This is a genomic window from Pseudonocardia sp. N23 (assembly GCF_002583555.1).
Classification (GTDB): domain Bacteria; phylum Actinomycetota; class Actinomycetes; order Mycobacteriales; family Pseudonocardiaceae; genus Pseudonocardia.
The window spans coordinates 1-115343 of sequence record NZ_BEGX01000069.1 but is presented as its reverse complement, the minus strand read 5'-3'; the positions used below and the strand labels follow the sequence as shown (position 1 = coordinate 115343).

At 72.7% G+C, this 115343-nt stretch carries 100 protein-coding genes, 1 tRNA gene and 1 pseudogene (1 of these 102 running past the window's edge); 70 read left to right on the top strand and 32 right to left on the bottom strand.

The annotated features are described in order from the left end of the window. Together TOK_RS20385 and paaI are read left to right on the top strand one after the other, a co-directional pair. On the top strand, nucleotides 1-15 hold the end of the coding sequence (locus tag TOK_RS20385) for an OsmC family protein (protein ID WP_098959593.1). Its footprint begins 534 nt before the window's first position; 15 of the gene's 549 nt are visible here — the last part of the coding sequence; its start codon lies off the left edge, out of view; it ends in the stop codon at nucleotides 13-15. 28 nt (nucleotides 16-43) lie between these two features. After that, entirely contained in the window at nucleotides 44-616 is a 573-nt protein-coding gene (gene paaI, locus TOK_RS35090; protein ID WP_306305156.1) for a hydroxyphenylacetyl-CoA thioesterase PaaI, read from the top strand. Here paaI and TOK_RS20375 read toward each other — a convergent pair. Together TOK_RS20375 and trmB are read right to left on the bottom strand one after the other, a co-directional pair. Beyond that, a complete protein-coding gene (locus TOK_RS20375) occupies nucleotides 499-1656 on the bottom strand; it encodes a nitric oxide synthase oxygenase (RefSeq protein ID WP_141566466.1) in 1158 nt (385 codons plus the stop codon). The two genes, paaI and TOK_RS20375, sit on opposite strands and share 118 nt — an antisense overlap. Nucleotides 1657-1853: 197 nt before the next feature. Further along, entirely contained in the window at nucleotides 1854-2606 is a 753-nt protein-coding gene (gene trmB / locus TOK_RS20370; RefSeq protein ID WP_098959592.1) for a tRNA (guanosine(46)-N7)-methyltransferase TrmB, read from the bottom strand. A 183-nt stretch (nucleotides 2607-2789) separates the two neighbouring features. Here trmB and TOK_RS20365 point away from each other — a divergent pair, with 183 nt between their 5' ends. The 6 genes from TOK_RS20365 to TOK_RS20340 all read left to right on the top strand — a co-directional run bounded on the left by TOK_RS20365 (nucleotide 2790) and on the right by TOK_RS20340 (nucleotide 10404). Then, nucleotides 2790-5123 (top strand): DUF2339 domain-containing protein, encoded by a 2334-nt coding sequence (locus TOK_RS20365; protein ID WP_141566465.1) that lies wholly within the window; start codon nucleotides 2790-2792, stop codon nucleotides 5121-5123. Nucleotides 5124-5710: 587 nt separating this feature from the next. Beyond that, nucleotides 5711-6475 carry a hypothetical protein gene (locus TOK_RS20360; protein ID WP_141566464.1) on the top strand — a complete coding sequence of 255 codons (765 nt, stop codon included), beginning with the start codon at nucleotides 5711-5713 and terminating at the stop codon, nucleotides 6473-6475. Then, nucleotides 6462-6716 (top strand): hypothetical protein, encoded by a 255-nt coding sequence (locus tag TOK_RS20355; RefSeq protein ID WP_141566463.1) that lies wholly within the window; start codon nucleotides 6462-6464, stop codon nucleotides 6714-6716. Before TOK_RS20360 ends, TOK_RS20355 begins: the two co-directional genes overlap by 14 nt. Nucleotides 6717-6763: 47 nt before the next feature. Next, the gene (locus tag TOK_RS20350) at nucleotides 6764-8275 is read left to right on the top strand and encodes a TldD/PmbA family protein (RefSeq protein WP_098959588.1); all 1512 of its coding nucleotides are present in this window, start codon (nucleotides 6764-6766) and stop codon (nucleotides 8273-8275) included. Continuing rightward, entirely contained in the window at nucleotides 8272-9675 is a 1404-nt protein-coding gene (locus TOK_RS20345; protein WP_098959587.1) for a metallopeptidase TldD-related protein, read from the top strand. Before TOK_RS20350 ends, TOK_RS20345 begins: the two co-directional genes overlap by 4 nt. Nucleotides 9676-10095: 420 nt before the next feature. Then, nucleotides 10096-10404, top strand: coding sequence for a hypothetical protein (locus TOK_RS20340; protein ID WP_253258516.1), 309 nt, complete (start codon nucleotides 10096-10098; stop codon nucleotides 10402-10404). 7 nt (nucleotides 10405-10411) lie between these two features. Here the strand turns inward: TOK_RS20340 and TOK_RS20335 are convergent, their stop codons facing one another. Both TOK_RS20335 and TOK_RS20330 read right to left on the bottom strand, forming a co-directional pair. Next, nucleotides 10412-10825 (bottom strand): hypothetical protein, encoded by a 414-nt coding sequence (locus TOK_RS20335; RefSeq protein WP_098959621.1) that lies wholly within the window; start codon nucleotides 10823-10825, stop codon nucleotides 10412-10414. A 300-nt stretch (nucleotides 10826-11125) separates the two neighbouring features. Beyond that, nucleotides 11126-11680 (bottom strand): TetR family transcriptional regulator, encoded by a 555-nt coding sequence (locus TOK_RS20330; RefSeq protein WP_098959585.1) that lies wholly within the window; start codon nucleotides 11678-11680, stop codon nucleotides 11126-11128. A gap of 131 nt (nucleotides 11681-11811) precedes the next feature. Here TOK_RS20330 and TOK_RS20325 point away from each other — a divergent pair, with 131 nt between their 5' ends. Continuing rightward, nucleotides 11812-13332: an MFS transporter gene (locus TOK_RS20325; RefSeq protein ID WP_098959584.1), complete on the top strand. Its 1521-nt coding sequence runs from the start codon at nucleotides 11812-11814 to the stop codon at nucleotides 13330-13332. 303 nt (nucleotides 13333-13635) lie between these two features. Here the strand turns inward: TOK_RS20325 and TOK_RS20320 are convergent, their stop codons facing one another. Then, nucleotides 13636-14592, bottom strand: coding sequence for a YafY family protein (locus TOK_RS20320; protein WP_098959583.1), 957 nt, complete (start codon nucleotides 14590-14592; stop codon nucleotides 13636-13638). Nucleotides 14593-14652: 60 nt separating this feature from the next. Between TOK_RS20320 and TOK_RS20315 the strand changes: the two genes are divergently transcribed. From TOK_RS20315 to TOK_RS20290, 6 genes are all read left to right on the top strand, one after another. Further along, on the top strand, nucleotides 14653-15396 hold the full coding sequence (locus TOK_RS20315; RefSeq protein ID WP_098959582.1) for an alpha/beta fold hydrolase: 744 nt from the start codon (nucleotides 14653-14655) through the stop codon (nucleotides 15394-15396). A 249-nt stretch (nucleotides 15397-15645) separates the two neighbouring features. Next, nucleotides 15646-17469 carry a phosphoenolpyruvate carboxykinase (GTP) gene (locus tag TOK_RS20310; protein WP_098959581.1) on the top strand — a complete coding sequence of 608 codons (1824 nt, stop codon included), beginning with the start codon at nucleotides 15646-15648 and terminating at the stop codon, nucleotides 17467-17469. Nucleotides 17470-17636: 167 nt separating this feature from the next. After that, a complete protein-coding gene (locus tag TOK_RS20305; RefSeq protein ID WP_098959580.1) occupies nucleotides 17637-17930 on the top strand; it encodes a DUF3311 domain-containing protein in 294 nt (97 codons plus the stop codon). Then, the gene (gene mctP / locus TOK_RS20300; RefSeq protein WP_098959579.1) at nucleotides 17927-19618 is read left to right on the top strand and encodes a monocarboxylate uptake permease MctP; all 1692 of its coding nucleotides are present in this window, start codon (nucleotides 17927-17929) and stop codon (nucleotides 19616-19618) included. Before TOK_RS20305 ends, mctP begins: the two co-directional genes overlap by 4 nt. Before the next feature lie 315 nt (nucleotides 19619-19933). Further along, on the top strand, nucleotides 19934-21832 hold the full coding sequence (locus TOK_RS20295; protein ID WP_098959578.1) for a hypothetical protein: 1899 nt from the start codon (nucleotides 19934-19936) through the stop codon (nucleotides 21830-21832). Nucleotides 21833-21882: 50 nt separating this feature from the next. Further along, on the top strand, nucleotides 21883-22467 hold the full coding sequence (locus TOK_RS20290; protein ID WP_098959577.1) for a peroxidase-related enzyme: 585 nt from the start codon (nucleotides 21883-21885) through the stop codon (nucleotides 22465-22467). Here the strand turns inward: TOK_RS20290 and TOK_RS20285 are convergent. Further along, nucleotides 22464-22790: pseudogene (locus TOK_RS20285) on the bottom strand (amino acid ABC transporter ATP-binding protein); the annotation flags it as partial. The gene TOK_RS20290 and the pseudogene TOK_RS20285 overlap by 4 nt on opposite strands. A gap of 129 nt (nucleotides 22791-22919) precedes the next feature. On the opposite strand from TOK_RS20285, the gene TOK_RS20280 reads away from it, so the two are divergent. The 5 genes from TOK_RS20280 (at nucleotide 22920) to TOK_RS20260 (ending at nucleotide 27680) form a co-directional block, all read left to right on the top strand. After that, entirely contained in the window at nucleotides 22920-23135 is a 216-nt protein-coding gene (locus TOK_RS20280; protein WP_098959576.1) for an antitoxin, read from the top strand. 247 nt (nucleotides 23136-23382) lie between these two features. Further along, on the top strand, nucleotides 23383-24603 hold the full coding sequence (locus TOK_RS20275) for a thiamine pyrophosphate-dependent dehydrogenase E1 component subunit alpha (protein ID WP_098959575.1): 1221 nt from the start codon (nucleotides 23383-23385) through the stop codon (nucleotides 24601-24603). A gap of 1 nt (nucleotide 24604) precedes the next feature. Further along, nucleotides 24605-25579 (top strand): alpha-ketoacid dehydrogenase subunit beta, encoded by a 975-nt coding sequence (locus TOK_RS20270; RefSeq protein ID WP_098959574.1) that lies wholly within the window; start codon nucleotides 24605-24607, stop codon nucleotides 25577-25579. A gap of 23 nt (nucleotides 25580-25602) precedes the next feature. Then, nucleotides 25603-26994, top strand: a complete 1392-nt coding sequence (locus TOK_RS20265) for a dihydrolipoamide acetyltransferase family protein (RefSeq protein WP_098959620.1) — start codon at nucleotides 25603-25605, stop codon at nucleotides 26992-26994. 80 nt (nucleotides 26995-27074) lie between these two features. Then, nucleotides 27075-27680 (top strand): FxsA family protein, encoded by a 606-nt coding sequence (locus TOK_RS20260; RefSeq protein ID WP_098959573.1) that lies wholly within the window; start codon nucleotides 27075-27077, stop codon nucleotides 27678-27680. Between the two features lie 420 nt (nucleotides 27681-28100). Here the strand turns inward: TOK_RS20260 and TOK_RS20255 are convergent, their stop codons facing one another. Together TOK_RS20255 and TOK_RS20250 are read right to left on the bottom strand one after the other, a co-directional pair. Continuing rightward, nucleotides 28101-28643: a hypothetical protein gene (locus TOK_RS20255; protein WP_098959572.1), complete on the bottom strand. Its 543-nt coding sequence runs from the start codon at nucleotides 28641-28643 to the stop codon at nucleotides 28101-28103. Between the two features lie 11 nt (nucleotides 28644-28654). Further along, complete coding sequence (locus TOK_RS20250) at nucleotides 28655-29260, bottom strand: SIMPL domain-containing protein (RefSeq protein WP_172457672.1); 606 nt, start codon at nucleotides 29258-29260, stop codon at nucleotides 28655-28657. A 229-nt stretch (nucleotides 29261-29489) separates the two neighbouring features. Between TOK_RS20250 and TOK_RS20245 the strand changes: the two genes are divergently transcribed. The 4 genes from TOK_RS20245 to TOK_RS20230 all read left to right on the top strand — a co-directional run bounded on the left by TOK_RS20245 (nucleotide 29490) and on the right by TOK_RS20230 (nucleotide 35194). Then, the gene (locus tag TOK_RS20245) at nucleotides 29490-30680 is read left to right on the top strand and encodes an ATP-binding protein (RefSeq protein WP_098959570.1); all 1191 of its coding nucleotides are present in this window, start codon (nucleotides 29490-29492) and stop codon (nucleotides 30678-30680) included. A gap of 223 nt (nucleotides 30681-30903) precedes the next feature. Then, a complete protein-coding gene (locus tag TOK_RS20240) occupies nucleotides 30904-31224 on the top strand; it encodes a co-chaperone GroES (protein WP_098959569.1) in 321 nt (106 codons plus the stop codon). A 113-nt stretch (nucleotides 31225-31337) separates the two neighbouring features. Next, a complete protein-coding gene (locus TOK_RS33450) occupies nucleotides 31338-34673 on the top strand; it encodes a VanW family protein (RefSeq protein ID WP_216362032.1) in 3336 nt (1111 codons plus the stop codon). 95 nt (nucleotides 34674-34768) lie between these two features. Further along, on the top strand, nucleotides 34769-35194 hold the full coding sequence (locus TOK_RS20230; protein ID WP_098959568.1) for a CBS domain-containing protein: 426 nt from the start codon (nucleotides 34769-34771) through the stop codon (nucleotides 35192-35194). A 53-nt stretch (nucleotides 35195-35247) separates the two neighbouring features. Here TOK_RS20230 and TOK_RS20225 read toward each other — a convergent pair whose 3' ends face one another. Beyond that, nucleotides 35248-37062, bottom strand: a complete 1815-nt coding sequence (locus tag TOK_RS20225) for an acyl-CoA dehydrogenase (protein ID WP_098959567.1) — start codon at nucleotides 37060-37062, stop codon at nucleotides 35248-35250. Nucleotides 37063-37291: 229 nt separating this feature from the next. On the opposite strand from TOK_RS20225, the gene TOK_RS34935 reads away from it, so the two are divergent. The 4 genes from TOK_RS34935 to TOK_RS20205 all read left to right on the top strand — a co-directional run bounded on the left by TOK_RS34935 (nucleotide 37292) and on the right by TOK_RS20205 (nucleotide 42901). Further along, nucleotides 37292-38356 (top strand): peptidoglycan recognition family protein, encoded by a 1065-nt coding sequence (locus tag TOK_RS34935; protein ID WP_172457671.1) that lies wholly within the window; start codon nucleotides 37292-37294, stop codon nucleotides 38354-38356. 336 nt (nucleotides 38357-38692) lie between these two features. Beyond that, entirely contained in the window at nucleotides 38693-41404 is a 2712-nt protein-coding gene (locus TOK_RS20215) for a helix-turn-helix transcriptional regulator (protein WP_253258515.1), read from the top strand. 619 nt (nucleotides 41405-42023) lie between these two features. Continuing rightward, a complete protein-coding gene (locus TOK_RS20210) occupies nucleotides 42024-42362 on the top strand; it encodes a PE domain-containing protein (RefSeq protein ID WP_141566460.1) in 339 nt (112 codons plus the stop codon). Beyond that, nucleotides 42359-42901 carry a DUF3558 family protein gene (locus TOK_RS20205; protein ID WP_098959564.1) on the top strand — a complete coding sequence of 181 codons (543 nt, stop codon included), beginning with the start codon at nucleotides 42359-42361 and terminating at the stop codon, nucleotides 42899-42901. The genes TOK_RS20210 and TOK_RS20205 overlap by 4 nt, the downstream gene beginning before the upstream one ends. Nucleotides 42902-43286: 385 nt before the next feature. On the opposite strand, the gene TOK_RS20200 is transcribed toward TOK_RS20205, so the two are convergent. The 4 genes from TOK_RS20200 to TOK_RS20185 form a co-directional block, all read right to left on the bottom strand. After that, nucleotides 43287-44786 carry a dynamin family protein gene (locus tag TOK_RS20200; RefSeq protein WP_098959563.1) on the bottom strand — a complete coding sequence of 500 codons (1500 nt, stop codon included), beginning with the start codon at nucleotides 44784-44786 and terminating at the stop codon, nucleotides 43287-43289. After that, a complete protein-coding gene (locus tag TOK_RS20195; protein WP_098959562.1) occupies nucleotides 44783-46621 on the bottom strand; it encodes a dynamin family protein in 1839 nt (612 codons plus the stop codon). Before TOK_RS20195 ends, TOK_RS20200 begins: the two co-directional genes overlap by 4 nt. 133 nt (nucleotides 46622-46754) lie before the next feature. Continuing rightward, nucleotides 46755-47657, bottom strand: a complete 903-nt coding sequence (locus TOK_RS20190) for an IniB N-terminal domain-containing protein (RefSeq protein WP_098959561.1) — start codon at nucleotides 47655-47657, stop codon at nucleotides 46755-46757. Between the two features lie 45 nt (nucleotides 47658-47702). Next, a complete protein-coding gene (locus TOK_RS20185) occupies nucleotides 47703-48617 on the bottom strand; it encodes an IniB N-terminal domain-containing protein (protein ID WP_216362031.1) in 915 nt (304 codons plus the stop codon). A 372-nt stretch (nucleotides 48618-48989) separates the two neighbouring features. Between TOK_RS20185 and TOK_RS20180 the strand changes: the two genes are divergently transcribed. The 7 genes from TOK_RS20180 (at nucleotide 48990) to TOK_RS20150 (ending at nucleotide 58196) form a co-directional block, all read left to right on the top strand. Beyond that, nucleotides 48990-50846 (top strand): Hsp70 family protein, encoded by a 1857-nt coding sequence (locus tag TOK_RS20180; protein WP_098959560.1) that lies wholly within the window; start codon nucleotides 48990-48992, stop codon nucleotides 50844-50846. Between the two features lie 391 nt (nucleotides 50847-51237). Further along, nucleotides 51238-51513 (top strand): hypothetical protein, encoded by a 276-nt coding sequence (locus TOK_RS20175; protein WP_141566459.1) that lies wholly within the window; start codon nucleotides 51238-51240, stop codon nucleotides 51511-51513. 65 nt (nucleotides 51514-51578) lie between these two features. Then, nucleotides 51579-52802, top strand: coding sequence for an MFS transporter (locus TOK_RS20170; protein WP_216362030.1), 1224 nt, complete (start codon nucleotides 51579-51581; stop codon nucleotides 52800-52802). Between the two features lie 39 nt (nucleotides 52803-52841). Further along, entirely contained in the window at nucleotides 52842-53660 is an 819-nt protein-coding gene (locus TOK_RS20165; protein ID WP_098959558.1) for a hypothetical protein, read from the top strand. A 52-nt stretch (nucleotides 53661-53712) separates the two neighbouring features. After that, on the top strand, nucleotides 53713-54981 hold the full coding sequence (locus TOK_RS35085) for an MmcQ/YjbR family DNA-binding protein (RefSeq protein WP_306305155.1): 1269 nt from the start codon (nucleotides 53713-53715) through the stop codon (nucleotides 54979-54981). 30 nt (nucleotides 54982-55011) lie between these two features. After that, a complete protein-coding gene (locus tag TOK_RS20155; protein ID WP_098959557.1) occupies nucleotides 55012-55794 on the top strand; it encodes a hypothetical protein in 783 nt (260 codons plus the stop codon). 158 nt (nucleotides 55795-55952) lie between these two features. Then, a complete protein-coding gene (locus TOK_RS20150) occupies nucleotides 55953-58196 on the top strand; it encodes a UvrD-helicase domain-containing protein (RefSeq protein WP_253258514.1) in 2244 nt (747 codons plus the stop codon). Nucleotides 58197-58303: 107 nt separating this feature from the next. Here the strand turns inward: TOK_RS20150 and TOK_RS20145 are convergent, their stop codons facing one another. Together TOK_RS20145 and TOK_RS20140 are read right to left on the bottom strand one after the other, a co-directional pair. Beyond that, entirely contained in the window at nucleotides 58304-58726 is a 423-nt protein-coding gene (locus TOK_RS20145) for a VOC family protein (RefSeq protein ID WP_098959555.1), read from the bottom strand. A gap of 4 nt (nucleotides 58727-58730) precedes the next feature. Continuing rightward, a complete protein-coding gene (locus TOK_RS20140; protein WP_098959554.1) occupies nucleotides 58731-59417 on the bottom strand; it encodes a TetR/AcrR family transcriptional regulator C-terminal domain-containing protein in 687 nt (228 codons plus the stop codon). Between the two features lie 48 nt (nucleotides 59418-59465). Here TOK_RS20140 and TOK_RS20135 point away from each other — a divergent pair, with 48 nt between their 5' ends. Beyond that, a complete protein-coding gene (locus TOK_RS20135; RefSeq protein ID WP_098959553.1) occupies nucleotides 59466-60560 on the top strand; it encodes an NAD(P)/FAD-dependent oxidoreductase in 1095 nt (364 codons plus the stop codon). A gap of 215 nt (nucleotides 60561-60775) precedes the next feature. On the opposite strand, the gene TOK_RS20125 is transcribed toward TOK_RS20135, so the two are convergent. After that, nucleotides 60776-60849: transfer RNA gene (locus TOK_RS20125), tRNA-Gly, on the bottom strand. 203 nt (nucleotides 60850-61052) lie between these two features. Here TOK_RS20125 and TOK_RS20120 point away from each other — a divergent pair. Further along, nucleotides 61053-62171 (top strand): UDP-N-acetylglucosamine 2-epimerase, encoded by a 1119-nt coding sequence (locus tag TOK_RS20120; RefSeq protein WP_098959552.1) that lies wholly within the window; start codon nucleotides 61053-61055, stop codon nucleotides 62169-62171. Between the two features lie 28 nt (nucleotides 62172-62199). After that, entirely contained in the window at nucleotides 62200-62781 is a 582-nt protein-coding gene (gene dcd / locus TOK_RS20115) for a dCTP deaminase (protein WP_098959551.1), read from the top strand. A gap of 57 nt (nucleotides 62782-62838) precedes the next feature. Here dcd and TOK_RS20110 read toward each other — a convergent pair whose 3' ends face one another. Next, nucleotides 62839-63609: an ABC transporter permease gene (locus tag TOK_RS20110; RefSeq protein ID WP_098959550.1), complete on the bottom strand. Its 771-nt coding sequence runs from the start codon at nucleotides 63607-63609 to the stop codon at nucleotides 62839-62841. Continuing rightward, nucleotides 63606-64613 carry an ABC transporter ATP-binding protein gene (locus TOK_RS20105; protein ID WP_172457670.1) on the bottom strand — a complete coding sequence of 336 codons (1008 nt, stop codon included), beginning with the start codon at nucleotides 64611-64613 and terminating at the stop codon, nucleotides 63606-63608. The genes TOK_RS20110 and TOK_RS20105 overlap by 4 nt, the downstream gene beginning before the upstream one ends. A 121-nt stretch (nucleotides 64614-64734) precedes the next feature. Here TOK_RS20105 and TOK_RS20100 point away from each other — a divergent pair, with 121 nt between their 5' ends. The 10 genes from TOK_RS20100 (at nucleotide 64735) to TOK_RS20055 (ending at nucleotide 78160) form a co-directional block, all read left to right on the top strand. Continuing rightward, nucleotides 64735-65922 (top strand): sensor histidine kinase, encoded by a 1188-nt coding sequence (locus TOK_RS20100; protein WP_098959548.1) that lies wholly within the window; start codon nucleotides 64735-64737, stop codon nucleotides 65920-65922. Beyond that, complete coding sequence (locus TOK_RS20095; RefSeq protein WP_098959547.1) at nucleotides 65919-66524, top strand: DNA-binding response regulator; 606 nt, start codon at nucleotides 65919-65921, stop codon at nucleotides 66522-66524. The genes TOK_RS20100 and TOK_RS20095 overlap by 4 nt, the downstream gene beginning before the upstream one ends. Nucleotides 66525-66706: 182 nt before the next feature. Beyond that, on the top strand, nucleotides 66707-67861 hold the full coding sequence (locus tag TOK_RS20090; protein WP_098959546.1) for a hypothetical protein: 1155 nt from the start codon (nucleotides 66707-66709) through the stop codon (nucleotides 67859-67861). Nucleotides 67862-68040: 179 nt separating this feature from the next. Next, nucleotides 68041-70344 carry a (Fe-S)-binding protein gene (locus tag TOK_RS20085; RefSeq protein ID WP_253258513.1) on the top strand — a complete coding sequence of 768 codons (2304 nt, stop codon included), beginning with the start codon at nucleotides 68041-68043 and terminating at the stop codon, nucleotides 70342-70344. A 333-nt stretch (nucleotides 70345-70677) separates the two neighbouring features. Further along, nucleotides 70678-70947 carry a hypothetical protein gene (locus tag TOK_RS20080; protein WP_098959545.1) on the top strand — a complete coding sequence of 90 codons (270 nt, stop codon included), beginning with the start codon at nucleotides 70678-70680 and terminating at the stop codon, nucleotides 70945-70947. 4 nt (nucleotides 70948-70951) lie between these two features. Beyond that, on the top strand, nucleotides 70952-71503 hold the full coding sequence (locus tag TOK_RS20075; RefSeq protein ID WP_216362029.1) for a hypothetical protein: 552 nt from the start codon (nucleotides 70952-70954) through the stop codon (nucleotides 71501-71503). Between the two features lie 160 nt (nucleotides 71504-71663). Further along, nucleotides 71664-74570, top strand: coding sequence for an ATP-binding protein (locus tag TOK_RS20070; protein ID WP_374754914.1), 2907 nt, complete (start codon nucleotides 71664-71666; stop codon nucleotides 74568-74570). Then, entirely contained in the window at nucleotides 74567-76543 is a 1977-nt protein-coding gene (locus TOK_RS20065) for a hypothetical protein (RefSeq protein WP_098959544.1), read from the top strand. Before TOK_RS20070 ends, TOK_RS20065 begins: the two co-directional genes overlap by 4 nt. A 3-nt stretch (nucleotides 76544-76546) precedes the next feature. Then, on the top strand, nucleotides 76547-77134 hold the full coding sequence (locus TOK_RS20060) for a hypothetical protein (protein WP_098959543.1): 588 nt from the start codon (nucleotides 76547-76549) through the stop codon (nucleotides 77132-77134). 6 nt (nucleotides 77135-77140) lie between these two features. Continuing rightward, the gene (locus TOK_RS20055) at nucleotides 77141-78160 is read left to right on the top strand and encodes a C40 family peptidase (RefSeq protein WP_098959542.1); all 1020 of its coding nucleotides are present in this window, start codon (nucleotides 77141-77143) and stop codon (nucleotides 78158-78160) included. 16 nt (nucleotides 78161-78176) lie between these two features. On the opposite strand, the gene TOK_RS20050 is transcribed toward TOK_RS20055, so the two are convergent. The 4 genes from TOK_RS20050 to TOK_RS20035 all read right to left on the bottom strand — a co-directional run bounded on the left by TOK_RS20050 (nucleotide 78177) and on the right by TOK_RS20035 (nucleotide 82045). Continuing rightward, nucleotides 78177-78983 (bottom strand): FAD synthetase family protein, encoded by an 807-nt coding sequence (locus TOK_RS20050; RefSeq protein ID WP_172457669.1) that lies wholly within the window; start codon nucleotides 78981-78983, stop codon nucleotides 78177-78179. Between the two features lie 5 nt (nucleotides 78984-78988). Continuing rightward, nucleotides 78989-79852, bottom strand: coding sequence for a dioxygenase (locus TOK_RS20045; protein WP_098959540.1), 864 nt, complete (start codon nucleotides 79850-79852; stop codon nucleotides 78989-78991). 61 nt (nucleotides 79853-79913) lie between these two features. Then, entirely contained in the window at nucleotides 79914-81503 is a 1590-nt protein-coding gene (locus TOK_RS20040) for a 4-hydroxyphenylacetate 3-hydroxylase family protein (RefSeq protein WP_098959539.1), read from the bottom strand. A 35-nt stretch (nucleotides 81504-81538) separates the two neighbouring features. Next, nucleotides 81539-82045 (bottom strand): flavin reductase family protein, encoded by a 507-nt coding sequence (locus TOK_RS20035; RefSeq protein ID WP_098959538.1) that lies wholly within the window; start codon nucleotides 82043-82045, stop codon nucleotides 81539-81541. A gap of 122 nt (nucleotides 82046-82167) precedes the next feature. Here TOK_RS20035 and TOK_RS20030 point away from each other — a divergent pair, with 122 nt between their 5' ends. Next, on the top strand, nucleotides 82168-83091 hold the full coding sequence (locus tag TOK_RS20030; protein WP_216362028.1) for a LysR family transcriptional regulator: 924 nt from the start codon (nucleotides 82168-82170) through the stop codon (nucleotides 83089-83091). A 222-nt stretch (nucleotides 83092-83313) separates the two neighbouring features. Beyond that, the gene (locus TOK_RS20025; protein ID WP_098959536.1) at nucleotides 83314-83745 is read left to right on the top strand and encodes a hypothetical protein; all 432 of its coding nucleotides are present in this window, start codon (nucleotides 83314-83316) and stop codon (nucleotides 83743-83745) included. 25 nt (nucleotides 83746-83770) lie between these two features. Here the strand turns inward: TOK_RS20025 and TOK_RS20020 are convergent, their stop codons facing one another. The 3 genes from TOK_RS20020 to TOK_RS20010 all read right to left on the bottom strand — a co-directional run bounded on the left by TOK_RS20020 (nucleotide 83771) and on the right by TOK_RS20010 (nucleotide 86575). Then, on the bottom strand, nucleotides 83771-84532 hold the full coding sequence (locus TOK_RS20020) for an ESX secretion-associated protein EspG (RefSeq protein ID WP_098959535.1): 762 nt from the start codon (nucleotides 84530-84532) through the stop codon (nucleotides 83771-83773). Next, on the bottom strand, nucleotides 84529-85764 hold the full coding sequence (locus tag TOK_RS20015) for a hypothetical protein (protein WP_098959534.1): 1236 nt from the start codon (nucleotides 85762-85764) through the stop codon (nucleotides 84529-84531). The genes TOK_RS20020 and TOK_RS20015 overlap by 4 nt, the downstream gene beginning before the upstream one ends. A gap of 229 nt (nucleotides 85765-85993) precedes the next feature. After that, nucleotides 85994-86575 carry a DUF3558 family protein gene (locus tag TOK_RS20010; protein ID WP_098959533.1) on the bottom strand — a complete coding sequence of 194 codons (582 nt, stop codon included), beginning with the start codon at nucleotides 86573-86575 and terminating at the stop codon, nucleotides 85994-85996. Nucleotides 86576-86840: 265 nt separating this feature from the next. Here TOK_RS20010 and dnaK point away from each other — a divergent pair, with 265 nt between their 5' ends. From dnaK to TOK_RS19990, 4 genes are read left to right on the top strand one after another with little or no spacing between them, the layout of a single operon-like run. Then, nucleotides 86841-88688, top strand: coding sequence for a molecular chaperone DnaK (gene dnaK / locus TOK_RS20005; RefSeq protein WP_098959532.1), 1848 nt, complete (start codon nucleotides 86841-86843; stop codon nucleotides 88686-88688). After that, nucleotides 88685-89368: a nucleotide exchange factor GrpE gene (gene grpE, locus TOK_RS20000; protein WP_098959531.1), complete on the top strand. Its 684-nt coding sequence runs from the start codon at nucleotides 88685-88687 to the stop codon at nucleotides 89366-89368. Before dnaK ends, grpE begins: the two co-directional genes overlap by 4 nt. Nucleotides 89369-89387: 19 nt before the next feature. Continuing rightward, nucleotides 89388-90581 carry a molecular chaperone DnaJ gene (gene dnaJ / locus TOK_RS19995; RefSeq protein WP_098959530.1) on the top strand — a complete coding sequence of 398 codons (1194 nt, stop codon included), beginning with the start codon at nucleotides 89388-89390 and terminating at the stop codon, nucleotides 90579-90581. A gap of 5 nt (nucleotides 90582-90586) precedes the next feature. Further along, entirely contained in the window at nucleotides 90587-91051 is a 465-nt protein-coding gene (locus TOK_RS19990) for a heat shock protein transcriptional repressor HspR (protein ID WP_098959616.1), read from the top strand. An 85-nt stretch (nucleotides 91052-91136) separates the two neighbouring features. Here the strand turns inward: TOK_RS19990 and TOK_RS19985 are convergent, their stop codons facing one another. Then, entirely contained in the window at nucleotides 91137-92318 is a 1182-nt protein-coding gene (locus TOK_RS19985; protein WP_098959529.1) for a globin domain-containing protein, read from the bottom strand. Between the two features lie 477 nt (nucleotides 92319-92795). On the opposite strand from TOK_RS19985, the gene TOK_RS19980 reads away from it, so the two are divergent. Beyond that, nucleotides 92796-93383: a pyridoxamine 5'-phosphate oxidase family protein gene (locus TOK_RS19980; RefSeq protein ID WP_306305154.1), complete on the top strand. Its 588-nt coding sequence runs from the start codon at nucleotides 92796-92798 to the stop codon at nucleotides 93381-93383. An 8-nt stretch (nucleotides 93384-93391) separates the two neighbouring features. On the opposite strand, the gene TOK_RS19975 is transcribed toward TOK_RS19980, so the two are convergent. Together TOK_RS19975 and TOK_RS19970 are read right to left on the bottom strand one after the other, a co-directional pair. After that, on the bottom strand, nucleotides 93392-94435 hold the full coding sequence (locus tag TOK_RS19975) for a tetratricopeptide repeat protein (RefSeq protein WP_098959527.1): 1044 nt from the start codon (nucleotides 94433-94435) through the stop codon (nucleotides 93392-93394). A 38-nt stretch (nucleotides 94436-94473) separates the two neighbouring features. Further along, a complete protein-coding gene (locus TOK_RS19970; RefSeq protein WP_098959526.1) occupies nucleotides 94474-95715 on the bottom strand; it encodes a 26S protease regulatory subunit in 1242 nt (413 codons plus the stop codon). Between the two features lie 142 nt (nucleotides 95716-95857). Here TOK_RS19970 and clpB point away from each other — a divergent pair, with 142 nt between their 5' ends. From clpB to TOK_RS19895, 15 genes are all read left to right on the top strand, one after another. Next, nucleotides 95858-98473, top strand: coding sequence for an ATP-dependent chaperone ClpB (gene clpB, locus TOK_RS19965; protein ID WP_098959525.1), 2616 nt, complete (start codon nucleotides 95858-95860; stop codon nucleotides 98471-98473). A gap of 126 nt (nucleotides 98474-98599) precedes the next feature. Then, nucleotides 98600-98965 carry a YbaB/EbfC family nucleoid-associated protein gene (locus TOK_RS19960; RefSeq protein WP_098959524.1) on the top strand — a complete coding sequence of 122 codons (366 nt, stop codon included), beginning with the start codon at nucleotides 98600-98602 and terminating at the stop codon, nucleotides 98963-98965. After that, a complete protein-coding gene (locus TOK_RS19955; RefSeq protein WP_098959523.1) occupies nucleotides 98962-99276 on the top strand; it encodes a hypothetical protein in 315 nt (104 codons plus the stop codon). Before TOK_RS19960 ends, TOK_RS19955 begins: the two co-directional genes overlap by 4 nt. Then, nucleotides 99273-100241 carry a hypothetical protein gene (locus TOK_RS19950; protein WP_098959522.1) on the top strand — a complete coding sequence of 323 codons (969 nt, stop codon included), beginning with the start codon at nucleotides 99273-99275 and terminating at the stop codon, nucleotides 100239-100241. Before TOK_RS19955 ends, TOK_RS19950 begins: the two co-directional genes overlap by 4 nt. A gap of 82 nt (nucleotides 100242-100323) precedes the next feature. Then, nucleotides 100324-101001 carry a hypothetical protein gene (locus TOK_RS19945; RefSeq protein ID WP_098959521.1) on the top strand — a complete coding sequence of 226 codons (678 nt, stop codon included), beginning with the start codon at nucleotides 100324-100326 and terminating at the stop codon, nucleotides 100999-101001. Nucleotides 101002-101045: 44 nt separating this feature from the next. Next, complete coding sequence (locus TOK_RS19940; RefSeq protein WP_098959520.1) at nucleotides 101046-101816, top strand: SDR family oxidoreductase; 771 nt, start codon at nucleotides 101046-101048, stop codon at nucleotides 101814-101816. Nucleotides 101817-101840: 24 nt separating this feature from the next. Next, entirely contained in the window at nucleotides 101841-102392 is a 552-nt protein-coding gene (gene pyrE / locus TOK_RS19935) for an orotate phosphoribosyltransferase (RefSeq protein WP_098959519.1), read from the top strand. Between the two features lie 270 nt (nucleotides 102393-102662). Next, nucleotides 102663-103286, top strand: coding sequence for a hypothetical protein (locus TOK_RS19930; RefSeq protein WP_098959518.1), 624 nt, complete (start codon nucleotides 102663-102665; stop codon nucleotides 103284-103286). Next, nucleotides 103283-105691, top strand: coding sequence for an AAA family ATPase (locus tag TOK_RS19925; RefSeq protein ID WP_098959517.1), 2409 nt, complete (start codon nucleotides 103283-103285; stop codon nucleotides 105689-105691). The genes TOK_RS19930 and TOK_RS19925 overlap by 4 nt, the downstream gene beginning before the upstream one ends. Nucleotides 105692-105779: 88 nt before the next feature. Then, nucleotides 105780-106436 (top strand): RNA methyltransferase, encoded by a 657-nt coding sequence (locus tag TOK_RS19920; protein ID WP_253258511.1) that lies wholly within the window; start codon nucleotides 105780-105782, stop codon nucleotides 106434-106436. A 39-nt stretch (nucleotides 106437-106475) separates the two neighbouring features. After that, nucleotides 106476-108155, top strand: a complete 1680-nt coding sequence (locus tag TOK_RS19915; protein WP_216362033.1) for an ABC transporter ATP-binding protein — start codon at nucleotides 106476-106478, stop codon at nucleotides 108153-108155. After that, nucleotides 108152-109912 (top strand): ABC transporter ATP-binding protein, encoded by a 1761-nt coding sequence (locus TOK_RS19910; protein WP_098959515.1) that lies wholly within the window; start codon nucleotides 108152-108154, stop codon nucleotides 109910-109912. The genes TOK_RS19915 and TOK_RS19910 overlap by 4 nt, the downstream gene beginning before the upstream one ends. 90 nt (nucleotides 109913-110002) lie before the next feature. Beyond that, a complete protein-coding gene (locus tag TOK_RS19905) occupies nucleotides 110003-110926 on the top strand; it encodes a pyridoxamine 5'-phosphate oxidase family protein (RefSeq protein ID WP_098959614.1) in 924 nt (307 codons plus the stop codon). 59 nt (nucleotides 110927-110985) lie between these two features. Then, on the top strand, nucleotides 110986-111432 hold the full coding sequence (locus TOK_RS19900; RefSeq protein WP_098959514.1) for a hypothetical protein: 447 nt from the start codon (nucleotides 110986-110988) through the stop codon (nucleotides 111430-111432). After that, the gene (locus tag TOK_RS19895) at nucleotides 111429-112484 is read left to right on the top strand and encodes a glycoside hydrolase family 76 protein (protein ID WP_098959513.1); all 1056 of its coding nucleotides are present in this window, start codon (nucleotides 111429-111431) and stop codon (nucleotides 112482-112484) included. Before TOK_RS19900 ends, TOK_RS19895 begins: the two co-directional genes overlap by 4 nt. A gap of 9 nt (nucleotides 112485-112493) precedes the next feature. Here the strand turns inward: TOK_RS19895 and TOK_RS19890 are convergent, their stop codons facing one another. Genes TOK_RS19890 through TOK_RS19875 form a run of 4 tightly spaced genes read right to left on the bottom strand, consistent with a single transcriptional unit; the run spans nucleotide 112494 to nucleotide 115033 of the window. Next, nucleotides 112494-113210, bottom strand: coding sequence for a DedA family protein (locus tag TOK_RS19890; RefSeq protein ID WP_098959512.1), 717 nt, complete (start codon nucleotides 113208-113210; stop codon nucleotides 112494-112496). 60 nt (nucleotides 113211-113270) lie between these two features. Then, on the bottom strand, nucleotides 113271-113957 hold the full coding sequence (locus tag TOK_RS19885) for a DedA family protein (protein WP_098959511.1): 687 nt from the start codon (nucleotides 113955-113957) through the stop codon (nucleotides 113271-113273). Between the two features lie 28 nt (nucleotides 113958-113985). Further along, complete coding sequence (locus tag TOK_RS19880) at nucleotides 113986-114423, bottom strand: hypothetical protein (protein ID WP_098959510.1); 438 nt, start codon at nucleotides 114421-114423, stop codon at nucleotides 113986-113988. 43 nt (nucleotides 114424-114466) lie between these two features. Then, nucleotides 114467-115033 (bottom strand): SigE family RNA polymerase sigma factor, encoded by a 567-nt coding sequence (locus tag TOK_RS19875; protein WP_253258520.1) that lies wholly within the window; start codon nucleotides 115031-115033, stop codon nucleotides 114467-114469. Between the last annotated feature and the right edge of the window lie 310 nt (nucleotides 115034-115343).

Sequence of the window (115343 nt, the reverse complement as noted above, 5' to 3'; positions counted from 1 at the left end):
CCGCTCGACACCTGACCGCCCGGCGCGGGGCACACTGTCGTCCGTGCCCCCCGCCGAGAACCCCGACGCCCTCAGTGTCGCCCGGGACGCCGCGGCCGCGATGGAGTACGCCGACGTCGCCGCCCGGGAGGCCGGGGTCCGGCTCGTCGACGTCGGGCCCGGCCACGCCACCACGGCGCTGACCGTGACCGACAAGCACCTCAACGGCCACGGCATCTGCCACGGCGGCTACGTGTTCCTCCTCGCCGACGCCGCGTTCGCCTACGCATGCAACAGCTTCGGGGTGTCGACGGTCGCCGCGGGCGCCGACGTCACCTTCCTCCGCCCGGGCGCTGCCGGGGAGGAGCTCGTCGCCGAGGCGCGCCTGCTGGGCGGAGCAGGCCGGTCCGGGCTCTACGACGTCACCGTCCGTGCGGGCGACGCCGTCGTCGCCGAGTTCCGCGGACGCAGCCGCACCGTGCCGGGCCTGGCGGCGCCGCCCCCACCACCGGCCCGACCTCAGCCCGGGTCGGCCATCGGCTCGCCGAAGTCGGCGTCGTCGAGCGCGGCCTTGTCGAGGACGTCCTCGGCCGGCGGCAGGAACGCGGGCCGCTCGTCGGGCCGCGGATCGTCGTAGTACCGGTGGAACACGCTGGTCAGGCCGCCCGACAGCGGCGGCACGATCCACGTCCAGTCGGCCGGGCACGACCGGCCCGCCTTCTCCTCCTTGGCCAGGTGCGCGAGGAAACGGTCGGACTCCGTGTGGTGGTCGGCCATCGTCACGCCCGCCTCGTCGAACGAGTGCTGCACGGCCAGGGTGAGCTCGACGAGTGCACGGTCGCGCCACATCGTCCGCACCGAGCTGGTGTCCAGGCCCAGCCGCGCCGCGACCGCGGGCAGCAGGTCGTAGCGGTCCGCGTCGGCCAGGTTGCGCGCACCGATCTCGGTGTTGAGGTACCAGCCGTTGAACGGCGCCGCCGGGTACCGGACCCCGCCGACGACCAACGGCATGTTGCTGATCGCCGGCACCGCGTGCCAACGCAGCCGCATCTCGGCGAACCACGGGTGGTCGGGATGGGTCAGCGGCACCTCGAGCACCGCGTCGTCGGGCAGCTCGTGCAGCGACGGGCGACCGTCGGGACCCGAGACCAGCAGCGGCAGGACGTCGAACCGGCCACGCTGCTCCGGCCGCTTCCAGCCCAGCCGTCCGACGAGATCGGTGAAGTCGGCGGTCCTCGGGTCGCCGCGGACCGAGCCGTCGGGGAGCCGGTGCCCGGCGTAGCGGATGAGCTGCTCGTTGTGGATGCGCGGCCCCGGCCGTTCCGGCACGTCCGGGGCGAACACGGTGATCGACGAACGGATCCGCCCACCACGGGTCGCGTCGCGCAGGTGCTCGACGCACTCGGCCGCGACGTCGCCCGGCGCGGTCAGGTGCCTGCGGTCGCGGACCTGCAGCGTGCGCCAGTACAGCCGGCCGATGCAGCGGGCGGAGTTGCGCCATGCCGCCCGCGCCCCGAACGCGAGCTCCTCCCCGGTGTGCCGGTAGGTGCCCGTCGCGGCGATCTCGTCGAGCACCACGGACATGCGCTGAGCGAGCGGCTCGGCGTCCGGCCCCGCCGCGTCCTCGGCGTAGGTCAGCTCGAGGAACTCGGCGGCCTCGTCCGGGTCGACCGGCATCGGCCCCGGGTCCGGCGTCCCCGCGTCGGGCCGACCCCGGCCGGTGACCGGGCAACCGCGACCGGGGAAATCCGACTGCAACGATCCGTGACCATTGACCACCGCGGTCACAGAAAGCCTCCAGAAGATCACTCGTCGGATACAAGGAGCGTGCCCGAGCATTTGTACCTGGTGACTCTCAGTGTGTCACTGTGCCCCTAACGTGACGTGCGTTCGTACAGCAGATCGGACACGGCCCTCTCCTCCACGACCGCCCTGCTCTCGAACTTCGACACCGGCCGCCATTCGGGCCGCGGCAGGAAGCCGTCCGGCCCGACGCCCGGTGCGCGCCGCAGGAGCTGTTCGGCGTCCGCCACATCGCGCATCTGGACGGCGTAGTCAGCCCAGTCGGTCGCCATGTGCAACGTCGCCCCAGGTCGCAGCCGTGACGCCGCCAACCTCACGAAGTCCGGCTGAACCAGCCGGCGCTTGCGGTGCCGCCGCTTCTGCCACGGGTCGGGGAAGAAGATCCGGATACCGTCGAGCGAATCCACCGGGATGCACGAGTCCAGCAGGGCCACGGCGTCACCCCGCAGGAGCAGGAGGTTCCGCAGCCCGGCGTCCTCGATCCGCAGCAGCAGCTGCGCCAGCCCCGGCTCGAAGACCTCCACGGCGAGGTGGTCGACGTCCGGCGCCGCCTCCGCGAGCGCCGCCGTCGTCTCCCCCATGCCTGATCCGATCTCCAGCACCAGCGGCGCCTCGCGGCCGAACCACGCCGACGGCGCGAACGGCTCGCCACCGGCGACGAGATCCTCGACATCCCGGCCGACGCCACCCCACAGCCGGTCCCACGCCGACTGCTGGCCTTCGGTCAGCCGGTTGCGCTGATGGACGAAACTCGGGATCCGGTCCGTCCGCCGCGCGCCCTCGTCGGCCGTCGCGTCGGTCACGGTCTCGGGGCCCACTGTCATCGTCTCCGGGTGTGCGGCTGGGGGTCTGCGGCTGGCGTGCGGCGTTGATTCTCCCCGACGGTCAGACGCGTCCGTCGGGGCCCGGTCCGCACGTTGTGACCGATCCGTTACCTCCGCAGGGTGCAACTACGCATCCGCGACGCGCAGGAGGTCGTCATCCTCTGCGGTGTGTCCGATTCACAGGTGACAGACGACAGGCTCGCCGCCGTCGCCGCCGAGCTCGGCCGGCTGGGACGGCGCCTCGACGACCTCGGCGGTGAACTGCTGTCCCTGCGGGGGACTCAGCCGGGTCCGGCACCGGACGGGGGGTACGGAGCCGGACCCGGTCAGGCCTCTCGTCCTGACGCGCCGCCCGCCGTTGCTCCAGCGCAGCCTCCCGCACAGCCCTCCGCGCCGGCGCAGGCTCCACAGCAGGTCCAGGCTCTGCAGCAGGGCCAGGCGGCGGGGGTCCGGCCACCGGCGCCCGGTGTACCCGGCCCCGCGCAGTGGCCGGGCACCCGGCCCGGTACCGCCCCCTCCTTCGGAGGGCAGCAGTACCCGCCGCCCGCGGGCCTCGGCGCGCCCGCCTGGAACCGGCCCGCCCCCGGTGCCCACCCCGCGCCCTACGCCCCGCGCCCGCAGGCCGCGCCGAAGGCCTCCTGGACGGCGTCGCTGTCCGGCGCCCGGCTGCTAGCCTGGACCGGTGGCGCCGTGACGCTGCTCGGCGTCGTCATGCTGCTCGTCCTCGCCGCCTCCCGCGGCTGGTTCTCCCCCGGTGCCCGGCTGATCGCCGGTGCCGCGCTCGGCGTCGTCCTCGTCGGCATCGCCGCCTGGCTGCACCGCAAGGAGACCGCCCGCGCAGGCGCCGCCGCCGTCGCCGGGACGGGCGTCGCCGCCCTCTACCTCGTCGTCGGGTCCGCCACCGCCCAGTACGGGTTCCTGCCCCCCGTTGTCGGGCTCGCCCTGGCCGTCCTCGTCGCCGCGGGCGGCCTCGGCCTCGCCGACGTCTGGCGCCTGCAGGCCCTCGCCATCGGCGCCGTCGTCGGAGCAGCGATCCTCGCGCCGTTCGTCACCCAGGGCTGGGTGCCGCTGCTCGGTGGCCTCGTCGTCGTCCTCGAGATCGCCGCAGGTGTCGTCGCGCTGCGCCGCGGCTGGCCGTGGCTGCTCGTCGTCGCCGCGGCCTGGGCCGTCCTCTACACCGCGCTCGCCGCCGGCATCGCCCGCTCCTCCGCGCTCTGGGGAGCCGGCGCGGCCGCCATCGCGACGCTCGTCGTCGGCGTCGCCTTCGCCCTCTACGCGCTGGTCAAGCGGGAGATGACGCCCGCACACGGCGTCCTCGCCTCCGCCGCCCTGCCCACCCTGGTCCTCGCGGGCCGCCTCGGCGGCTGGGGCGGTGCGGCCGTCGCCGCCGGTGCTGCGATCGTGATGCTCGGCGTCGCCCTCGTCCCGTCGTTCACCCGGCCCATCCGCGTCGTCTCGCTCGCCGCCGGTGCCATCGCCCTCCTGGTCGCGACGTCACTGCCCTTCTCCGGCGAGGTCGCCGTCGCCGTCATCGTCGGCGAGGCCATCGGGTTCGCCGTCGCCGCAGGCATGCTGCGCAGCCGGATCACCCTGCTGTTCGCCGCCGGCTTCGCGGTCCTCGGCGTCCTCGGCGCCGTCGCCCGGCCCCTGCCGCCGACCGTCCTCGCCCTCTTCCCCATGCCCCCCTTCGTCCGCGGCGGGCTCCCACAGCAGGGCGCGCTCGTCACCGGCCTGCTGGTCGCGGTGCTGCTCGTCGGCCTCGCCGTCGCGATGCTCGTCGCCTTCGAGCGCACCGGGCTGCTCGGCTCCCGCGACGGCCGCACCGCGCTCTGGGTCGTCGCCGGGCTCGTCGGGCTCTACGGGCTCACCGGCGTCGCCGTCGCCGTCGCGGTGCTGATCTCGCCCGACCGCGGCGGGTTCGTCGCCGGCCACGCCGTGGTCACGGTGTCGTGGACGGTCCTGGCCCTCGTCCTGCTCGCCCGCGGCATCCGCAACACGCCGCTGCGCATCGCCGGGCTGGTGCTCGTCGCCGCGGCCGTCGCCAAGCTGATCCTGTTCGACCTCGTCTCCCTCGACGGGCTCGCCCGTGTCGGTGCCTTCCTCGGGGCCGGTCTGGTGCTGCTGGCCGCGGGTGTCCGCTACGCGAAGCTCGTCGCCGAGGCGGAACAGGCCGACCGCCGGGCCCTGCCCGCGCCCGGGAAGCCGGACCTCGCCGGCGGGGTCACGCAGAGCCAGGCGGGCGCCGCAGCATCGAGCCCCGGCCCCGGCCCCGGCCCGCACGGACAGCCGCAGGGCCAGCCGACGCAGGGCCAGCCGACGCAGGGCCGGCCGACGCAGGGCCAGGGAGCGCAGGGCCAGGGAGCGCAGGGCCAGGGAGCGCAGGGTCACGGGATGCCCGGTCGCGCGACGCAGGACCGGCCCGCGCAGGGTCTGCCGTCGCAGGGTCGGCCGGAGCCCGAGGGTCAGGGCGATCGCGACACCTCGGGTCCGCCCCCAGAATCCGGCGACCGCACCTGATCACCTCGCTCGCGATGACGCACCCGGTCCACGGGGTGCGTCATCGTGCGAGCGCGAGCGGGTCGGCCTCACCGCCGCGTCGGTGCCGCGGCGGACCGTCGTCACGCGGTCTTTGCGGACGGGGCGCAGGTCGTGCGAGCAGGGACTGACCTTCGGGCCTACCGAGGACCCGACAACCTGCGCTACGACGGCCTTCCGTGGGCCACGGGCTCCGTGTCCGTGACCCGTGCACCCCTGGTGGGCATGGCACACCCCGTGCACAGGGTGCGTCGCCGGTGGGGGTGCAGCCGGGCGTTGTCGGGGTGCGGGGCGGGAGCGGCCGTTCGGTGACCTGCCGGCTGTCCGACAACCGCCGGTCCGGCACGACCCCGTGCGTGGCGACGCTGCCGCACCCCCTCGAACGTATGGCGCATCCCTTCGTGGGGGTGCGCCCGCCGGTGCAGGAGGTGCTGCGTCGGGAGCGGTGTGTCCCGTGTCGTGCAGGGTGGGGCCGCTGCGCCCGTTCGGCCTTCTCGGGTGCGTTCGCGGGCGTGAACATCGGCCGAAACCGCCCACGTCGGACCGAGGCGGCGTGCGAACGTGCGGCCATGATCGATCGGTACGCCGAGGCCGAGCGCATGCGCCGCGTCGAGCTGACCGCGCAGCGGGCCGGGCTGACGGGGTACCGGACCGAGGTGCGGACGGTGTGCGCGCTGGCCCGGGTGTCGGCACAGTCGCAGGTCACGACGGTCGCCACCGCCCTCGCCGCCGAGCTGGTGCAGTACGCCGATCGTGCCTGCCGCACCGACCGGGCACGCCTCCCCGGATACGCCGCCGTTGCCGCGGACCGGGCCGTCGGCAGCGTCGTCGAGCGGGTCGGGCGTGAGCTGCTGCCCGAGCTGCGCCGGGTCGCGACGGTCCGCGGGCTGCCGGTCGCCGTCGTCGACTCCGCGGTGGGCCGGGCAGACGTTCCGCGGGTCGTGCTGCCCGCTGCGCCGCCGCCGGCCCGTCCGTGGCAGGCCGCGTCCGGGGCCGGTGGGACGTGGCGGACGGTGCTCCCGTGGCTGGGCCTGCCGGTCGTCGGCGCGCCGGCGGTGACCGGGACTGTGGGGCCGGCGGTCGGGTGCGGGGTGGCGCTGCTGGTCGTGTCGGCGGGCGCGCGCTGGACCGCGGCCGACCGGGCCCGGCTTCGCCGGTGGGCACCCGGGGTGGCGACGGCGGTCCGGGTGGCCGCGTCGTCGGCGGTGGTGGCGTTGCTGGTGCAGGCCGAGCAGCGGGTGTGCGCGGCGCTGGACGTCGCCACGGCGGCGCGGCTGACGGCGATCGACGAGGAGCTCGCGGCTCCCGGGAGGAGCTCCTGTGTCAGAACGTGATCCGTCGGTGGTCGACGATCTCGGCACCCCTGACCGGCCGGGTCTGCCGTTGGAGGTCGGTGCCGACACCGACGAGGACGGCGTCGCCGACACCCTGGCGTTGCTCGACGGGCCGGACCTGTTGTTGCACATGGACGTCGATGGCGACGGCCTGTCCGACGACGTGCTGGCCCTCGGCGTCGACGACCTCCCCGGGATCGAGCCGCGCGGTCGGTGGTGGTCGTGGCTGTGGCCCTGGTGAACGCCCGGCTGTCGATCTTTGTCGGTGGGGCTCGGTAGGTTGCAGGCGTGGCTCCTGATCCGAGGATCGACCCGGCGTTCCGGGACCTGCCGCTCGACACGCTGGCCGATGCGGCGCTGTCGCGTGCCCGTGAGCTCGGCGCGCAACACGCCGATGTGCGGGTCGAGCGGATCGTCTCCCAGTCCATCTCGCTGCGCGACGGGTCGGTCACCGGGGTGTCGGACTCGACGTCGGTGGGCCTCGCGGTGCGTGTCGTGGTCGACGGGGTGTGGGGTTTCGCCTCGCACGTCGAGCTGACGCCGCTGCGCGCGGCGGAGACGGCGGCGCAGGCCGTGGCGGTGGCGCGCACACTGGCGCCGGTGGCGCGGGAGCGGGTCGAGCGCGCCGACGAGCCCGTGCATGTCGGGGAATGGGTGTCGGCCTACGAGGTCGACCCGTTCTCGGTACCGACGCGGGAGAAGGTGGAGCTGCTCACCGAGTGGTCACGGCGGCTCCTGGCGGCGGACGGGGTCGACCACGTGCAGGCCTCGGTCTCGCAGGTGCGGGAGAACAAGTTCTACGCCGACCTGGCCGGCACGCGTACGGTCCAGCAGCGGGTCCGGATCGAGCCGGGGTTCACGGCCACGGCGGTCGACCGTGCGGCGGGCGGCTTCGAGACGATGAGCACCCTCGCCCCGCCCGCGGGCCGCGGCTGGGAGTACGCCACGGGCACGGGGTGGGACTGGGCCGGCGAGCTCGCCACGATCCCGGAGCTGCTCGCGGAGAAGACGAAGGCGCCGTCGGTGCAGGCCGGCCCGACCGACCTGGTGATCGACCCGACCAACCTGTGGCTCACGATCCACGAGTCCATCGGCCACGCCACGGAGTACGACAGGGCGATCGGCTACGAGGCCGCCTACGCGGGCACGAGCTTCGCCACGCCCGACAAGCTGGGCACCCTGCGCTACGGGTCGCCGATCATGCACGTCACGGGTGACCGCACGGTGGAGCACGGGCTGGCAACGGTCGCGTTCGACGACGACGGCGTGGCCACCACGGAGTGGGACCTGGTGCGCGACGGGGTGCTCGTCGGCTACCAGCTCGACCGGACGTTCGCCCCGCGGCTGGGGCTGGAGCGGTCCAATGGTTGCGCCTTCGCCGACTCGCCGCACCATGTCCCGATCCAGCGGATGGCCAACGTGTCGCTGCGGCCCGACCCGGAGCGCGACACGACCACCGACGAGCTGATCTCCCGTGTCGAGCGCGGCATCTACGTCGTGGGCGACAAGTCGTGGTCGATCGACATGCAGCGCTACAACTTCCAGTTCACCGGGCAGCGGTTCTACCGGATCGAGGACGGCCGGCTGGCCGGCCAGCTGCGCGATGTCGCCTACCAGGCCACGACGACCGACTTCTGGGGCTCGATGGAGGCCGTGGGTGGCCCGTCGAGCTGGCGGCTCGGAGGCGCGATGAACTGCGGGAAGGCCCAGCCCGGGCAGATCGCCCCGGTCAGCCACGGGTGTCCCCCGGCCCTGTTCCGCGGGGTCAACGTCCTCAACACGCAGGAGGAGGCGTCATGACGGTCCTGCCGCCGCAACAGATCGTCGAGCGGGTCCTCGGGGGCGTGAACGCCGGGTCCGACGTCGCCGGCCGGGTCGTGCTCGTGTCCGAGACGAGCGAGGCGGTCCTGCGCTGGGCCAACTCGACGATGACCACGAACGGCCTCGGCACCTCGCGGCGCACAACGGTGATCTCGCTGGTCAGGGTCGAAGGTGGGACGGCGGCGGGGGTCGTGAGCTCCAGTGCCGCGGTCACCGACCCGTTGCAGCTCGACGAGCTGGTCGCTGCCAGTGAGAAGGTCGCGCGCGATGCCGGGCCGTCGCGCGATGCGGCCGAGCTGCCCACCGACGTCGTCGACGACAAGGCGTGGACGGAGCCGGCGGCGGGGACGTCGATCGAGGTGTTCGGCGACCTGGCCACGGGCCTGTCGGACGTGCTGGCGGGCGACCTGCGGCACTACGGCTTCGCCAGCCACTCGCTGACGACGATGTGGCTCGGCACGTCGACGGGGGTGCGCCGGCGTTGGGTGCAGCCCACCGGCTCGGTGGAGCTCAACGTGAAGACGCCCGACCTCGAGGGCTCGGCCTGGACGGCGGTGGGTACGGCCGACTTCACCGACGTCGACGTGGTGGCCCTCGCCGCCGATGCGTCGCGGCGGCTCGAGTGGGGTGCACGGCGCACGGCGCTGCCGGCGGGCCGCTACGAGACGTTGCTGCCGCCGTCGGCGGTGGCCGACCTGATGGTCTACCTGGTGTGGTCGATGGAGGGCCGGGCCGCGCAGGAGGGTCACAGCGCGCTCTCGGGCCCCGATGGTCCGCGCGTCGGTGAGCGCCTCACCGACCTGCCGCTGACGTTGACAAGCGACCCGACGGTCCCCGGCCTGGAGTACGAGCCGTTCCTGATGACGTCGAGCTCCGGTGGCGGGACGAGCGTCTTCGACAACGGCGCCCCGACACGGCGGGTCGACTGGGTGCGCGAGGGTGTCGTCAACGAGCTGGTCTACTCCCGCGCCGAGGCCGCCGAGTTCGGCACGACGTTCACCCCGGCCGGCGACAACCTGTTGCTGCGGGGTGGTCCGTCCGGGTCGGCGTCGTCGATCGACGAGATGGTCGCGGGCACCGAGCGCGGCCTGCTGCTGACGTGTCTCTGGTACATCCGGGAGGTCGACCCGACCAGCCTGTTGCTCACCGGGCTGACCCGCGACGGGGTGTACCTGGTGGAGAACGGGGAGGTCGTCGCGGAGGTGGAGCACAACTTCCGGTTCAACTACTCCCCGCTCGACGTGCTGCGCCGTGCCACGGAGGTCGGGGCGACGGTGCCGACGGTCCCGCGCGAGTGGAAGGACTGGTTCACCCGGGCGGCGATGCCGCCGCTGCGGGTGCCGGACTTCAACATGTCGTCGGTGTCGCTGGGCCGCTGACACGTCCGCCACTGCACGCGGAGAAGCGGGGCACCTTTCCCTGAGTTCGAGGGTGGCTGGTCGGGGCCGCGTCAGGAGCAGGTCCGGCGCCGAACTCGGTTGGGGTGCACAGGCTCGTCGTGGGCGGCGGGTAGGACGGTTCTCCCAGGTCGCGGGCCTGCGGATCGACGCTCGCGAACGGATGGGGCAGGTGGGGCGCCGGGGCCGGGGTTCCGGGCGCCGAGCGGTTCGGCCCTCGCGCCCGGTGTCCGGACCGTGACGGATCGGCGCAGCCTCGTGCCGACTCGGCGGCAGCCCGGCGCGCCGAGGCCGCGTGGGCGCATCGATGCCTCAGTCTGGACCCGAACACCACGCACCCTGAGCAAGCCGTCCTGGTACCCGCCGATGCCGTCGAGGTCCGCTAGTCGAGGGAGTCCGTCCGTGTCGTCGTACGACGTGGTCAGTGCCTACACCCTGGTGATCGGCGACGACACCGGCGAGCCGACGGTGAGCGTGCACGGCAGCGCAGGCGCGGCCTGGCGGGAGCTCGACCGGGAGGTCCGCAAGCGATCACGGATGCGTCCGCGGCCGCGCCGGGTGATCGACGAGGAGTCGGCGTCGCGACTGGCGACGGCGTGGCGGGCGGCCGACCCGGAGTCGCGGTTCTGGAACGTGACGGCGCACCGGCTGCCGATCCTGCTGCCGGTGATCGCGCGGAGCTCGGGCGCGGTGGCGGCCCGGGCGGGTTGAAGAGGGCTCAGTTGGGCGGCGGAACGGGCTCGGCGCCCCCGGGCCGGCTCTTCTGCTCGGCGATCCGGAGCTGGACGTTCTCCGCGGTGACGGAGGCGCGGCGGCGTTCCCGGACGCGGAAGAGCACGAGCATCGACACTCCGTAGGCGATGCCGACGATGACGAGTACGACGCCGAGCTTGGTCACCATGGTCTGCACGACGCCGTCGACCGGGACGTCGGCAGTGGAGATGATCGCGAGCACGCCGAGCGTGAGCAGGTGGAACAGCACGGTGAGCAGGAGGTTCAGCGAGCGGGCGGTCTCCTTGCTCTGGAAGACCTCCTCGAGGAACGGTTCGCCGGACAGGAAGAGCACGCGGCCGACGGCCACGGTCAGGGCCAGTGCGACGACGAGGAAAACCAGATACTCACCGGTGGTCACGTGGGGCCTCCTGCGATCGGTGCCGTAGGACGGCACGGTCAGAACCGCGTACCCGGTGGGCCCGTCCATCATGCAGGGCTGCTGCTGGATTCCGATCCTCCTCGTCACCTCAGTAGGCGTCGGCGATCCGGTCGGCGACGGCGGCGACGGTGAGGCCGCTGCGTTCGCGGGCGGCGGCCTGCAGTTCGGGGGCGCTGCGGACGAGCGCCATGCGCACCTCCTCGACCTCGCGTCTCTCCGGTGGGAGCCGTCGGATCGCGGTGCGTGCCTACCTGGCCGGTGTCCTCCCGGCGGAGCGCGTCAGCGTGTGAGCAGCCCGCGCAGGACGCCGACGAGGTCCTCGACGTCGCCGACGCCCGTGATGGGTGCGCCGGTGAGGGTGCGCAGGTAGAGGCCGTCGCCGACGAGCTGGACGAGCCAGGCGAGCAGGGGGTCGGGGACCTCGGCGCGCAGGGCTGCGAGGCCGTCGGCGTCGACGGCGGCGATCGCCTCGCGGGCGGTGAGGCCGATGGGGCCGGCGTCGGCGATGCGGAGCGCGGCGAGGTAGGTGCGGGTGAGCCCGGTGGCCGAGGCGCGGCCTGGGACCGACGTCCGCAGGTAGTAGGCGACGGCCCCGTCGGGGTCGGCGTGCATGGCGTCGGCGTCGGCGGCGCTGCGTTCGCGGAGCCGGTCGAGCAGTCCGGTGGCGAGGGCGTCCTTCGACGCGAAGTGGTACAGCAGCCCGCCCTTGGAGACGTCGGCGGCCGCCGCGACGGCGTCGAGCGTGGTGGCGCCGGGGCCGGCCTCGATCAGCAGGGTCTCGTACGCGTCGAGGACACGGTCGCGGGCGCTCGGCGCCGGGTTGGTCTTCGGCACGGCGTGAGTCTAGGGGCGCGCTCGGGTGGCACGTCGCACGTCCGGCCGATGGCGGGAACAGCCTGCGGGACTGTACCGTCTGGACGGTATAGAACTCCCTGCTCGTCATCACGCCCCGAGGACTCCTTGCCATGACCGTCGCGATCCCGCGCGTCCCCACGCGCCCGACCACGGCCCTCCGCGCCGGCCGCCGCCAGTGGCTCGCGCTCGCCGTCCTGTTCCTGCCGACGCTGCTCGTCGCCGTCGACAACACGGTGCTGAGCTTCGCGCTGCCCGCCATCACCACCGCGCTGTCGCCCGGCGCGACGACGCTGCTCTGGATGGTCGACGCCTACCCGCTCGTCCTCGCCGGGCTGCTCGTCACGATGGGCTCGATCGGCGACCGCGTCGGATCACGACGCCTGCTCGTGGTCGGCGTGACCGGGTTCGGGCTGGTGTCGCTGCTCGCGACCTTCGCCACAGACGCGGTGCACCTCGTCGCCGCACGCGCCCTGCTCGGGTTCTTCGGCGCGATGCTGATGCCCAGTGCGCTCGCGCTCGTCCGCACCCTGTTCGTCGACCGCGACCAGCGCCGGCTGGCCCTCGCGATCTGGGCGACGGGATTCGCCGCGGGCGCCGCACTCGGCCCGCTGGTCGGCGGCGCGCTGCTCGCGCACTTCTGGTGGGGCTCGGTCTTCCTGGTCAACGTGCCCGTCACGGCCCTGGTCGTGGTGCTGGCGCTGTTCCTGCTGCCCGAGTCGGTGCGGGTGCGGCGGGGCCGGCTCGACCTGGGTGGCGTCGTGCTGTCGATGGCCGCCGTCGTGCCGATCGTCCTGGCGGTGAAGCTCGTCGCGTCCGGTGGGGCGGCCGCGGCGATCGCGGCGGCGCTCGTCGTCGGCGTGCTCGCAGGGGTCGCGTTCGTCCGGCGCGCCCGCAGGCTCACCTCGGCGGGCCGCGAACCGGTCCTCGACCTGGCACTGCTCGCGTCACCGGTCCTGCGCATCGCGATGCTCGCCAACCTGACGACGATGCTCGCGCTCACCGGACTGCTCTTCTTCGCCGCGCAGTACCTGCAGCTGGTCCTGGGGCTCGGCCCGATGCGCTCCGGTGTGCTGCTGCTCCCCGGGTTCGCGGCGACGGTCGTCGCCGGGCTGGTCGCGGCCTGGCTCGCGCGTCGCGTCCCCATCCGGGTGCTCGTCCCCACCGGCCTCGCGACGGCGGCCGTCGGCTACGCACTGTGCGTGCTGCTCGGTGCGTCGTCGGGCGGGACGTTGTTGCTGGTGGCGGGCGTGCTCGTCGGTGCCGGGATCGGGCTGACCGAGACGCTGACCAACGACGTCGTCCTCACCGCCGCGCCCGTCGACCGTGCCGGATCGGCCTCGGCGATGTCGGAGACCGCCTACGAGCTCGGCGCTGTCCTCGGCACCGCCCTGCTGGGCGGCGTGCTCACGGCCGTCTACCGCGGTGCCGTCGACGCGCCCGTGGGCCCGGCGCGGGAGACCCTCGGCGGGGCGGTCGACACGGCCGACCCCGCGGTGATCGAGTCGGCGCGCGCGGCCTTCGCCCTGGGTGTCGACGTCACCGCCGGCCTCGGCGCGGCCCTGCTCACGGCCGTCGCGCTGGCGGCGTGGATCGTGCTGCGCCGCCACACCCGCCCGGCCCGCCCCTCCTGATCCGAACGAACGGCACAGTCGCGCAACCGAGTTGCAGCAGTGTCGGGTCGTTCGCACGGGCGCGGACGCTCCCATGGTTCGTCAAGGTGTGGCGAGCGGCCGCTGATCAGGACGGCATCGCTTGCCATGCAGGTCACCGCGACAGCGGCGCCGGGCGTCGACGCGAACAACGGGACGTCAAACGTGTCACGAGAGCGTAGGAAGGACGCTGACGACACGTTCGCGCTCCACCCGGCACCGGAGCAGTCCTGGCGCGCTGGTGGACACGTTCGGTGTGGGGCCTCGGCTCGACGCCGGCTCGGGTCAGGGTCGGTCCCCCGTGCGCAGCAGCCGTTCTGCCAGCAGGCGGACCTCGTCGCGCAGCGCGGCGGGTGTCACGACGGTGAAGTCCACCCCGAGCCCGGCGAGCATGCGGGCGGCGCCGTCGAGGTGCTCGGCGCGGCCGCGGAACACCGCCCCGGACGGGTGTGGCGCCACCGTTCCGGTGCTGCGCGGGAGCAACCGCCGGGCCTCGTCGACGGGTACGTGCAGCACCACCTCGAGAGCGTGTGCCCAGCTCACGGCCGCGATGCCGGCGACGACCTGCTCGGCGGCGTCGAACCCCGGCGGCGGCGCCGACCCCGGCCCGAGGACGTCGACACCGGAGATCCGGTCGACGCGAAAGTTGCGGACGTCGTCGCGGCCGTGGTCGTGCCCGCTGACGTACCAGCGGCCGGCGTGGAAGGTGATGCCCCAAGGGTCGAGCTCGCGTCGCGACGACGACCCGCTCCACGACCGGTACGCCAACCGGACGCGGGTGCCGTCGCGCGCGGCGGCACCGAGCGCGAGGAGGACGTCGGCGTCGGGCGGGGTGGCGGTGCGTGCGGGGGCGGTGAAGCCGAGGACGTCGGAGACGGCGCCGACGCGGTCGCGGACGGCGTCGGGCAGGACGCGTTCGAGTTTGGCGCGGGCGCTCGCGACGGCGGGTGCGGCGGCGTGGAGGCCGGTGCGCTCGGCGGCGAGGAGCCCGAGGACGACGGCGACGGCCTCGTCGCCGGAGAGCATGAGCGGGGGCAGCCGGTAGCCGGGGAGGAGCCGGTAGCCGCCGTGCCGCCCGCGGCGGGCGACGACGGGGACGCCGAGCTCGTCGAGGGTGCGCAGGTGCCGGCGGACGGTGCGCTCGTCGACGTCGAGGCGTTGCGCGAGTTCGGGACCGGTGAGTCCGGGTCGTGCCTGGAGGAGCTCGAGGAGGGCCAGTACGCGGCTCGCGGAAGTGGCCATGCCGAGATTCTGCAGCAATCAGGACCGGATCGGCCCTGATTCGGTTCTACCGTTCCGGGCATGACGACGTACGTGCTGGTCCCCGGGTTCTGGTTGGGTGCGTGGGTGTGGGACGGCGTGGCCGACAGGCTGCGCGCCGAGGGCCACGAGGTACGCGCGGTGACGCCGCTGGGCGTCGCGGAGCGGGCGTCGACGGCGGCGGTGAGTGCCGACGACCAGGTCGCCGACATCGTCGCCACGATGAGCGAGGAGAGGCGACCGGTGGTCCTCGTCGGGCACAGCGGTGCGGGCCCGATGGTGGTCGCGGCGGCGGAGCAGGCGCGCGGGAACGTCCGGCACCTGGTGCTCGTCGACACCGGCCCGATGCCGGACGGCATGGCGCACATCGACTTCCACGAGCCGCCGACGCAGGAGTGGATCCGGGACCGGATCGCCGCGCACGACGGCTGGTATCCCATCCCGGACGCGGCGTGGTTGCGTGGGTCGGGCGCGAGCCTCGACGGGCTCGACGACGACACGTTGGAGACCATGTGGGACCGCGCGGCCCCGGAGCCCGGAGGGGTCGTGACGGGTGCGGCGACGCGGGGGGTCAACGATCCGACGTTGCCGAAGACGCTCGTCGCGAGCAGTCTCCCGGGCGAGCAGGTGCGGGCGCTGGCCGCGGCGGGGGTTCCGGCGTTCGCCGAGCTGACGGGCACCGAGTGGACGATCCGGGACCTCCCGACGGGTCATTGGCCGATGCTGTCCGAGCCCGCGGCGCTGGCTGCCGCCCTTCGCGAGGTGGGCGCCGTCACGTCGGTGTGAGCCTCGTGCAACGGGCACGTAAATCGATCTTCGAATTGGCAGGAATTCCCTGTGCGCTTGGTCTCTGAATCGATTACCTGATCGGTCTTGTGAGCCGGTCGACAGGTCACTCGTAGGAGTGGAACAGGTTTTTCCGGGTAACCTCCATTGTCATCTTCCTTCGCCACACCCGCCCTTCACAGGCAGGGTGGGCGTCGGCATTCCCAGGGTCGGGTGGTTGGCCTGACCAGGCAGGAGAGCTCACACCAGATGACCACTGCAGACGTTCGAGGTATCGACGCAGCGCCGACGACGAACGCCCAGCTGATCGACTGGGTCCGGGAGATCGCCGATCTGACGGGCCCGGACGAGGTCGTCTGGTGCGATGGTTCCGACGGCGAGTGGGACCGCATGACGAGCCGCCTGGTGCAGGCCGGGTCGCTCGTGAAGCTGAACGAGAAGAAGAAACCGAACTCGTTCCTCGCCGTGTCCGATCCTGATGATGTCGCCCGCGTCGAGGAGCGCACCTTCATCTGCACCGTCGACGAGTCCGGTGCCGGCCCGACCAACAACTGGGTCGCGCCCGCCGAGATGAAGTCGACGATGTCGGACCTGTACCGCGGTTGCATGCGGGGCCGCACGATGTACGTCATCCCGTTCTGCATGGGCCCGCTCGACGCCGACCCGCCGATGCTCGGGGTGGAGATCACCGACTCCGAGTACGTCGTCGCGTCGATGAAGATCATGACCCGCATGGGTGCCGACGTCGTGAAGCTCCTCGACGGCCGCGGCGACGAGTACGTGAAGTGCCTGCACTCCGTCGGCGCGCCGCTGGCGGAGGGGCAGGCCGACGTCGCGTGGCCCTGCAGCGACACCAAGTACATCAGCCACTTCCCCGAGACCCGCGAGATCTGGAGCTACGGCTCCGGCTACGGCGGCAACGCCCTGCTGGGCAAGAAGTGCTACGCGCTGCGGATCGCGTCGGTCATCGCGCACGACGAGGGCTGGCTCGCCGAGCACATGCTGATCCTCAAGCTGATCAGCCCCGAGGACACGGTGCACTACGTCGCGGCGGCGTTCCCGTCGGCCTGCGGCAAGACCAACCTCGCGATGCTGCAGCCCACCATCCCGGGCTGGCGTGCCGAGACCGTCGGCGACGACATCGCCTGGATGCGCTTCGGTGAGGACGGCCGGCTCTACGCGGTCAACCCGGAGTTCGGCTTCTTCGGCGTCGCGCCGGGCACCAACTGGAAGACCAACCCGAACGCGATGCGCACCATCGAGCAGGGCAACTCCCTGTTCACGAACGTCGCGCTGACCGACGACGGCGACGTCTGGTGGGAGGGCCTCGAGGGCGATCCCCAGCACCTCACGAGCTGGACCGGTGAGAGCTGGACCCCGGAGTCGACGAAGCCGGCGGCGCACCCGAACTCCCGCTACACGACGCCGATCAGCCAGTGCCCGGTCGTCGCGCCGGAGTGGGAGGACCCGAACGGCGTCCCGATCTCGGCGATCCTGTTCGGCGGCCGCCGCAAGACGACAGTCCCGCTGGTCAGCGAGTCGCGCGACTGGCAGCACGGCACGTTCATGGGCGCCACCATGTCCAGTGAGATGACGGCCGCCGCGAAGGGCGGGCACGGCCAGGTCCGTCGCGACCCGATGGCGATGCTGCCGTTCCTCGGCTACAACGTCGGCGACTACTTCCAGCACTGGATCGACGTCGGCAAGGGCGCGGACGCCGACAAGCTGCCGAAGATCTTCTACGTGAACTGGTTCCGCCGTGGCGACGACGGCCGCTTCCTGTGGCCCGGTTTCGGCGAGAACAGCCGCGTCCTCAAGTGGGTCATCGACCGCATCGAGGGCAAGGCCGCCGCCGAGGAGACCGCGATCGGGTACGTCCCGACGCCGGAGGCGCTGGATCTCGACGGCCTCGACACGCCGCTCGCCGACGTCCAGGCGGCCCTCGGGGTCGACGCGGAGGAGTGGAAGGCCGAGCTCCCACTGATCGAGGAGTGGTTCGAGAAGGTCGGCGACACGCTGCCGACGTCGATGCGTGACGAGCTGGAGGCCCTGCGCCTGCGCCTCGGCGCCTGACCACAGGGCGGTACGCCCCGATACGACGCCTCGCCACGACGGCCCGCTGCACCCTCCCGGTGCGCGGGCCGTCGTCGTGTCCGACATGTGACCGTCACGCCCTGCGCGCCGCGATGTGGCGACCTACGATCCGCGACGGTCATTCGGGATCGGGGGGGTCGGAGGTCATGTCGCAGACGACGCCACGGCGGGCGCGAGGGGGGCCGGGACGGTCGGGTCTTCGCTTCAGCGCTTGGAACCTGCTGCTGCTCGTGCCGCTGTTGATGCTGGTCACGCCATGGTTCAACAAGGCGGAGCCCAGGTTCCTGGGGATGCCGTTCTTCTACTGGGTCCAGTTCGTCTGGGTGTTCATCGGCGTCATCAGCGTGGCGATCGTCTTCCGCATGACGCGTGACGAGCCGGTGACCGAGGGCCCCGACCGGCTCGACGTCGACGACCTCGACGAGAGGGACGTCCGATGATCGACTGGCTCGAGCTGACCGTCTTCCTCGTCCTGTTCCTGCTCGTGACCGTCATGGGCTTCCTGGCCGCCCGTTGGCAGCGGGGCGGCGACCTCGACCATCTCGACGAGTGGGGCCTGGGCGGGCGCAAGTTCGGCTCGTGGATCACCTGGTTCCTCGTCGGCGGGGACCTCTACACCGCGTACACGTTCGTCGCGGTGCCGGCGCTGCTGTTCAGCTCGGGCGCGCTCGGCTTCTACGCGCTGCCCTACACCGTGGTGCTGTACCCGCTGGTGTTCCTGCCGGTGCTGCGACTGTGGTCGGTCTCGCGGGTGCACGGCTACGTGACCCCGGCCGACTTCGTGCGCGGCCGCTACGGCAGCTCGCTGCTGGCTCTGATCGTCGCGGTCACCGGCATCGTCGCGACGATGCCCTACATCGCGCTGCAGCTCGTCGGCCTGGAGGCGGTGCTGCGGACGATGGGCATCAACGCCTCGGGCCTGCTGGGCCATCTGCCGCTGCTGATCGCGTTCGTGATCCTCGCGCTCTACACGTACCAGTCGGGGCTGCGGGCGCCTGCGCTGATCGCGTTCGTCAAGGACATCCTGATCTACATCGTCATCATCGTGGCCGTGTTCTACCTGCCGGCGAAGCTGGGCGGCTGGTCGGCGATCTTCTCGGCGGCCGAGCAGAAGATGGCGCAGCCGAGCGCGACGAGCGGGGGCAAGCCGCAGGGCTCGATCCTGCTGACGGCCAACAACCAGCTGCAGTACATCACCCTGGCGCTGGGATCGGCGCTCGCGCTGTTCCTCTACCCCCACTCGCTGACCGGGGTGCTGGCGTCGCGGGGGCGCAAGGTCCTCAAGCGCAACATGGTCGCGCTGCCGGCGTACTCGTTCCTGCTGGGCCTGCTCGCGCTTCTCGGGTACGTCGCGATCGCGGCGGGGGTCAAGCCCGTCACGAACAACGCGACGGGCCGGCCGGACACGAACACGATCATCCCGGCGCTGTTCGACTCCCAGTTCGGGTCGTTGTTCGCGGGCATCGCGTTCGCGGCCATCGGCATCGGGGCGCTGGTCCCGGCGGCGATCATGTCCATCGCGGCGGCCAACCTGTGGACGCGCAACATCTACAAGGAGTACCTGCACAAGGGTGCGACTCCGGGGCAGGAGGCGCGGCAGGCGAAGCTGGCGTCGCTGGTGGTGAAGTTCGGCGCGGTGGCGTTCATCCTGTTCGTCGACCCGCAGTTCTCCATCGACCTGCAGCTCATCGGCGGCGTGATCATCCTGCAGACGCTGCCGTCGGTGGCGATCGCGCTCTACACGCGCTGGTTGCACCGCTGGGCGCTGATCGCGGGCTGGGTCGTCGGCATGGGCTACGGGATGTACCTGCTCTACCTGATCCCCAACCCGGCCAACGGCAAGGCGCACTTCGGCGGCTCCGCGCTGACCCTGGACAAGCTGACGATCTTCGGCTGGCACCCGTTCGCGGGCTCGACCGTCCAGATCTACGTGGGCTTCGTGGCACTGGTGGTCAACCTGGCGGTTGCGGTCGTCGTCAGCGCCGCGCTGCGGGCCGGGAAGGTGTCCAACGGCGCCGATCAGACCGACCCGGCCGACTACCACGCCGACGAGGACTCGCCGCGGCTCAAGCCGGTCGCCGATGCGGTGGCGGGGGTTCCGGGCGCGAAGGTCGTCCCGAGCAACTGACGGGCTTCGCCGCGTGCCGGAAGGGCGTCACCGACGGTGGCGCCCTTTCGGTCATTACGGACAAGTCGCCGGGCGCAGGCCGCGGACCGTTCGGCGCTGCTGTGACCACCGGAGTGCACTGCGTTACGACGCGCGGCCGATGAGCCACTCACACGAGCGACCGAGTCGGAACGAAGGGGCCCCCGCCCACCGCAGCGAGTTACCTCTCATCGGCGGAACGTTGCAGATGTACACGATCGAGGTGGAACATTGCGGGAATCTGCGCGATACATCCTGTGACCGTCGCCGAGCCCGCGGCCGCGGCCACAGGAGGAGGTGACACTGGTGCTGGACGTCGGTCCCTCGAGCTCGTTCGAGGTGGACGCTCACCTGGCCACGTTCGTCGACCGGCTGGCCGGTGACGCCGCCGCCGGTCCGGCCGATGCCGCGCGCCGCCGTATCCACACCTCGATCACCGCGGGCACCGTCCCGCCCGGTCTGCGCCGCCTCGCGGAGGCACTCGCCTCCGCCGCGGGCGACGGACCGCCCCGGCCCCGCCACCCCGCCGAGGACGTCGACACCGTCGCCGACGCGCTGCGCGGAAACACCCTCGTCGTCCTCGACGAGTTCGACGTCGACGCGGTCGTCACCGCGCTCGGCGCCCTGGTCCGCGACGGCCGCCGCGTCGCCGTGACCGCCGCCGACCGGGCCGAGCTGACCCGGTTGCGTGATGCGCTCACCCCGGCGATCGTCCGGTCCTGTGTCGACGCGCTGCCCGCCATGTCGCCCGCCGAACAGCGGGAACTGCGCCGGCTGCTGGCCACCGCCACGCCGGAGCGCCGCGCGCGCCGCGGCACCCAGCTCCCGCCGGCCGGCTCGTTCCCCACCGTCGCCGAGGTCGCGGACCTGTGCGCCCGCGCCGCAGGCACCATCGGGGGTGCCGACGGGCTGCTCGCCGACGTGCTCTCCGGGATGGACCCCGACCGCCGCGCAGCTGTCACCGACGACGCCCGCCGCGTCGAGGCCGGCCTGGCCGCGCTCGGGCCGCGCGTTCCCGGCCTCTGGACGTGGACGCTGCTGTCCAACCTCGTCCACAACACCCACGCGGGCGTGTTCGACCACCTCGTCGACCAGGTCGGCCAGGCCCTCGCCGCCGACGAGCGCTCGCGCGCGTTCCCTCCGGTCACCGTGCAGGGCTCGCTCGGCTCCGCGGGCGTCGACGCGTTGCGCCGCTACGTCGAGTTCCTCGGCAGTGGCGGTCGCAACCGCGCCTACTTCCGGTCGCAGGCCCAGCGCGACGTGCAGCAGGTGCTGCGGCAGATCGTCGTCGGCGGGCACCCGGCCGAGTCGGCCGACGACATCCACGCCGCGCTCGCGCACATCGAGCTGGCCGAGCGGCTGCTCGCCATCGACGCCTCGTGCAGGCAGGCCGGCGTCCCCGCCCCGCGCAGCGCCGCCGACCTCACCGAGCTGGCCGCCGCCCTCAGCGGCATCGCCGACGCCGCCCGCGCCGTCGGCGCCCTACGTCACGACGTGCTGTTCATCCACCACAACTCGCCCGTGGCGGTACCGGACCTCGACAGCGCGCAGCACGTCGCGGCCATGATCCTCGAGTACGACGCGCACGGCTCGGCCGACGAGGCCGCCCATCGGCTCGACGCGGCCGCTCACCAGGTCGGGCTGCTCACGCCGGCCACCCGGACAGCCCCCGAGCACACCCGCGCGGTCGAGGCCCTCCGCGCGCACGACCCGGACGCCTACGCCGCCGCGCTCGACGAGATCGCCGCTGCCCGCTGCCTCTCCGACCAGGAGAACCGCTGCGCCGAGCTGCTCGACCGGCTGCGCCGCAACACCCCGCGTGTCGCCGAGGCGTGGGAGGCCGCCAGCGCCGAACATTCCAGCGCGTACGGCCTCGCCTGGTTCGTGGAGGCCGACAGGCTGATGTCGTCGCTGCCCGGCGAGGACACCGTCGACGTCGTGCTGCTGCTCGGTGCGGCCGATCTCGGTGTCGACCGGCTGCTGCTCACGGCGGTCGCGCCGCGGCTCGCCGCGGTCGTCGGCCCCGGTGTGCGGCAGGCCGACGGGCCGACGCTGCTCGGTGTGATGCAGCGGGCGTCGGCGCTCGTCATCGCCGGGCGCGTGGAGCAGTCGGGGCCGTCGGCGCAGGTCGTGCACCTGTCGGCGGCGACCAGGGCACGCCAGTCGGCCGGGTCGGCCCGTCAGGACCCGGCCTGATCCGTCCCGGCGCACTCCGGCCCGCCGCCGCGCGGGTTACGGTCGCGGGTATGACCGACACGCGACCGGTGAGCCGCTTCGGCACCGTCGACCTCCAGGACATGCCCGACGACCTGCGGGAACGCATCGGCGCGATAGCGGAGAAGTCCGGGTTCGTCCCCAACGTCTTCTCCGGGCTGGCCCGCCGGCCACGCGAGCTGCGCGCCTTCCTCGACTACCACGACGCGCTCATGGACAGCGACGACGGACTGTCCAAGGCGGAGCGCGAGCTGGTCGTCGTCGCGACGTCCGGGGCCAACAGCTGCACGTACTGCGTGGTCGCGCACGGCGCCATCCTGCGCATCCGCATGAAGGACCCGGAGATCGCCGACCGGGTCGCGACGAACCCCTACGGCGTCGAGCTGTCCCCGCGCGAACGCGCCATCGTCGACCTGGCGCTGTTGATCGCCACGGAGTCGGCGACCCTGTCGGAGGACGACCTCGACGACGCGCGCGACGCGGGCCTGTCCGACGACGAGATCTGGGACGTCGGTGCCATCACCGCGCTGTTCGCCATGTCGAACCGGCTCGCGCACCTGATGGCGTTGCGTCCCAACGAGGAGTTCTTCCTGATGGGCCGGACGCCGAAGGCCTAGAGCACCTTCGACAGGAATGCTCTCGTCCGCTCGTGCCGTGGGGCGGTCAGCACATCCCGCGGCACCCCGGCCTCGACGACGACGCCCTCGTCCATGAACACGAGGGTGTCCCCCACCTCGCGCGCGAACCCCATCTCGTGGGTCACGACGAGCATCGTCATGCCGTCGGCGGCCAGTCCGCGCATGACGTCGAGGACCTCGCCGACGAGCTCGGGGTCCAGCGCGGACGTCGGCTCGTCGAACAGCATGAGCTTGGGCCGCATCGCGAGCGCCCGGGCGATCGCGACGCGCTGCTGCTGCCCGCCCGACAGCTGGCCGGGGTAGAGGGCTCGTCACCCGACCGTTGCCGCGGCGTCACGGTCGCGGTTCGAGGTCCGGCGCGCCGGGTACGGGAACGGGACGGGCGGATCGGACGTTCCACAGACGACGGACGCTCAACGAGGAGGAACACGATGGGGCTGCTCAAGAAGCTCGCCGTGCTCGGCGGCGCCGCCGAGGCGGCACGCCGGTACGCCCAGAAGAACCCGGACAAGGCCGGTCGCTACGTCGACCAGGCCGCCGAGTTCGTCGACAAGCAGACGAAGGGCAAGTACAAGGGTCAGATCAGCGGCGCAGCCGGCAAGGTCAAGGGCGCCGCCGGCATCCAGCGGCCGGGCCACGGGGTCTGACGGACCCTCCTGCGCACACGCAGTCCCGCGGCGGCCCGACGGCCGTCGCGGGACCTTGCGCGTTCCCCACAATCCCGCCGGCGATCTTGTGGGCCGGGAGCGCTGCCGCTCCGCGCGGCGGCGTGCCAGGATCGGGACATCAGCATCGTCGAGTGCCGGGTCGCCCGCCCTCATCCCCGGGCGGGTCCCGGTGCCGTCCCGGTCGCCGTCACGAGCGGGCCGGGTCGGTGGTCCGCGAGGAGGCACCGTGTCCGTCTCTGATCCCCAGGCCTGGAATCCGGCCGATCCCCGATCCCGCCCCACCCGCGAGCAGGTGCTCGCCGGGCTGCGCGGTACCGACGCCGGGGGCCCCGAGCTCGTCCAGCTGCTCACCCCGGAAGGTGAGCGCGTCGCCGACCCCCGTTTCGACGGGTACGCCGACGACGTCGACGCCGAGTCGCTGAAGGCCCTCTACCGTGACATGGTCCTGGTCCGCCGGGCCGACCGCGAGGGCAACGCGCTGCAGCGCCAGGGCCAGCTCGGAATCTGGGTGCCGCTGCTCGGCCAGGAGGCCGCCCAGATCGGTGCCGGCCGCGCCCTGCTGCCCACCGACATGGTGTTCCCGAGCTACCGCGAGCACGGCGTCGCCTGGTGCCGCGACATCGACCCGACCGACCTGCTCGGCATCTTCCGCGGCACTGACCACGGCAGCTGGGACCCGCTGGAGAAGCGGTTCCACCTGTACACGATCGTCATCGGCAACCAGTGTCTCAACGCCACCGGCTACGCCATGGGCCAGCGCTTCGAGGGCCGCGTCGGCAACGGTGACGATGCCCCCGAGGGCTCCCCCGACGAGGCCACCATGTGCTTCTTCGGCGACGGCGCCACCTCACAGGGCGACGTGCACGAGGGCTTCGTGTGGGCCGCCGCCTACGACGCGCCCGTCGTCTTCTACTGCCAGAACAACCAGTGGGCCATCTCGGTGCCGCTGGAACGCCAGACCCGCGTCCCGCTCTACGAACGTGCCCGCGGCTACGGCTTCCCGGGCGTGCGTGTCGACGGCAACGACGTCATCGCCTGCCTCGCCGTCGCCCGTTGGGCGCTGGAGGAGTGCCGCAGCGGCAACGGGCCCGTCCTCGTCGAGGCCTTCACCTACCGGATGGACGCCCACACCACCTCCGACGACCCGAGCCGCTACCGGCTGGCCGACGAGCTCGAGCTGTGGAAGCTGAAGGACCCCATCGAGCGCGTGCGCGTCAACCTGGTCCGCGAGCACGGCGTCGAACAGGAGTTCTTCGACGGCGTGGCCGCCGAGGCCGACGAGATGGCCGCCCGCCTGCGCGAGTTCTGCGTCAACATGCCCGAACCGGCGCCGGACCGGATGTTCTCCGAGGTCTACGCCGAACCGTCGCCGCTGGTGGAGGCGCAGCGCGAGGAGTTCCTCGCCTACCACGCGTCGTTCGCCGCGGACTCCGGGGAGGAGGGCTGACATGGCCGTTCTGACGATGGCGAAGGCCCTCAACGACGGGCTCCGCAAGGCCATGGAGGCCGACCCGCGGGTACTCGTGATGGGCGAGGACGTCGGCAAGCTCGGTGGCGTCTTCCGCATCACCGACGGTCTGCAGAAGGACTTCGGGGAGCAGCGCGTCCTCGACACCCCGCTGTCCGAGTCGGGCATCATCGGTACCGCTGTCGGCCTCGCGATCCGCGGCTTCCGCCCGGTGTGCGAGATCCAGTTCGACGGCTTCGTGTTCCCCGGCTACGACCAGATCGTGTCCCAGCTGGCCAAGGTGCGGTTCCGGTCGCAGGGCAAGGTGCCCATGCCGGTCGTCGTGCGCATCCCGTTCGGCGGCGGAATCGGCGCGGTCGAGCACCACAGCGAGTCCCCCGAGTCGCTTTTCGCCCACGTCGCGGGGCTCAAGGTCGTCGCCTGCTCCAACGCGAACGACGCCTACTGGATGATCCAGCAGGCCATCGCCACCGACGACCCGGTGATCTTCTTCGAGCCCAAACGGCGCTACTGGGAGAAGGCGGAGGTCGACGTCGACACCACCCCGGCGCCGCTGCTGCGCTCCAGGGTGCTGCGCGAGGGCACCGACGTCACCATCGCCACCTACGGCCCGCTGGTCCGGACGTGTCTCGACGCGGCCGTCGCCGCGGAGACCGACGGCACGTCGCTCGAGGTCGTCGACCTGCGCACGCTGTCCCCGCTCGACCTCGACCCCGTGTTCGAGTCGGTGCGCCGCACGGGACGGCTCGTCGTCGTCTCGGAGGCGCCGTCGGAGTCGTCGGTGACCGCCGAGATCGCCGCCCGCGTGCAGCAGGAGTGCTTCCTGTCGCTGGAGGCGCCCGTCCTGCGCGTCACGGGGTACGACACCCCCTACCCGCCCTCGAAGTGCGAGGACGACTACCTGCCCGACCTCGACCGCGTTCTCGACGCCGTCGACCGCTCGAAGGCCTGGTGACGACGGTGCGACGCGAGTTCCGCATGCCCGACGTCGGTGAGGGCCTCACCGAGGCCGAGATCGTCTCCTGGCGGGTCGCGCCCGGCGACACCGTCACCGTCAACCAGATCGTCGCCGAGATCGAGACGGCCAAGGCGGTCGTCGAGCTGCCGTCGCCGTACGCGGGGACGGTCGGCGAGCTGCTGGCCGAGCCCGGTGTGACCATCGAGGTCGGCACGCCGATCATCGCGATCGAGACGGCGGAGGCCGGCTCCCCCGCCGCCGCGCCTGCCGCTGCTGCCGCGCCCGTCGCTGCTGCCGAGGGCGGCGCGAAGATCGGTGAGGCGGGAGTGGACGGGCGCATCGCCACGCTCGTCGGGTACGGCCCGCGCCAGGGCACGGTGGCCCGCCGCCCGCGCCGCGGCGGCGCCGCGGCTGCCGCGCCTGCCGCCGCCCGGCCCGCCGCACTCGCCGACGCCGCGGTCGCACCCGCAGAGGTCGAACCGCCCGCCCCGACCGCCCCGGCTCTCGTCCCTGACGAGCCTCGCGGCGGCCGGGGCGACCTCGTGCCGCTCGCCAACCCGCCCGTCCGCAAACTGGCCCGCGACCTGGGCGTCGACCTGCGCCAGGTCACCGGGACCGGTGCGGGCGGCGTCATCACGCGCGAGGACGTGCAGACGTTCACGACCGATCCCGACCCCGTCGCGGCTCCTGCCGCCGTGGCCGCGGCACCCGGCCGGGAGGACCGCCGCGAGGCCATCCGCGGTGTCCGCAAGGCGACGGCCGCGGCGATGGTGACGTCGGCGTTCACCGCGCCACACGTCACCGAGTTCCTGTCCGTCGACGTCACCGCCACGATGGACCTGCGTGACCGGCTCCGGGCCGGCCGCGAGTTCCGCGACGTCAAGCTCACGCCGCTGGCGTTCGTCGCCAAGGCGGTGTGCCTGGCCGCGAAGCGCACCCCGTCGATCAACGCGACCTGGGACGGCGACGCCGGCGAGATCGTCTACCACGGCGCCGTGCACCTGGGGATCGCCGCCGCGACTCCGCGCGGGCTCATCGTCCCCAAGATCCGCGACGCCGACCTGCTCGACCTGCGCGGCCTCGCGACCGGGCTCTCCGAGCTCACCGCGACCGCCCGGTCGGGGAAGACCTCACCGGCCGATCTCACCGGTGGCACGTTCACGATCACCAACGTCGGGGTGTTCGGCGTCGACACCGGGACACCGATCATCAACCCGGGCGAGGCCGCGATCCTGGCCGTCGGCGCCGTCAAGCCGATGCCGTGGGTCGTCGACGGCGAGCTCGCGGTGCGCACGGTGTGCCAGCTCTCGCTGTCATTCGACCACCGGCTGGTCGACGGGGAGCAGGGATCCCGGTTCCTGGCCGACGTCGGAGCCCTGCTGGAGGACCCGGGAGTCGCCCTCACCTGGTGACGTGACGTGACGTGACGCGCCGTGGCGAGGTCGTTACCGGAATCCGGGCACGCGGACGGCATCCCGTTCGTTGGACGGGTATGCCGTACGTGCTGCTGTACCTCGTCGTCGAGATCGTCGCGCTGGTCGCGCTGGGCTCGTGGGTCGGCGTGGGCGCGACACTGCTGGTCCTGCTCGGCGGGTCCGTCCTCGGGCTCCTGCTCGCGCGCCGTGAGGGCGTGCGCGCCGCGCAGGCGTTCAGCGCCGCCGTCCGCGACCGCCGGGTCGCGCACGCCGAGCTGACCGACGGAATGCTCGTCGCGGCGGCAGGTGTGCTGCTGTTCGTCCCCGGCCTGGTCACCGACCTCGCGGGTCTGCTGCTGCTCGTCCCGCCGGTGCGCAAGATCGTCCGCAACCGGCTGGTGCGGGCGGCCGAGCGGGCCAACCCGGGACTGCAGCGCGCCCGCATCTACAGCGACGGCCCGGTCGTCGACGGCGATGTCGTGAACGGCGGACCCGACGGCGGGGTCACCTACCGTGACGGTTCGGTGCGGCGCTGGGCCACGGTGCGGACCCTTCCGCGGAGCGTCGAGGCGGACGACGCGACGATCGTCGAGGGCACTGTCGTCGAGTCCGACGACCACCCCGCACACGGCGACGACGACGTTTCCCGTGACTCCCGGACACGCGGGGATCGCGCGAGCTGATCCTCGGTCATTCGCGCCGGCCGGTCCCGGGGGACACGGCCGGCGCGAATTCGCGGATCAGGCTCAGTGGCCCGACACGTAGGCGGCCGGGACGGGTATCTCGGCCTGCGCCGCGTGGGCGACGCCGAGCGCCGTGCCTGTGAGCAGCAGCAGGCCCACAGCCCCCGCGAGCAGCGCTCGAAGGGTCGTCGCCGGGCCGCGGCGGGCCCCGCGATCGTTCGGTCGGAGGCGCAGGGCCGGGTGTGCGGAACGGCGGAGACGGTGGCGTGCACGGCTGCGGTTCATCAGAAATCGCACCCCCTTGACCGGTCCTGAGGGATTCCTCCGGGAACGGAACTCAGCGATTAGGCCGTTCGAGTGTCCATCGTTGGGACAGGAATCGACCGGCGGACACGCGTTCTTCACCCGAACGGGACCGGATCAGGGAATTCGTCCGCTCCACAACGGCTCGACACGCGCCCATTCGCGGTCCCACTGTTCGCTGTCGGTCTCCTCCAGGCGCATACGCACCGTGATCGCCACGAGCGCGACGACCGTCCACGCCAGCACCACCCATGCGACCGCCAGCACGATCCCGACGTTCGTGGCGACGCCCGGGGCGCTGGGCGGCTCGCCGATCACGCCGTGCCGGTCGACCCACAGCTGCATCGCCGGCTCGTCGGGCGCGCCGATGGCGACGGGCAACGTCGTCGTGTGGACGGTCCCGTCCGGAGCCGGATAACGGACGGACCGGCTGGTGGTGAGTGCGGTGTCGGTGGCGTCGGGGAGCGTCAGCGGTGCGGCGGCAGGCTCCACGACCTGCGCCGTCACCGGGACGAGGCGCTCGGCCGCGGCCTCGGAGCGGCCTTTCTCCCAGGCGTGGGCCAGCAGCCCCACGGGCAGGGCGAGCAACAGCACGAATGCGACGGACGTCGCGACGGTCCGGCGCAACCGGGCGCGGGCCCGATCGGTGGCGCGTTCCATGGCCGGCCCGGTCAGCCGGCGAGGACGAGCGCCCAGGTGGTCGTGCACTGGGCGGTGACGCGGACGGGTTCGGGTTCCAGGCCCAGCTCGGTGACGTCGACGGGGCCGCGGGCGGCCTCCATCGCGACAGCTCGCATCATCGGGCCGCCGCCGTGGTCGGGTGCCTCGGCCAGCAACGCCAGCGCGCCGAGCGAGCCACCGAGCGCGTCGGCGTAGCCCTCCGCGCGCCTGCGGGCGTCGGCCACGGCCTCGCGCTGGGCCGTGGCGCGCGCGGCGACCTGGTCGTCGAGCAGCCAGCGCGGCCCGTTGAACGACGCCGGCTCCGCAGCCAGCACGGTGCCCAGCACGTCCTCGAGCACATCGAGGTCGCTCACCCGGAGCAGGACATTCTCCGTGGCGCGGGCACCGGACTGCTTGCCGCGGCGCCACTCGGTGCCGACGTGCAGGCTGCGGCTGCGCACCTCGACACCGGCGCGCGTGAACACCGGCTCGGCTGCGGCGACCGCCCGGCCCAGGTCGCGCACCGCGGCCGACCGGTCCCTGCCGGTCGCGCTGAACGACACGTCGATCTCGGCGCGGTCGGCGAGCTGCTCGTGCCAGCCCGTCCCCACTGTCACGATCTGCGGATCCCCCACGACACCAGTTAACCGGATTCCGTCGTATCACGGTGTCTAGCGGATCCGTGAGAAAGCCCTCGACAGTGCGGTCGGGCACCCTCCCATCGCCGTGTATCGGACTTTCTCCGGCCACTGCTAGAAATGCATAGACGAGCCGATCCGCGACACGCGATCGGGTTCGATAGCGAAATCTAGGGTTCGGCCAAGACACCCGGATACCGTCCGATCCATGGATCCCGTCCGCAATCCGTTCGCGCCCGGAGCCGGCCAGCGACCGCCGGAGCTCGCCGGCCGCGACAAGGAGGTGGACGCCTTCGAGATCGTCCTGGAGCGCGTCGCCCGCGGCCGCCCCGAACGCAGCCTCGTCCTCACCGGCCTGCGCGGCGTCGGCAAGACCGTCCTGCTCGGCGAGCTGCGCTCCATGGCTGTCCGGGCCGGCTGGGGTGCCGGCAAGATCGAGGCCCGCCCCGACGCCGACCTGCGCCGCCCCCTGTCCGCCGCGCTGCACCGCGCCATCCGCGACCTCGCCGTCCGCCATCGCAACCCCGAACGCGTCGACGAGGTCCTCGGTGTCCTCAAGGCCTTCGCCCTGCGCGCCTCCCCCGACGGCGCCAAGCTGCGCGAGCGCTGGCAGCCCGGCATCGACGTCCCCGTCAAGAACGGCCGCGCCGACTCCGGCGACATCGAGATCGACCTCGTCGAACTGTTCACCGAGGTCGCGGAGCTCGCCGCCGATGTCGGAACCGGTGTCGGGCTGTTCATCGACGAGATGCAGGACCTCCGGCCCGACGACGTCTCCGCACTCTGTGCCGCATGCCACGAGCTGTCCCAGTCGCGGGCGCCGCTCGTCGTCGTCGGCGCCGGGCTGCCGCACCTGCCCGCCGTCCTGTCGGCGTCGAAGTCCTACTCCGAGCGCCTCTTCACCTACAGCCGCATCGGCAGGCTCGACCGCGTCGACGCCGACACCGCGCTGCTCGCCCCCGCCCGCCGGGAGGAGGCGGCGTTCGACGGTGAGGCCCTCGACTCGCTGTACGAGCGCTCCGGCGGCTACCCCTACTTCATCCAGGCCTACGGCAAGGCTGCCTGGGACGCCGCGCCCACCAACCCCATCGGCGGCCGCGACGTCACCGTCGCCGCACCCGAGGCCGAGGCCGAGCTCGCCGTCGGCTTCTTCGGCTCCCGCTTCGAACGCGCCACCCCCGCCGAACGCGAGTACCTGCGTGCCATGGCCGAGCTGTCCGACGGCCGGGACGAACCCGTCGTCACCTCCGGGATCGCCGAGCACCTCTCCCGGCGGGCCTCGTCGCTCTCTCCCGCCCGGGACAGCCTTCTCAAGAAGGGTCTCGTCTTCTCCGCGCAGCGTGGCCAGATCGCCTTCACCGTCCCGCACTTCGGCCGGTACCTGCTCACCCAAACCTGAGAGTCCACTGCTCCGTACGAGTGAATCCCTGAACCGGGGCGACGCGATGTAACGCCCGGGCCTGTCGAACCGACTCCCTGTACAGCCCCGTGGTGCTGTCGGACCCCCGACCTGGCAGCCCCGCGGGGTTCTCCATTTCTCAGGTTCGGTGCCCTCGCCCGGAACGTCGCGGACGCCTGATCCCGGACGGGGGCCACACGACGTGACCCGTAGCATCTGCCCGGTGCCGGACCCACGCCTCGAGATCCAGATGCTCCACGACCGGGTCCTGGTCCGCATCCTCGACGGTGCAGGTGAACGGCGGAGCTCGGCGGGCATCGTCATCCCCGCCACGGCACAGGTCGCCAGGCGACTCGTCTGGGCCGAGGTGTTCGGTGTCGGACAGCACGCCCGCTCGGTCAAGGTGGGCGATCACGTCCTGCTCCACCCCGAGGAACAGTACGAGGTCGAGGTGCAGGGATCGACGTACCTGATCCTGCGTGAACGTGAACTGCACGCTGTCGCGGCCGAACGTGCCGAGCACGGAACCGGGCTCTACCTGTGACGCCCCGGCCCTGAGGGACCGGACTGCTGTACCGGACGACCCCCCGGCCCGCGGGGGCGCTGTAGTGGACGACCCCCGCGGGGGTGCGCGGTGAAGAGGGGAAGTCGGACGTCATGACCGAGCGCGAGCCCGGGGTCGACGAGGGTGACGGGAACCGGACGGTCGACGAGCAGGCCGCGGCTGCGGCCGGATCGCCCGTCGACGCAGCCCCGGGCACCGACACCGCTGGTACCGAAGCCGCACGGCAGTCCTCGTCGCTGTCCGGGGACGACCTCTTCGCCGTCGCACGCCCGTCGGACACCACCGGACCGCCGTCCGCGCCTGCGGCGTCGTCCGTGCCGCCGTCCGCTGAGCCGGCGTCCGACGCCGTGCGGTCCGAGGCCCCGCCGTCCGACCGTCTGGTGCCCGGCGCTCCGGTGTCCGACGCTCCTGCCGCCGCGACCGCCGCCGGATCGCCCGTCGTCGCGATGAAGCCGGGGGCCTCGACGGCATCGCCTTCCCCCTCCTTCGCCGCTGACGGTTCGGCGCTGTCCGGGTCGGCTGCCCCCGTCTCCCCGGCTGCTCCCGTCTCCCCGGCTGCCCCCGTCTCCCCGGCTGCTCCCGTCTCCCCGGTCGACGCGGGAGAGGGGCCTGTCGACGCCGGTGCCGACCCGGGCGACGCGGAGGTTCGCGCGGCCCGGTCCGAGTCGGCTGCCGCGTGGGCCGGTGCCGACAACTCCGGTGTCGATGCCTCCGGCGCTGATGTCTCCGGCGCTGATGTCTCCCGCGCCGATGTCTCCCGCGATGAGGTCCGCGGTGCCGACGATGTCCGCACCGTCGACCGCCCGGCCGACCCGTCGCCCGAGCTCGGCGCCCCCGCGCCCGACGAGGCCGAGCCGCCTCGTCCCGCCGACGCCCCGCAGAAGGACCCCTCCGCCGATCCCGCGCGCCCGGTCGCCGAACCGGCCCGCACCGAGCCGGTCGCCGAACCGGCCCGCTCCGAGCCGGTCGCCGAACCGGCCCGCTCCGAACCGACCGTCGAGCCCGCCCGGCGCGAGCTCTCCGGTCCGGAACCCGCCGACCGCGCCGTGGCCGAACCCGCCGACCGCGCCGTGGCCGAACCCGCCGACCGCCCCGTGGCCGAACCCGCCGGCCGCCCCGCGGCCGAGGCCCCGGCCGTGAGCGCTGCCGCGCCGACCGTCGCGCCGCGCAACTGGTTCGCCGAGCCCGACGCCGAGGCGACCGCGGTGCTGCCCGCCGTGCGCCCCGGCTCGACCCAGGCCGACCCGGCTCACGGAACAGGTGCGCAGGTCGATCCCGCGCGGGCGGCGGAGAGCCACGGCCCGACGGCGTCACCCGTCGACCCGGCGACCGTCCGAATCCCGGCGCGACGCACCGAGCAGCAGGTCGAGCGACCCACGGAGGTCATCCCGGCGGTCACCGCCGATGCCGCCGACGGCGCCCGTCGCGGAACCGATCGACGTCCCGACCACGCCGGTGCTCCGACGATCCTCACCAAGGTCCCCTCGGCCGCGGCCGCCGCGGGCGGAGCCACCGCGGTGCTGGGCGCCGCTGCGGCCACCCGGTCCGGGGCCGACGCCGGCCGGACCACCACCGCGATACGCGCCGGCGGGACCGGCTCCGGCACCGGGACCAGCGCCGGAAGCAGCGGCGCCGGGAGGACCGGCCCCGGAGACCCTGGCCCGGGTTCCGACGCGACCCGGCCCGTGCCCCCCGAGGGCGACTCCGGCAGCGACGGCCCCGACGGGCCGGACACTCCCGGGGGCGGGTCGAAGGGACGGCGGCGTCGCAGGCCGCTGCTCGTCGCGGCCGCGGTCGTCGGCCTGCTCGCGGTCCTCTACGTCGTCGACCTGCTGCTCGGCATGGGCGACATGCCACGCGGCGTGTCCGTCGCCGGGCAGGCCGTCGGCGGGATGTCACGCCAGGAGGCCGAGGCGTCGCTGCGCGCGACGATCGACCCCCGCGCGACGCAGCCGGTCGTCGTCACCGCGGGCGACGTCCGCACCGAGATCGACGCCGCCACCGCGAAGCTGGGCGTCGACTGGGGCGCCACCATCGAGCGCGCGGGCGCGCAGCCGGTCAACCCGATCGCCCGGATCGAGTCGTTCTTCGTCGACAAGGACTTCGACGTCGTCAGCACGGCCGACGAGCGTGCCGTCACCGCCGCGCTGGAGGGCATGGGTCCGCTGGTCGACGACGAGGCCACCGAGGCGTCGGTGCGGTTCGACGGGCTGGAGCCCGTTCCCGTGATGCCCGAGGACGGCCACCGCCTCGACGTCCCGGCCGCGGTGCCGCTCGTCGCGACCAAGTGGGCCACCGGCACGCCGGTGGAGCTGCCGCTCGCGACGCTCAAGCCGATCACGACGGCCGACGACGTGCGCCAGGCCGTCGACTCCATCGCCCGCCCGGCAGTCTCGGCGCCGATCACGGTGACCGGTGAGGGCGCGCAGGGCACGCTCGACCCGGCCGACATCGCGAAGGCGCTCACGTTCCGCGCGGACGCAGGCGCGACGCCGCGGCTCGTCCCCGAGCTGAACCCCGAGATCGTGTCCGACGCCCTGTCGCCGCAGCTGGAGAAGACGGAGAAGCCGGGCCGGGACGCGACGCTCGACGTCAGCGGCCCGACGCCCGTCGTCGTCCCCTCGCAGGACGGCCGCGGCATCGACTACCCGGCGACGCTGACGACGATGGTGCCGGTGCTGAAGGCGCAGGCACCGCGGCAGGTCGCGGCCGTCTACGGCGACAAGCCGGCCAAGGTGACGACCGAGGACATCGAGAAGCTGGGGATCGCCGGCGAGATCAGCACGTTCACCACCGGTGGGTTCGCGGCCGACTCCGGACGCAACATCAAGCGAGCGGCCGAGCAGATCGACGGCACGATCGTGAAGCCCGGCGAGACGTTCTCGCTCAACGCGCTGACCAACCCGCGCAATGCGGCCAACGGCTACGTCGAGGCCGGGATCATCGAGGACGGGCATCCCGCCCGCGGCATCGGCGGCGGCGTCTCCCAGGTGGCGACGACGGTCTACAACGCGGCCTACTTCGCCGGCATGGTCGACGTCGCGCACAAGGAACACAGCTTCTACATCAGCCGCTACCCGGCGGCCCGCGAGGCGACCGTGTTCGACAACGTCATCGACCTGAAGTTCCGCAACGACGGGCCGACCGGCGTCCTGATCAAGACGTTCTGGACCCCGTCCAGCCTCACCGTGAAGATCTACGGCACCAAGCGCTACGAGGTGACGTCGACGACCGGTCCGCGCACGAACGAGACCCCGCCGAGCCCGGTGACGATCCCGGCCGGGCAGCCGTGCTCGGCCAGCAGCGGGGCACCGGGCTTCACCGCGTCGGACACCCGCACGCTGCGGAACGTCCAGACCGGCGAGGTGCGCACGGAGAAGCGGACCGTCCGCTACAACCCGTCACCGATCGTCGTCTGCGGGGGCTGACAGCCGCCGCCGGTCGGGTGCCTCGACTTCCGAGATGCCCGTCACATTCGTACCCTCTGAGTGACAGTGCCGTCACCGAGGATCGGGGATGTCCGATGCGAATAGCGGACGTACTGCGCAACAAGGGCCCCAACGTGGCGACGATCGAGGCGGACGCCTCGGTCGGCGACGTCATCGCCACGCTGACGGAGGGGAACTACGGCGCGCTGCCCGTCATGGACGGGGAGCGGCTGGTCGGAATCGTGTCCGAGCGCGACGTCGTGCGCAGGCTGCACGAGGTGGGACCGTCGCTGGTCGACGTGCCGGTCGTCGACATCATGACCGCCGACGTCGTGACGTGCTCGCCCGAGGACAGCGCACTGGAGCTGTCGCGGGTCATGACCGAGCGGCGCATCCGGCACCTGCCGGTGACGACGGACGGCAAGCTCGTCGGCATCGTCAGCATCGGCGACATGGTCAAGGCGCGCATCGACTCCCTCGAGGAGGAGCGCGAGCAGCTGCAGTCCTACATCGCCTCGTAGCGAACACGACGTGACGACGGGCCCGGCGATGTGCCGGGCCCGTCACGCGCGTGTCAGAATGCGGCTTCCGGGAGCTCCATCAGCGCGTTGTCGGTGTTCTCGACGATCTTGCGGTCCGCGGTGAGCCGCGGCAGCACCGTCTTGGCGAAGAAGTGCGCGGCGCCGACCTTGCCCTCGTAGAAGGCCTGGTCCTTGGCCGACACGTCACCGCTGAGCTTCTCGAGCGCGACGGCGGCCTGTCGCTGCAGCAGCCACGCGACCAGCAGGTCGCCGACGGCCATCAGGAACCGCACCGAGTGCTGGCCGACCTTGTAGACCTCGGCCGGGTCGTGCAGCGACGCCTTCACGCTGACCGTGAGCGCGGCGAGCATGCCCTGGACGTCGCCGAGGGCGCGGGCGAGCAGCTCACGCTCCTCCTTGAGCCGGCCGTTGCCGGAGTCCGCGGCGAGGAACGCCTGAATCTCCCCGGCGACGTGCAGCAGCGCCTGGCCGTTGTCACGCATGATCTTGCGGAAGACGAAGTCGAGCGACTGGATCGCCGTCGTCCCCTCGTAGAGGGAGTCGATCTTGGCGTCGCGGATGTACTGCTCGATGGGGTAGTCCTGCAGGTAGCCGGACCCGCCGAGGGTCTGCAGCGACAGCAGCAGCATCTCGCTGGCCCGCTCCGACCCGACACCCTTGACCAGCGGCAGCAGCAGGTCGTTGACCTTGGCGGCGAGGGCGGTGTCGCCGCCGGCGCGGATGCTGTCCTGGTAGGTCGCCGTGTACGTGTAGAGCGCCCGCAGGCCCTCGGCGTAGGCCTTCTGCAGCATCAGGATGCGGCGCACGTCGGGGTGATGGGTGATGGCGACGCGCGGCGCGGCCTTGTCGGTCATCGCTGTCATGTCGGCGCCCTGCACGCGCTCCTTGGCGTACTCCAGCGCGGCGAGGTAACCGGCCGAGAGCGTGCCGATCGCCTTGGTGCCCACCATCATCCGGGCGTACTCGATGACCTGGAACATCTGCGCGATGCCGTCGTGCACGTCGCCCAGCAGCCAGCCGACCGCGGGGGTGCCGTGCTGGCCGAAGGTGAGCTCGCACGTCGTCGACGCCTTGAGGCCCATCTTGTGCTCGACGCCCGTGACGAACGCGCCGTTGCGCTCACCCGGCTCACCGGTCTGCGAGTCGAAGTGGAACTTGGGGACCAGGAACAGCGACAGCCCCTTGGTCCCGGCCTTCGCGCCCTCGGGGCGGGCCAGGACCAGGTGCATGATGTTCTCGGTCATGTCCTGCTCGGCCGAGGTGATGAAGCGCTTCACCCCGTCGATGTGCCAGGTCCCGTCGGCCTGCGCGACGGCCTTCGTGCGGCCGGCGCCGACGTCGGAGCCCGCGTCGGGCTCGGTGAGCACCATCGTGGCGCCCCAGCCACGGTCGATCATCAGCTCGGCCCAGCGCTTCTGCTCGTCGGTGCCGTTGAGGTGCACGACCGAGGCGAAGTTGGGGCCGGCCATGTACATGAAGGCGGCGGGGTTGGAGCCCAGGATCAGCTCGGCGGCCGCCCACTGCACGGTCGGCGGGATGCCGTAGCCACCCAGCTCGGCGGGCAGGGACAACCGCCACCACTCGCCGTCCCACAGCACCTTGTAGGCGTCCTTGAGCGACTGCGGCAGTGCCACGGAGTGCGTCGCCGGGTCGAAGACGGGCGGGTTGCGGTCGGCGTCGGCGAACGACTCCGCCAGCGGGCCCGTCGCGACGCTGTCCAGCTCGGAGAGCACGCCACGAATCGTGTCGAGGTCGACCTCCGAGTCGGCCGCCAGCGCGTCCTGGACCCGGAACACCTCGAAGAGGTTGAACTCGAGGTCGCGCAGGTTGCTCCTGTAGTGGCCCATCCCCAGGTCACCGCCGTTCCGGCTCGGCCGGCGGGTCGTCCTCGTCAACGACCTACTCACCGGTAACCCCAAGGATATTACCGACGGGTAACCGGCGGCAACCGTTACCGGCAGCCGAGATCGCCTCACACCTTCGGGTCGCAGCGTTGTGCACGCTCCGTATGTGCTTCATGGTGCTCATGGTGTTTCTGAGACTCGCGTGGTCACCGGGTGGAGCGAAGGAGCGATCGTGGGACGGTTCGAGGTCACGCGTCGTGGTTTCCTCGTCGGGGGGATCGCCCTCGCCGGGACGGCCGTCCTCGGCTCGACCGTCGGCGTCGGCAGCGCCGGGGCGACCGAGTCCCCGGCCATCACCGACTGTGCGGGTTGGGCCGCCCGCCCCAACAGCGAGATCGTCCCCGTCTGGAACCAGCGGCCCGTCAAGATCCTCGTCCACCACACCGCGACGCCCAACGGCGGCGACCTCAGCCAGGGCGCCGGGTTCTCCCTGTCCCGCAGCATCCAGAACTTCCACATGGACAGCCGCGGCTGGCTCGACACCGGCCAGCACTTCACGATCAGCCGCGGCGGCTTCGTCATGGAAGGACGCCACCGCAGCCTCGAAGTCCTGCGCGGCGGCACCCGCCAGGTCGAGGGTGCCCACTGCACCGGGCAGAACGTCGTCGCCGTCGGCATCGAGAACGAGGGCACCTACATCGACACCGTCCCCACCGGTGCGCTCTGGGACAGCCTTCGCGCCACCTGTGCCTACATCTGCACCCGGTACGGCATCGCCCCCACCGAGCTCTACGGCCACCGCGACTTCAAGAACACCGCATGCCCCGGCGACGCCCTCTACGGCATGCTCCCCCGGCTGCGCGGCGAGGTCGCAGGCCTGCTCGGCCGCAACATCGAGGGCGGCGCCACCCGCAAGGCCTCCTGGCCACTGCTGCGGCCCGGCGACACCGGCGCCGTCGTCACCGCCGCCCAGTATCTGTTGCGCGACAACGGCTTGACCGAGGTCGTGCCCAACGGACACTACGACGCCGCCACCTCCGGCGCCGTCCTGCGCTACCAGTACGCCACCGGCGCCGAGAACGTCGGAATGATCGGCGGCGAGACCTGGCCCGTCCTCGCCCGCACCGTCCGCAGCAGCGAGGACGGCGACGCCGCCAAGGCCGTCGAGACCCTCGCCGCGCGGCGCGGCGCCGAGCGCGTCCCCGACGTCGTCACCCGTCCCGACTGGCAGCGCCTCCTCGGCACCGGCGGCGCACCCGCCGACGTCTCCGTCGACCCCACCGGTCCGCCTCGCTGAGCCGTCGAGGTGCCGCGCCGGTACCGCCCGCCCGGCCGCACCGGGTCCGCCCGCCCGGCAGCCCCGGGTTGCACGAACGGCACAGCGGGAGCGACTCGACTGCGCGGAAGGGCCGTTCGTCGAGGTCGGAGGGGACGCTCCGCCGCCTTCCTCGCACCGGTCGTCGATCGACGGCACGGCCACGGCGCCCGGGCAGGTCCGCCGACCGCGCCCATCACCCGCCCGGGCGACTTCGCGACCGCGTGTGCCGGGGACACCGTGTGGTCCCCGCTACTCTCGATGGCCGCGCCCTTTCCTGATCGGGTGAGTCCGGGGCGCGGGCGACAGGAGGGCGACGTGAGCGTGACGGCCCGGTCGATGGGACCGGGGACGGGCTCCGAGCCGTCCCGGCCCGAACCGGACGGCGCCCTCGCCGGCGCCACCGCCGCCCGCAGGCTGTACCGCGAGATCGTCGCCGCGCCCGACGCGCCACGCCGCGTCGACGTCGTCGCCCCTGCCGGACACGGCAAGACCGTCCTGCTCGACCTCGTCGCCGACGCCTACCGGGCCGCAGGCGCCGCCGTTCTGCGCGCCCTCCCCGACGACGTCCCGCCCGGCGCGGTCCTCGTCGTCGACGACGTCCACCTCCTGCCCACCGCCGACCTGCGCAGGCTGTGCGACATCGCCGCCGCCCGCAGCCACCGGATCGTCGTCGCCCACCGGCCCTGGCCCACCGGGCCCGAGCTCGCCGCGCTCGGCGGAGCCATCGCCGGCGGTGGCACGCTCCTGGTCCTCGGCGCCCTCGACCGCCCCGGCGTCGCCGCCCGCGCCGCCCGGGTCCTGCGTGAACGCCCACCCGTGCCGCTCGTCGACCACGTCCTCGCGCAGACCGGCGGCCTGCCCGACCTCGTCGACCGCCACCTCACCGGCATCCTCGACCAGATCGGCCCCGCCGACCGGGCACGTCTCGCCCACCCCGGCGGCATCCCCACCCGGCCCCCGCAGAACGTCGTCCACCAGGTCGGTTACGCCGTCTACGGGATGGAACGCCGCGTCCGGGAGCTCCTCGTCGCGCTCGCCCTCGGCGCCCCCCGCGACGCCGAGGTCCTCGTCCCCCTCCTCGGGCTCGCCGACGCCGCGGGCGGTGGCATCGACGAGGTCGACGAGCTCGTCGAGGAAGCCCGCTCCGCCGGCCACCTCACCGCCGACGGTGCCCTGCCTCCCGTGGTCGCCTTCGCGATCCGGCAACGCGTCCCCGGCGCCCGCCGCCTGGAGGTCCGGCGCACGCTCGCCGAGATCGAGCTCGACCGCGGCGGATCCGTCCTCACCGCCGCCCGTGGCCTCCTCGACACCGGGGCCACCGGCGCCCGCGCCGCCGAGGTCTTCGTCGCCGGCGCCGAGGAGGCCGCCCGCACCGGGGACCCCGTCGCCGGGCCGCTCTACGAGGCCGCCGTCGCCGCGGGCGCCCCCGCCCTGCGCCTCGCCGCCCGCCGCGCCGAGGCCGCCGTCCGCGCGGGCGACCTCGACCTCGCACTCGCCCAGGCCGACCAGGTCCTCTCCCACGTCGACGCTGTCGACATCGAGGACGCCGTTCTCGCCGGCACGGCCGCCGCCGCCGTCCTCGCCCACCGTGGGCTGCTCGCCCGCAGCGCGGAGCTCTACCGCTGGATGAGCGCCGTCGGTGGGTCCGCCGAGATCGGGCCGCTCGCCGTCCCCGCCCTCATCGGGACGGGTGCGCTCGACGAAGCCCGTGCCTTGTTGTCCGAACCGGCCGCCCCCGCAGCGCCCACCCCCGCGATCCCGCCGCCGCCGTCGATCCTCGCGCCGCCGCCTCTGTTCGGCGGGCCCTCGCCGTCCGCATCGGCCGGGCGTCCGCCGACGCTGCTCGCCTCCGCCGAACAGCTCATGGCCGCGGGCGTCCTCGACTCCGTCGCCGGCTCCGCCACCCGGGCGCTCTCCCAGCTCGCCCGGTCCGCGTCGCTGCTCGAGGCGTCCAACCGCGCCGCGCTCCTGCCCGACACCCCTGCCGCCCTCGCCGCGCTCGTCGCCATCCACTGCGGAGAGCTCGACGTCGCCCAATCTGTCCTCGACCGCGCCGTCGACGTCGAGCTCGGCGGTCCCGCCGCCATCACCCGCCACCAGCTGCTGCTCGCGTGGATCGCCGTCTTCCGCGGCGCCATCCCCACCGCCCGCTCACTGCTGGCCACCGCATCCCCCATCGGCGCCCGCCTCGAACCCCGCGACGAGCTCCTCGCTGCCGCACTCGATGTCTCCATCGCCCGTCGCGCCGGCGACCTCGCCGCGCTCATGCCCGCCTGGGGCCGCGCCCGCGAAGCGATCGTCCGCCACCCCGTCGACCTCTTCGTCCTGCAGCCGCTCGGCGAGCTCGCCATCGCCGCCAACCGGCTCCGGGAGACCAGCTGGGTGCGTCCCCACCTGGAGGAGGCCGCAGCCCTCCTCGACCGGCTCGGCCGCCCCGCCCTCTGGTCTGCACCGCTGCACTGGTCGCAGCTGCACGCCGCGATCGTCGCCGACGACCGCGACGCCGCCCGCCTCCACGCCGACGCCCTCCGCGAGGCCGCCCCCGTCAGCCGCTACGCCACCGCCATGGCCGACGCCGCCCCGCACTGGGTCAACCTGATGGACGCCGAGGTCGACGCCGACGCCGTCGAAGCCGCCGCCCGCGGCCTGCACGCCGTCGGCCTCTCGTGGGAAGGCGGCAAACTCGCAGGCCAGGCCGCCATTCGCACCCGCGACCGCAAGGCCATGACCGCGCTCCTCGGCGCCGCCCGTGCCATGCAGGGAGGCGGCGGCCCCGTCTCCGCCCCGCACCCCGACACCCCCGCCCCCGAACCCGAGGACCTGGGTGAAGGTCCACTCAGCGACCGCGAACGCGAGGTCGCGAAACTGGTGCTGGAGGGGCTGACCTACAAACAGGTCGGCGAGCGCCTGTTCATCAGCGCCAAGACCGTCGAGCATCACGTCGCCCGCATGCGCCAACGCCTGGGCTCCAACTCCCGCGGCGAGCTCTTCGCCCACCTCCGCCAGATCGTCGGCCCCGACACCTGACCCCACGGCGCCCGGTCATAGACACCGTCGACGACCGTGACGTTGCGCGTAACGGTCAGCTCGGCGCGGGACGCGTCCGGGGCGCCGTGGCTTCAGCCGTCGCCGCGTGCCTTTCCGAGTCGTCGCCCGGCCTCCGGTCGGCGCGGCGACCCCGGAACCGGTGGGACGATCGCGGAAGCCGAGCGCCGACCCCGGGGCCGTCCGCCGGGATCGACCCCCGGGCTGTCCCGCCGCACTCCTTCCAGCTGCAGCACACCATCTGCACCGGGTGCGTAGGCACCACGACGGGTGCAGCGCCGGCGGCGCTTCCTCGATCGGGATCGAACGCCGACCAGGGAACACGCGGCGCAGGCGAGCCCACCCACGGCCCGTCGCATCCCTCCCCCGTGAGCCGCACCTGCTGCAAGGGGTGCGAGGCGCTGCAGAACGGGGTGCGGCCGGACGCAGCTCCGCTGCCAGATCGTCCGCCCGACACCTGACCCCTGCCCCGCGCACACCTTCACCGCGGCCGGAGGCGTCCCGGAGAAGGCGATGTCCGTGTCGCGAGTGCATGCACAGTCGGGCGCACTTCAACCAAACCGGCCACCGCCCCGACGATGTCGATCTATCCTCCTCGCTCGTGGAGATCGAGGGGTTGCGGACCGGCCTGACGGCGTCGGTCGAGGGGATGCAGATCAACCGTGACAACGTCCTTCAGGTCCGCGCCGTCATCATCGGTGAGGTGAAGCGGCTCCAGGAGACTTTGCGATGGTCGAGGCTGCTCAAGGCGGATCGGTGCGGCGGTGATCCGGTGTCCGCCGACGCCGCGGCTGCATTCACCGAGAGGGCGCAGGCCCTGATCGACTACTTCTTTCTCTATGTGGACGACCTCCAGCGCATTGCCGATTCGCTGAAGGACTCGGCGACGGCATACGGGTTCACAGACCTTCAGATCGCCGACTCATTGGCCGGCCGGTGAAAGCCGCGCTGCGGAGCCTTGCTACGGCCGCGGCGTCCGTAGTGCTCCTGTTCATCGCAGCCTGTTCGATGGAGGTGGGCCCATCTCCGGCACCCGGTGTCGTCACGCCAGCGGCCGACAGGATCAGGGCTGTCGGACCGTGCGAAATGGTCGATGACGCAACTCGCGCACAGTTCTCCATCGATGTCGGCCGCGAGACCGAGCAGGAAGTCGTCGAAGGGGCGCGAGGATGTACGTGGGAGTCGTCGGATGGCGATCGAACTTACTTTCTGGCAATTCTGCCGGAGCGCATGAGTATCGATTCGGTGATGCGCGGATACGATGAACCGGTCGCCTCGACCGTTGCTGGGAAGCGCGCGGTGGAGACCTATTCGTCGAGGACGTTCAAGGACAGGGAGTGCCTCGTCTTCGTCGAGGTCGCGGACGCGCGGCTGCTCAACTTTCAGTACGAACCCGGGGTGGGTGAGAAGTTGTCGACGCGTGCTCAGGTCTGCGCTAAGGCTACGGCGTTCGCAGAGTGGGTCGTGGCTTCGCTCTGAGTGAGGCGGTAGTCGGTGAGTGGCGGCTTTGGCAACCCGGGTCGCGCGCATCGTTCGAAACCGGCCCGCCCTGCCGAGTCGTCGTCGATCTGCTGTGCTGGCGTGGCTATGGGTCTCGATGGCCTCGGGGTCGGTTTCAACGCCTCGGCGCCGGGAATGCGAGTCAATTGCGAGAACGTGCTGAAGGTCGGCGCTGTCATCCTTGTGGAGGCGGACCGACTGGACCTGGCGCTCAACCCCCGTGGTCGGAGTCTGGGCAGGACTTTGTTGCGGCGACGCGATTCGCCTGAATGAGTCGCGTCGGCGGGACGGGGTGAGCAAATTTTCGACTACGTGCGGACGTTGCCGGCATCCGCGAATCTGTGAAAGCAATTGTCGCCGGGCGTCAGTAGCGGTGGAGGCTGGCGAGCATTCCTTCGCAGCTGCGGACCACGATGCGGGCGGCGTCGGCGGTGTTGCGGCTGGAGAGGGGGCTCTCGGCGCGGCGCTTCCAACGGGTCGCCGCTTCGAGCGCGGCGCGGCGCAGGTCTTCGGGGTGGATGCCGGGGTCGAGGCCCAGTCGGGCGGCGGCGGAGCCGCCCTCGCCGCCGAGGAGGCGTTCGGCTTCCTCGATGGCGTCGGTGGGGAGCTTGACGGCGCCGGCGCGCAGGGCCGACAGCATGCGGAGCTCGACGAACTCGTGCGCCCCCGCAAGGATCCTCTCCACCTCGGCGGCGAGAGCTGCTGCTGCGGGTCGGGGTTCGCGCTGCAGGACGAGCTCGACGGCGAGCAGCGCGGACCGTGATTTCAGCAGGTCACGGCGTTCGGTGAACTGCGTCGACAGTACGGACCGGAGGTCTTCGAGGCCGCTGCGACGGACGAGCTCCTCGGCGACGCGGGTCGGGTCGTTGATGCCCTGCCGGATGAGGGTGACGCCCAGTCGGACGCCGAAGAGACCGAAGCGTTCGATGAGGCGGGCTCGGGCGTCGGTGTCGGGGTGGGTGAGCTCGACGCCCTCGCCCCGCACGAAGCGGTCGACCGACAGCAGCAGGCCGTCCATGTCGGCGCGGGGCAGCTCGGCGAGGGCGACGAGGGCGGCGAACTCGTCCTGGCGCATGGTGCGGCCGGTCTGGGCGAGCAGCCCGGCGACGGCGACGACGGTCTGGCAGAGGCCGCGGATCTTCTCGTCGGAGCGGTAGCGGCGGGCGATGCGGCGGGCGGAGGTGAGGGCGTCGAGGCGGCCGACGCCGATCTCGTCGGCACGCGACAGCACGGCGATGGTGTTGACCGGCGTGGCCTTGGCGACGCCCTGGTCGTAGAACGACTCGAGGAACCTCACGTCGGTGGCGTGCAGGTGGCGCATCAGGTAGATGACGGCGTCGGCGGGGGTGGGGGCGTCGTCGGGGGTGAGGAAGGCGCCGGCGCGCATCGAGGTGTCGTTGGACAGCGACGCGATGCCGGGGGTGTCGATGAGGGTGGTGGTCCGCAGGTTCTGCGACGGCCAGTCGACGACGAGCTTGTCGACCTGGTCGGTCGGGGTGCCCTGGAGGTCGAAGGCGAGGGCGCCGCGGTTGCGGTGGATGGTGAGCGGGCGGGGCGAGGCCGCCTTGGGATACATGAGCACCTTGGGGACGTGCCCGTCCTGGTACCAGGTGACGACGCGCGTGCACTCCCCCGCGTCGGTCGGCGCGATCTCCTCACCGACCAGCGCGTTGAGCAACGTCGACTTGCCCGCCTTGACCTTCCCGGCGATCGCGACGCGCAGCGGCTCGTCGAAACGTTCGAGATGGTGGCGCAGCCAGCCGAGGGCCTGGGGGCTGTCGGAGTACGCCTCCATGGTGTGCCGCAACAGCACCCGGACCGTGGAGCCGAGGGGCGGAGCCTGACCGACCGTCGGGGCACTCACGACGCGGGCCCCGCCGTGACCTGACCGGCCTGGGCGGCGAGCTGCTTGGCGCGGTCGCCGAGGGCCTCGATGCGGACGAGCTCTGCGCGTAGGTCGCGGATGCGTGACTCGCGTTCGTTGGAGTCGGTCTTGACGGCCGACTGGGCGGCGGCCACGGAGGTCGCCAGCGAGGTGGAGACCTCCTCGGCGAGGACGGTGAAGTGGTCGCGCAGGTCGCGCTGGATGCGGCGCAGCATGTCCCGGGAGTCCTTGGAGACCTGGAAGGTCACCTCGTCGATGTGCTTGCGCACGGCGTTCTTCGACTCGGCCTGCCGTCGCTGCTTGAGACGTTTGCGTTCGTCACGCACGGTCTTGCCACCGAAGAGGAGGCCGGCGCCGATCGAGATGGGGTTGAGCAGGGTGAGGCCGGCGATGCTGGTGGCGAGGCCGATCATGAGCAGGCCGCCGTAGCCGCCGCGCATACCGGTGAAGAGCTTCTGCCCGATGCCGAACTTTTCGTCGACGGGCTGCTCCAGCGCCCCGACGCGACCGCCCATGGTGCCGACGGTGTCCTCGAACCGCAGCGACGGCAGCGCGATCTCGGCGCCCTCGGCGAAGTGTTCGGCGACCTGGCCGGCGAGGTAGCGGGCGCGTTCGGCGGTCCACACGAAGTTGGCGGACGCGGCCGACGACACCTGCTGGTGGAGCCACTCGGCGAACTGTTCCCAGATGTCGGCGGGGTCGGCGTCCTCGAGGAGCTGTTCGGCGTCGCGGGCGATGGCGCGCAGCCGGTCGCGCAGGTCGTAGTCGATGTCGGCGATGAGGTCGGCGACGCCGTCGTTGAGGGTGGTCTGCCAGCGGGCGGAGCGCTGGCGCAGGGCGTCGGCCCGGGTCTTGGCCGCGGTGAGGTCGGCGACGAGCGCCTCGGTCTGCTCGGGGTTCTCCTGCGCGCTGAGCTCGGCCTTCATGCTGGTGGCCATCTGTTCGCAGACGTCGAGCACGTCCTGCGCGGTGGAGCGGCGGTCGAGGTCGTCGGCGCGGGCGACGACGCGGTTGAGCAGGAACCCGATGAGCTCCTTGAACCCGGACTCCTCCATGAGGACGGCGTCCTGGGTCTGGGCGGCGTGCAGACGCAGCGTCGAGGAGATGGGGAGGATGTCGGCGTTGACCCCGGCGCGCTGCAGGTGCCCGCCGTCGAGCTCGACGATCCGTCGCCAGTGCGGGTACAGGTCGATCTTGGTGACGACGCAGGCCACGTTCGGGCACAGCTTCATCGCCGCGCCGAGGAACTCCATCTCGGGGGCGGTGTACTCCTGCGCGGCGTCCGACACGAGGAGGACGGCGTCGGCGCTGGGCAGGACCGACATCGTCGCCGCACCGTGGGCGGAGCCCAGGCCGCCGACGCCGGGGGTGTCGACGAGCACGAGGCCGCCGGCGAGGAGCTTGCGCGGGAGGGAGACCTCGGCGTAGCTGAGCTTCGCGCGGTTCTCGGGGTTGCCGGCCTCGGAGACGAACTCGGCGAGGCGCCCGATGGGCACCTCCGTGCGCTCGGGGGGCCTGTCGTCGTCGGGGCCGTGGTCGCGGACGATCGACACGGCCGGCGTGTCGCCGTGTTTGACAACGGTGGGCACCGACGTGGAGATGTCGTCGTCGACGGGGCAGACGGGGGCGTTGACCAGGGCGTTGACCAGCTGGGACTTGCCCTGCTTGAACTCCCCGACGATCAGGACGCGGACCGCGGGGTCGGCGAGGCGCTTGCGGGTGTGCTGCAACCGGGTCCCCAGGTCAGGGCGCTGGTAGGCCGTGGTCGCCTTGAGCGCCAGGTCGACCAGGTCGACAGCTGCCGGAACCGCCACTGCGTGCCGAACCCCCCACGTCCATCACCGCGTTCGGTGTCCTTCGTACACGACGAGAGCGGCCCCGCCCTCCCGGGTCCGGGAAGACGGGGCCGCTCGTCGGGTGAAGCTCAGGCTACCCCCGGGTGTTCGGTCAGACGATGTCGACGCCGTCGGCGCCGGTGCCCGAACCGCCCGAGTTGCCGGACGCGACGTCGTTGTGCGAGAGCACGTCGTTGTTCGACAGGATGTCGACGTCCGTCTCGGTGTTGAACGCGTCGTCGACGTCCACGTTGGTCTCGTTGTTCGAGTTCGTGGTCGTCGTCGTCGTGGTGGTCGAGTCGTCGTCGACGTGGGCGTTGGCCTGGGCGGCGGTGCTGCCGTTGCTGGCCGTGGCGACGTTGGTGTCGCCGTCACCGAAGTTGGCGACGTTGGTGTCGGCGTCGTTGCCCGAGGCGTTGCCGCCGAAGGAGATGGCGCCACCGTTGCCGGTGGTGAGGTCTCCGGTGGAGACGGCGTCGCCGTTGCCGAAGGCGGTGGTGTTGCCGTCTCCCTTGACCACGTCGTTGCCGTTGCCCACGACGTTGTCGTTGCCCGTGGTGATCGTGCTGTCCTCGATGTCGCCGCCGGCGGCCACCGAGCCGTCACCGGACGCGACGACGGAGTCGACGTCGATGTCCTGGTTGAAGATGCCGCCGCGGTTGTCGATGTTCTGGTTGATCGAGTTGTCGACGATGGTGTCGCGGTCGTCGACGTAGTTGTTGGTGACGTAGGTGTTCAGGTACTTGACCGCGACGTCGTGCGAGTCCTCGCCCGGCTTGGGGTGCGGGGGCGGCGGGATGTGCGGGTGGTGGTTGCCACCGGTGTTGTAGTCGCGGTCGAAGCTGGCGTCGTGGCTGTCGTTCAGCAGGACCAGGGCGTCCTGGACCTCACCCGGCTCGAGGTCGGTGAAGCCGCAGGAGGCGAGGAACGCGTCGGGGTTGGCCTGGAAGGCGGCGAGCTGCTCCTCGTCGTCGAACAGGCTCAGCAGGAACTGGATCAGGGTCTGGTCGGCCATGTCGTACTCCTCGTGAATGTCAGCGTTATGGGGTGAAGGGAGAGATCAGAAGGCGTCGACGCCGTCGGCGCCGGCACCGGTGCCACCGGTGTTGTCCGACAGCACGTCGTTGTCCGAGGCGATGTCGTTGTTCGACGCGAAGTCGATGTCGGTGTCGGTGTTGAACGCGTCGTCGACGTCCACGTTGGTCTCGTTGTTCGAGTTCGTGTTCGTCGTCGTCGTGGTGGTCGAGTCGTCGTCGACGTGGACGTTCGCCTGGCCGGCGGTGCTGCCGTTGCTGGCCGTGGCGACGTTGGTGTCGCCGTCACCGAAGTTGGCGACGTTGGTGTCGGCGTCGTTGCCCGAGGCGTTGCCGCCGAAGGAGATCGCGCCACCGTTGCCGGTGGTGACGTCGCCGGTGGAGACCGCGTCGCCGTTGCCGAAGGCGGTGGTGTTGCCGTCGCCCTTGACCACGTCGTTGAAGTCGCCGACCACGTTGCCGTTGCCCGTGGTGACCGTGCTGTTCTCGATGTCGTCGCCGGCCGCCACCGCGCCGTCGCCCGAGGCCACGACGGAGTCGATGTCGATGTCCTGGTCGAAGATGCCGCCGCGGTTGTCGATGTTCTGGTTCACCGAGTTGTCGACGATGGTGTCGCGGTCGTCGACGTAGTTGTTGGTGATGTACTTGTTGATGTACTCGACGGCTTCCTTGTGGCTGTGGCCGCCGTCGTGGCCGCCACCGTGGCCGGCGTGCGCCGGGACCGGCGGGACGAAGTTGTGGCCGGTGTCGTAGTTCCGGTCGAAGCTTGCCTGGTGGCTGTCCTGGGCCAGGATCAGGGCGTCGTAGACGTCCTGCGCGCTGAGGTCGTCGAGGTTGTAGGCCTCGAGGACCTCCTCGGGGTTGTCGTTGAAGTCCTCGCGGAGGTCCTCGTCGTTGATCAGGCGGAGCAGGAAGTCCAGCAGCGAGATGCTCTCGGCCATCGTGATCGTCTCCTCGTGTGGGCCTCGTAGCCCGGTCGCTCGTGTCGGTGTCGTGCGGGCCGGGCTGATCGGCCCTGGCGTTGATGCAGAAGTTAGGGACGGATCGGGCGCCGGCCATCGGGGAACTCCCATGGTTCGGTAAAGCGCCGGTACGGGGATCCCCGGGATCGGGCGTTAGGGGCACCGGGGGACTGAGCGGGACGTCCCAGGCAGGAGCGGGTTTCGGCCCCTGTGGTGCCACCCGTTCGTGCATTGGGGTGCTACCACCCCTTCGGTCGCTAACGAACTGCGGCGATACTCCGATGGCACAAAGGCAAGGGGGGTCCGTGCGCGCACCGGGGCAGCTCGCGGACATCGGGGGAGGGACGAACGATGGGGTACCTGCTCGGTATCGACCTGGGCACGACGTACTCGGCTGCGGCCGTGTGCCGGCCCTCGGGCGACCATTGGGCCGAGCCCGAGATGGTGACCCTCGGGTCCCGGTCGGCCAGCGTCCCGTCCGTCCTCTACATCAGCACCGACGGCTCGGTCGTCGTCGGTGAGGCCGCGGAGCGCCGCGCCCTGACCGACCCGGACCGCGTCGTCCGCGAGTTCAAGCGCCGCATCGGCGACCCCACCCCGCTCGTCGTGGGGGGCGTGCCGTGGCCGGCCGAGGAGCTCGCCGCCCGCCTGGTCTCCTGGATCGTCTCGCAGGTCGCGGCCCGCGAGGGCGGCCCGGCTGACGGCATCGCCGTCAGCCACCCCGCCGCCTGGGGCCGGCACAAGAAGGACCTGCTGGCCGAGGCGCTGGCCGCGCACGGCCTGGTGGTCACCTTCCTCGCCGAGCCCGAGGCCGCCGCGATGCACTACGCGTCCGCGGCCCGGGTCGCGGACGGATCGACGATCGCCGTCTACGACCTCGGGGGCGGCACCTTCGACTCGGCCGTCGTCCGCAAGGGTGGCTCCGGGTTCGGCCTGCTCGGCCGGCCAGAGGGCATCGATCGCCTCGGCGGCATCGACTTCGACCAGGTCGTGTTCGACCACGTCGTCGAGGCCATGCCCGACGCCTTCGCCGACCTCGACGACACCGATCCCGACGTCCTCGCCGCCGTGGCCCGCATCCGCCGCGAGTGCACCGAGGCCAAGGAGACCCTCTCCGCCGACACCGAGGCCTCCGTCCCGATCCTGCTGCCCGGCACCCAGGGCTCGGTGCGGTTGCACCGCAGCGAGTTCGAGCAGCTCATCGGCCCGCACGTCGAGGAGACGGTCGCGGCTCTGCGCCGGGCCGTCGGGTCCGCGGGACTCACCCCCGAGATGCTCGACGCGGTGCTGCTGGTCGGCGGCTCGTCGCGGATTCCGCTGGTCGCCCAGTTGGTGTCCGAGCAGCTGGAGCGGCCTGTCGCCGTCGACGCCGACCCCAAGAACGCGATCGCCAAGGGCGCGGTCCTCGCCGTGGCCCCGCGGCCGTCGATGTCGTGGCCGGCCGTCGAGATGGCCCCCGTGGAGATCACCAGCCCGATCCCCGTCGTCTCCGCCGCGGCCCTGGTCCCCGCCGCCGGAGCCGCCTTGACGCCCTGGTCCGAGGTGGACCGCCACATCGACGTCCGGCCGGTCGCGCACGTCGCGCCGCCGCGTCCGCCTGTGCAGCCGCTGCCCGACTGGACCCGTGAGGAGCCCGAGGAGTCCCGCGAGCGGCGTGGCCCCGTCGGGCTGCTCATCGGTGCCGGCGCGGCACTGGGCATCGCGGCCATCGCTGCCGCCGTGCTGACCTGGCCGACGGCCCGTCCCGCCTCGGCGGGCTCGACCGTCAACGGCCCGCTGTCGACGGCGTCGGCACCCGCCGAGCAGGGTGGCGGGGTGTCGCCCGCGGCCAACCCGGTCGCGGAGCCGGTTGCCGTAGGCGGCAACGCCGCACAGAACGACAACGCCCCTGTCGGGGGTGCGAAGGCCCCCGTGGTCCCCGGTGCCCCGGCCGCGCCGGTGGTCCCGCCGGCTGCGGGCACGACCGTGCCGCCGGTCACGGACACGTCGACGGTCCCGCCCCCGGCGACGGAAGGGACGCCGTCGACGAGTACCCCGGCGGACCCGCCCCCGGTGACGGACCCGCCGCCGGTCACCGACCCGCCGCCGGTCACCGACCCGCCGCCGGTCACCAACCCGCCGGCGACCAACCCACCGGTCAGCGACCCGCCCGTCAGCAACCCGCCTCCCGTTGTCGTGCCGCCGTCCTCCGAGCCCGCCACGAGCTGATCCACGACCACCTCGCCCCCGGGCGGGGTATGGGCCGGGACCGGCGCGGCGGGGGGAGCCCACGCGCCGGTCCCTGGTGCCCGATCAGGCCGCCGTGTTCGACGCGCGAGCCCGGGTCGCCGGCACCCGGCAGCGTTCCCGAGTCGAGCTCGGCGTGGTCGGACGCCTGAGTCCGCCGTGCACGGTGACGACGTGCGGGCCCGTCGCGCGGCGAGGCCTACGCGCCGGCCTCTGCGCCCGACGCCGAACTCGACGTGAGACTGGTCCGTCGGCACCCGTGACCGGTTCTGTGTCGAACTCGGCGTGCTCGGGGTGTCACGTTCGGGTGACGTCCGGCGATGGAGGGGGCGGGACCGCCGCGACGGCGGGCCGGATGATCGGGGAGGTGCCCGTGGCTCGCATGTCGGCCGTGGTGATCGTGTTGGAGACGTTGGCGATCCTGCTGGCGCTGGCCGTGTTCGGGCCGTTCGTGCTGCTCGTCGGGGTGCCGGCACTCGTGGCGACGGTGCTGGTCCTCGCGACCGCGGTCGTCGCCGAACGGCGGCGGATCCGTCGCGAGGAGGCCGCGGCCGCGTTGCCGACGGTCCCCGGTGGCCTGATGAGCGGCTTCTTCCGCGTCCCCGCGCAGGTCACACCCGTCGACGAGGCTCAGCGCGCTCGCTTCTGACCTCCGGCGCCGGTAGGACACGAATTCGCACGACGCCGGCCCCGGTGCGGCCGTAGGTTCCCCGCGTGACCGCCCCCGAGCCGGCGCCGCTGGGGGCGCTCGCCCTCGTCCGCAGCCAGGGGCCGTACCGCACGCTGTGGTCGGCGCGCGGGGTGTCGCTGCTGGGCGACTCGCTGAGCCTCGTCGCGCTGATCCTGCACGTGGCGTCGTCGACGGGCGAGGCCCTGGCCGTCACCGTCCTGCTGCTGGTCGGTGACGTGGCGCCTGCCCTGGCCGCGCCGCTGCTGGGGTCGATCGCCGACCGGGTGGACCTGCGCAGGCTGATGATCGGCTGCGACGTCGCGCAGGCGGTCGTGACCGCGGTGCTGGCGTTGCTGCTGCCGCCGTTGCCGGTGCTGCTCGGGCTGGTCGCGGCGCGGGCGTTGCTGGGGCAGCTGTTCGCGCCGGCGTCGCGGGCCGCGGTGCCCGGGCTCGTCGACGACCGTGACCTCGAGGGTGCGAACGCCGGTGTCGGGTTCGGGGCGAACGTCGCGGAGATCGCCGGGCCGCTGCTGGCTGCCGCGCTGCTGGTGGTCGTCGACGTGCGGGCCGTCCTCCTGGTGGACGCCGCGTCGTTCGCGATCTCCGCCCTCGTGCTGACCCGCCTGCCGGCGCTGCCGCGGATGGCGGCGGAACCGTCGATGTTCGCACAGGCAAGGGCGGGGCTCGGCTACGTCCGGCGGACCCCGCTGGTGCGGATCGTGGTGGTCACGTTCTGCGCGGTGGTGGCGGCCAACGGTGTCGACGACGTCGCCCTCGTCTTCGTCGTCCGCGACCTGGGTGCGCCCGGCTTCGTGCTGGCGTTCCTGTACGCGGCGGTCGGCGTCGGACTGCTCGCGGGCTACCTGTGGCTGGGCCGTCGGCGGGCGCCCGCGACGGCCGCGCTGTTCGTCGCGGGCATGGCGGTGAGCAGTCTCGGGAACCTGCTGACCGGTGTCGTGTGGGCCGCCGCGGCGGCGATCGCCGTGCAGGCGGTGCGTGGCGCCGGGCTCGCGGTGCAGGACGTCGCGGCGACGACGATCCTGCAGCGCACCGTCCCCTCCGGCATGCAGGGCAGGGTGTTCGCGAACCTCTACGGGGGCATCGGCGTCGCGGCCGCGGTCTCGTACCTGCTCGGGGGCCTGTTGTTGCAGGCGACGTCGGCCCGGACCACGATGATCGTCGCGGGCGGGGTGGGATTGCTCGTGACCGCGCTCACCGCGTGGAGACTGGGTCGGGTGGCGAGTGGTTCCGTGTCCGCACGGGACTGAGGCAGGCTCGGCGCCGTCGAGCGGAGGGAGCATCGCGACGTGGTCCTGGGCCTGGTCTTCGCCGTCGCGGCGATGGTCCTCAACTGTGTCGCGGGGCTCCTGCAGTCGGACGCCACGACCCGCACGACCCGCCACCGCCCCCTCGCTCTGCAGCCGCGGTTCATCGGGGGCCTGGTCGTCGACGGTCTGGCGTGGGTGTGCACGGTGGTCGCGCTGCGGTTCCTGCCGGTGTTCGCGGTGCAGGCGATCCTCGGCGGCTCGATCGCGCTGACGGCGCTGGCGGTCCGCTGGATCTGGGGGACGCGGCTGCGCGTGCTCGACCGGGTCGCGATCGGCGGCTGCGTCATCGGGCTGGTGATGATCGCCGGTGCGGCGGGCGTCGACCGGCCGGAGGGCGCCGACACCGCCGCCGACGTCGTCCTCGGCATCTCCCTCGCCGTGCTGACCGCGGTGACGATCGCCCTCTACCGCTCGCGTCTCGCCTGGCCGCTCGCGCTGGTCGCGGGGCTCGGGTTCGGCGGGACGTCGCTGGCGGTGCGGTCGGTGCACATCGGCCCGGACGGTTTCGACGTCGTCGCGCTGCTCGCCCAGCCCGCCACCTACCTGCTGCTCGGGTTCTGGCTGGTCGGGATCGTGACGTTCGCGCGGGCGCTGTCCCGCGGCGACCTGTCCCTCGTCACCGCGGTGTTCACGGTGACCGAGGTCGTGGTGCCGGGGCTGGTGGCGATCGGGCTGCTCGGCGACCGGATCCGCGACGGCTGGATCGCGCCGTTCGTCGTCGGGCTGGTGCTGGCCGCGGCGGGCGTGATCGTGCTTGCGGGGTCGTCGACGCAGCGCAGGGGGCAGTGGCAGCGCTGAGGCGTTCCCATTCGTCCACGACGGCCCGCGCGGGACGCGTCAGGATGAGGGCATGGACTGGGACGACGTGGTGCGGATCGGGACGGGGCTGCCCGAGGTGGAGGAGTCGACGTCGTACCGGACGCCGGCGTTGAAGGTCCGCGGCACGCTGATGGTGCGGCTGCGCGCCGAGGAGGACGGGCTGCTCGTCGTGATGTGTGCGATGGAGGAGAAGGAGGCGATGCTCGCCTCGGGCGATCCGACCTTCTCGACGACTCCGCACTACGACGGTCACGGCTCGATACTCGTCGACCTGACGAGGATCGGGTCCTCGCAGCTCACCGAGCTGATCACCGAGGCCTGGCGGCTCAAGGCACCGCGCGCGGCTGCGGTCGGCCCACGAGGTCTGAGCGACGTTCGGCGCATTCGGCGTACCCGTTGCTCCGATCCGTCGGATTCGTCGGATGGGTCTGCTAGAAATCCGGGAAGCGACGGTCGCCGGGGTGGTGGCGTCGGATCCAGGGGGAAACGCATGTCGAACTCGCCCGGCCAGTGGCCGCAGAACCCACCGCCGGGCGGGCCCGGGCAGCCTGGCCCGGGGCAGTACCCGGGCCAGCCCTCGCCGCCGCAGCAGTACCCGGGTCAGCAGTACGGGGATCCGCGGTACGGCCAGCAGCCCGGTGGGCAGCAGTACGGCGGCCAGTACGGCGGCCCGCAACAGGGCGGCCGGCCGTACGGTGGGCAGCCTTACCCCGGGCAGCAGTACGGCGGTCCTGGGCAGGGCCCCGGCGGTCAGCCGCCGCAGCACGGCGCGCCGGCCCGCGCCGCACCGAAAGGCTCGCCGGGGGCGGCCCCCGGTCCGGGCATGATCTTCGCGATCATCACCGTCGTCGGCGGCCTGCTCGCAGCCGTCGGGTCGTTCCTGCCCTGGGTCACGTTGCAGGCCGGGACGTTCGGTTCGCTGTCGGTCGCAGGCACCGAGGGCGACGGCATCATCACGCTGATCGTGGGCATCCTGATCGTCGCGGTCGGCGTCCTTCGCCTGCTCAAGCCGTCGATCCCGGCCCTCGTGCAGCGCGTGCCGATCCTGCTGGGGCTGATCGTCGTCGGCCTCGGCGTGTACGTGATCATCAACCTGAACTCCACGATGGCAGAAGCCGGCGCAGCCACCGGGGGTCTGGCCGGCGAGCTGGCCGACGCCTTCGACTTCTCGCTGGGCTTCGGCCTGATCATGACAATCGTCGGCGGCGTCGTGGCGGTCGTCGGCGGCATCGTCGTCAGCAAGGCGAGCGCCCCGGCGGTCCCGCCGGGTGTCGCGGGCTACCCGCCCGCCGGGTACTGAGACCCGGGTACCGGGACCGGGTACGCGCTGGTGCGCGCGGCGGTGGTCGAGCGCGGGCTCGCGGAGGCACCCGCCGGGACCCGGACGCCCGACGGTCGCTCGCTGTCCCGGCTACCCGCGGACGAGGCGGCGTCCCGGCTCGGGGCGACGACCGTCGGGATCCACCGGGCCCGGCTGCTGCAGATCCTGCTCGACGCCCTGCCGCCCGACGTGCTGCGCTCCGGGACCGAGGTCGTCGGTGTCGACGCAGGTCCGCCACCCACCGTCGGCGTCGTTCACGGCGGGGTGGAGAGCACCGTCCAGGCCGACGTGGTCGTCGTGGTCGACGGCATCGACAGCCGGCTGCGCGCCGCGTTGCTACCCGGTTCCGGTGGGACACGTGACAGCGGCGCCACCGCATGGCGCGCGGTCACCGCCCGCATCCGCGGCGGGGCCGGGGCCGGTCCCGGCGGCCGTGGCGCCGGCGCCGGGTTCACCCGCGGGTACTGGGTCGTCGTCGCCGTCGAGGTGGTCGCTCTCTTCGGCGGGCTCAACCTGATCAACGGCGTGTTCGGGCAGGGCGGGTACGGGGTCGCCTGGGTGGCGTTCGTGGTCGGGGTGCATTTCGTCGGGCTCGGCGCGGTCTGGCACGCGCCGCCGTCGCATGTCCTGGGCGCGGTGTTGACGGGCCTCGGCATCCTCGGTGCGGTGCTCGGCCTGGTGACCGGCTCGGATGCGTGGATCGCGGGGGTCGCCGGTGTCGGCTCCGGCGCTGCGTTGCTGCTCGGGACCGCGGTTGCGCTGTGGACGTGGCGGGACGTCTCGACGGCCTGACCGGTGAGTACGGAATACGTGGTCGAAGGCATTCGTGCGCGCAGCCGGTAACCGCTTCGGAGTTTGCATCGGATTGAGCGGAGACGTTATTCTGATGGGTGCCTTCGAGTGACAAAGCCCTAGCTCCGCATATCAATCATAGCACGGGCAAGGAGAGCGTGGAAACACCTTCTTACGAACAGGAACTGGTCGCGGAGACCGAGCACATCCGCGGACTGCACACCATGCTCGTCGACGAACTGGAGAGTGCCACCGCTCAGGCGCGAGGCATGCTCGCGGCGCCGACCGGCGGCGAGATCAGCGGCCTCTGGGAACGCGACGTCTCCGTCCACCGCTGGTCGGACCGGGTGGGAGCCCTCTCCGCAGCCCGCTCCGGCCTCTGCTTCGGCCGGCTCGACCACGCCGACGCGACCACCGCCTACATCGGCCGAATCGGGCTGACCGACCCCACCGACGGCGAGAGCGCCCTCATCGACTGGCGGGCACCCGCCGCACAGCCCTTCTACTGCGCGACGATGGCCACTCCACTCGGTGTGAGCAGGCGTCGCCATTTCCAGATCGCCGGAACGGCACCCGACGAGCGGGTCACCACATTCCACGACGACGTCCTCGACGGCACCGTCGACTCCGGATCCGCCTCCGACCCCGCCCTTCTCGCAGCCCTGAAGGCGCCGCGCGGCTCGATGATGCGCGACATCGTCACGACCATCCAGGCCGAGCAGGACGCGATCATCCGCCTCCCGCTGTCGGGGACGGTGGTGATCGAGGGCGGCCCCGGTACGGGCAAGACGGCCGTCGCACTGCACCGCGTCGCCTACCTCCTCTACGCCCACCGCGAGCGGCTGGCGCGCAGCGGCGTGCTCGTCGTCGGGCCCAGCGCCGACTTCATCCACTACGTCGGAGGAGTGCTCCCGGCGCTCGGCGAGTCGGCCGTCCTGTTCACCACGCCCGGCCGGCTGGCGCACGGCATCGTCGCGACGGCGGTGGACACCGACGACGTGGCCCGCACCAAGGGCGACCTCGCGATGGTCGACGTGCTGCGCCGCGCCGTCGAGGACCGCCAGGAGCTGCCGACGACGCCGATCGCGATCGAGCTCGAGGACGTCACCGTCGAGATCGACCGGAAGACCGCCACCGAGGCCCGCCGGCGCGCCCGGGCCACCGGGCAGCCGCACAACATCGCCCGCGCGACGTTCCGCGACACCCTCGGCAAGCTCCTCGTGCAGCAGGGCCTCGAACGGCTCGACCACGAGTTCGAGGACCCACCCGAGCTCGTCGAGCTGCTCAGCGGGCTCAGCGGCCTCCCCGAGATCGAGCCCGCCGGCGCCGCCGAGATCACCGCCGAGATGCGCGCCGAGCTTCGCGACGACCTACGGGCCGACACCGCCTTCCACTCCGCGGTCGAGGAGCTGTGGCCGGCGCTCACCCCGCAACAGGCACTCACCGACCTGTTCGCGTCTCCGCAGCGGTTGGCGTCGGCGGGCGGTGACACGGATGTCGCCGGCCTGCGCCGCGCACCCGGCGCCCCCTGGACGGTCGCCGACGCCCCGCTGCTCGACGAGCTGGCCGAGCTGCTCGGGCCGCTGCCCGACGGGCCGGCCCGCCCGGATCCGGTGGCGGAGGCCGACAGCCGCTACGCAGCCGAGGTGCTCAGCATCCTCGAGTCGGCCGACCGCCAGATCGCCGGTGAGGACCCCGACGAGGCGCGCCCCACCGACTTCGTCACCGCCGACGTCCTCGCCTCCCGCCAGGTGCCCGACCACCTCGCGAGCGTGGCCGAGCGTGCGGCGGGCGACCGGGACTGGCGGTTCGGGCACCTCGTCGTCGACGAGGCGCAGGAGCTGTCGGCGATGGACTGGCACGTCCTGCTGCGGCGCTGCCCGTCGCACTCCATCACCGCTGTCGGTGACCTTGCCCAGCGCAGCGCTCCCGCCGGGGCCCTGACCTGGGAGGATGTCCTGAGTCCGCACCTCGCCGACCGCTGGGCCCACCGGACGCTCACCGTCAACTACCGCACGCCGACCGAGATCATGGCCGCCGCCGCGGCCGTGCTGGCCGACTACGCACCCGACCGCCGCCCGCCCGAGTCCGTGCGCGCGACCGGCGAGGACCCCTGGGAGCGGACCGTCGCCGCGGCCGACCTCGCGACCGAGGTGCGGGCCGCCGTCGAGGCCGAGGCGGCGTCACTGCAGCGGGGCACTCTCGCCGTGATCGCCGACGACGTCACCACCCTCGCGGGACTGCCCGCCGAGATCCACACCCCGTTGTCCGCGAAGGGACTGGAGTTCGACGTCGTGGTGATCGCCGACCCCGAGCGCATCCGCGCCCGCAACCCCGCCGACCTCTACGTCTCGATGACCCGCGCCACGCAACGCCTGGGCCTGCTGCACGTGTCCTCCTGACCGAGAACCTCCGCCGAACTCGACCTCGGACTGGTTCGATCGTGGAAGACGGCGGTCCGAAGTCGAACTCGGCGGAGGTCGGCGCCGCGCCGTCGTCCTCCCGGCGATCAGAGGACGTCGAACTCGTTGCCCTCTGGGTCGGCCATCGTGACGTGGTCGGGGACCTCCCAGAGGACCGTGGCGCCGAGGCCGGCGAGGCGTTTCACCTCGGCGTCGACCCGGGAGCGGCGGACGGCGGGGTCGATGTGGCGGCCGCCGCCGACGGCGAGGTCGAGGTGCATCCGGTTCTTGACGGTCTTGGCCTCGGGCACGCGCAGGAAGGAGATGCCGGGGGCGGCGCCGGTGGGGTCGTGGAGGAAGGCGCCGTCGTCGCGTTCGGTGGGCGGGACGTCGTGGTCGTCGAACCAGTCTTCCCACGACGACCAGCCCTGCGGTGGCGGCGCGGGTTCGTAGCCGAGGGCAGCGGCCCAGAAGGCGGCGAGGGCTCCCGGTGAGGCGCAGTCGATCGTCAGGCTCCAGGCGGTGGCCATCGGGTCAGGGTAGGGCGGCGAGACCGGTGAGGACGATGCCGAGCCCGGTGGCGAAGACGGTGGCGGGGTCGTCGTCGGTGCCGTCGCTGACGAGCCGCTCGATGTGGGGGTGGCGGCCGTCGGCGAGGACCCGCATCAGGTAAGGACCGTGGGTGGTCTGCCAGCGGAGCTTGTCGAGGCCGGTGGCGCGGGTCGCGCGGAGCTCGCCGATCTCGGTGCGGATCGCGCCGTTGACGTACGCGCGCAGCGTGGAGAGGGCGCGGCGGGCGTCGTCGATCGCCGGGAACCTGGTGACGGCCGCGGCGAGGGTGGCCTCGTTGACGGCGAGGGCATGGGGGCCGATCGCGGGCCGTCCGCCGAGGAGGTCGGCGAACCATTCGTGGCGCAGCGCGGCGGCGCGGGTCCGGTCGGCCCAGCCGTGGAGGGCGATGCGCCAGTCCGTGTCGGCGGGGACGTCGATCTCGGAGTGGACCTCGTCGACCATGAGGTCGAGCAGTTCCTCCTTGGTGGCGACGTACCCGTAGAGGCGCATGGGCCCGGCGTCGAGGGCGGCCCCGACCTTGCGGAGGGAGACGGCGTCGAGCCCGCCCGAGTCGGCGAGGGCGATGGCGGCGGCGACGATCGCGGCGCGGCTCAGCGGGGTGAGCGCGGTGCGGCCTGCGGGTTCGGGCCGCTCCCACACGGATTCCATCGATACAGCGTATCGTTCAATACAGTGTATCGACGAGGAGGACGGCTCATGCGCATCGCGATCGTCGGCGCCGGACCGGCCGGGCTGGTTCTCGCCCGGGTCCTGTGCCGGCACGGCGTCCCGGCCGCCGTCCACGAGGCCGACGCCTCCCCGGCGGCGCGCCCGCAGGGTGGCTGTCTCGACCTGCACCCCGAGTCGGGCCGGCGGGCCATGCGCGAGGCGGGGCTGGGTGCGGAGTTCGAATCGATCGCCCGGCCCGAGGGTGAGGACCACCGGATCGTCGGCCACACGGGCACGGTGCTCGTCGACCACGAGAGCGCCGGCACCGACCAGCGTCCGGAGGTCGACCGGGCCGACCTGCGCCGCGTCCTGCTCGACTCCCTGCCGGCGGGCACGGTCCGGTGGGGGCAGCGGCTGACCTCCGTGGACGACCTGCCCGACGGCGCCCGGCGGCTGCACTTCTCCGACGGCGCCTCCGCCGACTGCGACCTGCTCGTCGGGGCCGACGGCGCGTACTCGCGGGTCAGGCCACTGCTCACCGATGCGCGGCCGGCGAGCTCGGGATCCGCATGGATCGACCTGGGGACCGTCGCGGCCGGCCACCCGGCCGCGGAGATCGTCGGGCGCGGGTCGTTCTGGGCGCTGGGTGAGGAGAAGGTCGTCGGCGGGCAGCGCCGGGCGGGCGGCGAGGTCGGGGTGTCGATCTCGCTGCGGGTCGCGCCGGGCCGGGGGACGACGTTCGACGTCGCGGAGCTGCTCGCCGGCTGGTCCCCGGCCGTCACGGCGCTGGTCGAGGCCGCCGCGGGCCCGGCCGTCGCTCGCGAGCTCATGGTGCTGCCGGTGGGGCTGACCTGGCCGTCGACGCCGGGGGTGACGCTGATCGGCGACGCCGCGCATCTGATGGCGCCGGTCGGTGAGGGGGCGAACCAGGCGATGCTCGACGCGCTGGAGCTCGGCCTCGCGCTGGTGGCACGACCCGACGACCCGGCAGGCGCCGTCGCTGCGTTCGAGGCCGAGATGGTGGCGCGTACCGCTCCGATCGCGGCGGAGTCGGCCAGGATGCAGGAGATGCTGCTGGCTCCCACTGCCGCGGAGGACATGACCAGGTTCTTCACCAGGTCTGCAGGGGCGCCCGGGTCGTGAGTGGCGATGGTCGCTCCGGCGACTGCACCGTCGCCGACTCCTGGCGGGGGTGCCGAGGTCTGCAGAGCTGTTCGGCCCCGTCGTGGAGGTCTCGGACGACGCGCCCGCGCTCGACCGCCTGGCCGGCGTGACGGGCCGCGACCCGGTATGGGTCCCGTGCGGACGACGAAGGCCCAGGTCCGGTGTGGACACCGGATGACCTGGGCCTTTTCGCGTGGAGCGGATGACGGGAATCGAACCCGCGTATTCAGCTTGGGAAGCTGATGTTCTACCATTGAACTACATCCGCACGTCTCTGATCACTCTAGCACCATCACCGCCCGTAGTCGGCTGAGCCACGTGGACGCCCACCAACAGGGTGGTTGCGACAGAGTGCGTGACGGACTGTTCGGATCCGCTCGACGCCGCGGGCCGGGGTGCTCCACACTCCGGACGGCCGGGGTACTCGTCGAGGGTTCCCGGACGCAGCTCCCCCGTAGCGAAGGACCGGGCATGACGGCATTCGAGAGGCTCATCGGCGAGCTTCCCGACGACCACGAGCACGACGTGCTCCTGATCGCGGGTACCCGCCCGGCGGTCGCACGGCTCGCCCCGGTCGCCACCGCGATCGCCGAGGCGGACCGCATCCGCGGGCTGACCGTGGCCACCGGCCCCGACCCGATGGCCACGCACGACGCGTTCGAGGCGCTCGGCGTCCCCGCCGACATCACGCTCCTGCTGGCCGAGCACCCCGGCTACGCACCCGCCGCGGTGGCGTCGGCGCTGACCGCGAAGCTCGACCAGCTGATGGTGGAGCAGGACCCGTCGGCGATCATGATCTACGGCGGTGGGATGACGGCGCTCATGGCGGCGCAGGTGGCGTTCTGGCGGCTGATCCCCGTCGTGCACCTGCAGGCCGGGGTTGCGACCGACGACCTGCTCTGCCCGTTCCCGGAGGAGGCGAACCGGCGGGTCATCGGCCAGCTCGCATCGCTGTTCCTCACGACGACCGGGCCGACGCTGGGCAGCCCGCTCGGACCCAACGTGCTGCAGGTCGGCGACACCATCGGCTCCAACCCGCCGCCCGCCGACCTCCGGTTCGCGGCGATGGTCATGCGCGTCGCGCAGGGGCGGTCGCGGCTGGTCGTCGCCGGTCTCGACAGCCCGGCGTCGGCGGCCGTGGTGGGAGACCTGCCCGCGCTGCTCGACCGCGACGACGACCTCGAGGTCGTGCTGTTCGGCGACCTCTGCGGCGACGACGACGCCGAGGTGCTGGCCCGTCACGAGCGCGCGGTCGTCGTCCCCCACCTGGAGCTGGCCGAGCTGGTGCACCTGGTGGCGGCGGCGAGCGTGCTGGTGTCCGACGACCCCGAGCTGGTCGGCGACGCGCCGGGCCTGGGTACCCCCGCGGTGCTGGTCGACGGCCCGCACATCGCGGAGCCGGGCGACTCGATCCGCAGCGTCGACGGCAGGCACGTGCTCGACGACGTGTGGCGCATCCTCGACGTCGACCCGCGCCCGCGGCCGGAGGTGTACGACGGCAAGGAGGCCGAGCGGGCGGAGGCGGCCGTCGCCTGGATGTTCGGGCTGAACCCGTTCCCGCAGCTCGCCCCCAGGTCCTCCGACGTCTGACCGGCGCCCTGCCCGCTAGGGTGACCCGGTGCTGCTCTCCGACGGTGACCTGCGCAAGGAGATCGAGTCGCAGCGGCTCGTCCTCGACCCGTGGGACACGTCCATGCTCCAGCCGTCGAGCATCGACGTCCGGCTCGACCGGTTCTTCCGGGTGTTCCAGAACTCGAAGTACACCCACATCGACCCGCGCGAGCAGCAGGACGACCTGACGTCGGCGGTGGAGCCCGAGGGCGACGACCCGTTCGTGCTGCATCCGGGCGAGTTCGTGCTGGGGTCGACGTTCGAGAGCGTCACCCTCCCCGACGATCTCGCCGGCCGGCTGGAGGGCAAGTCCAGCCTGGGCCGGCTCGGCCTGCTCACACATTCGACGGCCGGATTCATCGACCCCGGCTTCACCGGCCACATCACGCTGGAGCTGTCGAACGTCGCGAACCTGCCGATCACGTTGTGGCCGGGGATGAAGATCGGGCAGCTGTGCCTGTTCCGGCTGTCCAGCCCGGCCGAGCGCCCCTACGGCAGCGACGGCGTCGGCTCGCGCTACCAGGGGCAGCGCGGTCCGACGCCGTCGCGGGCGCACCAGAACTTCCATCGGGTCGACACCCGCCGCTGACTCCCCCGAATCGCGGCGGGCGCCGACCTCTCGCACGACCCTGACGGGTCGGAGCCCTCAGCCGTTGCGCGGGTCCCAGCGGAACCTCTGCTGGACGACCCGGGCGAAGACGCCCGCCCACACCAGGAGGGACAGGGTGGCGACGAGGGTGCCGGTCACCGCGCCCATGCCGACCTCGCCGCCCCACGCCAGCCGGACCAGCGTGCCGACGCCGGCGCCGGGCACGACGAGCAGCGCCTGCAGCCAGCCCTGTGCGGGGATGACGGCCATCGCGATCGCGCCGCCGAGCATCACGAACACCAGCGGTAGCGTGGTGATCTGCGCCCGCTCCGGCGACGGGGTGATGACACTCGTGGCGAGTGCCGCCGTCACCATCAGGGCGGTCCCGGCCAGGAGCATCGCCACCAGAGCGATCGGGTTGACCGGTGCGGCGACGCCCATCACGAGGTCGATCGCCGCGAAGATCACGATCTGCACGAGCGCGATGACGACGGCCGGGGTGAGCGTCGCGACGAGCAGGCCCGGATCGGAGATTCCACTGGTCCGCATGCGGGTGAGGACGCGGGTGTGCCGGCGGGCGACGACGGTCTGCGTGGCCGTCAGGTAGAGGCCCATACCGAGCGTGACGGCGGCCTGCAGTGCGACCACCATCGGCCAGACCTCGGGCCCGCCGCCGAAGGAGAACGCCCAGAACACGCCGAGCGCGACGGGCACGAACAGCGTGGACACGGCCATGGTGCGGTTGCGCATCACGAGCCGGACCTCGGCACCCGCGAGGGCCAGGTACTTCTGCACGGGGCTCGTCCCCGCGACGGTCGCGGTGGTCATCGAGTCACCTCCGGGTCGTTGTGCGCGGCCCGGGTCGTGCCGACGGTCCCCTCGCGCACCGAGTGGTAGATCTCGGCGAGGGACGCGGGCGCGGCTCGCAGGTCGGACAGCGGGACTCCCCGGCCCGCCGCCCAGTTCAGGAACGTCGTGAGATCGGCCTGCAGCTCGGCGGTGCGGACAGTGACGTGCACGGCCCCGCCCCGCGCCTGCACCGACGGCTCGCCGACGAGCGCCGGCAGGTCGGCGGGACCGGACGGCAGCGCCGCCGCGGGCAGCGTCGCCGAGAAGCCGGCGGGACGCGTCGCGAGAATCTCGGCCAGCGTGCCCTGCACCGCGACGCGACCCTCGTGCATGATCGCGACCCGGTCGGCCAGCGCCTCGGCCTCCTCCAGGTAGTGCGTGGTCATCAGGACCGTGCGGCCCGCCTCCTGCAGCTCCTGGATGGCGTCCCAGGTGCGGGTCCGCGACTCGGGGTCCAGGCCCGTCGTCGGCTCGTCGAGGATCACCAGCTCCGGCGACCCCCACACCGCCAGCGACAGGTCCAGCCGCCGCTTCTCGCCGCCCGACAGCTTCCCCACCTGCACGTCGCGCCGCGGGGTCAGCTCGAACCTGTCGAGGAGGCGCTCGACGCGGTCGGTCCGGTCGGACAGCTTCTGCCACAGCGCGAGCGTCTCGGCGACGGTCAGTTCGTCGACGAACCCGCCCTCCTGCAGCTGCACGCCCATCCGGCGGCTCAGCTCGTCGCGGTGCGTCGCGGGGTCGAGCCCCAGCACCGACACGTCCCCACCGGTGCGGCGGCCGAAGCCCTCGATGACCTCCAGCGTCGTGGTCTTGCCGGCGCCGTTCGTGCCGAGCAGCGCGAACACCTCGCCCTGCCGGACGTCGAGGTCGATGCCCCGGACCGCCTCGAAGTCGCCGTACGCGACCCGGAGCCCCCGTACCTCGACGGCCGACCCTCTCGTCGTCGCGGCGCTGCCCGCCGCGTGGATCGTCGTCTCCGTCATGGCCACAACGGTGCCGGGCGACCACCCGTCGCCGGTAGTCATGACGGTCACGGGTCGGGGTGACACCGCGCCCGGACTCCGATGACACCTGTCATCAGGGGTTCTCGGTTACGGTCTGGTCGTGGACGTGCAGGACACCGGCCTCGCCGGCTCCGAGGAGCGCCGGATGCGGGCCGCCCGCCGGTTCGGCGTGATCGGAATGGTCATCACGGTCGGCTGGCTGCTGTTCGTGCCCGCGATGATCCTCCGGACGGGCCTGCCCGCAGCCCCGTACGCGATCACCCTGTTCGCGCTCTACGTCGTCGCGCTGGCGTTGCACCTGTACCGCATCCGCCAGCACGTCCGGTCGCTCGGTTCCCCCGCCGACGCGTGGTTCACGGTGGTGGCGCTCGCGGTGGTGCTCGCACTGGCGCTGGTCGGCCTCGCCTCGTCGTTCGCCGGTTTCACCTGGGCGCTCGTCAGCGGCGTGCTGCTCGGCGATGTCGTGTCCGGTGGCAGGCTCTGGCGCGGTGCCGCGACCGTCGTCCTCGCCGCCGCGGCGGTTCTCGGGTTCGGCTGGTGGATCGCCGCAAACACCACCTACGAGTTCCCGTTCCCGCCATGGCTCGGGGCGGCGCTCGCCGCCTTCTACGTGCTGTTCATGTGGTGCGTCGACGTCGAACGCCTCTGGTGGCTCAAGGCCGTCACCGACCTGGACGAGTCCCGCCGCGTCGCCGCCGAGCTCGCCACGGCCCGCGAGCGGCTCCGGCTCTCCGACGACCTGCACGACATCCTCGGTCACGCCCTCGAGGTCGTCGCCTTCAAGAGCGAGCTGGCCAGCCGCCTGATCGACGTCGACGCCACCCGGTCCAAGGCCGAGCTCGACGACGTGCAGCGCGTCGCCCGGCAGTCGCTGTCCGAGGTGCGCGCCCTCGTCCGCGAGACCCGCACGACCGACCTGGCCACCGAGCTCGCCGGTGCCCGCGCCGTGCTCGACTCCGCGGGCGTGACCCTCGTCGTCCGCGGCGACCCGGCGACGGTCGCGGGACCCGTGCGCGGAGTCCTCGGCCGGGTGCTGCGCGAGGCGATGACCAACGTCCTGCGCCACGCCCAGCCCCGCAGCTGCACCATCGAGATCGAGGTCGTCGGCGGGGCCGTGCACCTGCGCGTCGTCAACGACGGGGTCGCCTCCCCGTCCGCGGCCGAGGAGGCCGGGACCGGGCTCGTCGCGCTCGGCCGCTACCTCGACGAGCACGCCGGCCGCCTCGACGCCGGGCCCGGTCCCGACGGCACGTTCCGCCTCGACGCCTCCGTCCCGGTCCCCACGTGATCCGGCTCGTCCTCGCCGACGACGAGTCCCTCACCCGTGGCGCCGTCGGCGCACTGCTCGGGCTGGAGGGCGACCTGGAGATCGTCGCCGAGGCCTCCACCGGTGACGAGGCCGTCGACGCCATCCGTGAGCACGCCCCCGATGTCGCGGTGCTGGATGTCGAGATGCCGGGCCGCGACGGCGCCGAGGTCGCCCAGTGGGTGGCGGAGAACCAGCCGTCGACGCGCTGCATCATCCTCACCCGGCACGCCCGGCCCGGGGTGCTGCGCCGGGCGCTGGCGGCGGGGGCGGCGGGGTTCGTCACCAAGAGCGCGCCGGCGACGGTGCTGGCCGACGTGGTGCGCCGCGTCCACGGCGGCGGCCGCTACGTCGACCCCGACCTCGCGATGACGGCGTTGACCAGCGAGGAGTGCCCGCTGACCGACCGCGAGCTCGACGTCCTCCGCAATGTCGACGACTCCGGGACCGCAGTCGACATCGCGGTGCGGGTCCACCTCTCGCCCGGGACGGTCCGCAACTACCTGTCGTCGGCGATGCAGAAGCTGGGTGCGGGCAACCGGTCCGAGGCCGCCCGCATCGCCCGCGACCACGGCTGGCTCTGATCACCACTGGGACTCCTGCCTGCGGCCTCGCTGCGATCGGGACGTGAGCGCCACCGGCGACGCCCATGTCCCGCGAACGGCGATCACCGGAGAGGCAGCCGCCGTCGGCAAGCTCCGATCGTGACCGTCCGCGCCCGTGGGGACACGGACGGCGGTGTCGGTGGCCAGTAGGCTGGCCGCCGATGGGAGAGCCGCGCACGCCCGAGCCGCCGGAGGACAGCCAGCCCGCCGGCCGGGAGGCGCATCCGCCGGTCGGCACGGCGCATCGGTCCGGCCCGCCGGCCGGAGAGGCACCCCCGCCCGTCGACATGACCAAGCAGCCCGAGGGCCCGGTGTACGACGATCGCGCCCCCGTCCCGCACGGTGTCTGGTACCACCCGGCCGCCCCGGGACACCCCGGGCACCAGCAGGGGCATCCCCCGCCGCCACCCGGGTCCCAGCAGCAGGGGGGTCCCCTGCCGCCACCGCAGCCGCCACGCCTGCCGCCCACCAGCGCGGGGTGGGCGTGGCTGCGGGCGCGGGGCTGGCGGCCGGCGGTCGGTGTCGGCATCGCGGGTGCGGCGCTGCTGCTCATCCCGTTCTTCCTCTTCCCGACGCTCGACCCCGGCAAGCCCGTCGACCAGTGGTGGCCGCCGTTCGCGATCGGCCTCGGGGCGCTGGTCCTGCTGTCGGTGCTGCGCCTGGACCGGCTGCTCAAGGGCTGGACGTGGCACGTCGCGGGGATCGTGTTCGTCGGCGCGCTGGTGGTGTTCACGAAGGACAACCCCTGGGCGTGGGCGCTCGCGCTGAGCCTGGGGCTGATCCTGGCCGGGTTGCTGCGGCTTCCCCGCTGGCAGCTGGTGGTGGCGGGGGCGGTGCTGTGTGCGGTGTCGATCGTCGGGTTCGCGATCACCGCGTCACGGATCACCGCGGCGGAGGCGCAGAAGGAGATCCAGGCGGGCAACGAGGTGCGGGCGACGGTCGGCGGGGTGCCCAACGCCCAGGAGGTCCCGCCGCTGCTCGACCGGGTGATCTCGGGTCGGGTCGCGGACCCGCAGCCGTTGTGCCGCATCGTCGCGCCGGTGGCGGAGACCCAGCTCACGGCCGCGACGGGCACCGCGGACTGCACGTCGGCGGTGACGGCGATCTGGCAGGAGCGGGCGGCGGCGGGCGGTCCGGCGCCGGTGACGAGCGTGCGCAGTGACGCGGCGCCGATGACGTCGGAACGCACCTACACGCTGTCGACCTGCGGGTCGGCGTGGGCGGCGGCCGCAGGACCGCAGCTCGGCAAGGTGACCGTGGCGTGGACCGACGACGACGCGCGCCGCTACTCGGTGACCGGTTTCCAGCCCTGCTGACGCCGGGCGTGCGTCCGGGACATGCGTTACGTTCTTCACCTCCGCTGGGTTACTCTTCAGTAACTAGTTAGACAATTGACCGGGTGCTGGTCGGCGCCCGGAGGCACGGAGGGTTAATCTCCGGCCGCAACGGGCCGCGTCCCACCACACGCGGATTCCGGCTGTTCGAGGAGGAACACGTGTTGGTCCGACTGGTCATCGGTCTGGTGATCACCGTCGCCGCCGTCGCGATCGCCGGGCGCCGGGCGCTGCAGGTCTACAAGCTGATCGAGTCCGGCCAGCCCGACGACGACCGCCGCGACGGCCTCGGCGCGCGGGTGCGGACCCAGTTCGTCGAGGTCTTCGGCCAGCGCAAGCTGCTGAAATGGTCCGTCCCGGGCCTCGCGCACCTCTTCACGTTCTGGGCCTTCGTCATCCTGGCGACGGTCTACCTGGAGGCCTACGGCGCGCTGTTCGACGCCGACTTCCACATCCCGTGGGTCGGCCGCTGGGCGGTCCTGGGTTTCCTGCAGGACACCATCGCGGTGCTGTGCCTGCTGTCGCTGGGTGTCTTCGCCGCCATCCGCATCCGCAACGCGCCCTCGCGGGAGGCGCGCGCGTCGCGGTTCTACGGCAGCCACACCGGCCCGGCCTGGCTCATCCTCTTCATGATCTTCAACGTTCTCTGGACGCTGTTCTTCTTCCGTGCCGCGTCGTCGGCGCTGGGCACGTTCCCCTACAAGTCGGGCGCGTGGGCGTCGATCGGGCTGGGCAACCTCTTCACCGGGATCCCCGAGCCCGCGCTGGAGGTCGTCGAGAGCGTCGGCCTGCTGCTGCACATCGGTGTCATGCTCGTGTTCCTGGTGATCGTCGCCTACAGCAAGCACCTGCACATCTTCACGGCGCCGATCAACGTCTCGGCCAAGCGCATGCCCAAGGCACTGGGCCCGCTGCTGCCGATGATGTCGGACGGCAAGCCGATCGACTTCGAGGATCCCGACGAGGACGCGATCTTCGGCCGCGGCAAGATCGAGGACTTCACCTGGAAGGGCATGCTCGACTTCGCGACCTGCACCGAGTGCGGTCGCTGTCAGAGCCAGTGCCCGGCCTGGAACACCGGCAAGCCGCTGTCGCCCAAGCTCGTGATCATGGACCTGCGCGACCACCTGTTCGCGAAGGCGCCCTACATCATCGGCGGCCAGGAGCTGCCCGAGATCGAGTCGGTCGAGTTCGACGTCCTGGAGGCCGCGACCAACGGCCATGGTCACGGCGTCCCCGAGTCGGGCTTCGGTCGCGTACTGGGCTCGGGCCCGCAGCAGGCGGCGCGCCCGCTCGTCGGCACCGCGGAGCAGCACGGCGTCATCGACCCCGACGTCCTGTGGTCCTGCACCTCCTGCGGTGCGTGCGTCGAGCAGTGCCCCGTCGACATCGAGCACGTCGACCACATCATCGACATGCGTCGCCACCAGGTCATGATCGAGTCGGAGTTCCCGTCCGAGCTGGGCGTGCTGTTCAAGAACCTGGAGAACAAGGGCAACCCCTGGGGGCAGAACGCCAAGGACCGCCTGGAGTGGACCAAGGCGCTGGACTTCGAGGTCCCGGTGTTCGACGGTGAGCTCTCCGCCGAGACCGAGTACCTGTTCTGGGTCGGCTGCGCCGGCGCGTTCGACGACAACCAGAAGAAGACGATCCGTGCCACGGCCGAGCTGCTGCACCGCGCGGGTGTCGGCTACACGGTGCTGGGCCCGGAGGAGTCGTGCACGGGCGACCCGGCGCGTCGTTCCGGCAACGAGTTCCTGTTCCAGATGCTGGCGCAGCAGAACGTCGAGGTGCTCAACGCGGTGTTCGAGGGCCGCGAGCCCGGCACCCGCAAGATCGTCACGACGTGCCCGCACTGCCTCAACACGTTGGGCCGGGAGTACCCGCAGCTCGACGGGCACTACGAGGTCGTGCACCACACGCAGCTGCTCAACAAGCTGGTGCGCGAGGGCAAGCTCGTCCCTGTCGCCGAGCCGGCAGCCGACAAGGCCGCGCCCGTCACCTACCACGACCCCTGCTACCTGGGCCGGCACAACGAGATCTACGCCGAGCCGCGCGAGCTCGTCGCGGCCGCCGGCGCGGTGCTCACCGAGATGCCGCGCCACGCCGACCGCTCCATGTGCTGCGGCGCGGGCGGCGCGCGGATGTGGATGGAGGAGCGGATCGGGCAGCGGGTCAACGTCACCCGCACCACCGAGGCGCTCGACACGCTCACGGCCGTGGGTGGCGACGGCGGGACGATCGCCGTGGGCTGCCCCTTCTGCAAGACGATGCTCTCGGACGGCCTGACCGAGAAGCAGTCCGAGGGCGGTGGTGCGGGCGTCCAGATCCAGGACGTCTCGCAGATGCTGCTCGCGGCGGTCAGGCGCGGCGACCCGACGACGAACGGTTCGGGTGGCGCTGTGACGTCGGACGAGGAGCCGGAGGCCGCGGACGAGCCGGAGAAGACCCCGACCGAGAGCTGAGGGCCGGCGGCGGACGGGCCCCGTCCGCCGCCGGACCCTCTCCACCCGGTGGGAGCCGGACCCGTCCGGACGTACGGAGTCGATCAGATCCCGGACGCTCCCCGAATGCGCTCCGTAACACTGTTGTCGCGTTCCGTGGCGTCACACGTTCGGTGGAAGGTGCTGGGAATCCGTCGCAGCGCGCACATGAACGATTCCGACAACCGGTCGTTGTCGCCGCTTGACGCTTATTTTTCCTCGCCTGAGCATGCTTGACTCGGGCCGTCGGCCAGTGGCCGGGCACGGTAGCGTGCGCTCGTCGTCGCGGTCGGAACGTCATGAGGAGGGGTCGGCATGAGCGCCACCACGGAAGGGGTGACCTTCTGGGTTGCGCAGGTCTCGACCGGCGGCCTCCAAGGCTGGATCCAGAACAACATCGTCCCGCTCATCCTGCTGGGAATCGCGATCATCCTGCTGTGGATCGGCGGCCGCGGTGACAACGCCGGGGTCGCCCGCCGCAGCATCGGACTGATCGTCGGGCTCGTCGCCCTCGGCATCGCGGTGTCGGGTACCGGCCCGGCCGTCGGGTCGTTCCTGGCGTCGCTGATCACCGACGCCAGGTGACCGGGTGCTCGTCCGCACTGACGACGAGGTGTACCGCGTCGACGCCGTGTGGCTCGGTCCGCCGCGGGCCACGTTCCCCTGGCGTGCGCGCTATGTGAGCTACGGGCTCGGGCTGGCCGTCATGGTCGTGATCATGTTCGTCCAGCGCCGGCTGGGGATCTCGCTCGACTTCTTCTCCGTCGCCTGGTCGCTGCTGTTCACGATCGTGCTCACCCGGTTCCTGGGCAAGCGGATCAACTACGAGCGGCCCCTCGGCCAGATCGTCGCACTGTTCCGCCACGAGGTCACCGGCCCCCGCCCCCGCACGGCGAGGCGCGGTGGCACGATCCGGGCAGGCCGGGTGCGGGTGCGCAGCACGGCGCCCCGGTCGGCGCGGCGCGCGAAGTCGGATGCGGTGCGGATGACGAAGGTCTCCAGGAAGACGCCCGCCACGGCCCGCAGGCCGGTCCTCTCCGCGCGCAGCCGCCCCGCCCCCGCCCGGGCCACCCCGGCCCGCGCGATGCCGGTGCGCACCGTCGCCGACCACGTCAACGGGAGCCGTGGTGGCCCGGCGTAAGAAGGTCGACGACGCGCGCGACCGCGACTCCCGCGCCACCTCCGCGCCGAAGCGCAGGCGCGGCAGGTCACTGGCGGGCGAGCTCAAGACCGGCGGCTTCACCCCCGACATCGCGCTCCGCTCCATCGACGGCCATCTCACTCGCACCGGCACCCAGGTCATGGCCTGGTACCGGCTCGCGGCGCAGGCCTGGAGCTTCCGCAGCGACGGCCAGCGCGAGATCCTGATCCGCCAGGTCGCCGCCCAGCTGGGAGAGCTGCAGGGCCGCTGGCTGCACCTGCGGGTCACGACCCGTCCCTACCCCGTCCACATGTGGGCGGAGTCGTTCGACCACAACGCGTTGGGGCGCATGCCCGACGTCGCCGGTGCGCTGGGCTGGGACGGCTTCCTCGAGGGCGAGCAGCGCCACCTCATGGGGCTGTCGATGAGCGACAAGGAGGTCTTCCTCGGCATCGAGGTCTCCGGTCGCGGCATGTTCGACCGCTGGGCCGACATGGCCGCCCCCGTGCTCGACCGGTTCCTGCCCGCGGCCGCCCGCGCCGAGCTGGCCGCCCTGGAGTCCGAGGTCAACCACCTCGACGTCCTCGTCTCGGGGGCGGGCCTGGACGCCGTTCCCGCCACCGCCGAGGACATCGCCTGGCTGATGCACCGCTCCGTCGCGCTGGGGCTGCCCGCCCCGCGGACGCTGGCGGCCGTGCCGGAGGGCACGGGCCGTTGGGAGACAGAGGATCTCGCCGCGTTCACCGAGGGCGTCTCGATCTCGCAGGAGCCCTACGCGCCGACGGTCCAGGTGACGGGCCGGCTGCGGTCGCAGACGGTGCAGCGCAACGTCGCCGTGCTCTCCCTGGGCCTGATGGAGGGGCTGCGCATCCCCGAGGTCGACGACCCCTGGATGCAGCACTCCGACAGGTTGCCGTTCCCCGTCGAGTGGTCGGCGAGGATGTACATCCGCCGCCCCGAGGACGTCACGGGTGAGCTGCAGCGCCAGATGGGCAAGGTACGCAGCCAGATCCGGCACTACACCCACGACCACGACCTCGAACCGCCGATGTCGCTGGCGCGTCAGGCCGACCGCGTCCTGGAGGTCGAGGACGAGGTCACCAGCGGCCTCACCCAGCTCAACACCCGCCTCTACGGCTGGTGGCGGGTTGCCGTCTCGGGACGGGACGAGGCCGAGGCCGTCCAACGCGCCCAACAGGTCCTGGAGATCTACCGGCCGAAGGTGCAGATCGAGCACCCCGAGGCGCAGTACAGGTACGTGCGGGAGTTCATCCCGGGCGAGCCGCTGGCGTCGACGGCCTACCGCCGCCGCGGGTCGGTGACGTGGGCGGCCGCGGCGGTCCCCGCGGCGACGGCGAGCGTCGGCGACCGACGCGGCATCATGATCGGCGAGACCTGCACGGCCACCCGGCGTCCCGTCGCGTGGGACCCGTGGCTGGCGCAGGAGGTCCGGCGGGCGTCGGGCCTGACCGCGATCGTCGGCGGCCTGGGATCGGGCAAGTCGTTCCTGACCGGGCTCGTCGTCTACAAGACGTTGCGGGCCGGTGCCCGTTGGACGGTGCTCGACCCGTCGGGCCCGCTCGCCGAGCTGACCCGGCTCCCGGAGCTGGCACCGTTCTCGCGGCACATCAACCTGCTGCGCGCCGACCCCGGCATCCTCAACCCGTACCGGGTCGTCGCCGAGCCGCGGCCCGACCATTTCCTCGACGACGAGGACCCCGAGCGCGCCTGGCGCCGCGAACGCTCCCTCGCGGCGGCGACCCGGCGGCGGCTGGTCCTCGACGTCCTCACCGGGCTGCTGCCGTTCGACGTCTCACGCATGCCGCACACGCGCATCGTGCTGCTGCGGGCGGTCCGGGAGGTCGGGGGCGCACCCGACCGGCACCCCGGCCAGGTCATCGACGCGCTGCGCCGGCACGCCCGCGACGGCGAGGACCACGCAGGTGTCGTCGCCGACTTCCTGGAGGAGCGTCGCGAGCTGCCGCAGGCCGCGCTGCTGTTCCCCGACACCTCGCGTGACGATCCCTGGGCCGGGCACCAGGACTTCCGCCTCACCGTCCTCACCATGCAGGGCATGACGCTCCCCCGGCCGGGGAGCCCGCGTGAGGAGTGGACCGACTCCGAGTCACTGGCCGTCGAGCTGCTCAACCTGGCGTCGTGGCTGACCCAGCGGACGATCTACGAGGCCGACCGCAACCAGCGCAAGGGCGTCGCGCTCGACGAGACGCACTTCCTGTCGCAGGTGCCCACCGGCAAGGTGCTCATCGACCGGCTTGCCCGCGACTCCCGGAAGTTCAACGTCCGGGCCCTGTTCGCGTCGCAGCTCGCGGGTGACCTGCTGCGGGTGTCGGGGTTCGCGTCCCTGGTCAACGCCGTGTTCGTCGGCCGCACCGACGACGAGGAGGCGCAGACCGACGCGCTGCGGCTGCTGCGGGTGCCCACCGGCGTCGGCTACGAGGAGATGCTCGGGACGCTGTCGCCGCGGCCGCGGCACGACGACCGGCCCGACGACACCCCCCGCCAGTTCGTGTTCGCCGACGGGCACGGTGGCGTCGAGAAGATCCGCATCGACCTGGAGGCGCCGCACCTCGAGCATGTCCGCGAGGCCCTCGACACCAACCCCGACGCCAGCCGCATCTCCGTGTCCGGTGTCCCGATCGAGGTCCGGGCCCCCGACGAGCCCGCCGACCTGCGCCCGGCGCCCCGGCTGCCCCCGGGCCGCCTCGACCTCGACGGCGACGACATCGATCCCGAGGAGCTCGGCGCGCTGCGCAACGGGCAGCGCGTCGTCCTGGGCCCGACCGGCCTCGACGACGTCGTCACCGAGCGGGGCATGGTCGTGTCCGGCGACGCGGACCTGCTCGCCGACGAGGACCTCGACCTGCTCGACGACCTCGACCTCGACGAGGGCTTCGACGACGCCCACCCGGGCGGCCCGTACGACCCGGACGGCCCCGACGGCCCCGACGGCCCCGACGGCCCCGACGGCAACGGCAACGGCACGCGGCGGAGCGACCCCGGCGGCACGGAGACCGGGGTCGGGGCGACGCGCGAGGCGGGGCGGTGACGCCGCCGGACGGACTCGCGGGTACCGGGCCGTGGGTGGTGCTGTGCGTCGTGCTCGCCGCCGTCGTGTCGGCGCACCGCAGCCGCGTCCGGGCCCGCCGCACAGCGCTGCTCGACGTCGGCGACGCGTCGGAGTTCCTGCCCGACCCCGAGGCCGACGGGGTGCGCCCGCCACGGACGGTCCGGATGTCGGCGCTGCTCGTCGTCGTCGCGATCATGGCGGGGACGGCGCTGATCGGGACGCCCGCGATGGCGCAGTCGCTCGACTGCAAGGAGGCGCCCGAACCCGACCGCCCCGGGACCGGCCTGGTGGGTTCCCTCGACGCCCTGCGCCCCGACGCCGGTGAGCCCGGCAGCGTGTACCGCGAGGTCGGCTACGCCGGCATGGTCTGGCACAACTACGACCTCGGCTGCGCAGGCCAGGCCGTGCTCAACCCGTCGACCACCACGGACACATGGCTGGGGAACCAGACCTTCAACATCGCCAAGCTGACCGTCGCGGGTGTGAACTGGGCGCACTACCTGATCGCGACCGGCGGCGCGCTGCTCACGCCGCTCGACAACATCATCACCACCGCCACGAAGGCCATGTACGACGCCGTCTTCACGACGTTCGTCGGCGTCGCCCTGCTGATCCTCGCGATCATCCTGATCGTCCTCGCGATGCGCGGCGACCTCGCCAGACAGGCGCAACGCGCCGGGTTCGCGGCGCTGGCCCTGCTCATCGGCTCCGCCGCATACCTTGCGCCCGTCGACTGGTCCAAAGCCGCCGACGGCCTGCTGCTCGACGGCGTCACGCAGATGCAGGAGGGGTTCCTCGGCCAGATCGGCCTCGGCAACCGCGACACGCTGCCGACGGTCCTCGTCGACCAGGTGATCTACCGCAACTGGGAGCGCGGCGAGTTCGGCTCCCCCGACGTGCCGCAGGCGCAGCAGTTCGGCCGCGACCTGTTGCGCTCGCAGACCTTCACCATCGACGAGGTCCTCGACGGCAAGGACACCGGCCAGCTCGCCCAGGAGAAGAAGACCCAGTTCACGACGATCGCCGGCCAGCTCGGCGACCGCTACACCTACTTCCAGGGCAAGTCGGGCAGCCGGATCGGCACCGGGCTGCTGGCCGTCGTGCAGGCGCTGTGCATCGCGTTGTTCCAGCTGCTGTCCAAGGTGCTCGTGCTCGTCGCGATGCTGCTGCTGCGGCTGATGGTGATGTGCGCGCCCGCGATCGCCGTCCTCGCGATCCTCAAACCGGACCTGCTGCCCGCGCTGCTGCGCGTCGCGGGCGCCGCCGTCGTCAACACGTTGATCGTCGGCGCGCTCGCCGGGCTGCACGCCCTGCTCGTCGTGTCGCTGTTCCGGCCCGACTCCGGGATCGACCTGTGGCTCGCGCTGCTGGTCACCGGCGTCGTGACCGTCGTGATGTGGGCGGTCGCGCGGCCGTTCCGGCGGCTCGTGTCGATGGTGTCGCTCACCCGGGAGCAGTTCGGCGGCATCGTGCCCGGCGCCGGAGCCGGACCCATGTCGGGGGCATGGCGGCGCTTCCGCGGCGCCCCCACGGACGACCGGCAGGCCCGCTGGTGGACCGACCGCCAGTCCGGCGGTGCCTACGGTGACCCCGACGGCGGCCGCCCCGAGACCGTCGCGGCCACCGCGACCGTCGTCGGCGGGGCGTCGGCGGCCCGGCAGCCGCGGCGGCGCAACGAGGTGGTCGCGGGCGGCGCGACCGCGCTCGGCACGACGGGCCGGCGCGCCCTGCCGGCCGGGGCCGGCGGCACCCCGGCACGCACGAGCAGCGTCCCCGGGCGCTCCGACCCCGGCGAGGTCGACGAGCGCGTCATCTACCGACGACCCGACGCGACCCCGCCACGGCCCCGCACCCCCGCGATCGACCCCGAGATCGTGGACGGCGCCTCCGTCTACCGCATCTACCGGCCGCGCACGTCCACGCGTGTCCACGGCCGGTCAGGGGATCGCTGACCCGTGCCGATCAGAACCCCGCGCGGCCGGGCCGCCGCCTACCGGTCTCTGTGGCAGTGGCCGCTGCACTCACCCCTACGCCTGGTGGGGACGGTCGTCGTCGTCCTCGCGCTCGCCGCCGGCATCAGCTGGCTCGCCACCAGCGGCCGCACCGCCGACCCGTCCGCGCCGAGCCAGAACGCGGGCGGCACGTCCACGGTGAACGGCAGGCACGCGACCGGCTCGTCGCCGTCGGTGCTGCCGCCCGTCGCCCCTCTCACACCGACGACGCTGCCGGTCGACCAGGCCCCGCAGGCCGCGCTGGCCGCCGCTGCGTCGTGGGCGTCGGCGTGGGTCGACCACCCCGCCGGCATCACCACCGAGCAGTGGCTCGCCCGGCTGCGTCCGTGGACCACCGACGAGTACCTCGGTGTCCTCGGATCCGTCGACCCCGGCAACGTCCCCGCGAGCCGCGTCGCCGGTCCGCCGGAGGCCACCCGCGTCTCCCCCGCGTCGGTCCAGGTGCGGGTCCCGACCGACACGATCACGCTGGTCCTGCTCGTCGTCGACGACGGCTCCGGCTGGCGGGTCGCCGACTCCGACGAGGGCTGACCCGCCGTGGTCACCCCGCTGCGGCCGTTCCGGCTGCTCGTCCCCGTCGTCGCGATCGCGGCCGCCGTGGCCCTGTTCCTCGGCGTCGGCTTCATCGCGTTCACGATCGGCGGTGGCGGTGGGGGCACCGGGACGTCGTCGACGGGGGTGTGCGACACCGGTATCGGGGTGTCCGACGGCACCGGCCGCGGCGGCTCCACGTTCGCCGACCTGTCCGACGAGCAGCGCGGGAACGCCCAGACGATCATCGCCGTCGCCCGCGACATGGGTGCCCCGCCGCGGGCCTGGCTGGTCGCGCTCGCGACGGCCATGCAGGAGTCGACCCTGCGCAACATCAACTACGGCGACCGGGACTCGCTCGGCCTGTTCCAGCAGCGCCCGTCGCAGGGCTGGGGCACGCCCGCGCAGGTCACCGACCCCGTCTACAGCACGCGGATCTTCATCGACCGGTTGCTGAAGATCCCCGGCTGGGACACCCTGCCCGTCACCGTCGCCGCACAGACCGTCCAGCGCTCCGCGTTCCCCAACGCCTACGCCAAGTGGGAGGGCCTCGCCGCGGCGCTGGTCGGGCAGCTCGCCGACGTCTCCGTCCTGCCCGCCCGTTGCACCGCCCAGACCGCGACCCTGCCGGCCGGCGCCGCGGGCAGTGCGATCGCGTTCGCGCTCAAGGAGGTCGGAAAGCCGTACGTGTGGGGCGCGACCGGGCCCGGCACCTACGACTGCTCCGGACTCATGCTGCGCGCCTTCCAGGCCGCCGGCATCGAGCTTCCCCGGGTGTCGCGCGACCAGTACAAGGCGGGCGGGCACGTCCCCGTCCGCGAGGCACAGCCCGGTGACCTGCTGTTCTACGCGACGGACCCCAGCGACCCGTCGACGATCCATCACGTCGTGCTCTACATGGGCGACGACAAGATGGTGGAGGCCCCGTACACGGGAGCGTCGGTGCGGGTGCAGCCCGTGCCGTGGAACTACCGCGAGCTCGTCCCCTTCGCGACCCGCCCCGGGACCACGCGCAACGACGCCTGAGGCCGAGGGGGCGGGCTCACCCGAGCTCGGTGAGCAGCCCGAGCCACAGGCGCGTCCCGCGCGCCGGTGCCGTGCCGTCGCACAGCTCGAGCGTGACGGCCGCGGGGTCGGTGGTGTCGAGCCGGGCTCCGGGCCGGTCGCCCGTGTCGACGGACACCCGGTACCGGCCGCTTCCGGGTCGCGCCGTCCCCGTCCCGAGCCGGACGGCGCAGCGGCGCCCGCGGGAACCGGTGACGACGGCCCCGACCCGGTGCGGCCTGCCGAGCAGCCGGGCCGCCGAGCGGACCCGTCCCGCGGCGATCTCGGCCCGGATCCTCGTCGACGACACGGGCCGGCCGGCCACGTCGACCAGATCGGCCACGACGACGTCCATGCCGTGGGACCGGCCCAGCTCACCCAGCAGCGCCGGATCACCGGCGGCGCGGTGGCCGAAGCGGAAGTTGGTGCCGACGACGACTGCGCGGCAGTCGAGAGCACCGGCGAGCAGGTCGGTCACGAAGTCGGCCGCGCTGGTCCGCAGCAGGTCGGGCGAGAGCGGGAGGGCGAGCACGAAGTCGACGCCGCACGACGCGAGCAGTTCCGCCTTCTCGTCGAGGCCGGTCAGGGTGGCCGGCTCGCGGTCCGGGGCCAGCACCGCGGCCGGGTGCCTGTCGAAGGTGACCGCGCCTGCGGGCACCCCGAGCCGGTCGGCACGCCGGACGGCCTCGGCGACGAGCCGTCGATGGCCCATGTGCACGCCGTCGAACTGGCCGATGGCGACCACCGACGGCCCGGGCGGGAGCCCACCGACGCCGAGGTGCAGCCGGCCGGGTGCCGTGACCATGGCCGTCATCGTCGAGCCAGGACGATGTCGAAGCAGGCCAGGGTGAACGGCGCGGTCACGCCGTGCGCGGCGGCGGCAGCCTCGTCGTCGACCGTCACGAACTCGCGCACCAGGCTCTGCTTGACGGCGAAGACCGCGTCGGCGTCGATGTAGGCGCTGTCGGCGACGAACACGTGGGTGGTGAGCTGCTGGTAGCCGGGGGCGTCGACGAGGAAGTGGATGTGCGCGGGCCGGAAGGGGTGCCGGCCGGTGGCCCGCAGCAGCGCACCGACCGGCCCGTCGGTGGGGATCGGGTAGTGCGACGGGGTTGCCGTCGTGAACCTGAAGCGGCCCTGAGCGTCGGCGGTGAACAGGCCGCGCCCGTTGCCGGCGGGCTGGTGGTCGGGCTGCTGGACGTCGTAGAAGCCGTGGTGGTCGGCCTGCCACACGTCCAGCGTCGCACCGGGGACCGGCAGGCCCTCGGTGTCGACGACCCGGCCCTCGACGACGCACACGGGCCCGGCTCCGGCGTCGTCGATGCTCTCGCCCAGCTCGCGGCGCGGGCTACCGGTCATGTGGAAGGGCCCCAGGACCGTCGACGCCGTCGTGCCGGGGTGGGCGTCGGTCCCGTTGATCGTCTCGACGAGCATCGAGATCCCCAGGACGTCGGAGAGCAGGATGAACTCCTGCCGGATGTCGGTGCAGGCCTGCCCGGTGGCGGTGAGGAACTCGACGGCGTGCTCCCACTCGGCCGTCGTCGGGCGCAGCTCCCGCACGTAGGCGTGCAGGTGCGCCACGAGGCCCTGCAGCAGCTCGCGGAGCCGTGGGTCGTCGGTCGTCTCGAAGCTCTTCGCGACGACCTGCGCGGACTCGTTCTCGGTGAAGTCCACCGGTACCTCCCGGGTGTGGGCCCGCCGGGCCGGCGTGACGCCGGCCCGGCGGGGGATGGGATCAGACCGTCGTCGCCGCTTCCTTGTAGTAGCCCTCGCGGACGTCCTGCTCGCGGGCGTACTCGGGCTGGTAGCGCACCGACGCGTAGTGCGAGCGCTGCTCGGCCTCGGCGGCGCGGGCGGCCAGCGCCTCGGTGTCACCGAACCCGAGGACGTCGCGGGCGAGGTCGGTCAGCGGTCCGTCGATCTGGTACTCGGTGCGCTGCATCGTCAGCAGCTTCACCAGGTACAGCGGGGTGCCGTTGAACTTCTCGAACATCTCGTGGCGCGCGCCCCACTGGGTGAGGTACCGCTCGCTGATCTGGCGGAAGATGCTCACCCGGTCGCGGGCGCTGATCCCGCTGCCGCGCAACGCCTCCTCCAGCTTCGGGCCGATGTAGGGGTGGTCGAAGTCGGCCTTCGTCGGGGCCATGACGACGCCGCGGCCACAGAAGTCGATCAGCATGTTGACGATGTCGTGGATGTTCTCGAGGTAGTGCGCGCGCCCGAGGTCGACGTAGATGTTGTTGGGCTTGTACAGGCCGCCCGCGGTGAGGAACCCGGTCTCCTCGGCTGCGATCGCGAAGGCCTTGCACGTCTCCCGGAACCGGACGATGTCGGCCATCTGGGACTGGACGACCGGATTGGTGTTGGTCCCCAGCGCGTTGGTCAGCAACAGCCCGAGACCGACGATGAGCTCGGCGTGGATCGCGTGCCGGATCTGGGTCTCGATGTGCACCCAGTCGAACTGGCGTTGCGGGTACCACTTGGCGTGGTCCGGGTTCCCGACGTGCTGCACCCGCTCCCACGGGATCAGGACGTCGTCGAAGTACGCCATGCCGTCGAGCTCATCGCCGATGGTCGAGAGCGGGTGGTCGTAGGGGTCGGCATCGGGGGTCGCGTTGGAGTCGCGGCACACGAGTGACAGGCCGGGGGTGTTCACCGGCACCAGGGCGTACACGGTCTGCTCGGCAGTCTGGCCGGGTCGCCACAGGTTGCCGATCAGCAGCTCGTTGACGAAGGCGATCGAGGTGCCGATGGCCTTCCAGCCGCGGACGACGATCCCCTCGTCGTTCTGCTCGACGACGCTGAGCATCGGGGTCTCGGCGAGCGCGTCCTCGCGGCCGCGGTCGAACTGCACGTCGACGAACATCGGCGAGATGGCGATGTCGTCGCGGGTGACCCGCGCCCACTGGTCGCGGATGTTCTGCGCGAAGGGGACGTGGCGCCCGTCCGCGAGGATCGCGTTGTCCTCCCACGGCTGCGGGTCGTCGACCTGCGCGTACATGACGACGTGCATGCCCGCCGGTGGCCGCGTGAAGATGCCGCCCTTGAAGTGGCGGAACCAGAACTCGTGGAAGGCACGCCTGCGGACTGCGTCCTCCTTGGAGCGCGGCAGGAACCAGTGCATGCTGCGGCGCTCGCCGTCGTCGTCGACGAAGGTGAGCACGTCCTGGTGCTCGGGTGCGTGGTGCAGGTCGTAGTACTCGGCGATGGCCGCCGCGTACCCCCGTGTCTTCGGGTGCGTCGTCACGTCGTCGATCAGTTCACCGCCGACGTAGACCTGCCGGCCGTCGCGCAACGATTCGAGGTACTGCTGGCCCGTCCTCATGGAATGCCTCCGTGTGGGAGTTCGGAAATGGTCGGTCAGGACGCTTCGTCGTGCGGTACGAAACGGCCGAAGCGGCCGCGGAAATAGGAGAGCGGCCCTGCATCGCGGATCGCCGACGCATGGTCGACCTCGGCGATGAAGATGCGATGCGTACCGCCCTCGACGTGGTCGACGACCCGGCATGCGAGGTGTGCGAGCGCCATTTCCAGCCGGGGTCCGTACGGGGTGTGCGCCACGTCGACGCCGGCGAACTTGTCGGCGCCCCGGGTGGCGAACGTCAGCGCCAGCGCGTCCTGGCCCTCGCCGAGGATGTTGACGGTGAACCGGCCTGCGCCCATGATCGCGGCGTGGGCGCCGAGCCGCTGGTGCAGGCAGACCAGCATCATCGGCGGGTCCGCCGACAGTGACGACACGGCGCTCACGGTCGCGCCGAACAACGTGTCGTCGTGCTCGGCGGTGACGATCGTGACGCCACTCGTGAAATGCCCGACGACATTCCGGAAAGCGGGCCCGTCGAGTTCTGGCACGGTCTCGTTCTGCATTGTTTCCTCCCGCAGCGGTCATGTCGTCGCGGTGCGTGGAAGGGACGCTAGAAGGATCCGATCGTTCGGTCCAACAGATGTCACGGATAGGAGATATTGACCGCGCCGATATCGTGGTCCGGGTGATCGACCTCCGGACCGTCGACCTCAACCTGCTCGTGGACCTCGACGCGCTGCTCGCGACCCGTAGCGTCACCGAGGCGGCTCGTCGGCTGAACCTGAGCCAGTCGGCGATGAGCGGATCACTGGCCCGGCTCCGCAAGCTCTTCGGCGACCCGCTGATGGTCCGCACCGGACGCAACCTCACGCTCACGAGCCGCGCCGAGGCGCTCGTCGAGCCGGTCGCCGAGATCCTGCGGCTCGTCGACGGTGTGCTGGCCGAGAAGTCCGAGTTCGCGCCGGCGACGGCGACCCGCTCGTTCTCGATCAGCGCGTCGGACTACGCCACCGCCGTCGTCGTCGCCCCACTGATCCGGACCCTGTCGGCGGAGGCGCCCCACATCACGATCAACGTGCGCCCGCGCGCGGCCGACGTGCCGTCGCTGCTGCGGCAGGAACGGGTCGACCTGGTGATCGAGCCGCGCGAGACGATGGGGCCGTCGCCGCTGCCGAACGCGCCGCTGTTCAGCGACCGCTGGCTGTGCATGCTCGACGCGTCGGTCCACGACGGGACCGCGCTCGACCCGGAGCGCTACCTCGCGCTGCCCCACCTCGTGTACTCGATCGGCCAGGACCTGCAGCTGAACCTGGCCGACCGGCACCTCGCCGACCTCGGCGTACAGCGCCGCGTGGAGCTCACCATCGAGAGCTTCCTGATGGTCCCGCTCCTCATCCGCGGGACGTCGCTGGTGAGCCTCGTGCTCGAACGCTCCGCGGGACTGCTGCCGATCACCGGCCTCCGGCTCGTCGAGCCACCGATCCCGGTACCCGAGATCAACGAGGCCATGTACTGGAACCCGCGCAACACCGACGACGCGGGCCATCGCTGGCTGCGGTCGCGGGTGGCGGCGACGGCAGCGGCGCTGGACGACGGCCGGGTCGGCTGATCGCCCCCGGTGCATCGCCGTCACCGATGACCCGCATCCGCGACAACCGTCGGACCGCAGGGCCGACACGGTCGCGGACCGCCGCGGGCCGAGGCCTCGTCGCGGGCGCACCGAGGCACCGGCACCACGGTCCGCGGCCGGCGGGGCGCCGTGGAAACATCGGGTGCACGGCCCGCCGCCCGGCGGCGGGCCACCGGCAGGGCACGACCGGAAGCAGGATCGATGGCACGCGACGAACCCCACGCCCTGGCGTCGACGACGCCCTTGCGCGACTACCTCGACCGCCCGGCACGCGGTGCGAGCGAGGACTACCTGGTCGTGCCCCGCTCGCTCGCGCAGTCGATGCCGCTGCGCTGGCAGCAGGTCTTCACCGGCCTGCTCGCCGACCTGCACGACGCCTACGGCAACCTCGAGTGGCCGGAGTACCGGGTCGCGCCCTGCCGCTACGAGGTCCTCACCGATCTCGACGAGGACCAGCTCGCCCTCGCCGGCTACCTCGCCGACCTCGGCCCGGACGGCGACCTCGTCTACCGCGACGCCGAGGACCGCGTCGTCGACGACCCCGAGACCCACCGGGTCCTGGCGCCGATCGCCGACCCGCTGCCACCGCCGTCGGCCGGCCGCGTCGAGCCGCGGGCGGCGCCGTCGCTCTGACGCCCCTGCTCCCCCGCGGCCGGTGTCACGCCGCCGCGATCAGCTCGTCGATCCGCCGGACCAGCCCCGCGGCGTCCACCGGTGCGACGGTGACGACGTCGCGCCCGTCGCCTGCGGGCCGGCGCAGCCGGACCACGTGTCCCGACGACGTGCGGTGCAGCCCGATGAGCCACGGCGCCCGCCGCCTGCCCACGCAGACACCGACCATCCCGTGCCGGTCGACGTCACGATGCAGCGCGACGTAGGTCCCGGCGTCGGCGGGCTCGACCCCGCGCCGGACCAGCTCGTCGACCAGCGCCCCCGGGTCCTCGCCCGCCGCCGTGATCGCGGCCTCGACGTCGGACGCACGCACGTTCACCGCCCGCCCCCGGGCCGCCGCCACCGGTCCGAGGACGTCGACGACCGCCGGCGACAGCCGTGTCGGCGACAGGTCGGCCAGCGCGATCTCGCCGTCGTGGCGGACCGCGAGCACCGCCCGGCCACGGCGCCGGGCCGCGACAGCACCGACGACCGTCGGGCCGTGCACCCGGACGTCGACCGACAGCTCGCGGCGGTCCAGCACGGTCAGCATCGCGGCGAGCCGCGGGACGGGCCTCCGGTCGTCGACGAGCCCGCGCGCAGCGAGCGTCGCCAGCGCGGCGTCGACGATCCCGCGACGCTCCTCCCACGTCCGGCCCGGCCGCGGCGGGTCGAGCTCCCACGGCGTCTCGTCGAGGCCGGCGGCCTCCCACGCGACCTCGAACTCCGTCAGCGACAGCACGGTCGCCGCGTCCCAGTCGACGGTCATCGCTGCTCCTCCCCACCGATCACGGGTGCGACGTGCGGCGTCTCGACGTCGAACGGTGCGGAGCTGGGCACCAGGAAGCGCGAGGTGTGCCGGTCGTTCCCACCTCGACCGGCCGCTGCGCCGCCCATCGGCGGGTACATGCCACCGGGCAGGCCCGTCCCGCCGGCACGCCCGGGCATCACCGGGGTCCGGGCCGGCTCGCGGCCGCCGCCGGGGGCACGGCCGGCCGGTTCTCCGACACCCGGCGGCCCACCGGCCCGGAACAGCTTGTCGGCGAACGCGCGGCCTGTCGACGTGCCGCCCCGACGCAGCCCCGGGGCCGTCACACCGGGCAGCGCCGTCCGCCCGGCTCCGCGCCCGGGGTCGGGCAGCCGAGGCCCCACCGGGACGGCCGGCCGGCCGGGTACCGACCCCACCCCGCGGTCGGGGCGACCGTTGGCGCCCGGCACTGCCACTCCGGTGTCGACGCTCCGGACGGCCGGGTCGGGAAGCGCCGGCAGGCCGGCGCCCGGCGGCCGGGTCGGGGAGGAGCGGTCGCCGACGGCGCCCACCGGCGGCGGGCCCCCGAACCCCGGCCCGCCGACCCCGTCGCCGATCCGGCCGCCCGGGCCGCCCCCGAGACCGCCACCCGCGCCGCCGCCGGTCGGGGGCACGGCGACCGGCGCGGTCTCGACGACAGGGAACTGCTCGACCGCCGCTCGTGAGGTCTCCTCGTGGACGTAGAGCGCGGCGTTCGCCTTCGCATCGAGCGTGCGGACCTTCTCGACGGCCTCCCGATGGTCGGCCTCGGCGGCCATCATCGCGAACGGTGCGCCTGCCGGGCCGAGGAGCAGGTACGGCGTTCCCGAGGGCATCGACATCGCCCTGTGTACGTCCGCCATGATCCGATCACGCCCCGACTCACCGACATGGCGGCTCATCTCGCCGAACGACACCCCGTACCCGTCCACCGACGTCCCCGCCGACCGCCCCGCGTCCGCGTGCGCCGCCGCTCGGACGGTCGCCGAGGTCACCGCGGCCCCGGCCCCGGACGCGGCGCGGCCCTGCCAGGCGATGCCCAGTGGCTCGAGCTGTCGTCGCAGCTCCTGGTCGGAGTCGGCGAACTTCCCGCCGATGTTCGTCATCCCCTGGTGGAGGGTCCCGATCGCGGAGCTGCCCGGCCCCTCGCCGAGCCACTTGAACTTCTCGGCGAGGGGGTAGCCCTCGTATCGGTACCAGCCGATTCCGGTCACACGGGGATCGTGGCGCGGCCGCCGGTCCGGCGTGGCAGGTCGGGGAGATCCGTGTTCGGGTGCGAACGGACGGGGGCGGTGCCGGCAGCGGCCCGCCGGCGACCGCGTCATCAGCACATCTGCGTCGCGCTCCCGACACGTCCGCCGCAGCTCGGTGGCGACCTCCCGGCACATGCTCGGTGGCGCCGACCTGATCCGGCCGCGGCCCGGTCCGACGGGAGGGAGGAACTCAGCGGCGGCTGATGCGGGTGAGGGTGCGCAGCGCGGACTCGGTGAAGTCGCGGCCGGAGGTGCAGGCGTCGTTGCCGGGGTCGGCATCGGCGAGGTGGGTGACCTGCAACGTCTGCTTCTCCGCGACGTCGACGAGCAGGTTGCACGCGTGGTACGTCGTCGACGGCAGTTCGATCGTGTAGAAGCCGAGGACGTCGGTGACGCGGGCGCCGGTGTCGCCGGCGCGGCTGCGGGCGGAGTCGTAGAGCCTGAACGTGATTCGGTCGCTGTTGGCGGAACGGCCCTTGCCAAGCCACTGGCACGCGGGCTGGGACGTGTCGTCCTTGAGGGGTTCGGCGTCGCCGAGGTCGCGGGCGGCGCGCTGCGCGGGGCTGACCATGGTGCAGGGGTCGAGCGAGCCGAGGTCGACGCGCTGGCGGATCTGGTCGACGGTCTCGCGGCCGCCCGCCACGGGTGCGCCGACGCCCGCCACGATGCCGGTGCAGCCGGTGAGCAGCAGGGCGACGACGACGGCCAGGACGGGGAGCACTGCCGCGGTGCGGCGTCGCGTCGACGGTGTGCGTGGCCCGGGCGGGGTCATACCGCCCACCCTAGGGCGGACGGGACGTTCTCGCCGGACGGTCGGGACGCAGCGCGGGGACCCCGTTCGGACGGCTGCGCGGGTGCGGTCCGGAAAGTTGTCGCCGCGCCCGGGAACATCGCGCGGGGGCCGGTCGTTGGGACGGATGAAGCAAGTTGAGCGTGATGGACTCAAGCAGGGCTTGACGGCTCCGCGGGATCACGTGGAGACTTGAGTCGAGCAAGCTCAACACGCACCACACACAAGCATCACGGAGGCAACAACCATGGCTCGTGCGGTCGGTATCGACCTCGGAACCACCAACTCCGTCGTCGCCGTCCTCGAGGGTGGCGAGCCGACGGTCATCGCGAACTCGGAAGGTTCGCGCACCACGCCCTCCGTCGTCGCGTTCGCGCGCAACGGCGAGGTGCTCGTCGGGCAGTCCGCGAAGAACCAGGCGGTCACCAACGTCGACCGTACGATCCGGTCGGTCAAGCGACACGTCGGGTCGACCTGGTCCACCGAGGACATCGACGGCAAGAAGTACTCCGCCCAGGAGATCAGCGCCCGCGTGCTGCAGAAGCTCAAGCGCGACGCGGAGGCGTACCTGGGTGAGGAGATCACCGACGCGGTGATCACCGTGCCCGCCTACTTCGAGGACGCGCAGCGCCAGGCCACCAAGGAGGCCGGCCAGATCGCGGGTCTCAACGTCCTGCGCATCGTCAACGAGCCCACCGCGGCCGCCCTGGCCTACGGCCTCGACAAGGGCGACAAGGAGCAGACCATCCTGGTCTTCGACCTCGGTGGTGGCACGTTCGACGTCTCGCTGCTCGAGATCGGTGAGGGCGTCGTCGAGGTCAAGGCCACCAACGGCGACAACCACCTCGGTGGCGACGACTGGGACGAGCGGGTCATCGCCTGGCTCGTCGAGAAGTTCAAGAGCTCGCAGGGCATCGACCTGACCAAGGACAAGATGGCGATGCAGCGGCTGCGTGAGGCCGCGGAGAAGGCGAAGATCGAGCTCTCCAGCTCGTCGAGCGCCACGATCAACCTGCCGTACATCACCGTCGATGCGGACAAGAACCCGCTGTTCCTCGACGAGACGCTGTCGCGCGCCGAGTTCCAGAAGATCACCTCGGACCTGCTCGACCGCACCCGCGCCCCGTTCAATCAGGTCGTGAAGGACGCCGGCATCTCCGTCGGCCAGATCGACCACGTCGTGATGGTCGGTGGCTCCACCCGGATGCCCGCCGTCACCGAGCTCGTCAAGGAGCTGACCGGCGGCAAGGAGCCCAACAAGGGCGTCAACCCGGACGAGGTCGTCGCCGTCGGCGCCGCCCTGCAGGCCGGTGTGCTGCGCGGCGAGGTCAAGGACGTCCTGCTGCTCGACGTCACCCCGCTGTCCCTGGGCATCGAGACCAAGGGCGGCGTGATGACCAAGCTCATCGAGCGCAACACCACGATCCCCACCAAGCGGTCGGAGATCTTCACGACGGCCGACGACAACCAGCCGTCCGTGCAGATCCAGGTGTTCCAGGGCGAGCGTGAGATCGCGTCCTACAACAAGAAGCTCGGCATGTTCGAGCTGACGGGTCTGCCGCCCGCCCCGCGTGGTGTTCCGCAGATCGAGGTCTCCTTCGACATCGACGCCAACGGCATCGTGAACGTCTCGGCGAAGGACCTGGGCACCGGCAAGAGCCAGGCCATGACCATCACCGGCGGATCCGCCCTGGGCAAGGACGAGATCGACCGGATGATGCGCGAGGCCGAGGCGCACGCCGAGGAGGACAAGAAGCGTCGTGAGGACGCCGAGGTCCGCAACCAGGCGGAGACGCTCGTCTACCAGACGGAGAAGTTCGTCAAGGAGAACGACGAGAAGCTCCCGTCCGAGGTCAAGGACGACGTGAACGCCGCTCTCGGTGAGGCGCAGGAGGCCCTGAAGGGCACCGACACCGAGGCGCTCAGGGCCGCGGTGGAGAAGCTGGGTCAGGAGTCGCAGAAGCTCGGCGCAGCCCTCTACCAGCAGCAGGGTGCCGAGGGTGCCGCCCCCGGCGCCGACTCGACCGCCGCCGGCGAGCAGGCCGACGACGTCGTGGACGCCGAGATCGTGGACGAGGACAAGGACAAGAAGTGAGCAACCCGAACGGACCCGATGCACACAGGGGCCCGAACGGTGAGCACGAGGGTGAGCGGGTCGTGGTGCGCGATCGACGTCGCATCGACCCGTTGACCGGTGAGGTCAGGACCCCGGCCGGCGAGGAGCCGGCCGGGGCCCCGGCCCCCGGGGAGCCCGCTCCCGCGACCGACCCCCGGATCGACGAGCTCGAGGCCGAGGTCGCCGAACGCACGTCCGACCTGCAGCGCGTCAGCGCGGAGTACGCCAACTACCGGCGCCGCGTCGACCGCGACCGGGAGGGTGTGCTGGCGGCGGCCCGGGCGCAGTTCGCGTCCGAGCTGCTCACGGTGATCGACGACATCGAGCGTGCCGAGCAGCACGGCGACCTCAACGGCCCGTTCAAGTCCGTGGCCGACAAGGTCGTCGGGGTGCTCGCGAAGCTGGGTCTTGAGCCCTTCGGTGTCGGCGGGGAGCCGTTCGAGCCGTCGGTGCACGAGGCGGTCCAGCACGAGGAGTCCGACGCCGTCGGCGCGACGGTCACGGTGGTCTCCTCGGTGCTGCGTCGCGGCTACCGGATGGGCGACCGGGTGCTCCGGCCCGCGATGGTGACGGTCGTGGACCGCGCCGCGGCCGATGTGGCGGCCGCCGCGGAGCCTGCACCGCAGGACGAGCAGCAGAGCCCCGAGCAGCAGCACTGATGAGGGGAGAGGAGGCGGAATGACCCAGCGGGACTGGATCGAGAAGGACTTCTACCGCGAGCTGGGCGTCGCCTCCGGCGCGTCCGCGGACGAGATCAAGAAGGCGTACCGCAAGCTCGCCCGTGAGCTGCACCCCGACGCCAACCCCGGTGACCCGAAGGCGGAGGCACGGTTCAAGTCCGTGTCCGAGGCCTACGGCGTCCTGTCCGACGACAAGAAGCGCAAGGAGTACGACGAGACCCGCGCGCTCTTCGCGGGTGGCGGCGGTGGCTTCGGGGCCGGCGCGGGCGGAGGTTTCCCCGGCGGCTTCGGCACCGGCGCGGGTGGGCAGTCCTTCGAGGACATGTTCGCCCGCGGCGGGGCCGGGGGCGCGGGCGGTCTCGGCGATCTCTTCGGCGGACTGTTCGGCGGAGGTGGTCGCGGCGGTGCGACGCGGGGCACCCGGGCGGGTGCCCAGCGGGGTGCCGACGTCGAGACCGAGGTGCGCATCTCGTTCGACGACGCGGTCCGTGGCGCCGAGGTGGCGTTGCGGCTGAGCGCACCGGGACGGTGCGAGACGTGTGGTGGATCGGGTGCCCGGCCGGGCACGACGCCGCACACCTGCCCGACGTGCGAAGGCCTGGGCCTGGTCACCCGCAACCAGGGCGCCTTCGGGTTCTCGGAGCCCTGCACCGACTGCCGCGGGACCGGCCGGATCGTCGACGACCCGTGCCCCGAATGCAACGGCAACGGCGTGAGCACCCGGACGCGGACGTTGACGGTCCGCATCCCCGCGGGCGTCGACGACGGGCAGAAGGTGCGGCTGGCCGGTCAGGGCGAGCCGGGCCGGGGCGGCGCACCGGCGGGCGACCTGTTCGTCAAGGTGCACGTGTCGGCCGACAAGGTGTTCGGCCGCTCGGCGAAGAACGCCGACGACCTCACCCTGAAGGTGCCTGTCACTTTCCAGGAGCTGACCCTCGGTGCCACGCTGACGGTGCCGACGCTCGACGGGACGGTCTCGCTGAAGATTCCGGCGGGCACGGCCACCGGCCGGACCTTCCGGGTGCGTGACCGTGGGGTGCGGCGCAAGAACGGCAAGACCGGTGACCTGCTGGTCACCGTCGAGGTGGCGGTCCCGTCGACGCTCGACGCCGCCGCCACGGAGGCACTGCAGGCCTACGCGGAGTCGACGAAGGACTTCGATCCGCGGGCCGGCCTGCTCGACGGGAGGTGACGAGGGTGATCACGTCGGACGGCGACGAACCGGTCGTGGACGCCGTGCTGCCCCCCGGTGCGGGCGCCGACAGCCCGGTGTTCGTCATCTCCATCGCCGCCGAGCTGGCGGGGATGCACGCGCAGACCCTGCGCAGCTACGACCGGCTGGGGCTCGTGAGCCCCGGCCGGTCGGCCGGCGGTGGGCGCCGCTACTCGGCGCGCGACATCGCGCTGCTGCGCGAGGTGCAGCGGCTGTCGCAGGTCGACGGGGTGAACCTCGCCGGGGTGAAGCGGATCATCGAGCTGGAGCAGCTCGTCGACGAGCTGAACGCCCGCGTCGAGCAGCTGACCGCGGAGCTGTCGGCCGCGCACGCGGCGGCCGAGCACGCTGCCGCGGTGGTGCACCAGTCGTACCGTCGCGACCTCGTACCGGTGGACCGCCGCCAGGCACTGGTGGTGTGGCGGCCGAAGCCGCGCAACGAGCGCTGACGCCTCCGTGTGAACGGAGGGCCGGCGGCCCTCGTGTGAACGCCGGGACCCGACCACGTCGGACCCGGCGTTCCGTCGTCTGCGGTCAGTCCATCGTGAACGGGTCGTACCGGATGCGGTCGAGCGGCGTTCCCGCCACCAGCATCCGCGAGACCGTCGCCCGGATCATCGCGGGTGAGCCGCAGACCAGGACGTCGTGGTCGGACCAGGCGCCGTAGCGGGTGACGGCGTCGGCCAGCGTCCCGCGCTCGGCGCCGGCGGCGTCGTCGTCGCGCTCGAGGACAGGCACGACGTCGAGCCACGGGTGGGCGTAGGACATGCGGCGCAGCGCGTCGAGGTCGTAGAGGTCGTCCCATGTGCGGCCGCCGACGAAGACCTGGGTGCGGGGCGGCTCGGGGCGGCGGGTGAGGTCGTCGAGGACGGCCTTCATGGGCGCCATGCCGGTGCCGCCCGCGACCATCAGCAGCTCGCGGCCCTCGTGCTGCTGCAGGCTCATGCGGCCCATCGGGGGGCCGATGCGCCAGGTGTCGCCGACACGCGAGTGCGCGACGATGGCGCGGCTGACCCAGCCGTTGGTGACGGCCCGGACGTGGAACTCGATGGTCCCGTCGGGGCGCGGTGCGTTGGCGGGTGAGAGGTAGCGCCACAGCCGCGGACGCTGCGGCGTCTCGACGCTGACGTACTGCCCGGGCTGGTACGGGATGGGTTCCTCGGTCTGCACGGTGATGACCGCGAGGTCCCAGCCGATGCGCTTGTGGCCGACGAGGCGACCGATCCAGGAGGCGCGGCCACGTTCGGCGGCGGCGGCCTCACTCATGGCCGTGCCCGCGATGGCGTAGGCGTCGTTCCAGGCCTTCTCGACGTCGGGGGTCCAGCTGTCGCCCGAGTAGGTGGCGACGGCCGACATCAATGCGTCACCGACGGCGTCGTAGTGCTCGGTGAGGACCCCGAACTTGCGGTGGTCGCGACCCAGCTGCTGGAGGAACGGGACGAGCTCGTCGAGCTGGTCGACCATCTGCACGACATGGACCAGCGCGCGGAGCAGCCGGCTGCGCTGGACCTCCATGTTCACCGGGAACAGGTCGCGGGTCTCGGGCGCGTTGTGGAACAGCGTCGCGTAGAAGTGGCGGCCCAGCTCGTCCGAACGGTCCTCGATGAGGTTCCAGCTCCGGCTGATGGTCGCGACCGTGTCGGCCGCGTCGGGCAACGGGGTGACGCGCGCAGGGGCCGCTGGGCGATCGGTACTGAGCAGCTGATCGGCGGTCATCGGGGGCCGACACTCTCCTCGGTCGTGCAGGGGCTGAACGTGCCGCGCCGAGCGACGGCGTGCGGGCCTCCGACTCTAGGCGCGCGTCGATCTTCGCAAGACATCGTTCATCCGTTCGGGGACGGTGATCACACAGGGTAGCGCGGACCGCGCCGGTGGGTCATCGTAGCGCCCGACGGAGCAGTGCGTGACCACCCGAGCACGAAGTGGCACCGTATAGGCGTGGCTCTCCGTGTTCCAGGTGCTACCGGCCGCCGACGATCTGCTCTCCGAAGGTCGTCCGGCCCGTCCGTCACCGTTCCCGTCATCATTCCCGACGTCGCTCCTGTCCCCGCCCCGACCTGGGCTGATCCCGAACCACCGCAGCCGCTGCGGCCCGGATCGGAGGGAGAGCACGCGCTGCAGGAGGAGCACGGCACCCGCGAACGGGCCGACCGGTTCTACGCCGACCAGATGCGCGATCGGCTGCTCCCTCGCATGATCGAGTTCGTCGCCCGGATGGAGATGCTGTTCGTCTCCACCTCCGATGCGCACGGCGAGTGCGACTCGTCACTTCGTGCGGGGCCGCCCGGTTTCGTCGTCGTCCTGGACGAGTACACGCTCGCCTATCCCGAGTACCGCGGGAACGGTGTGCACGCCAGCCTCGGGAACATCAGCGAGAACGCCCACGTCGGGTTGCTGATGGTCGACTTCGTCGACGACCTGATCGGGCTGCACGTCAACGGCAGGGCGCGGATCGTTGCCGACACCGACTTCCGCGACCTGTACGCCGGGATCGGCGTCGACCACGGCCGCGGCCGCCGCGCGGAGCGCTGGGTCGTCGTCGACGTCGAGGAGGCCTACATCCACTGCCGCAAACACATCCCACGGATGGAGAAGGTGTCGCAGCGGCGCGAGTGGGGCACCGACGACCCGGCCCGCAAGGGCGGAGACTACTTCCGGGCGAAGGGCACTCCGGAGAGCGTCCCGAGGGTGCCGCACTCGGTCACTGCGCAGGTCCGGGCCCGGTTCCCGAGCACGACGCACCTCACGGGAGGGGTCGCGCGAGCCCTGCGCAAGCACTGACGCGCAGGTCAGCGCCTGGTGCGTCGTCTGCGGCGCGCCAGGCGGACGACGATCGTCAGCAGCCCGAGCACGATCAGTGCGAACCACACCAGGATCGCGAGCGCGCCCACCCCGGTGACGACGACGGCGACGAGCACCAGCAGGCACACCGCAAGCACCGCGTGGACGACGGTGAGGGGCCGGTCCGTGCGCAGCGTCGCCGCCAGGACCGGCCACGACCCCCGTGGCAGGCCGCGCAGCGTCCACCAGCCCAGCAGCCCGGTGAGCGCCAGCACGACGCCACCGACGATCCGCGCCGCCGACGGGTTGTCCGCGGTCATGAGGACGGCGATCGTCGCGAGGACGAACCAGAGCCGGGTGCGCCCCGACAGCTGCCACAGCACAGCGACGACCGTCGACCGGACCTGCGTCATGGCCGGGGCGAGCCGGCCGGCGTCGATGAGCCCGCGCAGCGCCCGGCCGGGCCTGCGGGCGTTGGCGTCGAGGACCGCGAGGTCGTGGCGGGCGGCGGCGTGCTCCGGCGCCAGGCGCAACGTCTCCTCGTAGGCGCGGCGTGCGGTCGGGAGGTCGCCGAGGTCGCCGGCGACGTCCGCGAGCAGGTAGTGCGCGTCGGCCGACGACGGCGCCAGCGTGACGACGCGGTGGGCGGCCTGCGCGGCGTCGCGCACTCGGCCCGCCCGCTGCAGCACGCGGGTGTAGGCGATGCCGGTGCAGGGTTCCTCGGGGGCGAGCGTCACGGCGACCCAGGCTGCCGCGAGGGCCTCCTGGTGCCGGTCGGTCATCGACAGCAGCAGTCCGCGCAGCCGGTGCCCGCGCTCCCCAGGGGGGTCGGCGGCGACCGCGGTGTCGGCGACCGGCAGCGCCTCGGCCCAGCGTTCCGCGGCCAGCAGCACGGCGGCCAGCTCGCACAGCAGGCCGGCGTCGTCGGGCCACGAGGCGAGGGCCTGGCGGGCGACCCGTTCGGCGTCGTCGAGGCGTCTGATCCGCCGCAGTTGCGCCGTCCGCACGCGGGCGTCGGCGAGCCCGTCTGTGTCGGGCCCCGGCGCGGTCACCGGTCGCGGCTCACGGGCGCGGCCTCACGGCGTGCGGTTCACAGGTTGCGGTGGCGCTTGAGGTAGGCGGCGAGGTCGTCGTAGCTGCCGTCGGTGTTGCCGAACAGGGCCACGTTGCGTGCCGCCGCGAACCACGGGCCGGTGCTCGGCGTGACCTCGCGGGCGGCGGCGAGCAGGTCGCGCGTCGTCAGCGCCCGCACGGTGCCCGACCGCATGGACGCGGCCAGCGCCCGCTCCGCCGCGGTGTCGCAGACGTGCGCGAGATCGGCGCCGGAGTAGTGCTCGGTCGCCTTCACCAGCTTCGCGACGTCGAGCTCCGCGACGGGCCGGTCCTTGAGGTGCTGGCGCAGGATCGCGGCGCGGGCGGGCCCGTCGGGCGGCAGCACGAGCAGCATCCGGTCGAAGCGGCCGGGGCGGCGCAGCGCACTGTCGAGGTCCCACGGGTGGTTGGTGGCGCCGAGGACGAACACGCCGTCGTTGGCGCCGGTCGCGGAGTCCATCTCCGAGAGCAGCTGGTTGACGGTGTTGCGCAGGCTGCCCGAGTGCGTGAGGTGCGACCGCTTCCGGCCCAGCGCGTCGACCTCGTCCAGGAACAGCACGCAGGGGGCGTTGCGGCGGGCGGTCCGGAAGATCTCGGCGAGGTTGCGTTCGCTGCTCCCGACCCACATGTCGAGGACGTCGGCGATGCCGATCTCGACGAACCTGGCGCCCAGCTCACCGGCGACGGCGCGGGCGATGAACGTCTTGCCGCAGCCTGGCGGGCCGTAGAGCAGCAGGCCGCCGCGGGCGGTCGCGCCGAACCGCCTCGCCATGTCCGGGTTGCGGACGGGCCCGAGGAAGGCGAGCTCCAGGCGTTGTTTGACCTCGTCCATTCCGCCGACGTCGGACAGTCGGATCATCGGCCGCTCGGCCGTCCGGACGTCCTCGGTGGGCGATGACCCGGCGTCCTCGGCGAAGGCGGGCTCGCGGACGTCGGCGACCTGCTGTTCCGCCTTGGCCCAGTCGAACCCGGCCGCCGGTAGTGGTCCGGTGGGCGGCTCGTTCGCGGTGCGCGGGTGGGGGGCGGCTCCGCCGGTCAGCGCGCCCGTGAGTCGTTGCAGCAGCGCCAGCGCGGTGGGGTTGCCGGGTTCGGCGGCGAGCACGTGGCTGCAGTGCGCCAGTGCGTCGGCGGGTCGGTCGGCCGCGGCCAGCAGCTCTGCGACGTGCAGCCGCAGCGGCACGTCGTCGGGTGCGGCGGCGACGGCGGCCAGCAGGCTCGTGAGCAGCGAGTCGTCGGTCATCGAGGACCAGTATCCCCTTCATCGAATTCGGCGCAGTTGAGCGGAACAGACTCAAGTTTCCTGACGTTGGGTCTGATGACAGGGCACACTGGCAACCGGCCGTGCTGTCCACGCGACACGGAAGTACCCAGGAGGAACACGGGTGGACGCCTTCAATCCCACCACCAGGACCCAGCAGGCGATCTCGGCCGCCGCCCAGGCGGCGACCCTCGCCGGCAACCCCGACGTCGGACCCACACATCTGCTCGGCGCCCTACTGGCCCAGGGTGACGGGATCGCGGCGCCGCTGCTCGAGGCCGTCGGCGCCGATGCCGCCGCGGTGCGCGCCGAGCTCACCCAGCTCGGCCAGCGGCTGCCGTCCGCGGCGGGCTCGACGGTCAGCGCGCCCCAGCTCTCGCGCGACGGGCTCGCGGCCATCACCGCCGCCCAGCAGCTCGCCACGGAGATGGGCGACGAGTTCGTCTCCACCGAGCACCTGCTCGTCGGACTGGCCGACAAGGGCGGACCGGTGTCGGCGCTGCTCGCCCGGCACGGCGCCACCCCCGACGCGCTGCGCGAGGCCTTCGCCAAGGTCCGCGGCTCGTCGCGGGTCACCAGCGCCGACCCGGAGGGCACCTACCAGGCACTGGAGAAGTACGGCCAGGACCTCACCGCGCAGGCCCGCGACGGCAAGCTCGACCCGGTCATCGGCCGCGACACCGAGATCCGCCGCGTCGTGCAGGTCCTGTCGCGGCGCACCAAGAACAACCCCGTGCTGATCGGCGAGCCCGGCGTCGGCAAGACCGCGATCGTCGAGGGCCTCGCCCAGCGGATCGTGGCGGGTGACGTGCCGGAGTCGTTGCGCGGCAAGCGCGTCGTGTCCCTCGACCTGGGCTCCATGGTCGCCGGCGCCAAGTACCGCGGTGAGTTCGAGGAGCGGCTCAAGGCCGTCCTCAAGGAGATCACCGACTCCGCGGGCGAGGTCGTCACCTTCATCGACGAGCTGCACACCATCGTCGGCGCCGGCGCGACCGGTGAGGGCGCGATGGACGCGGGCAACATGATCAAGCCGATGCTCGCCCGCGGCGAGCTGCGGATGGTCGGCGCCACCACGCTCGACGAGTACCGCCAGCACATCGAGAAGGACCCCGCCCTGGAGCGGCGGTTCCAGCAGGTGCTGGTGGGCGAGCCGTCGGTGGAGGACACCGTCGGCATCCTGCGCGGGCTCAAGGAGCGCTACGAGGTGCACCACGGCGTCCGGATCACCGACGCCGCCCTCGTCGCCGCCGCAAGCCTGTCCGACCGTTACATCACCGCGCGCTTCCTGCCGGACAAGGCGATCGACCTCGTCGACGAGGCCGCGTCCCGGCTGCGCATGGAGATCGACTCCCGGCCCGTCGAGATCGACACCGTCGAGCGCGCCGTGCGCCGGCTGGAGATCGAGGAGATGGCGCTGACCCAGGAGTCCGACGCCGCGTCCAAGGACCGCCTCGCCGCTCTCCGCGAGGAGCTGGCCGAGAAGCGCGAGTCGCTGAGTGCGCTGACCGCGCGGTGGCAGAACGAGAAGGGCGCCATCGAGGCCACCCGCGAGCTCGCGGCACAGCTCGAGCAGCTGCGCGGCGAGTCCGAGCGGGCCGAGCGCGACGGTGACCTGGGCCGGGCCGCCGAGCTGCGCTACGGGCTCATCCCGGCCCTGGAGAAGGACCTCGCCGAGAAGACCGAGGCCGTCGAGCAGACCGAGGAGGTCATGCTCAAGGAGGAGGTCGGCCCGGACGACGTCGCCGACGTCGTCAGCGCCTGGACCGGCATCCCCGCCGGCCGGATGCTCGAGGGCGAGACCGCCAAGCTGCTGCGCATGGAGGACGAGCTGGGCGGGCGCGTCGTCGGCCAGGCCGAGGCGGTCCGTGCGGTGTCCGACGCCGTGCGTCGCGCCCGCGCCGGGATCGCCGACGAGAACCGCCCCACCGGGTCGTTCCTGTTCCTCGGCCCGACCGGTGTCGGCAAGACCGAGCTGGCCAAGGCGCTGGCGGAGTTCCTGTTCGACGACGAACGCGCGATGGTGCGCATCGACATGAGCGAGTACTCCGAGAAGCACTCGGTGGCCCGCCTCGTCGGCGCCCCTCCCGGCTACGTCGGATACGACCAGGGCGGACAGCTCACCGAGGCCGTGCGGCGCCGTCCCTACACGGTGGTGCTGCTCGACGAGGTCGAGAAGGCGCACCCGGACGTCTTCGACACGTTGCTGCAGGTGCTCGACGACGGCCGGCTCACCGATGGCCAGGGCCGCACGGTCGACTTCCGCAACACCATCCTCGTGCTGACGTCGAACCTCGGCTCGCAGGCGATCACCGACCCGGCGCTCGACGACGCCGGTCGTCGCGACGCGGTCATGGCGGTGGTGCAGCGCCACTTCAAGCCGGAGTTCCTCAACCGGCTCGACGACGTGGTGGTCTTCCACGCGCTGTCGACAGCGGAGCTGGGGCACATCGTCGACATCCAGCTCGGGGTGCTGGGCAGGCGGCTGGCGAAGCGCCGGCTCACCCTCGACGTCGCCGACGCGGCGCGCGAGTGGCTGGCGATGAACGGGTTCGACCCGGTCTACGGCGCACGGCCGCTGCGGCGGCTGGTGCAGTCGTCGATCGGCGACCAGCTGGCCAAGGAGCTGCTCTCGGGGACCGTCCGCGAGGGCGACACCGTGCGGGTCGACCTCGACCCGTCGGCGTCGGGCGGCACCGGCGGCCTGGTGGTCGGCCGGACCTCGTCCCCGGTGACCGTCTGACCGACGCCCCTCGCGAGTGGCGATGCTCGCCACGGCGACCACCGCCACTCGCGAGGGTTCACGACCGGAACCGATCTCCCGCGTTCGGCCACGGCGCCCGGGTTCCGCGTCCTAGCGTCCGCGGCCATGAGCACACAGGACCGCGCCGCCCCCCGCGACTGGCTCGACGGGTACCTCGCCCGCCTCGACGACGTCGCCGCCCGTGCCGAGCAGGCGAGCACCGAGATGGCCGCCGTGACCGGCACCGCCCGCAGCCGCGACGGCGCCGTCACGGTCACCGTCGAGCCCTCAGGCGCACTGCTCGACGTCGTGTTCTCGCCCGTCGCGTCGTCGATCACCAGCGAGCGGCTCGCGGAGCAGCTCCTCGGCGCCGCCGCCGCGGCCCGCCGCGAGGCCGCCGCGAAGGCGGTCGAGGCGGCCGAGCGTCTGTTCGGAGGCGACTCGGCGACGATGGACGTGCTCCGCGCCTCGCTGACGGGGCCGGCGCAGTGAGCGCCGCAGGGTTCGCGGTCGACGCGGACGCGGTCGACGCGCACGCCGGTGACGTCGAGGGGCGGGCGGGCCGGGTACGGACCGCGGCGAAGGCGGGCACCACGGTGGGGCCGGACGCGTTCGGCCTCGTCGGCAAGGCCATGTCCTTCTTCTTCACCGACCACGTGATCACGGCGTCGACGACCCTCACGACGACGCTCGACGACCTGGGCGCGGCCGGCGAGCGGCACGGGCAGGCGTTGCGCGACACCGTCGCCCGCTACCGCGACGTCGAGGCACGGATCGCCGCAGGGTTCGGTGGTCCGCGGTGACGGCCACCGAGATCGCCGATCGTGGGACGGCCGAGCCTCTCGTCGCGACGCCGGACGACGACACCGACTGGTACGCCGGTGCGGGTTTCGTGGAGAGCGGCGCCCAAGCGATCGAGGAGGTCGGCAGCGGCGACGCCACGTCGATCGCGGTGAAGGGCGTCATCGCCGGCATCGACGCGCTCGGCGTACTCACCGACCCGTTCGGCAGCCTGACCTCGGCCGGTGTGGGCTGGGCGATCGAGCACATCTCGTTCCTGCGCGAGCCGCTCGACGCCCTCGCGGGCGACCCCGACGCGATCAAGGCCCACGCCAAGACCTGGGCGAACGTCTCGAAGCACCTGAAGGTCGTCGCCGGTGACGGCGCGGCGGCACTCGACGGCGTCTCCGGCTGGGAGGGCGCCGCCGCCGATGCGTACCGCGCCCGCGCCCGCGAGTGGACGTCCGCGATCGCCGCCGCCGGCGTCGAGGCGGCCCGGCTCGCGAACGAGACGATGGACACCGCGGCGAGCCAGGCGACCGTCCGCTCGATCATCCGTGACGCCATCGCCGACTTCGTCGGCGGGCTGATCGGCCCGCTCCTGGCCGCCGCGGCGGCGTCGGTGGTCACGGTCGGGACGTCGCTGGTGGCGTTCGTCGCCATGGTCGTCGCGAAAGCGATCACCTTGGCGCGCAGGTTCGCCCACCTGATCGAGAAGCTCCTCGACACGCTCGGTCTCGCCTCCCAGCGCCTCACCGACCTGATCCAGCGGCTCGGTGAGCTCGCGCAGAAGGCGACGACGGTCAAGGCCGTGGCGTGGCAGCTGCGGCCCGACTTCGGCAGGTGGATGGGTGCGAACCCGTCGGGCCTGCCCCAGCCGGTCGTCGCGGCCGAGAAGAAGCTGGGCTCGAAGAAGGTCGGCTCGACACTCACCGACTTCGACGAGTCGGTGCAGGCGGAGCAGGAGAAGAAGGAGATGGCGGGCTGACCGGATGGTTCCGGCACGCCGAACGGGCGAGTGACGGCGCGTTACGCCGACGTCGGCGGCCTGCGCGGCTAGTCTCCGCGCCGTGGGCAACGCGTCGGTCTGGTTCGTCATCGCCGTGGTCGCGCTCCTGGCCGGGATCGGCCTCCTGATCGCCGACCGCACCCGCGGCGACGGGGGTACCCGGGACCGCAGGCGCTGGGCGGCACTGCGGGAGTGGGAGTTCGTCGAGAGCGATCCCGTCCTGCCCAGCCGCTGGCGCTACGGGACCATCCACCAGGGCGGCCCCGGCATCGCCCGGAACATGGTGAGCGGCAACGTCCCCACGCACCAGGGACCGCGTCAGGCCTATGTGTTCGACCACGAGCAGCACGGCCGGATCAGCTCCGTCCTCGCCGCGGTGCAGGTGCAGTCGCAGCTGCCCGCCGCGGTCGAGCTGCGGCTGCCGTCGGCACCCCTGCCCGACGACGCCGGCCTCGACCTGCTCGCCCCCGTCGGCGAGCGCTACGCCTTCGTCTCCGACGCCGAGGCCGTCAAGCCGCTGCTCACCCCGGAGCTCGCCGAAGCAGGCAACGCGGTCGGCGACGACATCGAGCTGCTGTGGGCAGAGGACGCCTGGGTCCTCGCCGCCGCGCCCGTCGACGCCACCACCGAACGCCTGCAGGACCTGCTCGCCGACATGGCCGAGGTCGCCCACGCCCTCGAGGAGGGCCAGGGTGCGGCCCGCCACCGCCTGAGCAAGCCCGACTCCGGCAAGAGCTGACCCGGGCAGGGACCGGTCACCGGTCCGCTGGTTAGGGTCGTCGCGTGCCGACCGCCCTGATCACCGGAGCGACCGCGGGCATCGGCGCCGCGTTCGCCGCGCGCCTGGCCTCCGACGGATACGACCTCGTCCTCGTCGCCCGTGACGAGGAGCGGCTGGAGGCGACGGCGCACCGGCTGCGCGGCCGTGGCTCGACGGTCGAGGTGCTGGCCGCCGACCTGGCCGACGCAGGTGCCCGCACCCGCGTCGCCGCCCGGCTGGCCGATCCCGACCGCTCGCCCGTCGACCTGCTGGTCAACAACGCGGGGATGTCGCACCGGGAGCGGTTCGTCGACACCAGTCCCGAGGACCTGCAGCACCAGCACGACGTCAACGTCACCGCCGTCATGCACCTGACCCGGGCGGTCCTGCCCGGCATGGTGGGCCGGGGCCGGGGCGCGGTCGTCAACGTCTCCAGCGTGCTGGGGCTGGTTCCGGGCCAGGGTTCGATCTACAGCGCCGACAAGGCGTGGGTCACCTCGTTCACCGAGGCGGTCGCCGCCTCGTCGGCGGGGACGGGGGTGCGGGCGATGGTGCTCTGCCCCGGGTTCGTGCGCACCGAGTTCCACGAGCGGGCGGGCATGAACGTGGGCGACCGCAGCGGACCGCTGTGGCTCGACGCCGAGCGCGTCGTCGACGACTGCCTGGCCGACCTCGCCCGTGGCCGGGTGGTGTCGGTGCCCAGCCGCCAGTACAAGACGATCGTCGGCGTCGCGGACGTGCTGCCGCGCGGGGTGGTCCGCCGCCTCACCGCGCGCATGTCGCGGCGTCGTTGAGCTCCTTCGAGAAAGGCACATCCATTGAGTGACTCCGACTCCGACCGCGTCCGCCTCGCCGCGCTCGTCCGCGAGCTGGGCGTGGTGCACGGCAAGGTCACGCTCGCGTCGGGTGCCGAGGCCGACTACTACGTCGACCTGCGCCGGGTCACGCTGCAGCACGAGGCCGCGCCGCTGGTCGGCAGGCTGTTGCGGGTGCTCACCGCCGACTGGGACTACCAGGCCGTCGGTGGCCTGACCCTCGGTGCCGACCCGGTCGCCGATGCGATGCTGCACTCCGCCGCGGCCGACGGAGTCGCCCTCGACGCGTTCGTCGTCCGCAAGGCGACGAAGGAGCACGGCATGCAGCGGCTCGTCGAGGGCCCGGACATCGCGGGACGCCGCGTGCTCGTGGTGGAGGACACGTCGACCACGGGTGGCTCGGTGCTCACGGCGGTGCGCGCGGTCCGCGAGACCGGGGCGGAGATCGTGGGCGTCGCGACGGTCGTCGACCGCGACACCGGCGCCAAGGAGGCGATCGAGGCCGAGGGGCTGCCCTACCGGGCGCTGCTGGGTCTCGCCGACCTCGGCCTCTGACCGGGCGCCTCTAGCCCGGACGGGCGTGGGCGGGCCCGGCGGCCCCTCCGCCGGGCCCGCCGATCGGGTGACGGACGGTCCTGCGCGCGTGGCCGAAACAATCGTGCAACCTGTTCGGCGCAGGTAACCGTCACTTTCGTGCCGAATACTCGGATTCGGTCACGAGAGGGTCACGTCGGGGGGAGCTCGATGATTTTCCCGCGCCTGCGAAGAGGATTGCGTAGAACACCCAGAAGGTCCGTTTTACCGTTCTTCTGCCTGGCCACGATCGTGGCCGCCCTCCTGGCCGGCTGCGGCGGACCCAGCGCGCAATACGTCACCAACAGCGCCGACAAGACGTATCTGAAAGTGCCCAACACGTGGCGTCAGATCGATCCGGGACAGTTCACCCAGGCCCTCGGCAGCCCGCCCGCGAAGAGCAGCGCCGACGGCACCTGGATCGTCGGCTACGACGCCGGCGAGAGCCCGGCGCTGCAGCACATGTTCGACGCCGACGTCGCCTCACCCGTCGTCCTGGTGAGCGTCGACGGGGTCCCCGCGAAGACCCGCGGCCAGATCAGCCTCGACCTTGTCCGCGACTTCCGGTTCCCCGTCTCCGACTCCGCCCGCCAGGGATCGATGCTCGGCGGCTCCGCGTCGCGGCTCAGCGACTTCCAGCTCCTCCTCGACGAGGTGCTCACTCCCGGCCACGGGGTCCGCGGCGTGCACACCGTCTTCGGCTACCGCGTCGACGGCGGGCCGCCGCAGGTGTTCGACCAGATCGGCTACATCAACGACGACGCCAGCAAGGTCTACGTGGCGATCGCCCGCTGCTCCCTCGACTGTTTCCAGAAGCGGCAGTCGGAGATCGAGGGCGTCGTCAACTCGTTCACCGTGCGGGAGGACAGCCCATGACGGCCCCCGACCTGACGAAACCCGGACCCGGCGCGGAGGAGACCCACCACGCCCCGGCGCCGGAACGGCCCGCCACCCGCAAGCCGCTGCCGCTGTGGAACCGCATCCGGCTGCTCCTGCTGTTCGCCGTGGCGTTCTTCGTCATCGTCTGGGCCGCGATGGCGGACAACCCGCTGATCTCCTTCGCGGACTCGCTGCGCATCCAGCTCCACCAGTCGCAGTGGCTGATCTGGCTGGCCGGCCTGGAGCTGCTGCGTCAGGTGCACTACGTCGTCGCCGAGCGCTCCGCCGGCTACCACCGGTTCTGGACCGAGAAGGTGTTCGGTGGCTTCGACCGGGCCGTGAGGAAGCGGTTCTCCGACTGGACCCGGTTCCGCCTCAGCCGCCTGATCAAGGTCGTCGCGTTCCTGGTGCTGTTCGCGTTCATCGCCGCCGCGATCCTGGAGACGTCGCCGATCCTCGCGGTGTTCCAGCTGCCCGCGCTGGTGTGGCAGGCGCTGCCGCTGATCCTGCAGCTGCTGTTCGCCTTCTTCTTCATCGCGTTCCAGTTCATCGGGCTGTTCTGGCTGCTGTCACGCGGCGGAGTCGACACCTACTACCCCGACGACATCAAGACCCGGTTCACCGACGTCTGGGGCCAGGACCACGTCCTCGACCGCATCCGCGAGAACATCATGTACCTGGAGCGGCCCGAGGAGATCGAGGCCAAGGGCGGCTACGTGCCCGGCGGCATCCTGCTCTGGGGACCGCCCGGCACCGGAAAGACGCTGATGGCCGAGGCCGTCGCCGGCGAGACCGGCAGGCCCTACGTCTTCGTCGACCCCGGCGCGTTCATCAACATGTTCATGGGCGTCGGCATCCTCAAGGTCAAGTCGCTGTTCCGGAAGCTGCGCAAGCTGTCCCTGCGCTACGGCGGCGTCATCGTCTTCTTCGACGAGGCCGACGCGCTGGGCAACCGCGGCTCGCTCGCCCAGGTCGGGCCCGGCGGCGGGCCGCGCGGCATGGCGCCGTCACCGTTCCAGGCCACCGGCTGCCACGGCTTCTCGTACCTGTCCGACGACACCCGCTCGCTGCTCACCCGCGAGGCGATGCGCTCGATGCCGGCGCCGGAACCCGAGCGGCGCAGCCGGTTCGTCATGGGTGGGGGCATGAACGGTGGCGGCGGTGGCGGCATGGGCACGCTGCAGGCGCTGCTCACCGAGCTCTCCGGCCTGAAGAAGCCGCGCGGCCTGCTCAACCGGTGGGGACGGCGGGTGCTCGGCATGCGGCCCAAGCCGCCGCCGAAGTACCGGATCCTCGTCATGATGGCCACGAACATGCCCGAGGCACTCGACGAGGCGCTGCTGCGGCCGGGCCGCATCGACCGCATCTACAAGGTCGGCTACCCGAGCAAGGCCGGGCGCATCCGCACCTACCAGGGCTACTTCGACAAGGTCCCGCACGAGCTCGACGACGAGCACCTCGACAAGCTCGCCACCATCACCCCGTACGCCACCGGCGCGACGATCAAGGACCTCGTCAACGAAGCCCTGATCACTGCGATCCGCGACGGCCGCGAGGTCATCACCTGGCGCGACGTGTTGCGCGCCAAGCAGCTCAAGGACCTCGGCCCGCCCGAGGACGTCGAGTACATCGAGCGCGAACGGCACGCCGTCGCCGTGCACGAGGGCTGCCACGCCGTCGTCGCCTTCCGGGTGCGCGAGCACATGGAGATCGACCTCGCGACGATCGAGAAGGGCTCCGACTACCTCGGCATGGTCGCCAGCATCCCGCCGGAGGACCAGTTCACCCGCTGGCGCTCGGAGTACGAGGCCGACATCCTCGTCTCCCTCGCCTCGCTGGCCGGGGAACGGATGTTCTTCGACGGCGACAGCTCGTCGGGTGTGTCCGGCGACCTGGAGTCGGCGACGACCCTCGCCTCCTTCATGGAGGGCTTCTGGGGCATGGGATCGACGGTGTCGTCCTACTCGACGGCGCGCCGACTGGAGGTCGGCAGCCCTGGCGGTGGCAAGGGCGCGCCCGGCAAGAACGAGCCCACCGAGGCCGTCCTGCGGCGGGCACTCGCCGACCGCATCGAGGACCACCTCGGCCGCCTGCTCGACCGGGCCGAACAGATCCTGCAGGACAACAGGTCCGCGGTGCTCGCGGTGGCCCACGCGCTGGAGACGCACAAGACGCTCTCCGGGGAGGACGTCGAGGCGGTCATGAACGGCACGGTCGGCCCGTCGGTCGACGGCCGCATCTACGGCGACGGGCAGTTCCTCGCGAGGCTGGAGGAGTACCACGCCGCCGCGGTCGGCGCGCACGTCGGCCACACCGGGGTGCAGCTCGCGCTGCCGGTGGTGCACCGGCACGAGGACTCCCCGACGACCGCCGCCGCGAACCCGAGGCCCGACGGCCTGTGAGTGCCGGGTGCACTCGCGCGGTGCATCCCGAGCAGGGCGGCCGCCGACCCGGAGGGGTGACGTCCACCTCGTGAGCGACCATGGGCGCGTGACGGAGCTCGATGACGCAGGGGCGACCGAGTGGGCCGTGCCCGGGCAGGTGGGGGTCGGGCCGTGGGCGGGCCCGCTGCCGGACGACCCCTGCTACGACCCCGAGCTGCTGGCGGCCGGCGACCGGCGCAACGTCGTCGACAGGTACCGGTACTGGCGTCGGGAGGCCGTCGTCGCCGACCTGGCCTCGCGCGCGCACCCCTTCCACGTCGCCATCGAGAACTTCGGCCACGACCACAACATCGGCACGGTCGTGCGCACGGCCAACGCGTTCGCGGCAGCGGGTGTGCACATCGTCGGACGGCGCCGCTGGAACCGCCGCGGCGCCATGGTCACCGACCGATACCAGACCCTGCACCACCACGGGGACGCCGCCGCGCTGCGCACCTGGGCGGGTGAGCGCGGGCTGCCGATCGTGGCCGTCGACAACACGACGGGCGCGGTGCGGCTGGAGGAGACGACGTTGCCGCGGGAGTGCGTGCTGCTGTTCGGGCAGGAGGGGCCCGGGCTGACCGACGTGGCGCGGGAGGCTGCGTCGACGCTGGTCTCGATCGCGCAGTTCGGGTCGACGCGCTCCATCAACGCCGGGGTGGCGGCCGGGATCGTCATGCACGCCTGGGTGTCCGCACACGCCGACCTGGGCTCGGCCTGGTGATCGAGGGAGTCCGGTTCGTCCCGTAGCCTCGGCCCCGTGGTGGGGGTGACGGGTGCGCGAGTGCTGCGCGACACCGTCCGCGAGGCCCGTCGAGGCCTGTCCGGGGCCGGGGTGCTGCTCGTCGGCCACCAGGCGGGCGAGGCGATGGTGCCGGTCCTGGTGGGTGTGGTGATCGACCGCGCGGTCGACGGCGGCGGCATCGGCGACCTGGTGTTCTGGCTGGCGGTGCTGGCCGTGGACTTCGCGGTGCTGTCGCTGTCCTACCGCTACGGCGCGCGGGTCGCGGCGATGACGTCGGTGCGCACCGACCAGCGGCTGCGGCTGCGGATCGCCGACCGGGTCCTCGACCCGCGTGGCGGCGCGGAAGCGGGCCGGCTCCCGGGGGCGCTGGCGGGGATCGCGGTGTCCGACGCGCAACGGGTCGCCGCGCTGGGGTTCGCGCTTCCGGCGGCGCTCGCGGCGGTGGCGGCGCTGGTGGTGGCGGCGGTCGCGCTGCTGCGCATCTCGGTGCCGCTCGGCCTGCTGATCCTGTTGGGAACGCCGCCGCTGCTGTTCCTCGTGCACCTGCTGGGCAAGCCGCTGGAGCGGCGCAGCGGGCCGGAGCAGGAGCGGGCGGCGCGCGCCGCGGGGGTGGCCGCGGACCTGGTGACCGGGGTCCGGGTCCTCAAGGGCATCGGGGCCGAACGCGCCGCCCTCGACCGCTACCGGCTGACGAGCCGCCTCGCGCTGGGGGCGACGTTGCGCGCCACCGGCGCCCAGGCCTGGTACTCGGGCACGGTCCTCGCCATGAACGGCCTGTTCCTCGCGCTCGTCGCGCTGGTGGGCGGCCGGCTGGCGGCGGGGGGTGCGCTGAGCGTCGGCGAGCTGGTGTCGGCGGTGGGACTGGCGCAGTTCCTGATCGGGCCGCTCGAGGTGTTCGGCTGGGTCAACGGCAGGCTGGCGCAGGCCCGGGCGTCGGCGGCCCGGATCGCGGCCGTGCTCGCGGAGCCTCCCGCGGTCGGTGGCGACGGCGAGGTCGAGCCCGCCGGGGGCGCGTTGCGGGTGCGGGGCCTTCGCCACGGCGCGCTGCGCGACGGCCTCGATCTCGACGTTGCGGCCGGCGGTTTCGTAGGCGTCGTCGCGACCGCCGACGAGGCGGTCGTGCTCCTGGACTGTCTGGGGCGAGAGACCGACCCGGAGCACGGCACGGTCGAGGTGGACGGCGTCGGGCTCACCGCGCGGTCGCCCGCCGCGGCGCGCCGGGCGGTGCTGGTGGCCGGTCACGACGCCCTGCTGTTCACCGGGTCCGTGCGCGAGAACGTGCTGGCCGCCGCGCCCGCGGGGACCGACCCCGGGCCGGCGATGCGGGCCGCGCAGGCCGACGAGGTCGTCGCCGGGCTCCCCACGGGTTCCGAGACGGAGGTCGGCGACCGCGGCACGTCGTTGTCGGGTGGGCAGCGCCAACGCGTCGCGCTGGCCCGCGCGGTGGCCGCCGACCCGGCCGTCCTCGTCCTGCACGACCCCACGACGGCCGTCGACGCCGTCACGGAGGCCCGGATCGCCGACGGGTTGCGCGCGGCCCGGCGCGGTCGCACGACGGTCGTCGTCACGGCGAGCCCGGCGCTGCTGGCCGTCGCCGACCGGGTGGTGCTCGTCGAGTCGGGCCGGGTGCGCGCCGACGGCACCCACTCCGACCTGCTGCGCGACGACGCCCGCTACCGGGAGCTGGTGCTGGGATGAGCGAGGACCGCGGCCGCACCCTGTTGCCGGTCGCCTCGGGGACGGAGGTCCGCGCGGCGCTGGCCGCGCTCGTACAGCCGTTCCGGCTCCGTGCGCTCGCGGCGCTGGCCGCGCTCGTCGCGGGGGCCGCGGTGAGCTTGGTGACGGCCCCGTTGCTCGGGCGGATCGTCGACCTGGTCGTCGACGGCCGAGGCCCCGATGCGGTGACGACGCCGGTGCTGGTGCTGGTGGCCGTCGCGCTCGTGCAGGGTCTGCTGGCGGTGCTCGGGGTGGCGCTGGTGGCCCGCGTCGGCGAGAACATGCTGGCCGACCTGCGGGAGCGGTTCGTCCAGCGGGCACTCGGGCTTCCGTTGCAGCGCATCGAGTCCGCGGGCGCCGGGGACCTGACGTCGCGGGCGAGCGAGGACGTGGCGCTGGTCGGCGAGGCCGTCCGGGAGGCGGTCCCGGAGTTCGCTCGGGCCGCCCTGACGATCGCGCTGACGCTCGTCGGGCTGGCCGTCCTCGACTGGCGGTTCATGGTCGCCGCGCTGCTGGCCGTGCCCGTCCAGGTGCTGACGGCCCGCTGGTACCTGCGGCGGTCGTCGCCGCTGTACGCGGTGCAGCGCCGGTACGCGGGCGCGCAGCAGCAGCAGCTGCTCGACACCGTCGGCGGGGTGCGGACGGTCCGCGCGCTCGGGCTGGCCGACGACCACGCACGCCGGGTCCGGTCCCGCACCGAGGACGTGGTGACGACGGAGCGGCGCGTCGTCCAGCTGCAGACGTCGTTCTTCGGCCGGCTCAACGTCGCGGAGTTCATCGGGGTCGCGGGTGTCCTGACGGTGGGGTTCCTGCTGGTCAGGTCGGAGACGTCGTCGATCGGGACGGCGAGCGCGGCGGCCCTGTACTTCATCAACCTGTTCGGGCCGATCAACGCCGTGCTGTTCCTGCTCGACACGGCGCAGTCGGCGGCGGCGAGCCTGGGGCGCATCGTCGGCGTGGTGGACCTGCCGCCGGCGCCTGCGGTGGCGGAGCCGCGCACGGCGTCGGACGGGTCGGTGCGGGTGAAGGGCCTCGGCCACGCCTACGTCGACGGCCACGACGTCCTCGCCGACGTCGACCTCGACGTGGAGCCGGGGACGCGGGTCGCGCTGGTGGGGGCGAGCGGTGCGGGGAAGACGACGTTGGCGACGCTCGTCGCGGGGGTGCACCGGCCCGTGCGGGGCGCGATCGAGATCGGCGGGGTGCCGCTGGACGCGCACGACCCGGAGCGGCTGCGGACCGCGGTCGCGCTGGTGACGCAGGAGGTGCACGTCTTCGCGGGCCCGCTGGCCGACGACCTGCGGCTGGCCCGGGCCGATGCGTCCGAGGCCGACCTGCGGACCGCGCTCGACGCGGTGGGCGCCACCGGCTGGGTGGACGCGTTGCCCGACGGGCTCGCGACGGAGGTCGGCAGCGGCGGGCACACGTTGACGATCGTGCAGGCCCAGCACCTGGCGCTGGCCCGGCTGGTGCTGGCGGACCCGCTGGTGGCGGTGCTCGACGAGGCCACCGCGGATGCGGGGAGTGCGGGGGCGCGGTTGTTGGAGGCGGCGGCGGAGAGGGCGCTGGCGGGGCGGACGGGGCTGCTGGTCGCGCACCGGCTGACGCAGGCCGCGGGGGCCGACCTGGTGGTCGTGCTGGAGGCGGGCCACGTGGTGGAGCGAGGGACGCACGAGGAGCTGCTCGCGGCCGGCGGCCGCTATCACGGATTGTGGGCGGCGTGGACGGAGCCGCGATGAGACGTACGCGACGGCGGGAAGGCGATCGCCACATCTAACGCTTACACTCTCCGTAAGCATTAGATGAACTGGGGAGGGACCGTGGCCACCATGCTGCACGCGGGACACACCGGATTCCACGAGGGCGAGATCGCCGTCCAGGAGCGGGCCGGTCTGCGCGCGGAGGCCGACCGGCTGGTGGGGATGCTGGCCCCCGCCGTGCTCAACGCCGGGGTCCAGCGGTTCCTCGCCGGGCAGACGTTCGTCGCGTTCTCCGCGCGCGACGCCGACGACCGGCTGTGGGTGACGGCGCTGACCGGCCCCGCCGGGTTCATCGAGGTCAGCGGACTCACGACGATGCAGGTCCACAGCGTCCCCGCCGCCGACGGGCCGCTGGGTGAGCTCGCCGCAGGCCAGCCGTTCGGGATGCTGTCGATCGACCTGGTGAAGCGTCGCCGTCTGCGCATCAACGGCGAGGTGACCGCCGCCGACGCGGCCGGGCTCACCCTCGAGGTCGACCAGGCCTACGGCAACTGCCCCCAGTACATCCAGCAGCGTGCGCTCGAACCCCGCGGGCCGGCGGCCGGCGACGGCGCCACGGTCCGGCGCGACAGCGTCCTCGATGCCGCCGACATCGACCTCATCCGCCGGTCGGACACCTTCTTCCTGGGCACCGCGCACCCCGGGCGCGGCAACGACGCGTCCCACCGCGGCGGCTCGCGCGGGTTCGTGCGCGTCGAGGACGAGACACACCTGTGGTGGCCCGACTACCAGGGCAACAACATGTTCAACAGCTTCGGCAACCTGCAGGTCGACCCGACCGCCGCGATGGTGTTCATCGACTTCGAGACCGGGGCGACGGTGCACCTGTCCGGCACGGCCGAGCTGCTGTGGACCGACGGGGAGGGCGACGACGGCCACACCGGGCGTCGGGTCCGGTTCACGGTCGAGAAGGTCGTCAGCGGGTCGGCGCTGCCCGTGGCCGCGGACGGCGTCGGCGCCTACCCGATGAACCCGCCACTCACCGACGCCTGACCGGCCGGCCGGGCGCGCGCCTGCGGCCCGTCGCGCACGGCCCGGCCTATCGTGGCGACGTGCCGTTCTGGAGGAGTGAGGAACGCGAGGCCCGGTCGGCCGAGGAGTGGAACCGGCAGCTCCTCGCCGAGGAGGAGGCGCAGCGCAAGCGTGCCGCCGAGGAGTTCGACGCCTCCCCCGTCGGCCGCGCCCGCGCCGCCTACGACGACGAGCTGGAGATGTACCAGTTCTCGCTGCCGCTGGACACCGTGACGGCGGTGCCCGTCGCCCGCGCCGACGACGGCGTCGTCCACTACGCGGCCGACGTGTCCGACGTGCTCGACTCCGTCGTCCGCGAGGGCTGGGAGCTGCACTCCTTCTCGACGGTGTTCGCCCTGCGCACGGCCTCCCTCGCGGGTGGCGAGACCCGCCGAGCCGACGTGTCGGGCGATCTCGTCGCCACCTACGTGTTCGTGCGCGAGGAGACGTCCCACGCACCCCTGCAGGTCCCGGCGGGCAGCACATGAGCGACTCCGTGTGGGCGTCGCGGGCGGCCGAGGCCGAGGCAGCGGTGCGGGCGCGGCACCTGCGCCGTGTCGTCGGGGTGGCACCGGGGACGCGGATCGGCCGGATCCGCTGGCCACGGCCCCGGTTGGACCGGCCGTGGCCGTGGCACTACTGGTGGCAGGCGCACCTGCTCGACTGCCTCGTCGACGCCGAGCTGCGTGACCCCGACCGGCGCCGGGCCGCCGTGATCGCCGGGACCGCCCGCGGCGTCCGGCTGATGAACCTGGGCCGCTGGACCAACGACTACTACGACGACATCGCCTGGTTCGGCCTCGCCGTCGAACGAGCGGGCCCCCTCGCACGGCACTCCGGCCCGAAGGCGGTCGCCGCCGTCACCGACCGGCTCCGCGCCGGCTGGACCCCCGACGGCGGCGGCGGCATCTGGTGGCGGCGCGCCGACGACTTCAAGAACGCCCCCGCCAACGGCCCCGCCGCGATCCTGCTCGCCCGCAGCGGGCGGCTCCCGCTCGCCGCGTCGATCGTCGACTGGATGGCCGACGCGCTCGTCGACCCCGACAGCGGGCTGGTCCGCGACGGAATCCGGCTCGCCCCCGACGGCACCGTCCGCGAGATCGCCGCGACGACCTACACCTACTGCCAGGGCGTCTACCTGGGCGCCTGCGTCGAGCTCGCCGACCGTGACGGCGACCCGCGCTGGGCCGAGCGCGCCGCCGCCGTCCTCGACGCCGTCGCGACGCACATGGCGGGCCCCGACGGTGTCGTCCCCGGCTACGACGACGGCGGCGACGGCGGCCTGTTCAACGGCATCCTCGCCCGCTACCTGGCCGACGCCGCCCGTCGCCGCCCCGAGCTGGCCGACACCGCCCGCCGCCTGGTGCTGGCCAGCGCGGAGTCGGTGTGGGACAACCGCGCCGAGGTCGCGACCGGCCCTGTCTTCGCCCACGACTGGCGACGCCCCGCCCGCATCCCCACCCCCGGCACCCCGGAGGCAGCGCTGTCGGTGCAGCTGTCGGGCTGGATGCTGCTGGAGGCGGCAGCGACCCTCGCGTAGCGGTGCGGGTCAGGCCTCACCCGCGGCCGGGCGGGTCTCAGCCTCGGCGGCGGCCCGGTCCTCGGGCAGCTCCGCGGTGTCGTCGACCGGGCGGCGCATCTCCTGGCGGTAACGCCACACCCCGAGCCCGGTGCCGACGACGAAGAACGCGATCGACACGACCACCGCGACGGTCTTGAGCCACGGCACCGAGTCGAGCAGGCCGGCGCCGTAGTAGCCGAGCATCAGCAGCGTCGGCACCCAGACGATCGCGCCGACGCTGTTGGCCAGCAGGAACTTGCGGTTGTCCATGCGGACCGCGCCCGCGATCATCGGCGCCAGCGTCCGGATCCACGGGATCCAGCGGGCCACGACGATCGACCAGAACCCCCAGCGGTCGAGGAAGCGCCCCGCCCGTTCGAGGTTGGCCTTGTTGAGCATCTTCCCGTCCTTGCGGGCGAGGATGCGGGTGCCGGTGTACCGGCCGACGAGGTATCCGACCTGGTTCCCCGCGACCGCGAGCACCGCGGCGACGGCGGCGAGGATCCAGGCGCCGCGCTCGTGCCCGTGCTGGGCAAGGACCACGCCCGCCGCAACGAGCAGCGAGTCACCCGGCAGGAACAGCCCGACGATGAACGCGCACTCCAGGAAGATGAACGTGAGCACGACGACCCAGACCGTGGCCGGTCCCGCGGATTCGAGCGGGCTCCACGCCAGGGTCGTCGTGAGGGCGGTCGTGGTGGTCACTGGTCTCCAGCATGGTCGCCGGGCACCGTCGTCGCAAAGACGATCAATGGGCGGGGATGATCAGCGGCGGGCGCGGTGGGCGGGGCCCGGGCGGGCGCGCCGTGCCCGGACGACCTCGATGATGATCGGGACGACCGAGATCAGCACGATCAGGATGAGCATCGCCTCGATGTTGTTCTTGACGATGTCGAAGCTTCCCAGGAAGTACCCCAGCACCGTCACGCCCGCGGCCCACGCCACGCCACCGATCAGCGAGTACGTGAAGTACCGGCGCGGGTCCATCTTCGCCACTCCCGCCATGACGGTGATGAACGTGCGGACGATCGGTACGAAACGTGCCATGACGATGGCGCGGTTGCCGTACTTGTCGAAGAAGCCCTGGGTCTTCTCGACGTGCTCGGGTTTGAACAGCCGCGACTTCGGTCTGTCGAAGATCGCTGGGCCGGCCGCGCGGCCGATCCAGTACCCGCACGCATTCCCTGCGAACGCCGCGACGACGAGGATGAGGCACGTCAGCCACAGCGGTGTCTGGATCGCCCCGACGTGGACGAACAGCCCCGCCGTGAACAGCAGTGAGTCACCGGGGAGGAAGAACCCCAGCAGCAGCCCGCACTCGGCGAACACGATCACCGCGAGCCCGACCAGCGCCCACGGACCCAACCACCTGATGATCGTGTCGGGCTGGAGCCACTCCGGGCCCAGTGCGAGCGTGGCGGTCGTCGGCAGGCTGCCGAGGAGGTTCGTCACGGTTCACGACGGTACCCGGCCCCGCGACTCACCCGAGCGGCGGTAGCAACCCCGGAACGAGCACGGACAGCAGCGCGAGCGCGCAGCCGAGGACCGCGCCACCCAGCAGGGCGACCGTCAGGGCCCAGCCGATCTGGTTCATCGGGCTGCGGGGAGCCGAGCGCCGGCCCCGGCTCGCCCCCGTGGGGCTCACCGCCTGCTGCGCCCACATGCCCGACGAGCCGTGGTCGGGCTGCGCCGTCACCGCGTAGGCCTGCTGCTGCATCGACTGCTGTACGGGCGGCAGCTGCATCGACTGCTGGGCCGGGGCGTAGCGGCCCGAGGCCTGCGGGGAGGGCGCCGGGGCGAGCGGCGCGGGCGGAAGGCGCAGCGGAGCCGGCTGCGGCGCGGCCGCGAACGGGTCCCCGTTGGTCTGGCCGGCGCGGGCACGCAGTGCTTCGGACAGCTTCCGCCCCGGGTCGTCCATCGCCGTCACGGTGCCGTCCTCCCTGTTCGCGGGGTTCTGGATCTCATCGGCCCGACGCGCGGGCCGCCATCACCTTCGCGACGGTGTCGAGCCCCCGGCTCGCCGTCGACTTGACCGTACCGCGGCTGATGCCCGTCGCCTCCGCGATCTCGGCTTCCGACATCCCGCCGTAATACCGGAGCACGAGCACCTCACGCTGCCGGGGCGGGAGCGTTGCCAACGCGTCGACGACGGCCTGGTGCTCGGCCGACAGCATCGCCAGCGACTCCGCCGACCGGGCGTTCACGCTGTGCGGGGGCACGTAGTCGCGCGCCGTGCGCCGGCGCCGCAGCACCGACCGCGACCCGTTGACGACGGCCGTGCGCAGGTACGCCACCGCGGCGGCCTCGTCGCGCAGCCCACCCCAGTTGCGGTGCAGACCCGTGAAGGCCTCCTGCACCACGTCCTCGGCGGTGGTCGGCTCGTCGACCAGGAGCACGGCGAGCCGGACGAGCCGGAGCCGGTGGTCGTTGTAGAGATCGGCCAGGGTGCGCGGCGGCGCGCCCGGTGGGGGCGGCGGCACCGTGGCGACGGGATCGGGTCCCGCGTCGATGCGGCGCAACCTGCTCAGTGTCTGCTCGACCGCGCGCTCACCCTCGGTCGGCGCATGCCGGCCGGTGGCGGATCCCGGGAACTGCCCATCGACGCCGTAGCGGTCATGGGGCTCGAAAGCGTGCTGGCTCGCCGTACTCCCCTCCCCGTTCACCCGCCGGAGTCTATCGGCGTGTGGATCCGGCATTGGCGGAGCCCGTCCTCGGGTACGCGATAATCGCCCGTGACGAGCGCCGACATGCCACGACGGCCGCCACCAGATCGAGAGGACGCCCCATGCCGATCGCCACTCCCGAGGTCTACAACGCCATGCTCGACGGAGCCAAGAA

Coding starts and splice junctions, on each gene's coding strand:
- TOK_RS19925 (WP_098959517.1), top strand. CDS start 103,283: ATGACGGCCCCCGACCTGACGAAACCCGGACCCGGCGCGGAGGAGACC.
- TOK_RS20290 (WP_098959577.1), top strand. CDS start 21,883: ATGACCGACACGCGACCGGTGAGCCGCTTCGGCACCGTCGACCTCCAG.
- TOK_RS20245 (WP_098959570.1), top strand. CDS start 29,490: ATGGATCCCGTCCGCAATCCGTTCGCGCCCGGAGCCGGCCAGCGACCG.
- TOK_RS20135 (WP_098959553.1), top strand. CDS start 59,466: ATGCGCATCGCGATCGTCGGCGCCGGACCGGCCGGGCTGGTTCTCGCC.
- TOK_RS19880 (WP_098959510.1), bottom strand. CDS start 114,423: ATGGACGACCCGGGGCGGAAGCTGTCCGAAGCACTGCGTGCCCGCGCC.
- dnaJ (WP_098959530.1), top strand. CDS start 89,388: ATGACCCAGCGGGACTGGATCGAGAAGGACTTCTACCGCGAGCTGGGC.
- TOK_RS20035 (WP_098959538.1), bottom strand. CDS start 82,045: ATGCAGAACGAGACCGTGCCAGAACTCGACGGGCCCGCTTTCCGGAAT.
- TOK_RS19895 (WP_098959513.1), top strand. CDS start 111,429: ATGAGCGACTCCGTGTGGGCGTCGCGGGCGGCCGAGGCCGAGGCAGCG.
- TOK_RS20265 (WP_098959620.1), top strand. CDS start 25,603: ATGCCCGACGTCGGTGAGGGCCTCACCGAGGCCGAGATCGTCTCCTGG.
- TOK_RS20050 (WP_172457669.1), bottom strand. CDS start 78,983: ATGGTCACGGCACCCGGCCGGCTGCACCTCGGCGTCGGTGGGCTCCCG.
- TOK_RS20280 (WP_098959576.1), top strand. CDS start 22,920: ATGGGGCTGCTCAAGAAGCTCGCCGTGCTCGGCGGCGCCGCCGAGGCG.
- TOK_RS20040 (WP_098959539.1), bottom strand. CDS start 81,503: ATGAGGACGGGCCAGCAGTACCTCGAATCGTTGCGCGACGGCCGGCAG.
- TOK_RS19980 (WP_306305154.1), top strand. CDS start 92,796: ATGATCGAGTTCGTCGCCCGGATGGAGATGCTGTTCGTCTCCACCTCC.
- TOK_RS20025 (WP_098959536.1), top strand. CDS start 83,314: ATGGCACGCGACGAACCCCACGCCCTGGCGTCGACGACGCCCTTGCGC.
- TOK_RS20185 (WP_216362031.1), bottom strand. CDS start 48,617: ATGGCCGAGAGCATCTCGCTGCTGGACTTCCTGCTCCGCCTGATCAAC.
- TOK_RS20020 (WP_098959535.1), bottom strand. CDS start 84,532: ATGACCGTCGACTGGGACGCGGCGACCGTGCTGTCGCTGACGGAGTTC.
- TOK_RS20345 (WP_098959587.1), top strand. CDS start 8,272: ATGACGGTCCTGCCGCCGCAACAGATCGTCGAGCGGGTCCTCGGGGGC.
- TOK_RS20255 (WP_098959572.1), bottom strand. CDS start 28,643: ATGGAACGCGCCACCGATCGGGCCCGCGCCCGGTTGCGCCGGACCGTC.
- TOK_RS20225 (WP_098959567.1), bottom strand. CDS start 37,062: ATGGGCCACTACAGGAGCAACCTGCGCGACCTCGAGTTCAACCTCTTC.
- mctP (WP_098959579.1), top strand. CDS start 17,927: ATGATCGACTGGCTCGAGCTGACCGTCTTCCTCGTCCTGTTCCTGCTC.
- TOK_RS20190 (WP_098959561.1), bottom strand. CDS start 47,657: ATGGCCGACCAGACCCTGATCCAGTTCCTGCTGAGCCTGTTCGACGAC.
- TOK_RS19960 (WP_098959524.1), top strand. CDS start 98,600: ATGAGCACACAGGACCGCGCCGCCCCCCGCGACTGGCTCGACGGGTAC.
- TOK_RS19970 (WP_098959526.1), bottom strand. CDS start 95,715: ATGACCGACGACTCGCTGCTCACGAGCCTGCTGGCCGCCGTCGCCGCC.
- TOK_RS20180 (WP_098959560.1), top strand. CDS start 48,990: ATGGGGTACCTGCTCGGTATCGACCTGGGCACGACGTACTCGGCTGCG.
- dnaK (WP_098959532.1), top strand. CDS start 86,841: ATGGCTCGTGCGGTCGGTATCGACCTCGGAACCACCAACTCCGTCGTC.
- TOK_RS19985 (WP_098959529.1), bottom strand. CDS start 92,318: ATGACCGCCGATCAGCTGCTCAGTACCGATCGCCCAGCGGCCCCTGCG.
- TOK_RS20105 (WP_172457670.1), bottom strand. CDS start 64,613: ATGACGGAGACGACGATCCACGCGGCGGGCAGCGCCGCGACGACGAGA.
- TOK_RS19910 (WP_098959515.1), top strand. CDS start 108,152: ATGAGCGAGGACCGCGGCCGCACCCTGTTGCCGGTCGCCTCGGGGACG.
- TOK_RS20070 (WP_374754914.1), top strand. CDS start 71,664: ATGGCCTGGTACCGGCTCGCGGCGCAGGCCTGGAGCTTCCGCAGCGAC.
- TOK_RS20270 (WP_098959574.1), top strand. CDS start 24,605: ATGGCCGTTCTGACGATGGCGAAGGCCCTCAACGACGGGCTCCGCAAG.
- trmB (WP_098959592.1), bottom strand. CDS start 2,606: ATGACAGTGGGCCCCGAGACCGTGACCGACGCGACGGCCGACGAGGGC.
- TOK_RS20010 (WP_098959533.1), bottom strand. CDS start 86,575: ATGACCCCGCCCGGGCCACGCACACCGTCGACGCGACGCCGCACCGCG.
- TOK_RS20145 (WP_098959555.1), bottom strand. CDS start 58,726: ATGGCCACCGCCTGGAGCCTGACGATCGACTGCGCCTCACCGGGAGCC.
- TOK_RS20230 (WP_098959568.1), top strand. CDS start 34,769: ATGCGAATAGCGGACGTACTGCGCAACAAGGGCCCCAACGTGGCGACG.
- TOK_RS20120 (WP_098959552.1), top strand. CDS start 61,053: ATGACGGCATTCGAGAGGCTCATCGGCGAGCTTCCCGACGACCACGAG.
- TOK_RS33450 (WP_216362032.1), top strand. CDS start 31,338: ATGACCGAGCGCGAGCCCGGGGTCGACGAGGGTGACGGGAACCGGACG.
- TOK_RS35085 (WP_306305155.1), top strand. CDS start 53,713: ATGGACTGGGACGACGTGGTGCGGATCGGGACGGGGCTGCCCGAGGTG.
- TOK_RS20080 (WP_098959545.1), top strand. CDS start 70,678: ATGAGCGCCACCACGGAAGGGGTGACCTTCTGGGTTGCGCAGGTCTCG.
- TOK_RS20110 (WP_098959550.1), bottom strand. CDS start 63,609: ATGACCACCGCGACCGTCGCGGGGACGAGCCCCGTGCAGAAGTACCTG.
- TOK_RS20140 (WP_098959554.1), bottom strand. CDS start 59,417: ATGGAATCCGTGTGGGAGCGGCCCGAACCCGCAGGCCGCACCGCGCTC.
- TOK_RS20325 (WP_098959584.1), top strand. CDS start 11,812: ATGACCGTCGCGATCCCGCGCGTCCCCACGCGCCCGACCACGGCCCTC.
- TOK_RS20305 (WP_098959580.1), top strand. CDS start 17,637: ATGTCGCAGACGACGCCACGGCGGGCGCGAGGGGGGCCGGGACGGTCG.
- TOK_RS20090 (WP_098959546.1), top strand. CDS start 66,707: ATGGGAGAGCCGCGCACGCCCGAGCCGCCGGAGGACAGCCAGCCCGCC.
- TOK_RS20320 (WP_098959583.1), bottom strand. CDS start 14,592: ATGGCCACTTCCGCGAGCCGCGTACTGGCCCTCCTCGAGCTCCTCCAG.
- TOK_RS20360 (WP_141566464.1), top strand. CDS start 5,711: ATGATCGATCGGTACGCCGAGGCCGAGCGCATGCGCCGCGTCGAGCTG.
- TOK_RS19905 (WP_098959614.1), top strand. CDS start 110,003: ATGCTGCACGCGGGACACACCGGATTCCACGAGGGCGAGATCGCCGTC.
- TOK_RS20375 (WP_141566466.1), bottom strand. CDS start 1,656: ATGCCGGTCGACCCGGACGAGGCCGCCGAGTTCCTCGAGCTGACCTAC.
- TOK_RS20315 (WP_098959582.1), top strand. CDS start 14,653: ATGACGACGTACGTGCTGGTCCCCGGGTTCTGGTTGGGTGCGTGGGTG.
- TOK_RS20310 (WP_098959581.1), top strand. CDS start 15,646: ATGACCACTGCAGACGTTCGAGGTATCGACGCAGCGCCGACGACGAAC.
- TOK_RS20260 (WP_098959573.1), top strand. CDS start 27,075: ATGCCGTACGTGCTGCTGTACCTCGTCGTCGAGATCGTCGCGCTGGTC.